Below are 115,343 nucleotides of genomic sequence, written 5' to 3'. Positions count from 1 at the left end.
AGCGCCAGCTCGTGGGGTTGATCCGGTTGCGAGCCGGCGCTGAAGGCAGCAAAGCGCTCCCCGGCCAGGTGCCGTAGCAGCGCTTCGCCCATCAGCGAGCGGGCCGAGTTGGCATTACACAGAAAGAGCACGTTGGGTCGCGTCATACAGCACCTGATGTTGATATATGGAATTCCATATATAACCGACTCAGGTGTCAATACAATGACAACCCGACGCCAAAAGACAACGGGGAGGCCTTTCGGCCTCCCCGTTCACTCAGCATGCTTGTCCGGCCGATCAGCCATCAACCATAGCGGCCGGTGATGTAATCCTCGGCCTTCTTGGTCGCCGGATTGGCGAACATGGTCTTGGTGTCGTTGTATTCGACGACTTCACCAAGGTGGAAAAACGCCGTGTAATCCGCCACACGCGCCGCCTGCTGCATGTTGTGCGTCACCGTGATGATGGTATAGCGCTGCTTCAGCTTGTCCATCAGGTCCTCGACCGTGGCCGTGGAGATCGGGTCCAGCGCCGAGGTCGGCTCATCCATCAGGATCACGTCCGGGCTCACCGCGATGGCGCGGGCGATGCACAGACGCTGCTGCTGGCCACCGGAGAGCGAAGTGCCGGGCTCATGCAGCTTGTCCTTGACCTCTTCCCAGAGACCCGCATCCCGCAGGGCACGCTCCACCAGCTCGTCGGAATCCGCCTTGCGGCTGACCAGGTCATGCATGCGCGGCGCATAGGCGACGTTCTCGTAGATCGACTTGGGGAACGGGTTGGGCTTCTGGAAGACCATGCCCACGCGCCGACGCAGCGCCACTTCGTCCATCTTCTTGTCGTTGATGTCGCGGCCGTCCATCTCGATCATGCCCTGGATGCGCACACTGGGGATCAGATCGTTCATGCGATTGAGGCACCGCAGGAAGGTCGACTTGCCGCACCCCGAGGGGCCGATCAACGCCGTGATGTTCTTCTGGTAGACATCCATGTCGATGCCGCTGAGTGCCTGATTCTCGCCATACCAGAGGTTGAGATCACGAGTGCGAATACTCAGCTCATGGTTGGCATCTTCGTTGCGTGTCACCGGCTCGCCGGCAGTTTGACCGGTCATGGATGTCGTACTCCGCTGGGCTACTTGCATGTTCATCATGACATTTCCTGTTTCAGGCCGCGGGGTTACCAGCGACGTTCGAATTTCTTGCGCAGCACCACGGCAGTCGCATTCATGAAGATCAGCACCGCCAGAAGGACCAGGATGCCGCCCGAGGTCTTCTCGACGAAGGCCTTGTCCGGTTCCCCGGCCCAGGTGAAGATCTGCGCCGGCAGCACCGTTGCCGCTTCGGTAAAGGAACCGGTGATATCCGGAATGAACGCCACCATGCCGACGATGATCAACGGCGCGGTTTCCCCCATCGCCTGAGCCAGTCCAATGATAGAGCCTGTCAGGATACCCGGGAAGGACACCGGCAGCACATGGTCACGAACCATCTGCCAGCGCGAGCAGCCCACCCCGAACGCCGCATGGCGAATGGAGTCCGGAACACTGCGCAGTGCAGAGCGCGTCGAGATGATGATCACCGGCAGGGTCATCAACGCCAGCGTCAGGCCACCCACCACGGGCGATGAACGCGGCACCCCGAAAAAGCCGATGAAGATCGCCAGGCCCAGCAGACCGAAGAGGATCGACGGAATGGCGGCCAGGTTGTTGATGTTGATCTCGATCAACTGGGTAAAGCGGTTATCGGGGGCAAACTCTTCCAGGTAGACCGCCGTCATCACGCCGATGGGAAAGGCCACCGCCAGGGTCACCAGCAGCGTCATCATGGTACCGAAGGCCGCCGAGGCAATACCGGCATACTCCGCCATCTTGGAGTCGCCCTTGGTGAAGAAGGTGGTATTGAACTTGAGCTCGGCCCGCCCTTCGGAGGCGAGGCGGTCGACCACCGCCTGCTGACTGGCGTTGAGACTGGTCTTGTGCCCCTTGAGGTACTGATCGACGGCACTATCCGCCAGCACCCACTCGGTACGGGTGGTACCCAGCAGATCGGAATCGGCTTCCATGCGCTGCGGAATAAGGCGCAGATAGCCGCGGCTGACCAGCGGGCGCATTTCCTCGTCGAGGGCCGCCAGGGGAATCTCGGCGGCCTGTTCAGTGTATTGGACCTCGGCCTGGACCTGGGCCTGCTGGAAGGCCGGCAGCCCCTTGACCAGCATGTCGGCGAAGAACAGCACCAGGAAAAGCCCGGCCAGCCCCAGAGCCCCCATGGACATCCACTTCAGGCGTGCCGACTTGCGGTGACGCTTCTTGAGCTGGGCGCTGATGTCTTCAAAGGAATGGTTCATCGGTCAGAACTCCCAGCTTAAAGGTTGTTGATGCGATACTTTTCGCGGAACCGGCGAATCATGATCACCGACACGAAGTTCAGTGCCAGGGTCACCACGAACAGCACCAGCCCCAGGGCAAAGGCCGAGAGGGTTTCGGCACTGCCGAACTCCAGATCCCCGGTCAGCGCCGAGACGATACGCACCGTGACCGTGGTCATGTCCTCGAAGGGATTGGCGGTCAGGTTGGGGCGCATGCCGGCGGCCATGACCACGATCATGGTCTCGCCCAGGGCTCGCGAGACGGCCAGCAGCGACGCCGAGATGATGCCCGGCATGGCCGCCGGCACCACGACATCACGGATCATCTCGCTCTTGGTCATGCCAAGCGCCATCGCGCCTTCACGCATGCTGCCCGGCACCGAGCTGATGACGTCATCCGACAGCGAGGAAATGAACGGAATGATCATGATGCCCATCACAAGCCCGGGCGCCACGGCATTGCTGAAGGAGGCCTCGATGCCGAAGAAACCGGCCACGGCCACCACGATAGGGGCCACCGTGATGGCGGCGAAGAAGCCGTAGACCACGGTGGGAATACCGGCCAGAACCTCGAGGACCGGCTTGGCCACGGTGCGAACCTTGTGAGGCGCGAACTCGGCCATGTAGATCGCCGAGAGCAGCCCCACCGGAATGGCGACCAGCATGGCGATCAAGGTGATCATGAAGGTACCGGCGAACAGCGGCACCGAACCGAACTTGGCGGCACTGCCCCCCTCGTCACCGCGACCCGCCGCTTCCAGGAAGCTGGCGCCGGGGTTCCAGGTGGTACCGGTAATGAAGTCCCAGAAGCTCTGCATCTGGAAGAAGCGGATCGCCTCCCCGATGATCGAGATGAGAATGCCGAAGGTGGTAAAGATCGACACCATGGCGGCGCCGGCCAGCATGAAGCGAACGACCGCTTCGATGGCCTTGCGCGCATGAAAATTGGGTTTGACCAGATAGATACCGGCCATCAGACCGACACAGGCCACGACCAGGCTGCCGGCCAGCAGATAGAAGGACGAGATGTCGCCCCCCATCCACAGCATGAAGAAGGCGCCCACGGCGCCTACCAGCACCGCCGGTCCCGCCGTGGAAAGCACGGTGAACCAGCCATACTGATCGGGCTGAGCGTGCATGGCAGAACCCGCTGCACGCACCCGGGACGCCTTGGCGCGACCCAGGAAGAAGGCTATCAGACCCAGCACCAGGAGTATGCCGCAGAAAGTGGCGAAGAGTTGATTGGTCTGCATAGGATTCTCTCGAAGGAATTCAAGCGGAGCATTCGCCCCTACGTGAACCGGCCGACAGCCTGGCTGCCGGCCGGTCAGGGCATCACCAGTAGGCTTACTTCTTCAGGTCAGCCAGTTCGAGCTGCTCCTGGTTCTTGACGGCGTTGCGCTGTTCCTCGCGCATCTCCTTCGGTGCCGGGATCAGGCCCAGGCCCTTGAGATAGCCCATATCACCGATCATCTTCTCGCTCATGAACATGTTGGCGTAATCCATCATCGCCGGCACATCTTCGCTGTGTTGATTCTTGACATAGAAGAACAGCGAGCGCGACACCGGATAGTCGCCGCTGCCGATGGCTTCCGGCGTCGGTTTGACACCATCGATGCTGGAACCGACCAGCGCCTCGGCGTTCTCTTCCAGGAAGGAGTAGCCGAAGATGCCGAAGGCATCGGTGTTCTCGGCTAGGCGCTTGACGATCAGGTTGTCGTTCTCGCCGGAGTCGATGAAGGCACCGTCGGAACGGATATCGGTGTAGGCCTCTTCGTAGGCATCCATACCCTCGGAGGCATGCTCCATGACCAGTTCCTCGAAGGCATCACGGGTGCCTGAGGTGGTCGGCGGACCATAGACGGCGATCTCGCGATCCGGCAGCGAGCTGTCGATGTCGTTCCACTTCATGTAGGGGTTGTCGACCAGCTCACCATCGACCGGCACCTTGGCCGCCAGCGCCTTGAACAGCTGCTCGCGGGTGACGTTCATGGCTTCGTTTTCGCTGGACTGAGCGAAGGCGATGCCGTCATAGCCGACCATGGCTTCAGTGATGTCAGTCACGCCATTTTCCTGGCAGCGCTCGAACTCGGAGGGCTTGATGCGACGCGAGGCGTTGGTGATATCCGGCGTGCCATCACCGAGGCCGTTGCAGAACAGGCGCAGACCACCACCGGAACCGGTGGACTCGATGACCGGGGTCGCGTATTCGGTGGTGGCACCGAACTCTTCGACCACATAGCTGGCAAAGGGGTAGACCGTGCTGGAACCCACGATGCGCAGCTGCTCGGACTCCTGGGCCTGGGCAGCGCCCGCCACGCCGACGGCGGCAGCGAGTACGGAAGTCTGGAAGATGCGGTTATTGAGGATGCGATTCATGGAGATGGCTCCTGTTCATGGGGATATTCATCCTTCGCATGACACAAGGTGCCCCACAAAAATGACAGCTTCATGACATGCCGTCATTTTTCTTCCAAAAAATCACCCCTCCCGCGAGGCGGCCGCGGCAGACGCTTCCACCCTGCCCGAGCGCCCTGCCGCTGCCGAGCCCAGGGCATGACCGGCCAGCCGGCGCAGCGCGATATTGCCGGCCAGCGACACCACCAGCATGGTCAGCACCATGGGCCAGGCACTGTCGATCTCGAAGGCACTGACGATGACCCCCGCCAGCGAACCGAAGGTGAACTGGATACTGCCCAGCAGTGCCGTGGCCGTGGCACTCATGTGGCTGAAGTGCTCGAGCATCGACGACATGGCATTGGGTGTGATCAGCCCCACCATGCCCATGAACACCATGATCAGCGGCACCACCGTATAGGGCGAATCCAACCCGGTCGCCACCAGCCCGATCAGGCCCACGGCCACCGCCAGTTGCACGGCCATGCCCAGGCGCATGTTCTGCTGTGGACTGCGCCGCCGCAACAGGCGGATATTGAGGCGGTTCGAGGCCGCCATGACCACGACATTGGCCCCGAACACGACCGGATAGATGGCCGGCGAGATGCCGTAATGGGTGATGTAGAGAAACGGCGAGGCCGTGATGAAGGCGAACATGCCGGCGAAGGTGGTCGCCACCGACAGCACATAGCCCATGGCCTCGCGATGGCGCAGCACGCTGGCATAGTTACGTAGCACCTGGCGTGCCGAGGCCATCGGCGCGTCCGCGGGCCGCGTCTCCGGCAGGCGCGTCCCCATCAGCCACAGCAGGAAGGCCGCGTACACCGCCAGGAAGACGAAGATCAGCCACCAGTCGGCCAGGTACAACAGGCCGGAGCCCACCGCCGGCGCAGCCAGTGGCGCCAGCATCATGATCATGGCCATGGTCGACATGACCTTGGCGGCCTCGCGACCGCTGAAGCAATCCCGCACAATGGCCGCCGAATTGACCACACAGGCCCCGCCGCCCAGTGCCTGGACGAAGCGCAGCCCGAGCAGCTCGGCCAGGGTGTTGACCTGGGTGATCAGCAGACTGGCAATCAGGAAGATCACCAGCCCGCTCAGCAGCACCGGACGCCGACCGAAGCGATCGGACAGCGGCCCCCCGGTCAACTGGCCGAGCGCGAAGCCCAGCAGGAAGAAACTGATCGACAGCTCGGTATGATGCACGCTGGCGCCCACCGATTGGGCGAGCGCCGGCATGGCCGGCAGATAGGCATCAATGGCAAAGGGCGCCAGCGCGGTGTTGGCCGCCACCAGCAAGGCCGTTCGTCGAGCGTCGAGTTTCAAGAGACCTCCACAGGAATCCGAGTCAGAGCCCCCATCATAACGTCATTCGTCACGGCCTGCCGGTTTCACCGACGGGTCAGTGTTGTCGGCGCCGCGAGCTTGATAGAGTGGCAACACTGCAAAACCCACCGACAAGGACTCTGTATGGCTGACGACCAACTCTCCCAACTCAAGCAAATGACCACCGTAGTGGCCGATACCGGTGACCTGGAAACCATTCGCCGCTTCCAGCCCACCGATGCCACCACCAATCCCTCGCTGATTCTGCAGGCCGCCCAGCAGCCGGAACGCCGTGCCCATCTTGCCGATATCGCACGCCGTGCCACCGACATCAATGCCGCCCTGGATGCCGTGGCCGTCGACATCGGCAGCGAGATCAGCCAACTGGTGCCCGGCTATGTCTCCACCGAGGTCAGCGCCCAACTCTCCTTCGACACCCAGGCCACCCTGGCCCGAGCCCGTTCGCTGATCGAGCGCTATGCGCGTCTGGGAGTGCCGGCGGAGCGCATCCTGATCAAGGTCGCCGCCACCTGGGAAGGCATTCAGGCGGCGCGCGTGCTGGAACGCGAGGGCGTCCACACCAACCTGACGCTGCTCTTCAGCTTTGCCCAGGCCAGGGCTTGTGCCGACGCCGGCGTCACGCTGATTTCACCCTTCGTCGGGCGCATTCTCGACTGGCACAAGGCCCGCGACCCGGAAGCCGACTTCAGTGGCGACCGGGACCCCGGCGTGCAATCGGTCCGCCACATCTACGAGCACTTCAAGGGGCACGGCTACGAGACCGTGGTCATGGGCGCCAGCTTCCGAAACAGCGGCGAAATCCGGGCATTGGCGGGCTGTGACCGCCTGACCATCTCACCGGCCCTGCTCGAGGAGCTGTCCGAGACCCGGCAACCGCTGGAACGCCGGCTCACGCCCCTGGACGCCGAGACCCAGGCCCCTGACCCGCAGGACGAGGCCGAATTCCGCTGGGACCTGAACGAGGACGCCATGGCCACCGAGAAACTGGCCGAAGGCATTCGCAAGTTCATGGCCGATCAGCGCAAGCTGGAAACCCTGCTGGCCGAACTGCGCCAGGGCTGATGAGCGCGCGGCGTATGGGAGGAAGGCCTACTCGGAGGAGCTCGAGGAGCGCTGCGCCTCAAGCATCTCCACCAGCGGCTGGAACTGCTCGCGATTGTGCTCGCTCATCTGCATGAGAATGCGATGCGCCTCCAGGACACGCTCACGGGTATCGGCCTCATCGGCCGGCACGGCATCGAGATCATGAAGCTCCGCGAGCTCGGTCACCGGCGACTCCAGCAGGGTGTAATAGCGGGCGAATCCCATGACATCGAGCATGCGGCGCACGTCCGGATGATTAACCACAATGGTCGGCGCCTGTGCGAGGCGGCCGCGCAGCGCCATGGCCACCTTGGCCAGAAAGCCGAGTGCCGTCGAGTCCACGTTGGTCGCTTCGCGCAGATCCACCATCACAGCTTCCAGCCCAGGGGTCTCGGCCATTTGCTGAGCCTGCTGATCCAGGGTCGCACACAGCGTCAGGCGCACATCGCCACTGAGCTTGAGTACGAAGACGCCGGACTCGAACGCCGCCTGAAGACGGCCCTCATGCTTTATCATCGCCAAATCCGCTCAACATCATGATCGTCAGGTCGTCCGGCAGCTCATCGCCATTAGCTTCATCCTCGGCCACGCCGTTACCTTCCACCCGTTCGCCCAGTGCCAGGCTGGCCGTTAGGTCCATCAGCGATTCGCAGCATGCGGCCCGCTGGCCGAGCACCTCGAGGCGCTCATCCAGCGTATCGCCCGGCAGGCACTCGAGGATGCCATCGGAGCAAAGCCAAAGCCTGAAATCGTCGGGCAGGTGGCATCCCAGAGACGGATACTCGACATCCGGGAAGAGGCCCACCGGCATGCCCTCGCCCTCCAGGGCCACCAGGCCGTCGCCGGACACCAGCATGGGCATGGGAAACTGCGAACCGAGCGAATAGTGGAGATATCGCTGCTCGCGGTCAATCACCCCGACAAACAGGGTGGCATGCTTGCCGATGCCGGTATCCAGGAGCTCGCGGTTGAGCGCCGACAGCCAGCTCGGCCCGATGGCCTTAGGGTCCCGACCGTCCCACTCGCTCTGCCAGCGATTGAACAGATACTTGAGCAGCACGGTCACGAAGGCCGACGAGGCGCCATGCCCTGACACATCGGCAAAGTAGAAAAGCGTGAAGCGCTCGTCGAAGTGCAGGAAGTCAAGAAAGTCCCCGGAGAGGTAGAGCGACGGGGCCAGCCAGTAATCGCAGCGAACATTGCCGGAATAGTTGGGCGTCGGCGGCAACAGCTTGCGCTGGATCTGCCCGCCCGCCTGCTGGTCGAGTCGCAGCATGGCCAGGTGCGTCTCGAGGTGCTCGTTGAGCTCCCCCAGACGTCGCCGGTCATGCTCCTGCTCCCGGGCCAGACGATTGATCTCGATGACTCGGCGAATCATGCGTCGCAGCAGGTGTCCATGGCGCAGCGGATCGACCACATAGTCCACAAGCCCCGCATCCACCGCCGAGAACAGCTCGCTGTCCTGGCGATCATCACTGACGACAAGCGTCGGCAGACGCCGACACAGCGCCGGCCAGTCCTGCGCCGCCACCGCCCGCGAATGGGCCACCACCAGCACTGTCTCCTCGGGTAGCTGATCGACCTCGGCGGCGGCAAAGACCGCCAGGCCATCCCGGGCAATAGTGCCTGCCAGGGCATCGCGCTCGTCCCCGGGAAGGTCGACCAGACCGATCAGCTCATTGTCACTCGACATCCTGTCACCGCCTCATTCGGCGAAGGCATCATCGAAATCGCTGCCTTCCAGATCGAAATCATCACTGGCAAACGGATCCTCGCCCAGCTCACCATCGCTGACCTCGAAGCGCCGACGCTGCAGCCAGCTATCCCGGATGAAGGTATAACGGTCGCCCTGAATCAGCTTTTCCTGTTCGAGCAGACCGGCCCGGGTATCGATGGTACGCAGGGCACTGAGTGACAACCGGGTCGGGTCATGCTCCACATAGGTCACCGGATAGGTGTACATGTCCACCGGCAGGCCACCGGTATCACGCACCGTGCTGGGTCCCAGCAGGGGCAGCACCAGATAGGGTCCCTCGCCCACCCCCCAGGTGGCCAGGGTCTGGCCGAAGTCTTCGTCCCGCACGCTCAGGCCCATGGGCGTGGCCACATCGAAAAGCCCCAGTAGGCCCACCGTGGAGTTCAACACGAAGCGTCCGGTGGAGGCGCTGGCATTCGAGCCCTTGCCTTGCAGCAGACTGTTGAGCGTGGTGCGAATCTCGCCGAGGTTCGAGAAAAAGTTGCCCACGCCGGCTTCCACCGGGTCCGGAGTGACAAAACGATAGCCCTGCGACAGAGGCTTCAGGGCGTACCGGTCGACGGTCTCGTTGAAGGCGAATACCCCCCGATTGAAGCCCTCCCAGGGGTCATCGGGATTGGCCGACGTCTGGCTCTGAGTGGCAGCGCAGCCCGACAGCAGAGCCAGTGCCAGGCCAGCGGCCAGGGGACACAGGCCACGAGAGAAAAACGTCGTGAAGGGTCGATTCATTGGCTCCAGGATCTCCTGCCCGTTAGTACATTCAAGTATCCGAGTAAGTTGACAAGGGTCACACGCCACGGCCGTACGAGGCGGCATCCGGCAGGCAATCGCCGTTGTGGCCCTCTGAAGCCGCATGGCGCGCCCGACTGCAACACCTCATGGGCGTGGGTAAACACTTCTCAGCAGCGACGCACCACGACATTGCCAGCACTGTAGCCCGCGCCGAAGGAACACACCACCCCCAGCGCGCCCGCGGGCAGATCGTCGCGATGCAGATGAAAAGCAATGATCGAGCCGGCGGAGCTGGTGTTGGCATAACGATCGAGAATGATCGGCGCTTCCTCGGCTGACGGATCGCGGCCCAGCACCCGTCGCGCAATCAGATCATTCATGTGGCGATTGGCCTGATGCAGCCAGAGCCGCGACAGATCATCACCACTCAGGCCGAGTTGCGCCAGGTGCTCGCCGATCAAGCCGGCCACCATCGGGCAGACCTCCTTGAACACCCGACGCCCTTCCTGAACGAACAACTTGTCAGCGGCCCGCGGATCAGCGTCCGTGACCCGATTCAGAAAACCGGCGTTATTGCGAATGGCGTTGGAAAACTGGGTCACCGGACGCGTGCCCAGCACCTCGAAGCGCACATCGGCGGTGGCCACGGCATCATCCTCCAGCACGATGGCCGTGCAGGCATCGCCGAAGATGAAATGACTGTCGCGGTCGCGAAAGTTCAAATGAGCCGAGCAGATCTCCGGGCTGACCACCAGCACGCGACGCGCCGCACCAGCGCGAATGGCATTGCTGGCCGCATCGATGGCGAAGGTCGCCGACGAACAGGCCACGTTCATGTCGTAGGCGTGTCCGCTCGCACCGAGCGCCGCCTGGAGTTCTACCGCCACCGCCGGGTAGGCACGCTCCAGGTTGGAACAGGCGACGATCACCAGATCGATGTCGGCGGCCGACACCCCCGCCGACGCCAGGGCGTCGCCGGCTGCAGCCAGGCCCATTTCGGCCTGGATCGAGAGCTCATCATCGCCCCGCAGCGGCAGGTTGGGGCGCATCCGCTCTGGGTCCAGAATGCCCTCGGCATCCAGCACATAGCGGCTGTGAATGCCGGAAGCCTTGACGATGAAGGCCTCGCTCGACATAGCCTGCGGCTCGCGCTCGCCGGCCGCAATGGTCGCTGCATGGCGTTCGTTGTCGCGCGACGCCCAGGTATTGAAGCTCGCCACCAGGGCAGCGTTGTCGATGGCATGCGGTGGCGTGAAAAGCCCCGTGCCGGTCATTACCACTTGGCTCATCACTTTCTCCGTGTTGCAGCCGTTCTTTACCGGGGCCTTAGGCGCGCCCGGTGATTTCCGCCCAGCGTTTTTCCAGGCGCTTGGTCGACACCGGCATGCGGGTGCCGAGCTGTTGAGCGAACAGCGACACGCGAAGCTCCTCGATCCACCAGCCGAATTCGACTAGCGCCGGGTCTTCCACTTCGCCGCGGCGTTCGCTCTGGCGGCGAGCGGCCAGGCGCGCCTCCAGATCCTGGATCTCCTGCATGTGCATCTGGTCGCGCATGCGCTCGCGGGGCGCCTTCTCCAGACGCAGGAGCGCCGCCTCCATATAACGAGGATACTCCTCCAGCCACTCGCCCGCCTCACTGATGAAGCCGGGATAGACCAGCCGCTGCATCTGCGCCTTGAGATCACTGTAAACCAGCGCCAGCGAAAGGTTCAGATTGCCCTTCAACGCCTTGGTCACCGCCAGATGGCCCTCCAGAGCCTTTTCCAGGGTGCTCAGCAGCGCCTCCGCCCGAGGCACCACCTCGGCACGGCACTCGCTGACACGCTGCTCAAGCTCGTCGGCCGAGCGTGGCAGCGGATCCACCGCGACCACCTGACGGAAGGCCGCATCGATGACGTCATCGGTGAGCTGACGCTTGCTCCCGACCTTGGTGAACAGCAAGGCACAGGGCTTCATGCCCGGCAGGCGCTCGATGGCCCGGGCCTGATCGGGCAGCCGCGCCCGGGCCGCCCAGACGACGCCGCGCCGATGGGCTTCACGGGCCTTGTCGGGGTGATCGAAGAGCTCCACATCAAGGGCCTCGCCACGCGGCACCACCGCCGGAAAGGCCTCGACCCGGATGCCCGCCTGGGTGGTGACACGCGATTCCGGCAGGGCCGAGGCCGGCAAAGTCTCCAGTGCTTGCCCCTCGCTGGCCTGCTCGGCCAGCGCCTGGGCGCCCTGCCCGGCGGCCTTTTCGAAACGCCGCTCCAGTTCGCGCACATCCCGGCCCTGGCCGAGTTCATTGCCCTCATGGTCGACCACTCTGAGGTTCATGATCAGATGCGGCTCGAGCTGGTCGAGGCGCCAGTCGTCCGGGTGCGGTCGTGCGCCGGTCTTGCGCCGCAGGAACTCGCCCAGTGCCTCGGTCAGTGGCGTGTCGTCGGGCGTCATGGCCTGCAGGGCGGCGTCCACCCAGTCGGGAATCGGCACCACCTGGCGACGGATCGACTTGGGCAGCGACTTGACCAGGCTGATGCACTTCTCGCGCAGCAGCCCCGGCACCAGCCATTCCAGACGCCCGGCCGGCAGCTGCGGCAGCATCGCCGCCGGCACCGTCAGCGTCACGCCATCATCCGCCGCCCCCGGAGAGAAGTGATAGGCCAGCGGATAGCGCACCCCGCCCAACACCAGCTCATCGGGATAATCCGCCTGGGTGACTTCCTCGGCCTGGCGAGCGAACAGCGCCTGACGATCGAACTTGAGGATATCCGCGTCGTCACGCTCGGCCTTCTTGCGCCAGGCCTCGAAGCTCTTGCCGTTGTAGACATCCGCCGGAATCCGCGCGTCGTAGAAGTCGAACATCGCCTCTTCGTCGACCAGGATGTCGCGCTTGCGCGCCCGATCCTCGAGGTCCTCGACTTCCTCGACCAAAGCCCGGTTATGGGCGAAGAACTCGCCCCGTGTCCGGAACTCGCCCTCGACCAGGGCACGACGAATGAACAGCTCGCGGGCCTCCTGTGGCGCGATGGGCCCGTAATGCACGCGGCGGCGCGCGACGATGGGCAGGCCGAACAGAGTCACCTGCTCGAAGGCCACCACCTGGGCGCGTTTCATCTCCCAGTGCGGCTCGCTGTAACTGCGCTTGACCAGGTGCCCCGCCGCGGGCTCGATCCACTGTGGGTCGATGCGCGCCACGGTGCGCGCGAACAGCCGCGATGTTTCGATCAGCTCGAAGGCCATCAGCCACTTGGGCGTTTTCTTGGCCAGCCCGGAACCCGGATGGATCATGAACTTGCGATTGCGTGCCCCGAGATATTCGCGATTCTCGTGGAACTGCCCCAAGTGCGAGAGCAGGCCCGGCAACAGCGCCTTATGCAGCTGCACTGCGTTGTCGCGTTGCGCCTGCCGCGCGCTCTCCCGGTCGGATTCGGTGACCACCACCGGCTGTGTCGGCCGGGCCGGGACCTCGATGTCCATGTCACGCAGCAACTGACGCAGCTGACGGAAGGTATCGTGCCACTCGCGCAGGCGCAGATAATTCAGGTAGTGGTCACGGCACCAGCGGCGCAGCCGATTACCGGAGAGCTCCTCTCGAGCCTCTTCGAAGCCATTCCACAGATTGAGCAGAGTGACGAAATCGGAGTCGGCGTCCTGCCAGCGGCGATGCGCCTGGTCGGCCGCCTCGCGCTTCTCGGCCGGCCGGTCGCGCGGGTCCTGGGTCGCCAGTGCCGAGACCACGATCAGGACCTCGCGCAGGCTGCCCTGCTCGGCCCCCGCCAGTAGCATGCGCGCCAGCCGCGGATCAATCGGCAAACGGGCCAGGCGCTTGCCGGTGCGCGTCAGGCGCTGGCCATCATCAACTGCACCGAGCTCGTAGAGCAGCCGGAAGCCATCGCTGACAAAACGCGAATCCGGCGGATCGACGAACGGAAAGGCCTCGATGTCCCCCAGCTTCAACGACAGCATGGAGAGGATCACCGAGGCCAGGTTGGTGCGCCGGATCTCCGGGTCGGTGAATTCCGGCCGCCCCAGGAAGTCGTCCTCGTCGTAGAGGCGAATGCATACGCCCTCGGCGACACGCCCGCAGCGCCCCTTGCGCTGGTTGGCACTGGCCTGGCTGATCGGCTCGATGGGCAGGCGCTGAATCTTGGCGCGATAACTGTATCGGCTGATGCGCACCAGGCCGGGGTCGATCACATAGCGAATGCCCGGCACGGTTAGCGAGGTCTCGGCGACATTGGTCGAGAGCACGATGCGCCGCCCCTTGTGGGGTGCGAAGACGCGGTTCTGCTCGGCATTGGACAGCCGCGCATAGAGCGGCAGGATCTCGGTATCGCGCAGATCGGCCCGCCTCAGTGTATCGGCGGCCTCGCGAATCTCGCGCTCACCGGGCAGAAAGATCAGGATATCCCGTGGCCCGTGGAACCAGCGCTTCTCGCGCTCGATGCTCTCGATTTCCTCCACCGCATGCAGAATGCCCTCCTGCAGGGTGCGGTCCTCTTCCTCGTCGTCGTCGCGCACTAGGGGGCGGTAGCGCACTTCCACGGGATAGGCACGCCCCGACACCTCGACCACCGGCGCCGGCAAGGACTCGCCCTCGGCGCCAGGGCTCGCGAAGTGCTGGGCAAAGCGCTCCACGTCGATGGTCGCCGAGGTGATGATGATCTTCAGATCCGGCCGCCGCGCCATCAGGCGCTTGAGATACCCCAACAGGAAGTCGATGTTGAGGCTGCGCTCGTGGGCCTCGTCGATGATGATCGCCTCGTAGCGCGTCAGATCCGGATCATGGCGGGTCTCGGCCAGCAGGATGCCGTCGGTCATCAGCTTGACACGCGTGCTGTCCGCGGTCTGGTCGGTAAAGCGCACCTGGTAGCCGACCTGCTCGCCCAGCGGCACCTGCATTTCCTCGGCCAGACGCGTCGCCACCGAGCGTGCCGCGAGCCGGCGCGGCTGGGTGTGACCTACCAGGCCGCGCTGGCCCAGCCCGAGCTCCAGGCACAGCTTGGGAAGCTGGGTGGTCTTGCCCGAGCCGGTCTCGCCGGCCACCACCACCACCTGATGATCGCGCAGTGCGGCGAGAATATCCTCACGGCGCTCCGCCACCGGCAATTCCGGCGGATACGCCAGATGCACCGAACCGGCGGCACGCGCCTCGACCCGGCCACGCGACGCGGCAACCTCGCGGCGCAGCTCATGAAGCCCGCGGTCTACCGGCTTGCCCTGCTGCTGCCGGCGCATCAGCCCGGTAAGGCGCTTGCGCAGACGCGGCTCATCGCGGGACTGCGCAGTCGCCAACTCACGCTGCAAGGCGCGCAAAGCATCATGGTCGGTGGCGGAAACGTCACTGACGGTATCGGTCTGGGAATGACTACTCACGATGGCTCGATGACTCCGGTGATCGTTAGTGCGACCGGGATTGTAACGTGAGCAGGCTTTCGGCTCCTAATCGGGGCGTCAGGCGTCAAGCGTCAAGCGTCAGGCGTCAGGCGTCAGGCGTCAGGCGTCAGGCGTCAGGCGTCAGGCGTCAGGCGTCAGGCGTCAGGCGTCAGGCGTCAGGCGTCAGGCGTCAGGCGTCAGGCGTCAGGCGTCAGGCGCTATCCTGATCGCGCAGCTCGCGACGCAATACCTTGCCGACATTGGTCTTCGGCAGTTCGTCGCGGAACTCCACCTGGCGGGGCACCTTGTAGGCGGCGAGTTCCTTCTTGCACCACTGACGCAGGGTCTCGGCATCCAGGTCGGTGTCCCGGGCCACCACATAGAGCTTGATGGCCTCGCCGCTTTCCTCGACCGGCACACCCACGGCGGCGGACTCCACGACACCGGGATGACCGGCCACCACGTCCTCGATCTCGTTGGGATAGACGTTGAAGCCCGAGACCAGAATCATGTCCTTCTTACGATCGACGATGCGGATATAGCCGTCCTCCTTGAGCTCGGCGATATCTCCGGTATGAAACCAGCCCTCGGCGTCCAGCACTTTGGCGGTTTCCTCATCGCTGTGCCAGTAGCCCTTCATGACCTGGGGCCCGCGCACGCAGAGCTCACCCGCCTCGCCCTGCGGCAGGGCCTGGCCGTCGATGTCCACGACCTTGACGGAGGTGCCGCCCACCGGCTTGCCGATGGTACCGAGCTGAATGCCGTCGATCGGGTTGAAGCTGACGATCGGCGAGGTCTCGGTCAGCCCGTAGCCCTCGGTGATGGCACAGCCGGTCACTTCCTCCCAGCGCTGGGCCGCCGCTCGGGTCAACGCCATGCCACCGGAAATCGTCAGATGCAGTGACGAGAAGTCCAGGGCGCGGAAGTCGTCGCGGTTGCACAGGGCATTGAACAGAGTGTTGAGCCCGATGAAGCCGGTGAAGTCGAGCGACTTCAGCTCCTTGACGAAGGCATCCAGATCCCGCGGATTGGTGATCAGCACGCTGTGATTGCCGGTTTCCAGCATGAACAGGCAATTCACCGTGAATGTATAGATGTGATAGACGGGCAGCGGTGCCACCACCACCTCGCAGCCCTCGCACAGCCCCGGGCCGATGGCCTGGCGGGCCTGCAGCATGTTGGCCACCAGGTTGCCGTGGGTCAGCATGGTGCCCTTGGCCGGGCCGGTGGTGCCGCCGGTGTATTGCAGAGCGGCGATATCCTCGGGCCCCGGGGTGGCATCCTGATGCGACAGGCCACTGCCGCGCTTGAGCACCTGGCGCAGCGACACGGCCTGCGGCAGATAAAAGGTCGGCACCATCTTCTTGACGTACTTGACCACCGCATTGATCAGATGACGCTTGGGAAAGCCGTGCAGATCGCCCAGCTCGGTCACTACCACGTGCTCGATATCAGTGCGGTCGAGAATACGCTCCAGTTTGTCGGCCATGTTGGCCAGAATCAGGATGGCCCGCGCACCGGAGTCCTTGAACTGGTGCGCCATTTCCCGTTCGGTGTAGAGCGGATTGGTGTTGACCACCACCATGCCGGCGCGCACGGCGCCGAACACCGCCACGGGAAACTGCAGGGTGTTGGGCAGTTGAATGGCCACCCGGTCGCCGGGCTGAAGATCGGTCTCATGTTGCAACCAGGCCGCGAAGTCACCGGACAGCCGATCCAGCTCGCGATAACTGAGCGATTGGCCCATGCAACTGAAGGCCGTCTTGTCGGCAAAGCGCTCGGTGCTGGAGTGAAAGACGTCCAGCACCGACTGATACTTGCCGGTGCCTTCCAGCTCCGGGCCATTCAGGATGGTCGAGTTGGCATGCTCATTCATGGCGATCTCCACGCTTGGCGCCGACGCCTCGCCGGCCCTGGTTGTTGTATATCGTTGTTGTATGTAGCTGTTGTATGTCGTTGTTGCCTGTTTCGCTATCCGCTATCCCTGCGCGCTGTCGGCGCTGCCATAGCGGGTGACGGTAATCCGTCGGGCGCCGTCCAGTGACGACCACCCCGTTCATGCAGAGCCAGCTTATAACAGCCAGGGCGGCGGCAAAACAGCCGATTCAAACTTCCGTTTTAAAACGACCCTGGATTTCACCATCCCGCCAGACCAGCAACTCGCCAGCCTCCATGCGCACCCAGTCTTCATTATCGGTCAAGGGTTCGGTGGCAATCACCGATACCACGTCATTGGGCGTGGTATGTTCAGCAAAGTTCACGTCCAGCTCGGCATCGGAGAGGCGTGCCTGGCCGAAGGGAGCACGGCGGGTGATGTGCGCCAGCTTGGTGGAACAGTAGGTATACAGATGCACGCCATCCGCCAGCAGCAGATTGAAGACCCCCAGTTCACGCAACCGGTCGCAGAGGCGTTGCAGGTGCCGCCATAACGCCTCGGGCTCGGCGGGCGGCTCGGGAAATGCCTCGCGCAGCTCGCCCATCAACCAGCAAAAGGCATGCTCGCTGTCGGTGGTGCCGACCGGCTGGTAGAACGACAGCGGCAGTTCCTGCCAGGCCTCGCTGAGCTGGCCATTGTGCGCGTAACACCAGGGTCGCCCCCACATCTCGCGGGTGAAGGGGTGGGTATTGGCCAGTTTGACCTGGCCGACATTGGCCTGACGAATGTGGCTGATCACCACATGCGACTTGATCGGGTAATCACGAATCAGTCGGGCAATCGGCGAATCCACCGACGGATGCGGGTCACGAAACTCCCGATAGCCATCGGCCTCGTAGAAGGCGATCCCCCAGCCATCACGATGCGGGCCGGTGCCCCCACCGCGGTGCAGAAAGCCGGAGAAGCTGAAGCAGATATCCGTGGGCACATTGGCACTCATGCCAAGCAGTTCACACATGCGGTTCCTTCCTTGTCGTACTCGACGCGCGCTTGCGGCGACGCCAGCCGATCGCTACCAGAACGATCAGCACCAGTGTCGCCACGGCGATCCAGAGCCGCGGGTCGCGGCCATGCCGGCTGGCAACGCGCTCCACGCCCGGCCAGCCCTGCTGCAGCAGGTCGGGGAGTTGATTGACCCAGTCGACGAAACGATCGGCCAGGCCCACCGACTGCGGCGGCGGTGAAGTGTCCTCCTCCCCGGCAAAGCGTTCCGTAGCAAGCGTCGGGCCCGCCACGTCCAGGCGATCAATACCCACCACGCTGTCGGCGTTGAGCGTCACGCTGGGCAGACGCCATTCATGCGTTTCGCCATCCAGCTCGGCGCTGGCGGTGAGGCGCAGGGGCTGACTCACGTCCTCCTCGACCTCGGGCAGAGTCAGCCGCCAGCGGGTCTCGCCCACCGCCTCGACGTCCAGTTGCCGGCCCTGAAAATCCGCCTGGATACGCGTGTTGGTGCGATTGAGGCGAGGATGCTCGGCGGCGAAGACCAACTGCCCTGTATCGGACTCATGCGCCACCCCGATGGATGGCAGGATGTTCACCGCCTGGCCACGCTGGCGTTCGAAACCATCCGCCCGGGCGCGGATCAGCAGGCGGGCGTTGCCGGTCTGCTCGGGGGGCGGCAGAGCCCCCTGGAAACGGCCGTCACGCTGCGTCGGGTCCAGCTGGACTTCTGCCAGCGATCGATCATCCTCGCCCATCAGCGTCACGGAAAACCGGAGGTTGGCGGGCATCTCGACACTGCCCTCCGCATGACTCAACCAGGCCTCGAGGGGCACCGGAAAGCCGCGATACAGGGTGGTCGGCAAGGCCGAGGTGCGCAGCCGCCAGGGCGAGGTCACGCTGATGCGGCTCTTGGCTCCCACCGGCCCCTCGACACGCCATTCACCGCTCTGTGGGCTGGGCACGCGGATAAGGTCGAAGCGTGGCTCAACCTGCCAGCGCACCCCCTCGGGCGCGGTCTCGGCGGTATAGCGGCTACCGTCCGGCGCCACCAGGGTCACCGGCTCGTCATCCGGCCCGTAAAAGATCAGGGCCGACAGATTGTCTACGCTGTCGTCGATCACGAAGCGATTGCCGTCGTCCAAAGGCACCTGGTCCGCCGGAAAGATACGCTCGACGATATCCAGAAAGGCGCCCAGCAACTGCTCAGGCGACTGGGCCAGCGCGGCCAGCCCGCCGGTGCGCTGGGCCAGCTGCTCTACCAGGGCCAGATCGGCCTCGTCGGAAAAGGCAATGGCGTGCACCACCACCCCCTGATTGGCAAAGCGCGTTGCCATCTCCACGGTCAGGCGCTGCCGCGAGGCCTCGTCGATCGTCGGCTTGCTGCCCCGCGCCGGCGGCAGGTCGACGACGCCATCGGTCATCAGAATCAGATGCCGCCAGCCGTTGGCCTCGGCATCGGCGGCCTGAGCCAGGGCCGCCTCGATATCGGTATATTGCTGGTAGTCACGCAGCGCCGGCGGCAGTGCCAGCGCCCGGTCGCGCCACGAGTCGGAGACCTCACCCAGCGGCAGCGGATTGTCGATGCTCTCGCCGAAGGTCCAGACCCCGGCCCGGGCCCCGCTCGGCAGCACCGAGACCAGCAGTTCCATGGCGCTGGCGGCCAGCTGGTCGGGATCATTGCGCTTCATGCTGCCGGAGACATCCACTACCACCCTCACATCGGGCTGCTCCTCGGCCACCTGGGCCAAGGCAGCAGGGCCCGTAAGCCCGGCCAGGACGACCAGGGTCACAAGCCTCAGCAGGCCATGCCAGCCCCTCTCCGCCATGGCCGTCTCCTCAGCCGACAACGGGTTCACGGCGCGCCTGCTCCCCCTGGGGGTCTTCACCACCGCGCTTGGAGGTCGCTCCCCGCGAAGAGGACGAGCGGCGAGCCGACTTGCCCGCGCGGCCATCCGATGGCGTCGAACCGCGCTTGCGCCACCACACCAGGGTGCCCAGCAGGCCACCGAGCAGCGCCGCCAGCACCACCCACAGCAAGGCCGAGCTCATGCCGGCACCGTCGCCTTCGAGAAAGGCCAGGCCTGCAACGACCACCGCCGGCGCCATGCCGGTATAGACATCGCCCTGCTCATTGATCGGCGTACTGAAGCTTGACGGCACCCACATGATGCCGGCGACCATCCAGGTAATCACCAGTCGCGGCAAGCGCGGCAGAAACGCCAGGCCCAGGTAGCCCGTACCCAGCACGATCAGCGACAGGGCCGCGTAAATCAGCCAGAGCAGCGGCATGGAATCAGAAATCAGCATCAATCACCTCTTTCGCGTATGGTGGTAGCCCAACCGTGACGCATCCCAGGAAGCGCTGAAAAAATCGCCGAGCATAGCCAAGCGCAAACCGGCCGGCGCAAAGAAAGCGAGGAATAACAAAAGGTTAGACGAGCTTTCGCGCACCGGGTCACGCACCGATTCGCCTGCACAGGCATTAATTCAGTGTTTTCCTTAATGAATTTACTCTGTTAATGGTACATCCCGCAGCATGAAAGCACAGCCGCCACTTGGCCAGACGCCAGAATCCCGACCGCCCCAACGTCCGGCCGAACGTTTCCGACGCCCCGATGACCCGGCCTGGCACTGGCTCGAAGGGCGTGACGACCCCGACGTCACGGCCTTTCTCGACGCCGCCAATGACGAGGCCAGCCGCTGGTTCGCCCCTCTCGAGCCACTGGCCGAGGCGCTCTACCAGGGGCATCTGGCGCGCCGCGAGCTGGCCGAGCGCAGCCTGCCGGTGCCACTCGACCACTTCACCCTGTGGAGCGAGACCGCCGCCGATGCCGACCACCCGGTGTGGTGGCGTCACCCCAATGGCGCTCCGGAGGCCAGCGAAGCCTTCTTTGATACCCAAGCGCGCGCCGCCGACCGGGTCTTTTTCGAGATCGGCGACATGGCCCTATCCCCGGACGAAGCCTGGCTGGCCTGGACGGAAGACACCACGGGCGACGAGGTCTTCAGCCTGTGGCTGAAAGCCCTACCGGATGGCGAGCCCGTCCGTCTGCTCGAGGATATCGGCCCCGAGCTTTGCTGGGCGGAAGATGGCACGACCCTGCTGTTCACGCGCTTTGACGCCACCCAGCGCCCGGAAAGCATCTGGCGACTGCCGCTGACGCTCGACCCCATGCCGAGCGCCGGCAGCGCCTCGCTGGTCCTGCGCGAGGACGACCCGGAATTCTGGCTGGGCATGGGCAAGACCCGCTCGCGGCAATGGCTGGTCCTCGAATCCGCCTCCAAGGACACCAGCGAAACCCACCTGGTTCCCGCCAGCGCGCCACATACCCCGGCCTGGTGCTTCCGCGCCCGTGAAGCCGGGGTCGAATACGCCATCGACCACCGTCCCGGGCACTTCTACATGCTGCACAACCGTCAGGCCCCGCACTTCTGCCTGACGCGTCTGGACGAGACGCAGCCGGACAGCGACGGCGAACGGCTCATCGATCACCGTCATGACACCACCCTGGAAGGCGTCGACGCCTTCACCTGGGGCCTGGTACTCAGCGAACGCGACCATGACGAGGCCCAGGTGCGCCTGCGCGTGATCGAGCTGGATGACCAGCATGGGGTGCAGTGCGACGAATGGCTGCCCCTCGGCGAGCTGCCCTGCAGCCAGGGCCTGGACGCCACGCCGCACTTCGATACCCGGGAGCTGCGTCTGCGCGAGGAATCCTTCACCCAGCCGCCGAGCTGGAGCACGCTGGACCTGGACAGCGGCGAACGCCGCCTGCTCAAGCGCCTGCCGGTGCATGGCGACCTGCAGCCCGAACAGCTCACCTGCCGGCGTCTCTGGGCCCGCTCCCATGATGGCGAGCAGGTGCCGGTCTCCGTGGTCATGCGCGCCGACCTGACAGGCACCACCCTGCCGACCCTGCTCGACGGCTATGGCGCCTACGGCGAAGTCCAGGACGCTTGGTTCTCGGCTGCCCGCCTGGAGCTGCTGGCACGTGGCGTGGCCTTTGCCGTGGCCCATGTGCGTGGCGGCGGCGAGCGTGGCGAGCCCTGGTACCTGGCCGGCAAGCTGGCCCAAAAGACCAACAGCTTTCATGACTTCATCGCCGCCCGCGACGCCCTGGTCGAACAGGGCATCAGCGATGGCCGGCGCATCGTCGCCCACGGCGGCAGCGCCGGCGGCCTGCTGGTCGGCGCCGGCCTCAATCTGGCCCCGGACAGCTTCTGCGCCGCCGTGCTCGACGTGCCCTTCGTCGACGTGCTGCGCACCATGCAGAACCCCGAGCTGCCGCTGACCACCGCCGAATACAGCGAATGGGGCGACCCGCGCGACCCCGAGGTCTACCAGCGCATCGCCGCCTACTCACCACTCGACAACCTGCCCGAACGCCCCTGGCCGCCGGTCTTCATCCAGGGCGGCTGGCATGACACCCGCGTCTCCTACTGGGAACCGGCCAAGCTCTACGCCCGACTCAGCGAACGCACCGACCCGGCGAGCACCCCACCCCCGCTGCTGCGCACCGACATGGACGCCGGCCACGGCGGCGCCTCCGGACGCTTCAAGGCCTGGCGCGACCACGCCCGCGAAGACGCCTTTATCCTCTGGGCGATGGGGAAGGCGTGAGGTTGTGAAAGTACGCGGCTTCGCCGCTCGAAGAAGGAAGAAGGAAGAACGGCACCAAGTGCCTTCAAGGGCAAGATGCTATAGTTTGCTTTGCCTTCCTTCTTCCCTCTTCTTTCTTCTCTCTTCAAAGCTCCCGCTGGGCAAACGCCACACTCCGAATCAGTGCGGTGACGTGCTGGCCTTCGACCAAACCGAGCTGGTCGAAGGCGTGGCGGGTCAGGCGAGCGCGCAGCATCTGCTCGCCGAGGCGCAGCCGCAGTTCCATGGTGGTGGGGTCGCCGGGAGGTGCCCAGGCCTGGTCGATGACCGCGGCGAGCTGGTTGCGGTAACTCAGCTCGGCGCTGGGCGCGAGTGCCAGGGCCACATCGCGCACCGGCACACGCAGCCGAACCCGCTGTCCCGGCGAGGCCTGCAGGGTCGGCACGCTGAGTGACTGGCCATCCTCCAGGCGCAGATGGGTGAGGCCGTAGGCCGTGTCATGGGCTTGCACGCGAACCTCCAGGCGCATCGCGGCATCGAAGCCGCCCAGCGCCTCGCTCAGGTCGCAACGCTGCAGCAGCGCATCCAGCTCCCCCTGTGCCAGCACCCTGCCCGCTTCCATCAACACCAGGGTATCGGCAATCTCCAGCAGCTCCGCCGGCTCATGGCTGACGTAGAGGATCGGCACCTCGACCTCCCCCGCCAGGCGCTGGATGTAGCGCAGCAATTCCGCCTTGCGAGCGCCATCCAGGCCAGTCAGCGGCTCGTCCATCAACAGCATGCGCGGATCACTCAGAAGCGCCCGGCCGATGGCCACGCGACGTACCTCGCCACCGGAAAGCGTGGCCGGATAGCGCGCCAGCAGCGCCTCGATGCCCAGCAGCTCGACCACGGCATCGAAGCGACGCGCCAGATGCCGCGGCATGCCGTAGGTCAGGTTGCCGCGCACGCGATAGTGAGGAAACAGCCGCGCCTCCTGGAAGACCACCCCCAGGCGCCGCCGGTGCACCGGCACCCAGGTGCGCCGTGACGTGTCCACCAGGGTTTCGCCATTCAAGCGGATATGCCCCTGCTCGGGGCGGTCCAGGCCGGCCAGCAGGCGCAACAGACTGGTCTTGCCACTGCCCGAGGGCCCGAAAAGCGCCGTGACACCGGGCTCCTCGACCGCCAGGCCGAGCTCCAGGGAGAAATCCCCCAGCCGTTGACGCACCTCCAGCTCGAGCAGGCTCATGCGTCACGCCCCTGCAGTCGCGCCCGCGCCCGGCGTGCCAGCCACTCGGACGCCACCAGCGAGATCATGGCAATGACCACCGAGATGGCACACAGGCGAGCCGCCGCCGCCTCGCCACCGGGTGTCTGAATCAGCGAGTACAGCGCCAGCGGCAGGGTTCGGGTTTCCCCGGGGATGTTCGAGGCAAAGGTAATGGTCGCCCCGAACTCCGACAGCGCCCGGGCAAAGGCCAGCACCCCGCCGGTCAGCAGGCCCGGCAGGGTCAACGGCAGCGTGATGGTCACAAACACCCGCCAGCGCCCGGCCCCCAGGGTACTGGCCGCGGCCTCCAGACGCGGATCCACCGCCTCCAGGGAAAGCCGCACGGCCCGCACCAGCAAAGGAAAGGCCATCACGCCCCCGGCCACCGCCGCCCCCTGCCAGGTAAACGGCAGCGTCACGCCCCAGGCCGCGTTCAACCACTGCCCCACCACGCCCTGACGGCCCAGCGTCAGCAATAACAGATAGCCCACCACCACCGGCGGCAACACCAGCGGCAGATGCAGCAAACCATCCAGCAACGCCTTGCCGGGAAACTCCCGCCGCGCCATCAACCAAGCCACGGCAATGCCGGGAATCAGAATCCACGCCAGCGCTACACCCGCCACCTGAAGACTGATCAGAACCGCCTCGATTTCAGGATTGGTGAGCATGGGGTCCTCGAACAGAGCTAAGAACGGCGCTTCCGCGCCTGGAAGAGGCAAGAACGCGGCTCGCGCCGCTTGAAGAGGGAAGAAAACCCTTGAAACCACAATTCCGAGACTAGCCTGGCTTCCTTCTTCCTTCTTCCTTCTTCCTTCTTCCTTCTTCAGCGGAAGCCTTGCGCCTTGAATATCCCCCTCGCTTCCTCACTCTCCAGCCAGCGTCGCAGGGCTAGTGCCGCGGGCGACGGGTCGGCGCCGATGGTGGCGATCGGGTAGGTGATGGGCGGATGGGAGGATTCCGGAAACAGGCCCAGCGTGCGCACGGCGTCGCTTGCCAGGGCGTCGGTGTGGTAGACCACGCCAAGCGGGGTTTCGCCGCGGGCGACCAGCGCCAGGGCGGCGCGTACATTGTCGGCGCGGGCCAGGCGCGGTGCCAGTGCCTGCCATTCGCCCAGCGACTCGAGGGCCTGACGGGCGTAGATGCCGGCCGGCACGTGGGCCGGATCGCCGACGGCCAGGCGCTCGCCGTCTGCCAGCCGCTCGGCCAGCGAGTCACTCTCGCCCGGCGCCACATCATCCAGCGGCGAGTCCTGCGAGGCAATCAGCGCCAGGCGGTTGTGTAGCAGATCGGCCCGCCGGGTCAGGCTCACGTCCTGCTCGCCCAGCCAGTCCATCCACATGAAGTTCGCCGAGATATACACCTCGGCCGGCGCGCCATGGGCGATCTGCCGCGCCAGGGTGGAAGAGGCGGCATACACCGTCACCACGTCCACCTCATGGGAGGCCTCGAAACGGGTCACGACCTGGTCGATGGCATCGGTCATCGAGGCCGCCGCGAACAACTCGACCCGCTCCTCGGCAGCGGCGACCGTCGACAGGCACGCCAGCAGTGCCAGCGCGCCCCGGCAGAGCCCCCGCCGCACGCCGGCCTCACTCCTCGACGGGAATAATGGCAATGATATGATCCTCGAGCTCCTCGTCCGGAATACCCTGCTGGGAGACGGCAAAGCTGCGCACGCTGATGCCCTTGCGATGCACGCGCTGCGGATCGCCCGAGATCAAGGGATGCCAACCGGCCAGCTTGCGCCCCTCCGCCAGACGACGATAGGCGCAGGAGCCCGGCAGCCACTTGAACTCCTCGACACGTTCCGGCGTCAGCTGCTGGCAGTCCGGCACCCGCGCGAAGCGGTTCTCGTAGTCACTGCACCGGCAGCTACCGATATCCAGCAACTCGCAGGCCACATTGAGCACCGCCAGATCACCATCATCATCCTGCAGCTTGACCAGGCAGCACTGCCCGCAACCATCACACAGCGCCTCCCACTCCTCACCGGTCAACTCACCCAGCGGGAAACGCTCCCAGAAACGCTCTCTCATGAAAATCCGGCCAATCAAAGAGGGCCTCGGCGACCAATCTTCGCGAGGGCGCTGTAAACCCTTCCGTGGGCGCTACATCTGCCATCCATGGCAGATGACCCTCGCTTCGTTTGGTCCCCGTCGCCCTGAGTTCAACGGGGGTGCCCTTGACTTACCGCTTACGGCTTACGGCTTACAGCTACGTCCCTCTTCCTTCTTCCCTCTTCCGTCTTCCTTCTTCCAGCTTCAAGCTTCCCGCTTACTCAATACCTCCCCTCCGTAGGGGTGCGATACAGGTCGAGCAGATATTCTTCCTTAGCCGGGGGCATCTGCAGGTAATAGCCCTTCTCCTCGATGGCCGCCATGATCGCCGCGCCCGTGGTTCTCGCCAGCGACTTCTCGGGCGTCAGCAGCAAGGTCATAGCCGAGACCGGCTCGCCGAAGCGCTCCCGTAATACCTCGGGCACCTCGTCGAGCCCCTGGCGCTTGTCGACGAACAGATACATGCCGTCCTTCAAGGGGCTCTTGTAGACGTCGCACAGCAGCTTGCCGCTGAGATAATTCATGAGCTCACCGCGATTTCGTCGAGGGCTTTCTCGAGCCGCTCGGCCAGGCGCTCGCCACGCCAGCCAGCAGGCAACGGCAGGCGCTCGCCGCGCAGCGAGGCGTCCACCAGCGCTTCCATGTCGCGGCGACGCAGCAGGAGCTCCGGCGCCACGCCCAGGCTCTCGGCCTCAGTGGTCACGACCTTCTTCAGTGCCTTGTGGCGCTTCTTGAAGGCGGCATCCATCGGCGACCAGGGCGGTGTCGGCAGTTCGGCCTCATCCAGGTGCTTCGCCTCGCGCACCAGGCTCAGCAGGCTGTCGCCCAGGCGCTTGACCATCGGCGGCTTGACGCCCTCCACCTCGGCCAGCTCATGGCGATTTTCCGGCATGCGCTCGGCGATGGCATAGAGCAGCTTGTCGCTGGCCAGCCAGCCCCGCGGCAGGTCACGACGCCGTACCTCCCCCTCGCGCCAGATGGTCAGGCGCCGATAGGCCTCGACCTGGCGTGGCGAGAGCCGCCAAAGCTGGCGTTGACGCAGATACCACTGGCCATCGCTGTCGAGGGTGCGGCTGGCCAGGTCGGCCAGTTGGTCACACTCTTCCTGCAACCACGCCATGCGGCCATGGCGCAGCAACGACTCGCGCTGAGCCCGCCATACCTCGACCAGATAGGTCACATCCAGGGCCGCATAGGTCTTCTGGGTCTCGCTGAGCGGACGCTCCAGCCAGTTGGAACGCGTCTCGTCCTTGGGCAGGGTCTCGCCGGTCCAGAACGCCACCAGCTTCTGATAGCCCATGGACGGCACTTCACCGATCAGCGCCTGGGCAACCTGCGTATCGACCAGCGGGGCCAGCGTGACATCCGCCCACTGACTGAACACTTCCAGATCCTCGCTGGAGGCATGCAGCAGCTTTAGCGGCCCCTCGCCCAGCAACCGGCGAAAGGTCTCGGTACAGGCCAGCACGGTCGGGTCAACCAGGTAGGCCGTGTCGCCGGCACAGAACTGGATCAGCGCCGGCACGGGATAGAAGGTGCGTTCGCGGAAGAATTCGGTGTCAAGGGCGATGACATCGGCCTCGGCCACCTCGGCACAGGCGGCGTCCAGAGCCTCGGGCGTGTCGATCCAGCGAATGTCGGGGGTCAGGGGCATGCGGTCGTCCGGTGAAGAAATGGGGTCACTGGCTCTCGAAGGGCAAGCGACCATTGAAGGCGCGGCTCAGGGTACCACCATCGACGTATTCCAGCTCGCCGCCCATGGGCACGCCATAGGCCAGACGCGACAGCTTCACGCCGCGCGGCCCAAGCTGGGAGGCAATATAGTGCGCAGTGGCCTCGCCCTCCACCGTCGGATTGGTGGCCAGGATCACTTCCTCGACCCCCTCTTCAGCCACCCTGGCGTCGAGCAGATCCAAGCCGATATCCTCGGGCCCCACGCCGTCGAGTGGCGAAAGGTGGCCATGCAGCACGAAGTAACGGCCCTTGTAGCCGCCGGCTTCCTCGATGGCCAACAGATCGGCCGGCGACTCCACCACGCACAACACACCGTCATCACGGCGCTGGCTCTGGCAAAGGCCACACAGGGTCTCTTCGGTGAGGGTGCGACAGCGCTGGCAGTAACCTACCTGCTCCAGCGCCTCACTCAGCACCCCGGCCAGACGCCGACCACCCTCGCGGTCGCGTTCCAGTAGATGCATAGCCATGCGTTGCGCGGTCTTGGGGCCCACCCCGGGCAACACCCGGAAGGACTCCATCAACCGCTCGACCAGTGGAGAAAAGCTCATGTATTGCCCAGTTCCCAATAGAAAAGCGCCTGACCCGCGACATCCCCCGAGGCGGGCTCACCTGACCCGGCGACAAACCTCCGAGGAGGCGCTATGAATACATCCATGTACGCTACCGACGCCCTGCAGCGCTCTCGCATCCTGCGCCGCTTGCAGGTCCTGAGTTGGCCTTCCCTGGCCAACCCGTTCGGAGCAGTGCTCCTCACCCATGGCGTCGGACCTCCTCTTCGGCTTGTCCCCGGCGCTTCTCATCGGATGACACGCCACCGCCAGGCCTGCACGTGCATGGTGTGCTGACGGCCACTTCAGGCTTTAAAGGATATGCCACATCCGCAGCGCAAAGATGACGAGTGACGGCCAGGCTAGGCGAAATCAGCCGACAAATCGTCAGGATTGACGATTTGGGCAGCTTTGCTGCTCGAAGAGCGAGTGACAAGGATGTCACGAGTCAGCAAGCGGAGTTTAGCAGCGCTAAATGAGCACTTTGACGGTGATTTCAACACCGCATGGCCGAGCGCAGTCCTTTGCCAACACATCAGAAGGGCATCTTGAAACCTGGCGGCAAATTCATCCCCGACGTCGCCTCTTCCATCATCTCCTTGGAACTGGTCTCGACCTTGCGCACTGCGTCATTCACGGCAGCCGCCAGCAGATCCTCGAGCAGCTCCTTGTCTTCCTGCATGACGCTCGGGTCGATATCCACCGAGATGACATCATGGCGACCGTTCATGGTCACCTTGATCATGCCGGCACCGGCTTCGCCCTGGACCTCGGCCTTGGCCACTTCTTCCTGGGCCTGCTGCATCTTTTCCTGCATTTCCTGGGCCTGCTTCATCAGGCCATCCATTCCACCCTTCATCATGGCGGTATCCTCGTCGTTCGAATGGGGCGTCGCCGGCCGGGAGCCAGCGCCGCCGGGTAATCTGTCACTGCCCACCGCAGGGCAGCCCTCTATGGTGCAGCGCGCCGTTCAGCGCTGATCGGGCTGTTCCAGCGGCTTGACCGATGCCTCGATTAACTGGGCACCGAATGCCTGCTCCAATTTCTTGACATGGGGGTCGGCGCGCAAGGCTTCAACCGCCTCGCCATGACGCTCGGCCGCCAGGCGATTGGCCTGCTGCCGGGGCGTCTCGATGCCCGCGGCCAGCTCACCATCAAAGATTTCGAGACGACGTTCGAAACCCGCCGCCGCCAGCGCCTCGCGAATCCGCTCGACGTGCACCTCGGCCTGCATGGCCGCCTGGCTCGGGTCCAGTCGAAGCTGCAGTGTCTCACCGTCATCCCCTTCGACCATGCAATGCGCCGCCAGGTTGCGCGTCAACCCGGAGATGCTCAGGGAGTCGAAGAGCGCCAGCCAGTTCTCATGCGTCAGCCGACTGCCGGAAGCCACCACGGAGGCGGGCGCGTCGTCTGCGGGCGCGGCGTCAGCCACCGGTGCTGCCTCGGGGGCCACAGCGCTGGCTGGCTGGGGCTCGGGCTCATCATCAAGGCCAGCCACCGGCTCAGGCGCCGCTGACCCCGCCGCATCCATCTCTGGTGCGGAACCGGCGGACGCCGCTATGCCGCTTTCCACCATGGCCTCCGCGGGCGCTGCCTCGGCTTCGGTCGACGAGGCATCCGCGTTCACCTCCTCCGGCAAGTCCTCCCAGGGCGGCGTGGTCTCGGGCTGAGCGGGTTCGGCATCAGTCTCGGCCGGGGCACTGGAGGCTTCCAACTCCGGCGTTTTCTCGGCCTCGAGTCCCGTAGTGGCTGACGATGACGAAGGCTCGGCAGCTTGCGACGGCGACGGCTGCGCCTCGGCCGGCGTCTCGCCGCCCGCCGCGCCGCTCGGTGCCGTCTCGCTCCCGTTGGACGGCGCACCATGCGAGCCGCCTCCTCCCTCGCCGCGCATGGGTAGCGGCGTCTGAGCCGGCTTGGGCACACCCTGCGGGCGGAAGGCCAGCATGCGCAGCAGCGTCATCTCCAGGGCGGTGCGCAGATCCGGCGCATGACCCATGTCGCCACGCCCCTGCACACCGATCTGGTAATACAGCTGAATATCCTCGGCGGTAAAGCGCGCCGCCAGCGCCAGCAGGTCATCGCGATCGCCATGGCCGTTGTCCACGGCATCCGGCACCATCTGGGCAATCGCCAGCCGGTGCAGAATGCCCGTCACGTCATCCAGCACGGCGGCAAAATCCGGGCCCTGTTCGGCCAGTGCCGCGACCTCGGCCAGCAGCCGGGCCGCATCCGCCTCGGCCAGCGCCTCGATCAGCGCCAGCACATGGCGATGATCCAGAGTACCCAGCATGGCCGCCACATCGGCGTGATGCACCTCGCCCTGACCGAAGGCAATCGCCTGGTCGGTCAAGCTCATGGCATCGCGCATCGAACCTTCCGCCGCCTTGCCCAGCAGCCACAGGGCACTCTCCTCGAAGGACACGCTTTCGGCCTCGAGCACCATGGAAAGGTGGCCGACGATGCGTTCGGGGGGCATATGCTTGAGGGTGAACTGCAGGCAGCGCGACAACACCGTGGGCGGCAGCTTCTGCGGGTCGGTGGTGGCCAGCAGGAACTTCACATGCGGCGGCGGCTCTTCCAGGGTCTTGAGCAGCGCATTGAAACTGCTGGTGGAGAGCATGTGCACCTCGTCGATGAGGTACACCTTGTAACGCCCCTGGGTCGGCGCGTACTGCACGTTGTCGAGCAGCTCGCGGGTATCCTCGACCTTGGTGCGCGAGGCCGCATCCACCTCGAGCAGATCAACGAAGCGACCCTCGTCGATGGCCTGACAGTTCGAGCACTCGCCACACGGCTGCGAGGTCACCGCCTCGTCGCCCGGCCCGCCCGCCGTGCAGTTCAGGCACTTGGCCAGAATCCGCGCCAGGGTGGTCTTGCCCACCCCACGGGTGCCGGTGAACAGATAAGCATGGTGCAGCCGCCCCTGATCCAGCGCATTGACCAGGGCACGTTGCACATGCTCCTGCCCGACCAGTTCATGGAAGGTGCGCGGCCGCCACTTGCGGGCCAGTACCTGATAGCTCATGCGGCTCGGAATCCTTGCAGCGGGGCTGGCTCACAGCCAAGTACGATCTGACCCGCCGACCACGGCGAATCGCGAGTAAGTTCCCGCATTCTACCGGGTGGCGCCCGGGCCGCAAAGCACCACAGCCGAACACTACCCGGGTTGAAAAATCGCCTGGCTATCCATTCAGTGGTTGCATGGCCGGTCCTGTATTAGCAAGCTAATACCCATACTGATCGCCCGACCGCCCTCCGGGCCGGGCACAACAACCATAACGCAGGGACGCTGTTGGCCACTCCGAGGCGGCGCGTTCCCGGGCAGGACGCGGGAAACATGGACAAGCCACACCACTACGCGCCGGGCATGCGCCTGGAAATCCGCGACGCCGAATGGCGCCTGACGCGCATCGACCACGCCAGCGACGGCGGCCAGCTACTGCATTGCACCGGACTTTCCGAGCTGGTGCGCGGCCGCGAGGCGCAGTTCCTCACCCGCCTGGAAGACGAGATCCGCCTGCTCGACCCGGCCTCAACCGAGCTGGTCGACGACCTTTCCCAGGGGCATCGCGCCGGCCTGCTGACGCTCGCCACCCAATTGCGCGACACGGCCCCCACGGATGACCGCATCCACCTGGGCCACCACGCCGCCATGGATGCGCTGCCCTTCCAGCTCGAACCAACCCGGCAGGCTCTCGACCAGCCGCGCGCCCGCGTGCTGATCGCCGACGCCGTGGGCCTCGGCAAGACGCTCGAAGCCGGCGTCCTGACCAGCGAGCTCATCGCCCGCGGGCGGGGCAAGCGCATTCTGGTGCTGGCCGTCAAATCCATGCTCGGCCAGTTCCAGCAGGAATTCTGGAACCGCTTCACCATCCCGCTGACGCGCCTCGACTCCCAGGGGCTGGCCAGGGTGCGCAACCGCATCCCGGCCAACCACAACCCCTTTCACTACTTCGACCGTGCCATCATCTCCATCGATACCCTCAAGCAGGATATCGAATACCGGCACTACCTGGAGCAGGCCCACTGGGACATCATCATCATCGATGAAGCCCACAACGTCGCCGAACGCGCCGGCGCCCAGGGCGCCTCCCAGCGAGCCCGCCTGGCGCGACTGCTGGCCACGCGCTCCGACACCCTGATCATGCTCTCGGCCACCCCGCACGACGGCAAGCCCGAGAGCTTCGCCAGCCTGATGAACATGCTGGACCCCACGGCGATCACCGACCCGAGCCATTACGAGCACGAAGACTTTCGCGACAAGGGGCTCGTCATTCGCCGCTTCAAGAAGGACGTCCGCGACCAGCTCGGCGACTTCCCCGACCGCCACATCGACCGCCACTACGCCACCGCCAGCCAGCCCGAGGAACACGCCTTCGAGCAGTTGATGGATGTCAGCTTCCACACCCTGGACGGCCAGCGCAGTGCCGGCAGCGGCCTGTTCCGCACCCGGCTGGAGAAAACCCTGTTCTCCAGCCCCGCCGCCTGCCTGGCCACCATCGAGAACCGCCTGGCCAAGCTGCAAAAGCAGGAGCAGAGCCCCGAGCGCGCCGCCGATATCGACAGCCTCGAGGGCCTGGCGCTGGCCGTGCGCGCCATCAGCCCGGATCACTTCGGCAAGTACCGTGCCCTGCTCGAACTGCTGGGGCGCAAGGCCGGTCAGGGCGAGCTCGGCTGGCAACGCGACAGCGACGACCGCCTGGTCATCTTCACCGAGAGCCTCACCACCCTGGCCTTCCTGGAAGAGAACCTGCCCGGCGATGCCGGCCTCAAGGCCAACCAGGTCGGCGTGCTGCGCGGCACCGACCGCGACCGCGACATCATGGCCACCGTCGAAGCCTTCAACCGCGGCGACAGCCCGCTGCGCCTGCTGCTGTGCTCCGATGTTGCCGCCGAAGGCATCAACCTGCACCACCGCGCCCATCGCCTGGTGCACTTCGACATTCCCTGGTCGCTGATGGTCTTCCAGCAGCGCAACGGCCGCATCGACCGCTACGGCCAGACGCAGACGCCACAGATCCGCTACCTGCTCACCGAGTCCGAACACCCCAAGGTGCGTGGCGACCAGCGCGTCCTCGAAGTGCTGATCGACAAGGACGACCAGGCCAGCCGCAACATCGGCGACCCCTCGGAGTTCTCGGCCGGGCGCACCCAGGAAGAACAGGAAGCCCAGGTGGCCGGCGTACTCGAAAGCGACGACGACCCGGACGACCTTTCCAGCCTGTTCGCCGGCCTGCTCGACGATCAGCTCAGCGACAGCGAATCACCGCTGGACGCCTTCATCCCGGACACCACGCCGGCCGCCAGCATCGACGAGCTGACCACCCAGCCACCACGCCTCTACCCCAGCACCCTCGCCTGGTCACGTGCCGCCATCGACTGGCTGCGCCAGGCCATGCGCGACCAGGGGCAGTCGCTGGATGCCAGCGTCGATGAAAACGCCCAGCGGCTGGAGCTGGTGGCCCCCGAGGACCTGCGCCAACGCCTGGCCTACCTGCCCCGGGAAATCCGCCCCGAGCACGACCGCTTCATACTCACCGCGGACACCCGGCGCATGCAGCAGGCCCTCGACCAGGCCCGCCAGGAAGACGACCCCTGGCCCAGCGTGCAGTACCTCTGGCCCCTGCACCCTGTGCTCGAATGGCTGCGCGACCGCATCCTCAACGCCTTCGGCCGCCACACCGCCCCGGTGATCCGCGTGCCCGGCACCCTGCCCGAAGGCCAGGCACGCATTCTCTTCCAGGGCGGCTACCCCAACCAGCGCGGCCAGTCGCTGATTCAGGCCTGGTGCGCCGTGCCCGTCGATACCACAAGCGCCACCATCGGCGAGCCCATGCCGCTGGAAGACGCCCTGGCCGAGCTCGACATAGACCCGCAGGCCCTGCCCAACCCCGGCATCGAGGGCAACAACTCGCGTCTGCAGAGCGCCCTGCCCGAGGCCGTCAAGACCGCCGAGCGCTATCTGGATCAGGTGCGCGTGCAGCGCGAAGGCGAGATCAACGAACGCCTCAACGCCCAGATGGACGAGATGGACGCCCTCAAGGCCCGGCATTACCAGCAGATCGAACTCGAACTCAGCGCCAGCCGCGAGCAGGAAGGCCGCAAACAGCGCCGCCGCGACGACCGCACCGCCCAGCTCGAACGCATCTTCGCCGACTACGGCGACTGGCTGGAAGCCACCCAGCAGATCGAAAAACAACCCTGGCTGCAGGTCGCCGCCGTCTTCACCGGCGACCCCGCGCAACAGGAGACAACGTCATGAGGCAGTGGCACGGCCTGCGTGGCCCGCGTCCCACCGCCGCTCGACGCTAAAGGAGGCCGCCATGAAGTTCCCATCGTCTTCCAACCGGGTAGCGCCCGCCAAGCCGCAAGCGCCGGAATCCGAAGCGAGCGCAACAAAGGGCTCGCGGGCACAGGCCGACATCGCCCCGGTGGATGTGCTCGCCGGCTTGGGCGGTGCCGACCGCGACATGCTGGCCACCTTTCTCGCCCTGTTCGACGACAGCCAACTGAAACGCCGCATGGCCAAGCGGGCCGAGAGCGCCTACGACTGGCTGACCAGCAAGACCAGCCGACAGAACGAGGCGGACGCACCACCGGCCTTGCCCGACCCGGACAGCGCCGAGCAAATGCGGGAAGATGCCCGCGAGCTCGGCGAGCGCCAGCACTACTGGCGCAACAGCGAGCACAGCGACGACATGCTGCGCCTGCTGCTGTGGGTGCGTCTGCGCGAGGCGCTCGACCTGCCTGCCGAGCTGACCACCACCCATCGCGGCTGCCACCACCTGGCCGACGACATGGTGGCCAAGCTGCTCAATACCTTCGACTCGCCCGACCAGAAAAAATCCAGCCAACGCTGGCTACAGAAGCTCGGACGCAACAAGGACGGCGGCCACGATGCCACCTTCTCGGATATCGTCATCCCGATTCTCGACCAGCTTCTCAAGGAGCAAAGCGACGACGAAACGCCCAGCCAGCGCGCAAAGGATCCGGAAGCGCGGCGCCAGGAACTGGCCGAAGCCCTTTCCCTGATGGGCAGCCTCAACAATGAACAGGTCAAACGGGCACTGAATGGCGAGGGCGTCGACAGAATCAATGACGCCGCCGTGCGCAATACCGCCATGCTGGGCGGTTCCATGGGCGCCCTGGGCACCGCCGTGGGCGCCAGCGGCTTTGCCCCCTATTTACTGGCCGCCAAGGCCTCCGCCTTTGTGCCCATGGTCAGCGGCCCGGGACTTGTCTCCTTCGTCGCGGTCATCAGCAACCCCATTACCATTGCGCTGGTGAGCCTGGGGGGTGGCTACCTCGTCCTCAACAAGGCCAGTGATAGAACCAACGCCCATGTTGCGTCGCATATCATGGCCCTGCTGGCCCTGAACGGCCTGCGCAGCGGCAGACAGGCCCTGACAAATACACTGCGAGCCTTCGCCCTGACGCCCCACCTGACCCATGGCGCAGACGCCACCCACAAGCGCAGCGGCCACAAGACCGCCGCACGCTATCAGACGGCCTGGCAACGCCTGGCAGGGCTCGCCGACATGCCCGACCCGCGCCCCAGCGCCGAAATAACGACGCTCATGTCACGCCCGCTGGAGCCGACCACCGGCAGCGAGGCCGGCAATATGGCCGCCGTAACCGGCCTGACGCTGGGCGACATGCTCTATAACCTGGCCGCCATCGACCCCGGTGTGGTCCAGGCCGCCGACTTCTCGCGCAGCGCCGATATCGACAGCTCGCTGGCCTTTGCCAACCTCGCCGAGCAGATCCAGGAGAGCCACCCGGCCGCCGCAACAGGCGCCATCAACCAGCTCAAGGGCTACGTTGCCGAGCACGCTGTTGCCGCTCAACTCATCGCCCAGGGCCACACCGTCAGCCTGCCGGATAGCGCGAGTCAGCCGGGCTGGGACCTGCTGGTCGACGGCCAGCCCATGCAGGTCAAGTTCCATGATGGCCTCGGCGGCCTGCAGCAACACTTCCAGTTCTACGATTACCCGGTCATCGCCAATACCGAACTGCAGGGCCAGGTCCCCGCGGAGTGGCGCGAGCATGTCTTCTTCATCGACGGCCTGAGCAACACCCATGTCGAAGCCCTGACCCGCGCGTCCCTAGAGGCCGGCGCCGAGGTCTTCAATCCGGAAGTCATCCCGGCGCCCGCCCTGGTGACCCTGACCCGCAGCATGCTTGCCTACCGCCGTGGCCAACTCAGCGCCCGCCAGACCCTCGAACAGATCATGCTGGACGGCTCCGTACGCATCGGCCTGGCCGGTGCCGGCAGCGCCGCCGGGCCGTTCATCGGCACTGCCCTTTTCGGCCCCGCCGGCGGCGTGGTGTTCGGCGTGGCGCTGCCCGTTCTCTCACAGGCCCTGACGCCGCAGGTGTCGCGAAGCATCAAACACAAAGCCTCGGGGGAACAATACCGCCAATGGTCAGCCACCGCTCACCAGCATCTGGACGCCCTGCATGGCTGCCTGCTCGACGCCCTGGCCGACAAGCGCCAGCAGATCGACAGCAAACTGGCTGAATGCCCCGACACTCCGGAAGGCGCCTATCTGCGCTGGCGGCTCAACGACGACCGCCGCCACAGCCAGGAGGTACAGATTCACCTCTGCCACCTGCGAAAGGCCGAGGAACCCGGCGCCGAAAAGCGCCTGCGCGCCACCCTGGAGCTACTGGCCCTCGCCGGGTTACACCCCGTGCACTACCAGGCTGAACTGAGCACTGTCACCCGCCACTTCGAACAGCGCCCCGGCCTCGGCGCAACCGTCAAGGACTGGACCAGCACCGCTGCCGAGGGAGCTCTGGTCGGTACCCTGGCCACCGGCATGGCGGTGTCGGACACCAGCAAGGCGGCTTGGAAAGCGTGGCGCAAGAGCCGGGGAAAAAAGTGATATGACACCGCTACAAGGGTACCGCAAGGGGCGCCGAGGCCATGCCGAGGCGCAGACGCGACGCCACTCAGGGCCCCTTCATGGCGCCTCCTGGAAAACCTGACGACGGTAAAGCCCCGAGCAGCACGGCGACCCGCAACACGAACATCAGAGACAGCGCCCATGGCACACGCAGGCATCATCAACGACAACGAGTTCTACAGCGAGCACTACCTCGCCGATATCTTCGAGGGCGACATTCGTGGCGTCATCGAGGCCTGGCAGCAGCGCGCCAACGAGTCCGGCGGCGAGACGCCCTGGGCCCTGCTGCGCCGGGGCGCCCATGAACGCCTGCGCGAGATCGAGGCCACCCAGGCACTGGCGCGCCGTGGGCGTGCCGGCGAGGCCGTGGAGGCCGCCCGCGAGCTGGCCCGCCCGCTGCTCGAGGCCTTCGGCTACAGCCCTGCGCCCGAACGCCGCCCCCTCGGCGACGACGCCGAAGTGCCGCTGCTCGCCGAACTCAAGGACAGCAACAACGCACCGCTGCTGTGGGTCATCGAAGCCCTGCCGATGGAAGAGCCCCAGGGCGACCCCCTGGCCGCCACGCCACTGGCCGCCCAGTACCTCAGCTTCGATGAAACCCCGCTGCCCGCCGCCTTCCAGCGCGAACTCAACGGCGAAGCACCGCCCAGCTGGCAGAGCCTGCTCTCGCGCCAGGTTTTCGCCCGCGAACAGCCGCCGCGCTGGGTGCTGCTGGTAGCGCCCCACCAGTGGGTGCTCATCGACCGCAGCCGCTTCGCCCGCGGCCAGTTGCTGCGCTTCGACTGGGTCGAACTGCTGGCACGCCGCGAGACCGACGCCCTCAAGGCCACCAGTGTGCTGCTGGGCCGCGAATCGCTGCTCGACGCCAATGGCCAGAGCCTGCTCGACAACCTCGACGAGAACGCCCACAAGCACGCCTACGGCGTCAGCGAGGACCTCAAGTACGCCCTGCGCGAGGGCATCGAGCTGCTCGGCAACGAAGCCGCCCGCCAGCTCATCGAACGCGCCCGCCACCGCAAGGAAGGCATCTACTCCGGCCAGCTCGACCCCGACCAGCTCTCCCGCGAGTGCCTGCGCACCATGTACCGGCTGCTGTTCCTGTTCTACATCGAGGCACGGCCCGAGCTCGGCTACGCCCCGGTGGACAGCGCGGTCTACCTCAGCGGCTACTCCCTGGAGGGCCTGCGCCAGCTCGAACTCACCCCGCTGACCAGCGAGCGCGAACGCCAGGGCAGCTTTCTGCACCACTCCATCACCCGGCTCTTCCGCCTGGTGCATGAAGGCGTCGAAGCACCCAGCAACGAACAGCTCGACTTCGACGGCATTGGCGGCACCGGCCAGGATGCCTTCACCCTGCCGGCACTCAAGAGCCACCTCTTCGACCCAGAGCGCACACAACTGCTCGACAAGGTGGTCTTTCCCAACGTCATCTGGCAGCAGATCATCCAGTTGATGTCGCTCTCGCGCCCCGCCAGGGGCCGCGGCAACCGTCGCCGCGGGCGCATCAGCTACGCCCGCCTGGGCATCAACCAGCTCGGCGCCGTCTACGAGGCCCTGCTCAGCTATCGCGGCTTCTTCGCCGAACACGATCTCTTCGAGGTCAAGCGCGCCGGCGAGGCCAACCCCGACCCGCTGGCCACCGGCTACTTCGTCACCGCCGAGCAGCTCGAACACTTCAGCGACGCCGAACGCGTCTTCGACCGCGACGAAGACGGCTACCAGCAACTTCGCCGCCACCCGCGCGGCCGCTTTCTCTACCGTCTGGCCGGGCGCGACCGCGAAAAGAGCGCCTCCTACTACACCCCGGAGGTACTCACCCGCTCGCTGGTCAAGTACGCCCTCAAGGAGGTCTACGCCGAGCAGCTCGACCCGCTGCCCGACGACGCCGCCCGCGCCGAGCGCCTGCTCAGCCTGACCCTTTGCGAGCCGGCCATGGGCAGCGCCGCCTTCCTGAACGAGGCCATCGACCAGCTCGCCGACAAGTACCTGGCCCTGGCCCAGAGCGCCAAACAGCAGCACGACCCCACCGCCGAGCGCATTCCCCAGGCCCACTACGCCGCCGAGAAGCAGCGCGTCAAGATGTACTTGGCCGACCACAGCGTCTTCGGCGTCGACCTCAACCCCGTGGCCGTGGAGCTCGCCGAGGTCTCGCTGTGGCTCGGCGCCCTCTCCGCCGACCGCTTCGTGCCCTGGTTCGGCTTTCAGTTGCGCACCGGCAACTCGCTGATCGGCGCCCGCCGCGAGGCCTACCCGGCCAGCGCCCTCGGCCTCAAGGCCAAGGACCCCGCCGCCTGGCTCAACCGCGCCGGCGACGCCGTGCCACTGGTCGTTTCGAACGACGAGCACAAGACTGCAGAGGAAAAGGCCGAAATAGCCAATTCGTCTTCGAGCAATGGCCAGCACGCGGCGCGCGATGCGCAGCAGGCGAGCGCCGCGCCACCAGGTGATGGCCTGGCGCCCACTCAAGGGTTGGAAGAAAGCCGAATCTGGCACTTTCTGCTGCCTTTCACCGGTATGGCCGACTACACCGACAAGGTCGCCAAGCAGCTCTTCGGCGATGAACTGGCCACCATCAAGCGCTGGAAGAAGGCCTTTACCGCGCCCTTCAATGCCGAGGAACGTCAGCGCCTGGAACGCCTGAGTCAGCAGGTCGAGGCGCTGTGGGTGGAACACGCCCGCGAACTGGCGCGCATTCGCACCCGCACCAGCGACCCCTACCCCATCTATGGCCGCGAGGCCAGCGGCGAGCCCACCAGCCTGGCTTTCAAGGACGCCATGGAAGCCTCGCTGACCCAGCGCTACCAGGAGAGCGCCCCGGCCTACCGCCGCCTCAAGCTGGCCATGGACTACTGGTGCGCGCTGTGGTTCTGGCCCATCGACCGCGCCGAGGAGCTGCCCAGCCGCGAGGAATGGCTGTGGGACCTGGAAACCCTGCTGCTCGGCGACACCATCGGCGCCGGCCCCAGCCACGACATCCCCGACCTCTTCCAGCAGGAGCCCGAGGGCACCGAGGAAGGCCAACGCTTCGTCGACCGCTTCGGCGTGGTCAAGCTCGCCACCCTGTTCCGCGCCTGCCCGCGCCTCAAGCTCGCCGACGAGCTGGCCGAGCAGCGCCGCTTCTTTCACTGGGAGCTGGAATACGCCGACGTATTCTCCGGCGCCGTCAGCGGCCGCCGCGGCTTCGACCTGGTGCTGGGTAACCCGCCCTGGCTCAAGGTGGAATGGCAGGAAGGCGGCATCATGGGCGACCACCAGCCCGCCTTCGCCCTGCGCAAGACTTCCGCCAGTCAGCTCGCCACCCTGCGCGAACAGGCCTTTCACGACCACCCGGGCCTGCGCGACGCCTGGCGGCGCGAATACGAGGAAAGCGAAGGCACCCAGGCCTTTCTCAACAGCGCCGCCAACTACCCGCTGCTCGCCGGTCAGAAAGCCAACCTCTACAAGTGCTTCCTGCCCACCGCCTGGCGCCTGGGCAGCGAACAGGGCGTAGCTGGCTATCTTCACCCCGAGGGCATCTACGACGATCCCAAGGGCGGCAGCTTCCGTGAGGCGGTCTATCGGCGGTTAAGGGCGCATTTTCAGTTCCACAATGAAATGCGGCTATTTGCCGAGGTCCACCACGCCACCATGTACAGCATCAATATTTATGGCCCCGAGCAGGAAGCCGGTTTTGTGCACATGGCCAACCTCTTCGCGCCGAAGACCATCGATGCCTGCTTTACCCACAATGGCGAAGGCACCGTGCCCGGCATCAAGGAAGAAGTCGAGATCAACGGCAAACCCCGTATCACCTGGAACACTGATGGCCATCGCGACCGCTTGATCGAGGTGGATACCAAAACGTTGCAACTCTTCGCCACCCTCTACGATGAAGACGGCACACCGCCGTTGCAGGCACGCCTCCCCGCTCTGCATGCCCGCCAGTTGCTCAACGTTTTGAAACGCTTCGCCGCCCAACCCACGCGACTTGGGGACCTTGGAGGTGACTACTATTCCACCCAGCACTGGAACGAGGTCAACGCCCAGCAGGACGGCACCATGCAGCGTAGCACCCAGTTCCCGGATAGCGCCGACCAATGGATTCTCAGCGGCCCGCACTTCTTCGTCGGCTCGCCGTTCTACAAGACACCGCGCGCCGTCTGCACCGGCAACAGCCACTACGACGTCCTCGACCTGGAACGCCTGCCCGACGACTACCTGCCGCGCACCAACTACGTCCCGGCCTGCGACCCCGACACCTACGCCGCCCGCACCCCCCGCGTCAGCTGGATCGAGGAAGGCGAAAGCCAGCCCCGGAAAGTGACCGAGTATTATCGCTGGGTAAATCGGCGTATGTTCGGGGCTTCCTCAGAAAGGTCTTTAATCGGCGCCATTGTTCCACCCGGGACAGCACATATTCACCCTGTGCTATCCACGACGTTTAAAGACCCAAACAAGGCAATTGCTTTCGCGGCTTCTTGCTATTCAATAGTCGCCGACTTCTTCCTTAAGACAACGGGTAAAGCCGACGTCTATGAGTCAACATTAAGATCTTTCCCATACATAGAGTCAGCAGCTCTGGCAAACCGAGTTCTAACGTTGACATGCGTGACCAACCATTACGCAGACCTCTGGCACTCCTGCTGGCAGGATGACTTCCGCCAGGCCCAATGGGCCAGAGATAGTCCGCTACTCGATCACGACTTCTTCGCCAATCTGACGCCGGAATGGCAGCGCCATTGCGCCCTGCGCAATGACCACACCCGCCGCCAGGCACTGGTGGAAATCGATGTGCTGGTCGCCCAGGCGCTGGGCATTACGTTGGAAGAACTCAAGACGATTTATCGCGTCCAGTTCTCCGTCATGCGCCAGTACGAAGCCGACACCTGGTACGACGCCCGCGGCCGCATCATCTTCACCCCCAGCAAGGGCCTCGCCGGCGTCGGCCTGCCGCGCAAGGCCAACAAGAAGGAACTCGACCAGGACATCCACTACTCCATCGAGTCACCTGAGCGGACCGGCTCTTCAAATCAGTACGGCATCGCCCTCGGCTGGGAAGACGTGAAAGACATGCAGGCAGGCGTCGTCCGCAAGACCTACCTCGACGACACCCTCCCCGGAGGCCCCTGGGAAACCACCATCGAATACCACGCCCCCTTCACCCGCCCCGACCGGGAGAAGGACTACGAACAGGCATGGTCGTTTTTTGAGGAGCCCTCTGAGGAAGGCACATAAGAAGTAACAAAAGAATGAAAAATACAGCCGTCGCATATTGGCGACAGCAAATAAATATGAAACAATTTATAAGCCAGTAAAAACTTGGCTTAAAGCGCAAAACCAATACGCAAGGGTTACAAGGATCATTATGAAACTGTTGAAGATCACCGCCGCCATCGCCACGCTGACCATGATGACGGGTTGCGCCAGCATCGTTGGTGAAAAGGAGCAAACGGTCACCATCAATAGCACACCCAGCAACGCCGAAGTTCTCATTACCGATGAGAAGAGCCAGCGCGTGCACTCCGGCTCCACGCCTACCACGGTTCAACTTCGCAAGGCTGATGGCTCCTACTTTGGTGGCAAATCGTACAATGTGGAGATCAGCAAGGACGGTTATGAAGACCGCACCATGATGATCAACTCCACACCCAACGGTTGGTATGTGGGTGGCAACCTGATCTTTGGCGGCCTGATCGGCTGGCTCATCGTGGACCCGCTGACCGGTGCCATGTACAACCTCAGCCCTGACACCATCAACGCCAGCCTGGATGAGAGCGTCGCCACTACAGAAGATGGTGCGCAGGAAATCTCGGTTGTATTGATCGAGGATGTCCCGCAGGAAATGCGTCAGGACATGCAGTACCTCGGCAAGCTGTAAGCAGCCTGGCCAACCAGTATCTCAGGTGCCACCGGCAGGTGACACCTGAGGTGTTTGAGTTATCAAGTTCACTCCATTTCTCATTCTGAAAAGTACAGTGCCATGCCTTTCTTCAAAAACGTTGGAAAATCATTAAAAACAAGTGGCAAGGCACTCAACAGCTTTGGCCAAATACTTAATGGAGCAATGGAGGAGCTTGAAGAAATAAGTCATCAAGGGGTCTTGAAAACGAATGTCCGGAAGCTTGAAAGAAACATAGCCACCCTTGAAGGGCATCCTGAAAACGACAGTGAACTCCAAGAAAAACGTCACGAGCTTATCGACTCTTACGAAAGAGTTATATCAGCAGTACCCGAACCCGAAAAAACCTCATTCAGAGAAAAAAAAGAAAAACTAATAGAAAAGTCTGAAATAAGAACTATACAAAACCTCAAGAACTTAATAAATCAAAATCAAATAATTTCTTTCGAAAAGAGCTTCGATCTTGCAATAGAAAAAATTAAGCACTTGGAAAAAATACAAAAAAACGCAAAAACAATGCGAGACCTCGCAGAAAAAAACAGCCTCTCATCAGATGCATCACATGCTTCCAAGATTCTCTCTTCAACATCTGCGGAAATAGAACGCCTGCAGAAACTCCGGTATACGCAAGACGTTACATACTATTCTTCCGGAAACCTATACAAAAAAATTCATAAATATGATGGAAAGCCGCATGGCGTCCTGGAACAGTGGCATGAAAACTCCCAGAAAATGGCTGAAACAAACTTCTGCATGAACAGAGTGGATGGCATATCACGCTATTGGGATGCTCAAGGCATCATGCTCTCTAAAATCACCATCCACCAAAAACCAACCAACAGACCAGAAAAAATAGAACAGCATAACTATTACGCAAACGGCAACACACACTCAAAAATTATTATTCAAAACAACATACAGACAATCTCTATTTTTGAGGAAAACGGAGCCCATCTAACAACCATAAAGAAAAAAGGAAAAACAAAACCCAGTAAAATCAAAATATTTTTCCTGATGTTTCGCCCCTCCATTATTAAATTTCTGCTACGTTACAGAAAAAGCCAGACCAAACAAGAAGAGGCTCAGGAAATGAACAGGATACTTCATGAGTGCATGGATTTTCTTGAGGAAACCTCAAATTACATCTTGAACCCACCAAGCTAGCACCCTAAAAGACAGGATATCACTTATAATGCTCGAAAAAATCGTCATCTTCCCATCCTTTCTTGAGAGCTTACTGGCTAGCACTAAAGCGGACCATGTCACCACATTTTTTTTAGCAACAATCACTCTTTTCTTCCTTTTATCTTTATTTTTATATAAAAAGGACAGGTATCGTAGCTTCACTCACTACACGCCCAATCTGCTAACCTCGCTTGGGATCTTGGGTACCTTCATTGGTATCGTGATTGGCTTGCTTCATTTCGATACCGACAACATCGATGACAACATCAGCCAATTGCTTGGCGGCTTGCAAACCGCTTTCATGACCAGCCTGTTTGGCATGGCCATGACCATCTTCTACAAGCTGATCACCAGCCTGCCCTGGCTTCAACCCAAAACCGATGTTGCCAGCGGTCCCGATGAGATCGGCCCGGAACATATTCACCAACTGATGCGTGAACAGAACGACAACCTCGCACAGTTGCATCAGGCGATTGCCGGCGACGACAGCGACACTCTGACTGGTCAGATTCGCATGTTGCGACAGAATCAGGATGACAATCACAAGGCCATGGCTCGCGAAGCGGCACGTCAGGCCGAAGCTGCCGAAAAGCTGGAACAGCACGCCAAGGCCCAGCAGCAGCGATTCGATGAATTCTCTACCGAGCTCTCGAAGCAGATGCAGGATTTTGCCGAGATGATGTCAAAATCCGCCACCGAGCAGGTTATCAATGCTCTCAAGGAGGTCATCCAGGACTTCAACAACCAGTTGACCGAACAGTTCGGCGAAAACTTCAAGGCGTTGGATGCTTCCGTGAAGTCGCTGGTCGATTGGCAGGAGAACTATCGCCAGCAGCTTGAAGAAATGCGCGATCAATACGCCCAGGGCGTAACGGCCATCACCCAGACCGAATCCAGTGTGTCGGCCATCAGCGAAAAGGCCGATGCCATTCCCGAGGCCATGCAGGGGCTCGAGACCCTGTTGAATACGGCCCAACACCAGATCAATGAGCTGGAATCTCATCTGGCCGCCTTCCAGGAGATGCGCAACCGCGCCGTGGAGGCCGTGCCGGAGATCCGCTCACAGGTCGAGTCCACCGTAAATGATGTCAGCCAAGCGGCGCAGAGTGCGGCCCAACAGCTTTCAGAAGGCAGCACAAGCCTCAAGGATGAAATGATTCAGGGCAGTGCACGCATCAATCAGGAAATGATCGAGGGTGCCACTGGGCTGAATGAGCGCTATAGCCGGGTGCATGAATCCTTGCAGAGCACCTCTGACCATATTGCAGAGCAGTCGGAACAGATTACCACCACCTTGAAAGACGCCGGAGAGCAGACCAACCAGCAATTGCGTCAGTCCCAGGCACAGGTTCAGGAAATGATCGACAGCCTGCAAAAGCAACACCGGCAAGCGCTCGAATCGGCCAGCGAACAGTATCAGCGCGACCTCAGCAGTACCTATCAAAAGGTTGAGGCTGCCATGCAGCAGGCGGCAGAAAAGACCGGTGAATCGGTGAACAAGCAGTTCACTCAGCTGGATTCGGAAATGCAGCAGGAGCTGACCAAGGCCCTGCAGCAGATGGGTGACCAGTTGGCGCAGATTACGGGACGATTCACTCAGGATTACAAGCAACTCACCGATCAGATGCAGCAGGTCGTCCAATCCGCTGACCGGGAGCCGTTTCGATGAGTCGCATGCAGTCACTGTTTGGACGCGGTAACGCGGCCGGCAACGAGGATGAACACCACTGGCTGAGCGTATCGGATCTGATGGCCGGCCTGATGATGGTCTTTCTGTTGATTTCCATTGCCCTGATGCGCCATGCCCTGCAGGAACGGGATCGCGTGACGCAAGTGGCCGAGGCGTATCAGGAAACCCAAGTAGCCATCTATAACGCCTTGATGGACGAGTTCGCCGATGACCTGGATGCCTGGCAGGCCAAAATCGACTCGGACTCATTGGCTCTGACCTTTACCGCGCCGGAGGTGCTGTTCGGACGTGGCTCGGCCGCACTGCAGCCCCGCTTTGAAAACATCCTGAGCGATTTTTACCCGCGTTACCTGGAGGTATTGGCACCTTTCCAGGATGCGATTGAAGAAACCCGTATCGAGGGCCATACCTCCAGCGTCTGGAATAATAGCGTCAGTGAGGATCAGGCATACTTCCTGAACATGCGGTTATCTCAGGACCGAACGCGCTCGGTACTGCGTTACCTGTACCAACTACCGGCGACCCAATCCCGCAAGCAGTGGGTCAAATCCAACACTGCCGCTGTCGGCCTTTCTTCATCCCAGCCAATGCCGGATGGCAGTGGCCAGGAAGACCACGAAGCTTCACGCCGCGTCAGCTTCCGTATTCAGACCAATGCCGAGAGTCAGATTGGTGAGATCCTTTCCGAGGTTGATGCATGAAGCTGGATCTGGACTTCAGCGCCCTGATGGCAGCTGTCAGCCGGATTGGTCGTCCGCTCAAGGGGCTGACTCTCACCACTTCTACATCCCGTGAACAAGCGACTCAAGATAGAGTACCAAAGCCACCCGCAGTGCCCCCAGGTGGAGAGGTCTTCGCGCCTGAAAAAATGCGGGAGGTGCAGTCTCGGGACGGCTTGCTTGAATTCCGAGGCCAACAGATTCTGTTGTATATGCCCGGGCACCCCCAGAACCGTTTTGAGCAAGCTATTCAGTACCCTTCTTCAGGCAACAAAGTCCATGTGGCCTGGTGCAAGCACCTGGAAGAAATGAAACGCTCCGGCTTCTTTAAGCGTTACATCGGCATCCAGGATCAAGGCGGGGAATTTCGCATCCATTCTCGTCAGCAGCCGAACCATGAGGTCAAGGTGCCGCTCAAGGTATGCAAGTTCTGTCTGACCAAGATTAACTACAAGGGCTTCTCTCGCCCTGGTAATGCCGCGGCGCATACCCACTTCTCATTCGAGGAATTTTTCCAACACTACGAGTCCTTCTTCCCGAGTCATCCGGCCCCGGAGCCCCTCTCTCACGTGGAAAAAGGCTACAGCCAGGACTGGCCGGACATTTCCCGACAGTATCGGCAAAGTCAGCGCTACACTTGCCAGGAATGTGATGTCGAGCTGGAACGCTACCCGCAGTTGTTGCACGTGCATCACATCAACCGGCAGCGCGACGATAACCGTTGGCAGAACCTGCGCGCGTTGTGCGCGGACTGTCACAGCAAACAGCCCGGGCATGATCACATGGTGGTCTCCCATGAAGACCGTCAGCTTATTGCCCACTTGCGACAACAGCAGTCATGCGCCAACACCCACAGTTGGAAGGAAGTGCTCGACCTGGCGGACCCTGGCCTCAACGGCCTGATTCCCCAGCTCCAGTCACTCCGAGCACCGATCCCCGAGGTGGGAGTGGATATTCAGGCACCGGACAACAATATCGTCGCCAACCTCGAGTTGGCCTGGTCGGGCACACGAGTCGGTGTCGCCATTAGTGAGGAAGATCTCGAACACGCCAGACAGAATGGATGGAAAGTTTTCGGCATCGAAGAATGTCTGGAAAGCCCGCAGCAGCTTCTTGGCCTGCTGTCTGGCACCGGGCAGTCAAGGCGTTCTCAAAGCAACTCGCGTTCGCCCTTTGGTGACTTTGATGACGACATCCCATTCTGAAGCCGTATGGCTGATGCCCGACGTCCGGTAGCTCGAGCACACCTCAATACCTGCAAGTACCTGATCGTGACCTGAGTAGTGCTGATATGCGAGGCGCCACACCGCCCGCTATTTCTTTTTGTTCCTATCGATCTCGGCCTGCACTGCCTGCATCAGCTCCTCGACGTTATAAATGCCCTGCGCTTCGAGCATGGCGTCTAAGGGGCTGCCTTGGCCACGGCTTTTGCTTCTCAATTCACGCTTGGCCACGTTGGCGTCGCGCTCCACTTTCGAGCGCCCGCCACGGCGGAAACCGGCCTGGATATGTTCGAGCATGAAGTCGACTTCGTCTTCATCCAGCAGGTGCGGGTCGAAGTGGCCGTCCAGGGCTTCCAGTACCATCTTGCCATGCTCGTCGTCTCCCCCGGCGGCGGCGATCTTGAGGGCTTCATAGCCGGGGATACCGCCGATGTCTTCCGGCGGGCAGGCCATGGCGCCGTCGATCAATCGCGGGCAGGGGTTGGTTTCGTCGAGGCCGGTGGCTTCCACCGTGATGCGGTGCTCCCAGCCATCACCGAAGTCGTACATGTAGTGGAAGGTGTTGTCCGGGGCTCGGGCGGCGATGCGCTTGAGTTGGGCGTTGCGCGCCATGGCGATGGGCCTGTCACCCCACTCGTCGGGCTCGCCGTAATATCGGCCATCGCACTCGAATTCGAAGAGATGATAGTCATACCAGCCCATGGCGGCCTGTATCACGGTATGCAGGCGTTGCAGGGTGATCTGCTCGGGCACGCGGACCCGCCGCCAGACCAGGGGGGCGGTGTCGAGCAGTTCGATGCGAAGTTGGATATCCGGCATGGTAAGCATCTGTCTGGTTGAACTTGAGCTCGGTATTCCACAGGCGCGGTGGCCGGGGCCAATGCCGACTGCCCCTGAGAAAGGCAAGTACGACCACCACCGGCGTGGTGTTGTGCAGCCAGTTACGTACATTGGATATCGAGGCCCGTCAGGGGCGCTGGGTGGAGAGTGTTCCGCCAGAGATCATGGATGACGTCCTGGCCAGATTGGCGACCCTGATGAGCTGACGCCTCAAGTTTCGCTGCCCCTTTGCCCTGGTCGAGCGTTTGAATGTGCATTTTGAGGCGGGTTTCAAAGCGGCCTGAGCGAGCACAGAAGCTCTGAACGCCCGCTCAAGCCGTGGTATCGGCCATCAGGCTCTCGTAGGGAATATCGAGCCCATCGTGTAACCGTCGGATCATGCGCAGACTCAGGCTTCGTTTGCGGTTCAACACCTCCGAGACGCGGCCACTGGGTCCGATCAAGGGCTCCAGGTCACGTGGCGAGAGGCCACGCTGCTCCATGCGGAATCGGATAGCTTCAACAGGATCTGAAGAGCCAATCGGATAGCGTTGATCCTCGTAGTGCTCGATCAGTATGGAGAGGACTTCCAGCTCATCGGCTTCGGGCGTGCCGTCGTCGGCCTGCCAGAGTTCTTCCAGCCGTAGAAAGGCACGCTCGAGGTCGTCATCGGTATGGATAGGTTGGATGTTCATCATATGGTCTCCGCGTCGACCTGGTCATACTGGGCATGTGTGCCGACAAAGCGTATCCAGGCAATCTGCTGAGAGTAGCGAATGGCGACAATGAGCCGGTATTTGTTGCCACCGATATTGAAGACTACGCGCCTTCCCCTGAGGATGCTGGCGGTGCCGATATCAGCCTTCAGCTCTTGGGGCGTCTGCCATGATGCATTCGACATCATGTGGTACCACTCGGTCAGAGGGCGCTGGGCATCGGCATGTCCTTGCTCCCAGAACTCGCGCAACGTCCGTTTGGCGATGACTCTCATCTCCCCTCCCGTTTTGGGAGAAGTGTAGCGCTATCGCGGTGCCGCTTCAAGACGAACGTCTTCGCCAGAGCCTCAACGCGCCGCGCCGAATCTGGTAACTTGAGCGACGATAACCAAGCGATAACAACAACTCGCCATACGCCCGGGATATGCTGAAGGAGCCTGCATGCTGCCAAGCCTCGTCGCCCATGAACTCCAGCTTAGCTTGCAGGACTATCTGCGCGCCGCCTTTCCGATCTCGACACCGCATTTTCGCGGCGATGGTCAGCAGGGCGAGACGGCGCTGATCGACCGCTTCATCGAGACGCCGGGGAAGCTGGTCAAGGGCCCTTATCTTTCCCTGGGTCTGCCCTTTCGGCGGGATGCTGCCCCACCGCCCTTTAGGCATGTGGACCCGGGCTTTCCGCCCTTTCGCCATCAGCAGCTGGCCTTTCAGCGCCTCAATGGCGAGACCAAGGCCTCCACCCTGGTGGCCACGGGTACCGGCTCGGGCAAGACGGAGTGCTTCCTGCTGCCGATCCTGGAGCACTGCGCGGCCCGGCGTGCCGATCCGACGATCACCGAGAAGCGCGGCATCAAGGCGCTGATCGTCTACCCGATGAATGCCCTGGCAACGGACCAGGCGCGGCGCATGGCCAAGCTGGTCAGCCAGTTGGATATTCAACTGACGGTGGGGCTTTTCACCGGCGACAGCTCTGACTCGCCCAGCCGGGTGATGTCCCCCGAGAGTGTGATCACCGACAAGGAGACGCTGCGCGACAACCCGCCGGATATCCTGCTGACCAACTACAAGATGCTGGACTTCCTGCTGATGCGGCCCAAGGATCAGCCGCTGTGGCGCTTCAATACGCCGGGGATGCTGCGCTATCTGGTGGTGGATGAGCTGCACACCTTTGATGGCGCCCAGGGCACTGACCTGGCGTGTCTCATCCGCCGCCTGCGTGATCGCCTGTCGATCGGCGATGAGCTGGCCTGCGTGGGCACTTCGGCGACCATCGGCGATGCGTCGGCCTCGGATCAGTTGCGCCAGTATGCCTCGGAAATCTTCGCCACCCAGTTCGCCGAGGAGAGTCTGGTCCTGGAGGATCGCTTGTCGGCCGAGGAGTATCTCGACCAGGCCAGTGGCTCACTGGGCGAGCCGGCCTTTCATCACTGGCCGAGCGATCTGGCATCGCGTCAGCGCCTGGACCCGCAACGCTTCGCACAGCCCGAGGCCTATCTGGCCGCCGCCTTCCAGCAGTGGTTCATCGAGGGCAGTGCCGAGGCGCTGACGGATCCGCGCGCCCTCGGCGATGCCCGGCATCCCGAGCATGGCCGGGCGCTGGTGGCGCTGGGCTGCGATCTCAAGCGGCATGAGGCCTTTCATCGTTTACTGCTCGACAGCCAGGGCGTCACCGATCTGGAGACCCTGTTGCAACGCTGGAAGCGCGAGCGGCACTGGAGTGGCGATGCGCATGTGGTGCTCTACAGCTTACTGGCCATGGTCTCGGCGGCGCGCGAGGCCATGCCGGGCGAGCATGACGAGCCCCGCCTGGTGCCCCTGCTGACCGTGCGCCTGCAGCTCTGGCTGCGTGAGCTCACGCGCATGGTCAGCCGGGTCGGTGACACAGCGGAGCTGCTGTATGCCGATGATGACCCCCAGGGCCGCCCGGCACCCGGCCGAACGGATCAGGAGGGCCAGTCGCTGCATCTGCCGCTGGTGCATTGCCGGGATTGCCACAGCGCGGCCTGGGGCACTCTGAAGGCCGATGATGACCGCAGGATCAATGATGACCTGGCGGCCTTCTATCGCCAGTATTTCCAGCAGGGTGCCGATGTCTGCCTGCTGTATCCGCTGGGGGAATCCCCTGCCCCGCCGCAGCGCAAGGGCCAGAGCAAGCAGCTATGCCCCGCCTGCCGGGCCCTGACCTCGGGTGACGCCCAGGGGCCCTGCCCGGACTGTGGCGCCCATGGGCTGCTGCGGGTCTGGCAGCCGAGCCTGCAGGAGCGCGAAAAGGACCGGCTGGTAACCCGGACGGACCATTGCCCTTGCTGCCTGTCGCGTGGCGGCTTGTCGATCCTGGGTTTTCGCGCCGCCTCGCTGTCCAGCACGCTGCTGGCGCGGCTTTATCAGTCGCCCTACAACGATGATCGCAAGGCCATCGCCTTTTCCGACAGTGTGCAGGATGCCGCTCACCGGGCCGGCTTCTTCGAGGCGCGCACCTGGCGTCAGGCGCTGCGCCAGGCCATGAATGGCTGGCTTTCGGGCCACGGCCAGTCACTCTCGCTGGATCGCCTGGGTAGCGCCTTTGCCGAGGCCATGCGCCAGCAGGCGGGCAGCGATGCCGATTTTGTCGGCCGCTGGCTGGCGCCCAACATGGCCTGGCTGAAGGATGCGGATTATCTGCAGCGCGAGGGCCAGCTGCCGGCCGACAGTGACCTGCCGGAGCTGGTTCGTCGCCGGCTCGACTGGGAGCTGCACACCGAGCTGGGGCTGCGTAGCCAGATTGGCCGTACCCTGGAACGCCAGGGGCGCGTCACCCTGACGGTGGATACCACCCTGCTGGAGGCCGCCGCCGAGCGCCTGGCCAATGACTGGGCCGAGGAACTGCCGGGCATCGGCGAGATCGACAGCGCCCAGACGACACGCTTTCTGCTCGGCGTACTGCATCGCCTGCGCACCCGCGGCGCCTTTGCGCATCCCGAGGTGGAAGGCTATGTGCGCGATGGCGGCAACAGCTACTTCTTCCGACGCCACCTCTGCCTGCCCAACTATGGCCCCCGCGCGGCGCCCCCGGCCTTTCTGACGCTGGAGCCGATCTCGCAGAACTTCGACAGCATTAGCGGCCAGCAGCGTGGCGGTGGCGCCTGGTATCAGGGCTGGTTCCTCAAGCAGCTGGAGGACGACCAGGTGCTGGCCAATGACGTGGCCCAGGCCTATCGCCTGGCGCTGCGGGCACTGGAGCGCAACGGCCTGATTCGTACCGTGGCCACGCCTCAGGGGCGCGAGGTATGGGGCCTGGAGCGCCCCCACTGGCATGCCGTGACGCAGCCGCTGCCCATGCGCTGCAGCCGTTGTGGCCAGCGCCATCAGGTGGCACAGGAGCAAATGGAATACTGGCAGGGCATGAAGTGCCTGCAGCCCCAGTGCGGCGGCGAGCTGGCACCGACCAGCGGCTTCAAGTGGGCCCTGCCGCCCTCAGGCGCTTCGCCGACGCGCCTGGTCAGCCACGAGCACACCGGCCTGCTGGAAAGCGATGAACGGGCGCGAGTCGAGCGCTCCTTCATCAGCGGCCAGCGGCCCTGGGATATCAACCTGCTCTCGGCCACACCAACCCTGGAGATGGGCATCGACATCGGCGACCTGTCCTCGGTGCTGCTGTGCTCGACGCCCCCTTCCCAGGCCAACTACCTGCAACGCATCGGCCGCGCCGGGCGGCGGGATGGCAATGCGCTGAACGTGACCATCGCCAACGCCGCGCCCCATGATCTCTACTTCTATGCCGAGCCTCGCGAGATGATGGCCGGCAGCGTGCAGCCACCCGGGGTGTTCCTGCAGGCCACGGCCGTGCTGGAACGCCAGCTGATGGCCTTTGCCTTCGATCACTGGGTGGCCGAGGCGGCGCAGGGCGGCACCCTCGACGAGACCATGCTGCCCGCCCGCCTTTCGGTGGTGCTCGACAACATGCGCCGCGGCGACAAGACGGGCTTTCCGCATAGCCTGCTGACCTTCATCGACCGCCATGAGCAGTGGCTGTTCGAGCAGTTCTGTGCGCTCTTCCCGGCCCTGGATGACGAGGCGCGCCGCCACCTGCATGACTACTTCACCGATAAGGAGACCACCAAGGACAGCCTGCGCTATCGCATCAACAACCGGCTTCACGACAAGGCCCGGCAGCGCCAGAGCTGGCGGGATACCATCCGGGCGCACAACAAGCAGCTCGAGCGCCTGCGCCAGCAGCCCGAGGATGAAGCCATTCGCGAAGCCATCGAGGCCGTGGAGAGCGAAAAGCGAGCCCTGCAGGAAATGGCGAAGCGTCTCGACGCCCAGCACACCCTCAACTTCTTCACCGATGAGGGGCTCTTGCCCAACTATGCCTTCCCGGAGGAAGGCGTCACCCTCAATGGGGTGGTGATTCGTTCGGTGCGCCAGGCCGAGCGCGACAATGCTGGCGGGGATAACGCCGGTCCTGCCCGCCAGGACAAACCGGCGAAGTCCTACGAGGTAATCAGTTACGACTTTCAGCGCCCGGCCCAGAACGCTCTGGTCGAACTCGCCCCGGAAAATACCTTCTATGCCGTGGGCCGCGCCCTGAAGATCGACCAGGTGAACATGCGCCTGAGCGATATCGAGACCTGGCGACTCTGCAACCATTGTCATCATAGCGAACAGGTTGACGGCGGCGACCTGCATGGTGGCTGCCCGCGCTGTGGCAGCCCGCAGTGGGCCGACAGCGCCCAGAAACGCCAGTTGCTGCGTCTGCGCGAGGTCACCGCCACGGTGCGCGACCGCGACAGTCGCATCGCCGACGACAGCGAACAGCGCGAGCCCTCCTTCTATGTGCGCCAGCTACTGACCGACATTGCCCCGAACAGCGCACGTTTCGCCTATCGCCTGGATGACCCGGAGTGCCCCTTCGGCTTCGAGTACATCCCGGGGGCCACCTTTCGAGAGATCAACTTCGGCCGCCACGATGACAAGGCGCCCGCGTTCAAGGTCGCCGGCGAGGAGCAGCCACGCGGCGGCTTTCGGGTCTGCAAGCACTGCGGCAAGATCCAGCGCCCCAGGATGAAACCCAGCGAGCGCCACCAGCGCTTCTGCAAGAAGGCCCAGCGCGGCGCCATCGAGCAGGAAGAAGACTTCGTGGACAGCCTCTTCCTGTATCGCGAGCTGACCTCCGAGGCCCTGCGCCTCTTGTTGCCGCTCTCGGATATCGCCATGTCCGATACGGCACGGCATTCGCTGATTGCGGCCCTGCATCTGGGGCTGAAAAAGCACTTCCATGGCAACGTGGATCACCTCAGGGTGACCGAGCAGCAGACGCCGAGTCAGGGCAGCCAGCCCTCGCGCCATTATCTGGTGCTGCACGACAGCGTGCCCGGCGGCACGGGGTACCTCAAGGAGCTGATGCAGTCGCCGGAGACCCTGCTGGCCATGCTCGGCACCGCCCATGAGCACCTCGCCGGGTGCGACTGCCAGTATGATGAACAACTCGATGGCTGCTACCGCTGCCTGCTGGCCTACCGCGAGAGCCGCAATATGGTGCATATCTCGCGCCGTCGCGCCATGGAGCTTCTGGAACGCATCCTCAGCCGGCGCGACTCGCTGGTCGCCATCGACGGCCTCGAAGAAGTGGACCTCAACGCCCTGGTGGAGAGTGAGCTGGAACAGCGTTTCATCGATGGCCTGGCCTCGCGCAGTGCCGACGTTCGCCTGCTGCCCGAGTTACACGAGGGGACATCGGGCTGGCGGCTGACCATCACCACAGGCCAGGCCCAGGATGGTACACCGCGACTGGCCAGCTGGCGCATCGAGCCACAGCGCAACCTGGGCCCCGCCGATGACGTCATGCTGGCGACCCGGCCTGACTTCATGCTCTGGCCCGCCAGCGAAAGCCACCGCCAGGCGCGCCCTGTGGCCCTCTACCTGGACGGTTTTCAGTACCATCGCGATCAACTGGACGACGATACCGCCAAGCGCCAGGCGGTGCTGGCCTCCGGCCGTTTTCATGTCTGGAGCCTGGGCTGGCGGGACCTGGAAGGCGCCGAGCTGGAGGTGCCGCTGTGGCAGCGCGAGACGCCACAGCATCTGGGTGACAAATACCAACAGCTTGCCGATCAATTGAATATCCTCAGCCGCCATGCTGGCCTGAAGGCCCTCAAGACAAGCGCCCTGGACTGGCTGCTGGCCTACCTGCGCACGCCGGACGAGACGTCGCAGGAGCTGGCCCAGGCGTCTCTCGGCCAGGCCTTTCACTGGCTGGACCCGCGCACCCTCAAGGAAGCCGGCCTGCGCCAGGCCATCGACCTGGAGCTTGCCGAGAATGCGCCACCGGCCATGCGCCAGCGGCTGATGCCCGAGGCCGAACCAGTGCTGCTGGGTGGCGTCATGAATGCGCTGGGCAACAGCGATGCCGCCGGCGCCTCGGCGTGCAGCGAGGTGGCGGTGAGCATTTCGCCCGAGGCTATGCAAAATGTCCCGCGTCTTAGCCGGGAGTTGCACCTGCACTTGAGCCTGGATGACCGTCACCTGCCCGACAGCAGCGAGGGCGAGGCTCGCTGGCGGGCTTTCTGGCAGGCGGCCAATCTGTTGCAGTTTATGCCGCGCTTCTCGATGATCTCGGTACGCGGCGTGGCCAATGGCCGAGTCTGCGATGCCCTGGCGACATGCGCCAGCCTGGCCGACTTCAGCGCGTCTTCCCGAGCTGATCACAGCACTCAAGACAGTACTCAAGACGGTGCACAAGACAGCACCCGCCAGATCGATGCCGGCTGGCAGGCCTTGCTGGCGGATGATCTGGTCATGCTGCCGGAAGCTTTTGTCCGGCAACTGGCCAGCCTCGGCCTGCCGGTTCCCACCCCGGGCCTGGATGTGCTCGACCGTTCGGGTGAGGCCTCGATCACCCTGGAACTGGCCTGGGAGTCGGCCCGGGTGGCCGTGGCGCTGGAAGAGGACCTGCCCGCGGACTGGCCGAGCGTGCTGGGCGAGTGGCAGATTGTCACCACACAGGACGATGCCGCCGTCGAGACGCTGGCCGGCTGGCTTGGCAATGAGACAAGGAGTGAAGCATGAGCGAGATCACCGTCGCGATATCCCAGGAGTTTCTCGAGGCCTACGCCAAAGTCCCCCGGCGCAAGCAGGGCAAGGTGATGAACATGGTCACCAAGTTTCGCGAGAATCCACGCTCTCCGGGCCTCAACTACGAAACCCTGGCCACGCCCGACCCCAATCTGCGTTCGATCCGTGTCGATGTCGAGTATCGTGCCATCGTCCTCAAGCCGGAACAGGGCAACGTCTATGTGCTGCTGTGGGTCGACAAGCATGACGAGGCCTATGACTGGGCGTTCCGGCATAAAGTCGATATCCATCCTCGGACCGGCAGTCTGCAGATTCTGTCGTCGTCGACCGAACAGGTGGCAGCCGAGCCGGCGCCTGGCCCGGAAGAGGCAAGTGAGGCCAGCACAACGACACCAGACACCACGCCACAGGCGCAGGCCAGCCCGATCTGCGAGGCCCGGGAGCGCGAACTGCTGCGCCTCGGGGTGCCGGAGGCGCTGGTTGCCGAGGTGCAGCAACTGACCTCGGTGACCGCCCTGGAGGCACTGGCACATCGCCTGCCCGCCGAGGCCCTGGAAGCCTTGATGTTCCTGGCCCAGGGCGAACCTCTGCAGGAGGTGCTGGAAACCTACGGGGTGGCCGATAGCCAGACGCCGGTGGACCGCGACGACTTTGCCGCCGCCCTGCGACGGCCCGACAGCCAGCGGCGCTTCCGGGTGGTCGAGGAGGAACACGAACTGGAACACATGCTGCAGGCTCCCCTGGCCCACTGGCGTGTTTTCCTGCATCCCAGCCAACGCCAATTGGTGGAGCGGCACTGGAACGGTGCGGTCCGAGTGCTCGGCGGCGCCGGTACCGGCAAGACGGTGGTGGCCATGCATCGGGCCCGCTGGCTGGCCCGCCGCCTGGTCGATGACATGGCAGACGACGGGCAAGGCAAGGTGTTGGTGACGACCTTCACCCGCAACCTGGCCACGGACATTGAGCATCAGCTTCGCGAGCTTTGTCAGGATGACGAGTTGGCGCGTCTGGAGGTCATCAATATCAACCGGCTGGTCGCGCGCATGATCGCGCGTGACGGCGCGCCAAGGCTGGTCTACCCCTCCGACAAGGGCTACCAACAGGCCTGGAAGCGGGCCATGCAGCTAAAACCGGAGGACCCCGATCTGCCGGATACCTTCTTCGAGGAGGAGTTCCAGCAGGTGATCCTGCCGAACCATCTGCGCACTCGGCAGGAGTATTTCCGCGCCTCCCGGGCGGGCCGCGGGGTGGCACTCAATCGCCGACAGCGTGCAGCGATCTGGCCGGTCTTCGAGGAAATGCGCGCCCAGCTCAGTCACGCTCGCCTGCGGCCATTCGAGGATGGCGTTTACGAGGCCATCGCCATGGTCGAGCGCGGCGAACTGGCCTCGCGGTGGTCGCATGTCATAGTTGATGAGGCTCAGGATTTCGGTGCCGAGACCCTGAGACTGCTGCGCCAACTGGTACCGGAAGGCCGCGATGACCTGTTCATCGTCGGCGATGGTCATCAGCGCATCTATGGCCGTCGTGCCTCGCTTTCGAAGTGCGGTATCAATATTCGCGGGCGTGGCAAGAAGCTGCGCATCAACTATCGCACTACTGAGCAGACCCGGCGTTTTGCCGTCGCCCTGCTGGAGGGCCAGGCCATCGATGACCTGGATGACGGCCAGGATGGTCAGCAGGATTATCGCTCGCTGCTTCAGGGCGACGCGCCGGAAGTACACCACTTCGATGACTTCGATGCCGAGATGGCGGCCCTGAGCGAGCGCCTGAAGGCCCATCTGGCAGCGCACGACCCGGAGGCCGTGGAAAGCGCCGGGGCCGATTGCTGTGTCACGGCCCGCTCCCAGTGGCTGCTGGACCGCATCCAGGGAGCCTTGCAGCAACATGACATCCCGACCCTGGCAGTCTCCCGGGACAACCCGGATGACCCCGAAAAAGCGGGCGTGCGCCTGGCCACCCTGCACCGCGTCAAGGGGCTGGAGTTCCGCCAGATGCACATCGCCTGCGTCAACGAGGGGGTCATCCCCGCCCGCTACACCGGTCGCACCGAGGATCCGGTGGAGAAGCGACAGCGCGAGGTCAATGAACGGGCTCTGCTGCACGTGGCCGCCACCCGAGCCATCAAGCACCTGTCCATTTCCAGCTACGGGCAGCCAAGCCCATTTCTGCGGTAAACAGCCTGCTGCCGCCCTTGCTTGGAGAGCCGCGGGGCGCCATGGTGGGTACATCGAGATGCGCCACATAGCGGGTATGCCCAGGAGGTACAGCATGCAAGAGACCGGCGAGACGACCCTGACACTGTTTTATGACGGCAGTTGTCCGCTCTGCCAGGCCGAGGTCCAGCATCTGGCAAAGTGCAATACCCAGGGCCGTCTGGCGCTGGTGGATATCAGCGCGGCGGATTTTGCCGAGCGCTATCCGGCGCTGGATGCCGAGACACTCGACCGGCGCCTGCATGCCCGGGACGCCGATGGTCAGTGGCTGACCGGGCTGGATGCCACCCACGCCATCTGGTCGCGGGTGGGCAAGCGACACTGGGTGAGGCCTCTGGAGTGGCGCTGGTTACGCTGGTGCGCCGACCCGCTGTATAACATCTTCGCGCGTCACCGGCATCGCGTCACGCGCCTGCTGTTTCGGCGCCGTGCGAGCGACTGCCCGCCCTGCCATTCATCCCGGGGGAAGGAGGAACACTCATGACCAGTATCGTCATCGGCGCTTCCAGCGCGATTGCCCGGGCCGCCATTCAGCAACTGCTGGAACGCGGTCAGACGGTGCATGCCATCAGCCAGCGCCCGCGGCCCGCTGCCCTGTCCGATGAACGGCTCAACTGGTGGCAGTGCCGCCATGAGGCGGCCGACATCGAGGCCCGGGTCAACATGCTGGCCGAGCGCATCGCCGACGCCCCGATCGAGCGTGTGCTGATCTGCAATGGCCGGCTGCACAGCGAGAGCATCGACGTCGAGAAAAAGCTCGACGACCTGGAGGCGGAAAGCTTTCATCAGCTCATGGACAGCAACGCCCTGACCCCCGCCCTGTGGCTGCGCTCGCTGCTGCCGTTGCTGAAAAGGCACGAAACCCGCATCGCAGTGTTCAGTGCGCGCATCGGCAGCATCGGCGACAACCGTCTGGGCGGCTGGTACAGCTATCGCGCCAGCAAGGCGGCACTGAACATGCTGCTGAAAACCGCGGCGGTGGAATATGCCCGCATCGCCAGGAGCGTGAAGCTGGTGGCCTTTCATCCCGGCACCACCGACACCCCGCTCAGCAAGCCCTTTCAGGCCAAGGTGCCGGAGGGCAAGCTGTTCACCCCGGACTTCGTGGCGTCGCGGCTGCTGGATATCCTCGACACCGTGGAGGCCGACAGCAACCTGAGCTTTCTGGACTGGGACGGCCAGACCATCGACTGGTAGTGGCGCCGGCTCAGGGGTGCGTCATGCCGGCGTCCTCGAAGCCCTGCAGGACATTGACGACATTGGTACCGATCGCCTCCACGGCATAGCCGCCTTCCATCAGGAAGGTGGTCGGCACCCCCATAGCGGCCAGGCGACGGCCCATCTCGCTGAAGTCGTCGCTGGTCAGCTTGAACTCGCTGATCGGGTCATCTTCAAAGGCGTCCACGCCCAGCGAGACGATCAGCAGTTCACACTCCGCCGCGCGGAGGCGCGCCAGTGCGTCATCGAGCGCCTGCACCCAGACGTCGAACGCACTGCCCGGTGCCAGCGGATAGTTGGCATTGAAGCCCTCGCCCCTGCCGCGTCCGGTTTCACTGGCATGCCCCAGAAAGTACGGGAAGCAATGACTGGGATCGCCGTGGATCGAGGCGAAGAAGACATCATCACGCTCGTAGAAGACCTGCTGGGTGCCGTTGCCGTGGTGAAAATCGACATCGAGGATGGCCACGCGGCGCTTGCCGTGGTCCAGGGCGTACTGGGCAACCACGCCGGCATTATTAAAGAAGCAGTAACCGCCGAACTGATCGCTGGCGGCATGATGCCCGGGCGGCCGACACAGGCCAAAGGCCGGCTCGCCCGTGGTCAGGCTGTGGCGCACGGCGGACAGCGCGATGTCCTTGCTGGCCTCAGCCGCCTCGAAGGTACCTGCACAGATCGAGGTATCCGCCGAGAGCGCATAGTGGCCGAGCCGGCCATCCAGATGATCCGGGATGACATCCCCCGGCATGGTGCGCGTCGGCCAGATCCAGGCGATCGCCTCGCCCTGTCGCCCCAGGGCACACCACTGCGCCCAGCACTCGGCGAGAAACTGCACATAGTCCGGGTCATGAATGGCCAGAACCGGCTCGAGACCGAAGGCCTGCGGCTCGCGCACCTCGCCCAGGCGGGCTAGCTGAATGCGCTTGAGCACCAGGTCGACCCGCTCGGGGCACTCGTAAGGGGCAACAAGAACGCCGCCATCCAGCTCGGTACGCGCCTGGCGCAGCTGGGTGGCGGCGGTGTGAAAGGTCAACATCGGGGCTGGCGTCCTTCAGGGCTGATTCATCGGCTGACAAAGCCCCACAGGATAGCGCCACCGAGGGAATTCAGGAAGCGACCGCCTGCTGCTCGAGCTCCTGCTTGAGAGCGTCATCGATGTTGAGTGCCGTCGCCAGTTGATCCAGCCAGGCCCTCTCCATGGCGTTCTGGTCGTCGATGATGGCGACGCTGACCAGATACATCTCGCGAGCGGCCTGCGGCGAGTCGGCCTGCTGCGCCAGGGCCTCGGCATCCAGCGGCGCCTGCAGTTGCTGCTCGACCCACTGGTGCAGCTCGTCATCGGCGCCCAGTTCGTCGATCTGTTCGGTGAGCATGGCGCGCTCCTGCTCATCGATGTGGCCGTCGGCACGGGCGGCCATGATCATCGCCTGCAGCAGCTCCAGGCTGCGCTCTTCCTGCTGGTTGGCCTCGAGTTGGTCGACCGGCTTGCCCTCGCGGGCTTCGTCATCGCCAGAGCCTCCCCGGGAATTCTGCCAGGCCTTCCAGGCCAGCATGCCGACCCCGGCGATGGCGCCGTACTTGAGCGCCTTGCCGCCCATCTTGCGGCCGCGCTTGGAGCCCACCAGCATGCCCAGGGCCCCACCGCCCAGCAGCTGTTTGGGGTCGAAGCCGCCGGACTGGCCGCTACTCTTGCCACTACCACTGCCGCTGCCACTCAGCTGAGACGACAGGCTATCGACCATGCCCTTGAGGTCATTGCCGCCGGACGATCGGGAACCGGAGCCGCTGCCGGCCTGCTTCATCAACTGCTTGAGAATCATCTGGGCGTTCATCAAGTCCTCCATCACGGATTGGCTCTCGCCTTGGATGGCGAACCGCGGGTTTCGTTTCATCGATGGAGCGAGCATGACGCATCAAAACGGACATCGCCATCGATAGGCGCGAAAGACTCGCCGAACAGGCCTCGATGGGGAGCGGGCACAATGGAAAACGAGAAAACGCGGGTGCAAAAGCAGGTATGCGAGGCGTCACGGATGGCCGGGGCGGGCCAGCACGGGCCATGGCGGGAGACAAACAGGGGGCTGAAATGGAGGCGGCCCCGACAGCCACATCCCGGCACACGCCTCCATCACTACCGTTGCTCCCTTCCGGGCCTGGCGGGGTTTGCGATTTCGCGTTGCGGGAGGACCGACGGGGCCACCACAAACGACAGATTTTGATGTCGAACTCGTCGCGGCAACAGGCCGTATCGAGCGGGGCGTAATATAACAAGCGTGACGCCCGCGGGCAAGGCATCGGCAGCAGAAATCGCTGCGTTGACGGTTTCCGCGGTCCTTTTCCTCCCGGGAGGCTATGCTGAAGTGTGGCAAGTACACGCCGTGAAAACGGCATCGCGTTGTTAACACCATGGAGATGTCTATGCAGAAGGATCCCAACAAGGGGTATATCGCCCTGCTGGGCTGGAGCCTGAATGCCATTGAAGCCGCCGAGAAGTTCGATCGCCGCTACGTCATCGTCGCGCCGGACTGGGCCGAGGAATACTGCCAGAAGCACGACCTGCCCTATGTGTCCTGGAACTTCGAGCGCTTGAACGACCGCTCCATGGAAATCGCCGAAACCCTGCGCGACATGGGCGTGAACGTGGCGATACCTCTCTACGAGGAAACCGTCGAATGGGCGGGTGCCATCAACTCGGTGCTGCTCGACAACCCGCGCCTGTATGGCCAGTCGCTGTTGCTGCGCGACAAGGCCCTGATGAAGCGCCGGGCACAGCTGGGCGGCATTCGCGTAGGCATTTTCGAGGAAGCACACGACAAGGATGATGTCATCCGCTTTCTCAAGCGGGTCAACCAGACCCTGCTCAAGCTCGACGGCGATCCCAATGACCCCATTCACCTCAAGGCCTTCGACAAGGCCGGCTGCCTGGGCCATCGCGTGATCCGCACGCCGGACGAGATCGATACCATCCCCGACGAGGAATTCCCGGTGCTGATGGAGTCCCATCTGGATGGCTGGGAGTTCGCCGTCGAGGCCTGGATTCACGATGGCAAGATCGCCTTCTTGAACATTTCCGAGTACGTCACCCTGGGCTATTCGGTCTATGTGCCGGCCTCTCCCGAGCTGGAGCGCTATCGCGAGCAGATCACCCGGCAGATCGAAAAGCTGATCAAGACCTTCGACATCGACTTCGGCCTGATCCACCCGGAATATTTCGTCACCAGCGACGGCGAGATGTACTTCGGCGAGGTGGCCTATCGTCCGCCGGGTTTCAAGGTCTTCGAACTGCTGGAGCGGGTCTACGGCTTCAATGCCTACCAGGCCAGCATGCTGGTCTTCGACCCCAGGTCCACATCTGAGGAAGTCGCCACCTTCTTCCCGAAAGAAGTGGTCGACGCCGATGGCTACGCCGGTTGTTTCGGGGTCTATCCGCGCCTGCGCGTCGTCAGCCGCCTGGAAATTCCCGAGCAGGTCGAGGAGCATCCCTACTTCGAGTCCCACGAGCTGACCCCGCCCTTTCAGGAAACGGTCACCAAGCGCACGGCCTTCGGCACCCACTGGGGGCTGGCCTACTTCAAGGGCGATGACCCGCACCGCCTGCGCGACCTGCTCAAGAGCCTGGAAGAGCTTGATTTTTACGTATAAAACCGGCGTGATGCGCCAAATCAATAATCGGGAGTCTGCGTGACGACGCCACCTAATCACTCACAATACGGCGAGCCCAGTGTCGATGAGGACAAGCTCGCCGGTCTGCTGACCAAGCTGGACAGCGCCATCGACCACCTGGACCAGGCCGCGGCATTCGCCAAACCCGGCAAGCTGGCGCCGGTGCTCGACACGGCCCGCCGCATCATGCTGCAGAATGGCGGCTGCGCGGCAGTAGAATCACGCACGGCGGCCATGGAGGCCGCCGGTGTATTCGAGGGCTCGGACTGGGCAACGCCACAGTTTCTGCTGCCCTCACTTACCGTCCAGGCCCTCCAGAGTGCCGACCCCAACACCGTGGTCATCGAGGCATTGAGCGAACTGCGCCTGCTGCCCGTGGCCAAGGAAGAAACCGCCCATTCACAGGTCACCAGCGAACAGGCCCATCACTATCTGTCGCAGACGATGGCACTGAACTTGTCACTGCTGTTCAGCGCCCCCAGCGAGGCCGATCGGGCCTCCCAGGGGCGATTGGCCATGTTGCCGCGCCAGCTCTTTCAGCACCTGGCACAGCGCATCGGCTATGAACACATCATCGACCAGCTGATCGAGGAAATCTGGCGAATCCTCAACCAGCGGCCCATCCAGGTCGAGCCGGTCAAGCGCATGATCACCCAGATCGCCATCTGCCAGGCCGACCCGGCCATCGACCTGGGCAGCAGCGGCCAGGGCGCGGACCGCCTGGTCAGCTCGCTGTTCGGCCCCACCCAGGCATGCCGCGAAGACCCCGGCATAGCCGTCTATGGCGAACGCCTGGCGGGCATGGACACCACGGCCCTGCAGGCGGAGGCCACCGGCTTTGCCCGGGCCATGCACGACACCGGCCTGGTCTCGCCCTACCACGCCGTGCTGCTGCAGCACCTGAATACCGATCGCAACGACCACCTGCTCAGCGAGGCTCTCGGGCTCTCGGCCACGGGGCGCGACTGCCTGCTGTGCTATCGGCAGCTGACGCATGCCCTGATTCGCGATGCCATCCTGCCGCAAACCGCCCAGGCGGCCTATGGCATGGCGCTGATGCTCGAGCGCGGCGTGCTCTATCAGCCGCCGGTGGCACCCGCCATGTGGCGCCAGCTCGGCCTGGTGCTTTCCGAATGGTCGCAGGCGCGCCTGAACCTCGCCTTCGGTGATGAGGTGTCGCCGCAGGCCCGTCTGCTGGAGGGTGTTCTGTGCATGCTGGGCCTGCCGCTGGGCGTGGGTCAGGGCAACAACCCGACCTGCCAGTCGGCGCGGGCGCTCTCCATGTGGGCCTACAACGACCCGGACTACCTGCTGCAGATGATCGCCTGGGCCGCCCGCGACGATGACATCATCATGCAATTCGAGGGTCAGTCGATCTCCTCCATGGCCTGCCTCTCGGGTGTGGCCACCGAGCTGCCCATGGATCTCGACCCCGTCTCACTGATCGTGGTGCCGCACCTGGATCGCATCTACGCCGAGATGGGCCGGCGCTGCATCGGCCGCGAGGGGGACCCCCATCGCTGGGTGAATCCGGAATTCCATGGCTGGTGGTCAGGGCGCGGCTTTCGCATCAATGTCGACGTGGCCAGCGGCCAGCTCACTGAGCTGGAGCATTTCCTACGCCACTTCTATGCCAGCTATCACCCGGATTACAACGGCAATCAGCCATTGATTCACCCCCAGCCGGCGGGCATCGCCGTGACCGACAGCGCCGCCCGCTTCATCGGCTGGCATGCCATCAGCATCCTGCGCGCCGGGCTCGCCCCGGACGGCGTCACGCGCATCTACTTCTACAACCCCAACAACGACAGCGGCCAGAACTGGGGAGACGGTGTGATGGTCAGCACTGCGGGACACGGCGAGCGTTTCGGTGAAGCCTCGCTGCCCTTCGACCAGTTCGCCTCGCGGCTGTATATCTTCCACCACGACCCGCTGGAACGCGGAGAGTTGGCCCAGATCCCCGAGGAGGAGCTGAGCCGTGTCACCGGCTACATCGAGCGCAGCTGGGGCGCCGACCGCTTGCCGCCCGGTGGGCTGCAGGCCTCGGCAGGCGCCGGCCCGCCTGCCTGACGCCACCTGGCCCGGACGGGAGCCGCCGCCCCGTCCGGGCTTATCACGCTTGTCGCTTGTGGCATAATCGCGCTTTTCCCGGACGAACCCGACGCTCATCATGCCTCGCCTCGATCAACTCTTGCTCGGCCAGGGTCTGGCCCGTTCGCGCACCCGCGCCCAACGCCTGATTCGCCATGGCCGGGTGCGCCGCGCCGAGGATGGCAAGGTGCTGACCCGCCCCGGCGAGAAACTGGCCGAGACCATCACCCTGCTGGTCGACGACGATCCGGAAGAGCGCTATGTCTCGCGGGCGGGCCTCAAGCTGGAAGCCCTGCTGGCCAGCCTGGCATTATCCCTTGAGGGCCGCGACGTGCTGGACGTGGGCCAATCCACGGGCGGCTTCACCGACTGCGCCCTGCGCCACGGCGCCCGGCACGTCATCGGCGTTGAAGTCGGTCGCGACCAGCTGGAGGCCAGCCTGCGCGACGACCCGCGCGTGACCTGCCTGGAAGGCCTGAATGCCCGCGCCATGCGCGACGATAGCGCTCTGCAGCACGCCCTCGGCCAACACTCGGTGGATATGGCCGTCATGGATGTGGCCTTCATTTCCCAGACCCTGATCCTGCCCGAGCTGGCGGCCATCCTGCCGGCAGGCAGCGGGCTGCTGTCGCTGGTCAAGCCCCAGTTCGAGGTCGGCCCCGACGGCGTCAACGCCCAGGGCCTGGTCACCCAGCCCCACCGCTACGCCGATGTCGAAGCACGCATCAGAAGCGCCTGCACGGCCAGCGGCTTCGCGGTCCAGCACTGGCAGGAAAGCCCGATTCGCGGCGGCGACGGCAACCGCGAGTTTCTGCTCTACGCCGAGCGGGGTTGAAAGCGATTCCGGGCAGATGGCTCCTGTGAGCCTCGCCACACTATCAGCTTTGGCTTACATAATATTGCGTGATGTCTTAACCAACTCGATTCCAGTGAAACGTTACGCTCCCCTATAGCAGACAAGCTTGGAACGCGCTTTGACGTTGCCATTAAGGACGGCAGTAACCTCTAGCCACCAACTAATCAACTGAATCCATCCAGGTGTCAGCCGGTTGTGCTTACCTGCTGCCCTGAGCGGGCATATCGGCCTATCGCGCCTAACCGCCAGTGGCGCGCAGCATGCTGTTCAAGAGGCTATCGATGATAGATGCAGCGTATTCTCAACTGGCGTTACATAAAAAACCGGTTGTAGCGCTCGTAACAACGCATTCCATTACGCAAGGGACTGTAAAATGCCATTATTTCACCAACTGAACCCGTGGGCTGCGCTTGCAGCGTCCACTGCCTATTGTTGTCCGGCTGCGGCAACAGCTATCCGGATACGGCTCAAATCACTCCTGCCAATAGCCGTTTAGCCTCCATGCTGGACACTAATCGACCGATGGAACTTTTTTATTTGTCCGACCAGGTCGTCCAGAGTGCGTAACGCTTGGCTGACTTGCGTGCAGATGTCAAGGCATACCTTGGCAACGACGAGATTACGGAGTATCAGGACCGGATCGATTTCTCTTCATACGCCGATAGCCAGGACATCGAAAAACTCCGAGGTTACAGAGGGGTATGCTGAAACCTTCGAGAAGCACATGAAGCTTCAGGAAGAAATTGGAGACCGCTACAATTCCGTGGAAAGTTCGCTCAAGGGCCGACTGAGTAGGGCCAGAGGAAAGCTGGATGATGCCAAAATTCGTGCCGAAAACCGCTATGGCAGTGAGCGGGACTTGAGACGTCAGTACAAGCGGGCAGCTCGCAAGGTGGAAAACCTTGAGAAAGACATCGAGAACATCCAGAGCCCCGCCGGTAAAGAGCGCTTCCTGGACGATTACATGGAGTATGCACGAGTCGTTGTTCAAACGGTGCTTGATGAACATGTATCTCGACGCGTCCAGGAGATCTTATCCTCCACCACGCGCCAGAAAGTGTCGCTTTCAAATGAGTTCAATCTTCAAGAAGAATCTAAAATTTTGGCACTGGCTAATCCAACGTCTTCATTCCTTGACGGGAATGGTCAATTAGTCATCACTATTGACATGACGCAATCTGTCGAAACAGAGCGCCTCAATATCACTCCGAACGAAAACAAAAGCACTCACTCACTAAACCGAGCAAGACCCTCACCTGCAGGTCATTTTAGCGGTGGCTTCGGCCATGCCTGCCTCAGATAACTGAGCCGTTAAAAACTCATCAACCAAAATGGAGAAACAGCATGAAGCTTAGTGACTTCACATCTTTCGAGAAATTTCTTACACCAAAACTTATTACCTTTGGGTATTGGGTCGGTATCGTTGTAATCCTCCTTGCAGGTGCCGGAGGTGTCATAACCGCCCTGTTTAGTGGTGAGATCATCTTTCTGATGATCAACCTGATTGGCATACTGCTGGGGATGATCTTCTGGAGAGTGCTCTGCGAAGGGGCCATTCTTCTCTTCGGTATCTATGACCGTTTGGGTGAGGTTAAAGACGGCCTTCAGGGTGCGACTTTGACATCCCGCGATAACTAAGCACGACCTCCGCTTGACGCCTGGTGGCCCTCACGGGCCACCGGGAGATATGGGAGCGACAGCGGTGGATTTGCATCGTAACCAGGAGCCCCTGAAGTACAACCCGACTTATCCAGGGTGGTCAGGGGTGACCCGCAAGGCGCCGGCACAATGGATGACGCCGCATTCAAGCCACAAGACCAGCAACCGTGTCTTCATAAGCTCGGGGCCAGGGGCAGCGCCCTTTCTACCCGAACGTGAGTGGCTCTCCTCGCCAACACCACTCTGCGACTCAACGCCCACCACCGTCGCCACCGCCGCTGTCGCCGCCCGTGACATCACCGGGGTCGCCGACCGCGCCCGGGGGCGGGTGACTGGGTGGCTGAGTGCTTGGCAGGCTGGCGGATGAGCGGGATTCCAGTCGCGCCCTGGCGCCGTCGCTGCGATGCAGCCAGACATCCATCTGGTTGAAGGCGATGTTCAGGCCATGCTCGGCCAGGAGCTGGCCAACCCGAGTGTTGACCTCATCGGTGGCGAACAGACGGTCGCCCAGACTGTTGACGTAGATACGCAGCTCATACTCCATGGCGCTGTCGGTGTAGCGCATGAAGAAGATTTCCGGCGGCGGGTCGCGCAGCACGCGCTCGTTCTCGTCGGCGGCCTGCTGCAGGAGTCGCTGCATCAGGCCGGGCTCGGTGCCGAGCTGCACTCCATAGGTCAGGATCACCCGGGTGATGCTGTCCGACAGCGACCAGTTGATCAGCTGGTCGGTGACGAAGGTCTTGTTGGGGATGATGATTTCCTTGCGGTCGAAGTCGGTCACCGTGGTGGCGCGAATACGGATGCGGCTGACCGTGCCGGTCAGGTTGCCGATGGTGATGGTGTCGCCGATGCGGACCGGACGCTCGAAGAGGATGATCAACCCGGAGATGAAGTTGGCAAAGATTTCCTGCAGGCCGAAACCCAGGCCGACACCCAGGGCGGCGACCAGCCACTGCAGGTTGCTCCAGGCCACGCCGAGCGCGCCGAGTGACATGATCACGCCGGTTCCCACGATGGTGTAGGACAGCAGCGAGGTGATGGCATAGGCACTGCCCTGCTTGAGCTCGAGCCGCGAGAGCACCATCACCTCCAGCAGGCCGGGCAGGTTGCGCGCCAGCATGAAGGTCAGCCCGATGGTCAAGAGCGCCACGACGATGTCCGCGACCGACATGGCGCCACCGACGATATCGGCGCCCTGCCCTTCTCCACCGAACAACATGACCTGTTCCAGGTAGCCGAACACCGTGAGCAGTTCCGCCCAGACCACATAAAGCGCCACCAGAAAGCCGATCATCAGCCCCAGCTTGGCCAGTCGCAGCGACTGCTGGTTGACCTGCTGCATGTCCAGCGGCGGTTCATCGACGATGTCGAGGCCACTTTCCCCCTCTTGCTCCTGCTGGGCACGGCGCCGCGCCAGGGCTCGGCGGTAGGCCAGTCGACGAGCGGCAACGGCCAGGCCACGCACGACGGCCGCCTCGACCAGAATCCAGCCCCCCAGCAGATACAGTGTCATCACGAAGCGGCTGACCAGGCTCAGGGCGGTGTAGGCATAGCCGGAGACCACCAGCCCCGCCAGCACCAGGGGCACGCCCGCCATGGAAAGACCCAGCACCAGACGAAACAGCTTGACGCCGAAAAAGGGGGTGTGGGCCAGAATCAGCTTGCCCAGCGCCACGCTCATGCCGACGAAGCCGGCAAGCAGAATCAGCATGGCCACCGGCCGCAGGTTGAGATTGATACCGGCCTCCCGGGCCGGTGGCGCGATCAGCAGCACCGGAATCATGGCGGCCAGCAGCCAGAACAGCCCACGCCGCAGGCGCGCCACATAGGCGGCTGGCCAGTAGAAGTGGCGTACCGCCACACCATCCGGCACCAGCAGGCGCCTCGCCATGGCGACCACGGCCCAGGCCAGGGCCACCTGAACCAGGGAGCCACCGATCACCGGCGCGGCACCCTGACCGCCCCACAACAGAACCGCCGCGACACCTGCCAGCAGCAGCGGCATGGGAGCGGCCAGCAGGGCGTTGAAAAGCACGGCGCGTGGCGTGTGGGTCTGGCTGTCGGAGCGCAGATGGCCGATCTGTTCATGCAGGCTCAGCAGGCGTCGCTTGAGGGGGCGCCGCAGGCCGAGCAGCAAGCCACCCAGCAGCAGCGGCGGAATGGCGATCAGCGCACCGGCATCCGGCAGGGTCCAGCGGTGCGGCAGGATCCGGCGCCATTCGCCCTCCCGCCACTCGGTGAGCAGATGGTCGGGCAACTTCAACAGCCAGGCGAGGTCCAGGGGGCGCGCATTGGCGATCCAGAACAACTGCTTGTCGATGGTGTCGCGCAGCGAGCGGCTGGTGGCCAGCAACTGCTGTTGATGAAGCTGCAGCTCGATGGCGGCACTGAGCATCTCGCCATAGGTGGGCTCGAGCTGTTCCAGAAGGTCACGGCGCGCCCGGAACAGTTGTGACAGCGGCTCCACGAGGGACGATGCGGCTTCCGACTCGGTTATCTCGCCCGCTTCCTGGAGTCGCTGACGGGCCTGTTCCTCGGCATCCTTGAGCGCTTCGCGCTGACGATCCAGCTCGAACTGCCGCAGCCGCCAGTCGGCGATTTCATCCTTGAGGCCGCCGCGCACTTCCACCTTGGGCAGGGCCTGACGCTGCTCGCGCAGGATGCGCGACAGCAGGGTGCTGCCCCGAATGGCGTCGACATGCTCGTCGAGGCCGCGCTGTAGCTGACGCACCTGGTCGAGTTGACGCCGGACATCCAGCCCCTGGCGAACCAGTTCGTTGGACAGGCTGGTGATGCGCAGCAGTTCAAGACTCAAGTCACGGTTGACCTGCTGGGCCTCACTGACCAGTGGGCTTTGCACAACGTCGTCGGGCTCGTCCTGAACGGCCTCGGCAATGGCCTGTTCGGAGCGTTCGCGGCGCTTATCGTCGATCAGTCGTTGCAGTGACAATAAGCGAGCTTCCTGACTGGCGACTCGGCGCTCGAGCAGGGTGCGGCGCTGCTGGGCCAGCTCGCGCAGGCGCGAATTAGTGGCCAGCTCACGCTGATGAAGGCTCAGGCGCTGTTCGGCCAGGGCGCGCTTGACGCGCGCCTGAAGGTAACGGGGAGCGCTTTCGTCGACATCCTGGGCCACCAGGTCCTCGAGTTGGCGACGGCTTTCCTCGGCCAGCTCCGTTGCCTCGACGATGCCCTGCTGGGCACGTTCCGGCAGGGTCTGGGTCCCCAGCAGGCGGGTCTCGATCTGTGACAAGCGATCCTGATCACTGCGCAGGGCCTCATTGGTCGCCTTGAGGCGCTCCTCCAGTGCTCCAATCGGCTGGGACGCCAGGGACGACGGCCCATCCGCGGGTATCTCGCCCTGCGGGTCGGCCAGCGCCTGCTGGAGCTCCTCGAGCTCCGCCGGGGCCTGCTCGACCCGCGCCTCGAGGTCCGCAAGGCGCGATTTCACGGCCTCCAGGGCCGTGAGGTCATCCAGGGTCGCCTGCAGGATGTCTAGCTTTTCCTGGGTCGCGGCGTCGGCCTGTTGGCCCTCGGCGGGGCGCAGCTCCTCGAGGCGCTGATTAACGAGCTCTCGCGTCGGCACCTCGGCGGCCCAAGCGGCCGGGACCATTGCCATCAGCAATAGACAAAGAATGTGCAATACTGGCCTGTGGGCCGGGTGCGCCATGGTGTTCACAGATACCTCATCATCGTTGATATCGCGGCAATCCTCGGATTCTCGGCGCAAACCCTCGGCAAAGCAACGCGTCGCGTCGCCATCCGGCCACAGTTGACTTGACCAGTCGGCATGGTAGAAACGGCACTCTATACCTCAACTCAAGCAGGCGGCGCATGAAGCCCTCCCGATTCCTTGTTGTTTCCCTGATGCTGGCCGGCCTTGGCCAACAGACCGTGGCGGCCGATCCCCTGAGCGATGCCGAGCGGGAGGCCATCGAGTCACGGATTCAGTCGCTGCAGGACGAACTGGGCGAGTTGCGCGGGCGCCTGCGGGCTGACGATGCCAGCGAATCGACCCCGGGCGCCGCGTCTACCTCAACCGCTAATGCGGGCGATGGCACACCGGCGCCGGATCAGGCCGCACCAACCGAGCAGATGCGCCCCGAGAGCGCGCCGCAAGTGGCCGACGCGGCGACCGCCCAGAGCGAACCGCTGGAAGCGTCGGTGGTCACACGGCGCCTGCTGGAGGAAGAATCCGAGCAGAACCCTTATGCCATCACCACGCATCGACGCAATTATTTGCTGCCGCTGAGCTATACCAACAGCCCCAACGACGAGGCGTTCGATAGCATCGATGACGAGGCCGATGCCAACAACATAGAAATGAAGTTCCAGTTCAGCGCCAAGTTCCAGTTGCCGGATGGGCTGCTGCCGGCCGGCGGCGACCTGTACTTCGCCTACACCCAGCAGAGCTGGTGGCAGGCCTATAACACCGATGCCTCCTCGCCTTTCCGCGAGACCAACTACGAACCCGAGCTGTTTGCCGATTTCGAGAACGACTGGACCTTCGCCGGCTGGACCAACATCAATAATCGGCTGGCGTTCAACCATCAGTCCAATGGCCGCTCCGGAGAGCTGTCACGCAGCTGGAACCGCGTGATCCTGACCAGCACCTTCATCAATGATGACTGGGGCATCTCCCTGCAGCCACACTGGCGAGTGCCGGAATCCTCCGACGAGGACGACAATCCAGATATCGATGACTACCGTGGCTATGGCGACATCACCGTGGCGCGTCGCTTCTTCGATGACCAGGAGGCCAGCCTGATGCTGCGCGGCAACCCCGGTGAGGGAAATATGGGCGCCCAGTTCGATTACTCCTGGCCGCTGTTCGGCAAGGTGCGAGGCCATGTGCAATATTATACCGGCTACGGCGACAGCCTGATTGACTACGACCGCAATGTGCACCGCCTGGGCATCGGCTTCAGTCTCAACCCGCTGTTCTCCTCGGGAGCATTCGGACGCTGAGACCATCGCGGCCACACCGCAGTGGCTGCGGAATATTGATTGCACTGCTAACGGCAGCTGCATATTCTTGGCGGGTAACGTCGATCAACCGGATCGCATTTCAACAGAGGAGGTAACCATGACTACTCAGAAGAAACCCGAGACCGAGTCAACAGAAAACCCGAGCACGGCCCGTCAGGACGCTTCCCGTCAACTCAAGGAAGACCTGCATCACCTGACCCAGACCGTCGAAGAACTGGTCAGTGCCACGGCCGATGACTCGCGCCAGAACGTCAAGGAACTGCGCGCCCGCGCCGAGCAGCGGCTCAACGATACCCGCAGCCGACTGGAAGCCCGCGGCGAGACCGTCTACCACGATGCGCGCGACAATGTCGTACGTCAGGCCGATTCCACGGACCGCTATGTGCATGACAACCCCTGGACCAGCATCGGTATCGGTGCCGCCGTGGGTGTCGTGGTCGGCCTGTTGATTGGGCGGCGCTGATGTCCGAAGGCCAGGGATCGCCGCAACGCCTGTTCGATGCCGGAAAACGCCTGCTCGGCAGTATTCTGGCCACCGGCGAGACGCGCCTGCGTTTCGCCGTTGTGGAGCTCGAGGAAGAGCGGGCACGACTGGTAACGCTGTTGTTGCTGGCCGGGCTGAGCATGATACTGCTACTGCTGGGGCTGGGCGTCTTGACCACACTCGTGGTGGTCGCCTTCTGGGAGAGCCATCGCTTGCTGGCCATCGCGGTCAGCGCCGGCGTGCTGCTGACCGGAGGCGTGGGCCTGGCCGCCTGGGTCATGCACCTGGCACGCCGCCCCACCCTGCTGGCCGGCACCCTCAAGCATCTGGCCCTGGACCGCGAACTGGTGGAGTCCCGACGTGACGCGCAAGACACCCACGACTGAACGGCAACGACCGCCGACCCGCCAGGAGCGCAAGGCCGCCCTAGAGGCGACCATCGAGCAACAGCGCATCGACACCCTGGTCGCCGCCGAGCAATGGCACCAGGCCATCGGCCCGCTGGAGAGCGGTTGGCACACCCTGCACCGATACCGCAAACCCTTGTGGCTGGGCGGCGGTCTGGTGCTGACACTGGTGTTGCGAAAGCCCGGCAAGGCACTGCGGCTGGCCAACCGGGTGACGGTCAGTGCGCTGGCGCTCAAGCGTCTGGGCCGCATACTCTCCTGAAAGCTTGCATGGCAGGGATCATCTCCTCGTAACAACAGATTGTGTCAGTCCTGTTATGATCCTGTGTCAATCAGAATTCGAATGACACTTCAGGGAGCCACCCACCATGCGCATGCTGGCGCTTTATAGCATCAAAGGCGGCGTGGGCAAGACCGCCTCGTCCGTCAACCTCGCCGCCCAGGCCGCGCGGGCGGGCAAGCGCGTGCTGCTCTGGGACCTCGACCCCCAGGCCGCCACCAGCTTTTATCTGCGTACCAAACCCAAGGTACGCGGAGGCGTGGACAAGCTGGTCAAGGGCAAGGCTGATCTGGACAAGGTCATCCGCGACACCCAGGTTGACAACCTCGATGTCCTGCCCGCCGCCATCGCCTCGCGCGACATGGATAACCTGCTGGCTCGGCGCGGCAACAGTCACCTGCGTCAGATCCTCAAGCCGGTGCGCAAGGACTATGACCTGGTGATCCTGGACTGTCCGCCGAGCCTGTCACATCTCTCGGAAAACATCTTTTCCAGTGTCGATGCCCTGCTTGTGCCCGTGGTGCCCACCACGCTCTCCATGCGCACGCTCGAGCAGTTGCGCGACTTTCTGGACGACAAGGACCTGGCCTGCACGATCTGGCCGTTCATCACCCTCGCCGATCGCCGACGCAAGCTGCATATCGAGATGATCGAGGAAATGCAGAACCACTGGCCGCTGATGCTCTCGACCATCATCCCCGCCGCCAGTGCAGTCGAGCGCATGGGCACGGAGCGGGCCCCGGTGCATCAGTTCGCCCCACGCACCCTGGCCGCGCGCAATTATCAGGCCCTGTGGAACGAGATATCCCAGCGACTCACCTAGGAGTCTGTCGGACTTAACGCTGACCTGCTACGAAGCCCGGGCTTTCGGCCAATTTCATTCGATCTGATTCGTTAAATAGCGGGCTATTCGCCTCATCAGATCGATAAACTTGTCTCGAAATCCGTGATTCTCGCGACTATCGGTCAAATCCGACAGGCTCCTAACCCTGTGCCGCGCGCAAAGGCGCACCGCACGGGAACGGATCAGCGCCGCATGGCCTCACCGGCTCGCCGCAAGCGTACCGACAGGGCCTCGATGCCTTCCAAGCCGGCGGCTCCCATGGCCTCGTCGAAGTGCCGCTCGACCCGGCCACGGTGATCATTCAGCAGGTCCATGAAGCCACGCAGGTGGGCCGGTGCCCTGGCCTGGCCCGCCTGCCCGCGAGCGGCGGCGGCGAGTCGCTCCGCCACATCCTGATGGCTGTGCTCCCGGGCCGCGGCCTGCATGGCGGCCTCGCGCACCAGGTCATCATGCAGAACCCCGAAAGCATCCTGGAAGGCCTTCATGGCCCGCTCGGCCTGATGGCAGTCCGCCGACACCTTGCGCCACGGACGCAACAGGTAACGCAGGCGCTTGCCGGTGATGCGCGGGCGGTGCAGCGACTCGGCGTCTTCCACCGAAACCACTGCCGCGACCTCGGTCTCCAGGCGCTCGCGCAACTCATCAAGCACCCGTGCAGTGGCCTCACCGAAACGCGGCGGGGCCTCTCCGCGCCCCCCGGATCGCGGCTTCTTGCCAGCGGCCTTCTTGCCAGCGGCCTTTTTGCCCGTTGCCTTCTTGCGGAACTTGCCGGCCTGGATCGCCTCGAGCTGGGTCCTGAGGCGCCGCTCCAGCTCGGGAAAGCGTGACTGGATGGCCGCATCGGCCTCGGCGTAAGCCTCGGCCAGCTGTGCCTCCAGATGTTGCCGCCACCACTTAGCCGCGCGGTGTTGACGCACCGGCAGACCGGGCGAGTGCTCGTCGAGCCAGACCAGCATGACCTCGCCATCGCGGGCCGCGTTGGTGGTCCTGGCCAGGTCACGCAGATCACGACGCAGGGTCTTGGGCACTTCAACCCCCGGCTGCTGCCGATAAGCCTGTAACCAGGCCCGAAGACGACGCAGCGCCACCCGGAAATCATGCAGCCCCTCGGGGTCATCCGGGTCCATGATCCGTGGCCGAGCCCGCCGCGCCTCCTTGACCAGTTCCAGCCCGACATCTCCCACCACGCGCTCGAGGCGCCTTTTCTGCAGCGATTTCCCCATGACGAAGACTCCGTGCCGTGACGTCTTCAGTATAGAAAGCCCTACCAGGCACGACAGTCCGCATCAGCCCTGCCGCCTCACACCGCCTGGCCACAGGCGACGCCCGAGGCCCAGGCCCACTGAAAGTTGTAGCCCCCCAGTTCGCCGGTAACGTCCAGCACCTCGCCGATGAAGCGCAACTGCGGCAGCCCCTGGACCTCGAAGGTCTTGGACGACAGACTCCGGGTATCGATGCCGCCCAGGGTGACCTCGGCGGTGCGCCAGCCCTCGGTGCCGGCGGGCTTGAGTTGCCAGTCATTGAGGTGAGTCGCCCAGGCCGACAGGGTGGCGTTGGAACACTCCGCCAGGGGCGCATCGCCGCCATGCCACTCCACCAGGGCCTGGGCGAGCCGCCGCGGCAGGCGCTCGGCCAGCCAGGTGCTCAAGCGCCGTTTGGGCGCGTCGCGGCGCGCGGCGCTCAGCGCCTCGAACGCCGAGGTACCCGGCAGCAGGTCGATGGAGAGCGAGTCGCCGCTCTGCCAGTAACTGGAGATCTGCAACATGGCCGGCCCGGACAGCCCTCGGTGGGTAAACAGCATGGGCTCCTGGTAGCGGCCACCGCGACAGCGGACCGCCACCTCGTGGCTGAGCCCGGACAGGGAGGCGACGCGTTCCTTCCACTGCGAGGTCAGCGTGAACGGCACCAGGGCCGCACGCGTCTCGGTGACCGTCAACCCGAACTGGCGGGCGATATCATAGCCAAAGCCGGTGGCGCCCATGGTCGGGATCGACAGGCCGCCGGTGGCCACGATCACGGCGCCGGCCTCGATCGGCCCCAGGCTGGTCGCCAGCCGCATGCCCTCGCCCTGGCGCTCCAGCGACTGCACCGATGTCTTGAGACGTATATCCACCCCGGCCCAGTCACACTCGGTCAGCAGCACGTCCAGCAGATCCTTGGCGGAGCCGGCGCAGAACAACTGGCCCGGCGCCTTCTCGACATGCTCTAGGCCATGCCGCTCGACCAGCTCGACAAAATGCTCGGGGCGATAACGCTTGAGGGCCGAGATGCAGAAAGGCGGGTTGCGCGAAAAGAAGTTCGCCGGCGTGGTCGCCATGTTGGTGAAGTTGCAGCGCCCGCCCCCAGACATCAGGATCTTCTTGCCGGGCTTGTTGGCATGATCGAGCAGCAGCACCCGGCGCCCTGCGTAACCGGCCGTGAGCGCCGCCATCAGTCCGGCAGCGCCCGCGCCGATGACCACCACGTCATATGTCATTGGCCCACTCCCCTGCTCCTGCCGGCCCCGCGCGGCGCCCGGCTCTGCCCGTTGAAAATGCCAGCGCGCATTCTACCAGAGCCAGGCATCGACAGGCGCCGCTCGGGTTGTGCATTCTTGCCACACTTCGCGCCCCCGGCGAGCCGCCAAACGGGGTACCCTGTGATCAAGCGACGCTCGGTGTGGCCCCAAATTCGACCTCACCCGCACGGGGTGCCGGGTGTCTCATCCGCTGGATCAAGCGAGCCTGACATGACCTCGAGACTTCAAGCCTCCGCCTGGCGGATTGCTCTATGCTGGTTGCTGGGTCTGACCCTGGCATCGCCATTGCTGGCTCAGGCCCCTGGTAGCCGTGAACCCACCGCCATCATCGGCGTGCATGCCGAACAGGCCAGCTGGAGCGATCCACTGGAAGCGCTGGGCACCCTCAAGGCCGACGAGAGCGTCACCCTCTCGGCCAAGGTCACCGAGACCATCGAGAGCCTGGCTTTCGAGGGCGGCGAGCATGTCGAGGCCGGTGAGGTCCTCGTCCGCCTCTCCGATGATCAGGCGCAGGCCGAACTGCGCGCCACCATTGCCCAGCGCGATCAGCGTCAGGCCCGGGTGGACCGGCTCAACCAGCTGCAACAACGCAATCTCGGCACCCGCGCCGAGGCCGAGGACAGCCGGGCCCAGTTGCGTCAGGCCCAGGCCGAGGTGGCCTCGCTGCAGGCTCAGCTCGAGGATTACACCATCCAGGCACCGTTTTCCGGCGTGGTCGGCTTTCGCCAGGTCAGCGTGGGGACCCTGGTCTCGCCGGGCACGGCACTGGCCACCCTCGACAAGCTCGACCGATTGAAACTCGATTTCCAGGTGCCGGCGACGGCTATCGGCTCCCTGGCGCCCGGCATGTCACTGACGGCGCACAGTGCCGCCTTTCCCGAAACCCGCTTCGAGGGCGAAATCGCCGCCATCGACCCACGCGTCGACTCGGTCAGCCGTAGTGCCTCGGTGCGCGCCCTGATCGACAACCCCGAACGCCGACTGCGCCCCGGCATGTTGATGGAGGTGCGGGTGGAACGCCGCCAGCGCCAGACCCTGGTGGTTCCCGAGGCGGCCCTGATTCCCGAAGGTGAGCGCCACTATGTGCTGGTCATCTCGCAGGACGCTGACCAGCCGCAGGTGGCTCGTCGACGCGTCCAGGTTGGCGAGCGCCGCCCCGGCGAGGCCGAGGTGCTCGAAGGTCTGACGGCCGGCGAGCTGATCGTTCACCATGGTGCGGAACGCGTGCGCGATGGCGATACCGTCCGGCTGCTCGGCACGGTGGATGACCAGACATCGGTGCGCGACCTGTTGCGAGCCCGCCGCGATGGCGGAGAAGCCTGATGCGCCTGTCCGATGTGTCCGTCCAGCGGCCCGTTCTCGCCACGGTACTGGCGGCCCTGATCGTGGCCTTCGGGGTCATTGCCCTGGATCGTCTGCCGCTGCAGGAATACCCGTCCATCGACCCGCCGATCGTCAGCATCGATACCGACTACCCCGGGGCCTCGGCCAATGTGGTGGAAACCCGCATCACTCAGGTGCTGGAGGATCGTATCAGTGGCGTCAGCGGCATCGAGCTGATCACGTCCTCGAGCTCCGACGGCAGCTCCAGCATCACCGTGGAGTTCGGCCTGGACAAGGACATCGATGCCGCGGCCAACGATATTCGCGATCGCATTGCCGGCGCCCGGGACAACCTTCCGGAGGCGGCCGATGCCACCGAAGTGCGCAAGGAGGATTCCGGCTCGGACGTGGTCATCTGGCTGTCGCTTTCCGGCAGCGACTATGCCATCGATGAGCTGACCGACTATGCCGAGCGCTACCTGACCGACCGCTTTTCGGTACTGGAGGGCGCCTCGCGCGTGATCGTCGGCGGCGGAGAAGAATACGCCATGCGTGTCTGGCTGGATGCCGATGCCCTGGCGGCCCGCGGCTTGACCGTCAGCGATGTGGAAAACAGCCTGCGCCAGGAAAACGTCGAGCTGCCGGGCGGTGCGGTGGAGTCCGTGGATCGACAGTTCATGGTACGCCTGCCCCGGGATTTCTCGACGCCCCAGGACTTCCGCCAGCTGGTCCTGGCCGAGGATGCCAGCGGCTACCTGGTGCGACTGCGCGATGTGGCGGAGGTCGAGATCGGCGCCGTGGAGGAACGCTCGATGTTCCGCGGCAACGGCGTGCCCATGGTCGGCCTGGGCATTCGCAAGCAGTCGACGTCCAATGTCCTGGCGCTGTCGGAGGCGGTCAAGGCCGAGATGGCGCGCGTGGCGCCCAACCTGCCGGAGGGCATGGAGCTCAAGCTGCATCATGACGCCTCGACCTTCGTGGCCAATGCCATCGCCGATGTGGTGAAGACCCTGCTGATTGCCATGGGCCTGGTGGTGGTGGCCATTTTTGTCTTTCTCGGCAACCTGCGCACCACCCTGATTCCGGCCGTCACCGTGCCGGTGGTGTTGATCGGCACCTTTGCCGGACTCGCCGTCATGGGCTTCACCATCAATCTGCTGACCCTGCTGGCGCTGGTGCTGGCCATCGGCCTGATCGTCGATGATGCCATCGTGGTGCTCGAGAACATTCACCGGCGCATGCAGGAACATGGCGAGAGCGCCCTGGTGGCCGCCTATCGCGGCAGTCGCCAGATTGCCTTTGCGGTCATCGCCACCACCCTGGTGCTGATCGCGGTCTTCGTGCCCCTGAGCTTCCTGCAGGGCGATATCGGCCGGCTGTTTTCGGAGTTTGCGCTGACGCTCGCGGTGGCCGTGGCGATCTCGACCCTGCTGGCGCTGACCCTGACGCCGATGATGGCCTCCAAGATTCTCAAGCGCGACATGCATGAAGGGCGTATTGCTCATGGCGTGCATCGAGCCCTGGACGCCTGCCGCGCCGGCTACCGAGGCCTGCTGGAGCGCGTGCTGCGCTGGCGCTGGCTGGTGATGGGCCTGTTCGTCGCCCTGCTCGGCGCCATGGTCTGGCTCAATGGCCAACTGCCGCGCGAATACACCCCTCAGGAGGATCGCGGCACCTTCTTCATCCTGGTCAACGGCCCCCCGGGGGCGACCTACGCCTACATGGAAGACTACATGGATGAGATCGAGGCCCGCCTGCTGCCCATGCGCGAGCGTGGCGAGATCGACCGCATCTTGGTCAGGGCGCCACGCGGCTGGGGCGCGATCGAAAACTTCAACAGCGGCTTTGTCATCGTCAATCTCAGTGACTGGAGCGAACGCCGGCCGGCCTGGCCGATCATCGGCGAGGTGCGACAGCGACTCGCCGACCTGCCGGGCATCAGCGCCTTCCCGGTCATGCCCCAGGGCTTCGGTGGCGGCAGCTCCGAGCAGGCCCTTCAGTTCGTGCTGGGGGGGCGGGACCTTCGAGCAACTCGGCGAGTGGCGCGACACCCTGATAGCCCACATCCGTGAGGACAACCCGCAACTGCTCAACCTGGACAGCGATTACGAGGAAAACCAGCCCCAGCTGCGCGTCGACATCGACTATGACCGTGCCGCCGATCTGGGCGTGACCGTGACCGAGATCGGCAGCACCCTGGACACCCTGTTGGGAGGTCGCACCGTGACCCGTTATGTCGACGACGGCCAGGAATATGATGTCCTGCTCGAGGCCCAGCGGGGCTCGCGACCCAGCCCACGCTCGCTGGAGAGCCTGATGGTGCGCTCGTCGCGCTCCGGGGAGCTGGTGCCGCTTTCCAGCATGGTGACCCTGACCGACTTCGCCGGCCCCAGCACGCTGAACCGCTTCAATCGAGTGCGTGCCGTGACAATCTCGGCCAACCTCGCCGATGGTTACCCCATGGGCGAAGCCCTGGACTACATGCAGGCCGCGGTCGACGAGGTTCTGCCGCCCGAGGTGCAGACCGACCTCAAGGGAGCCGCCCGTGACTACCGCGAAGCCAGTGGAGCCACCGCCTTCCTGCTCGGCATGGGCGTGCTGGTGGTGTTCCTGGTGCTGGCCGCCCAGTTCGAGAGCTTCATTCACCCGCTGGTGATCATGATCACCGTGCCCCTGGCGATGATCGGTGCACTGCTGGGTCTGTGGCTGAGTGGCCAGAGCCTCAATACCTACAGCCAGGTGGGGCTGGTGATGCTGGTTGGCCTGGCCGCCAAGAACGGCATCCTGATCGTCGAGTTCGCCAACCAGTTGCGCGATGCCGGGCATCGTTTCCACGAGGCGCTGGTCGAGGCCGCGGTGACGCGCATGCGACCGGTCATCATGACCGCCGTGACCACCATGGCCGGGGCGATTCCGCTGATCCTTTCCAGCGGCGCCGGCGCCGAGACACGCCTGGTGCTGGGCACGGTGATCCTCTGCGGGCTGGCCACCGCCACGGTCTTCACCCTCTTCGTCGTGCCGGTGGCCTATGACCTGCTGGCGCGGCGTACCGGTTCACCTGGGGCCGTGGCCCAGCGCCTGGAGCGTGAAATGGCCGACCACCCCTCGGCTCACTGACACACCCCGGCCCCTCGGGGAGCGCGACGCATCCGCCCGGATAATATCTGGTCGGATGCGCCCCTGACCCGCTAGGCTATCCGTATGGATCCCCTGGCTTGCAGAGTCGCGATCACGACGCTGGCTGTCGCATTGGCGCCTTCCCTGCCACGAGGCAATCCATGATGCTGGAATGACCCACCTTCATGACCCAACAACAAGGATATCCTTCATGATCGATTCTCTGCCCCGTGCCCTGGCACATCGCACGCTGCTGGGCTGCCTGGTCGCCACCATCGGCGCCGGTGGCATGGCCTTCAATGCCCAGGCCGCGACCACCATGGACTTCTCCAACGAATACAATGCCAGCTCGATTCATGCCGAGGGCGATGCCTGGTTCATCGACCGTGTCGAGGAACTGACCGACGGCGAAGTGGATATCACCCTGCATACCGGGGCTTCCCTGGGCTTCCGCTCCGGCGACCATTTCTACGCCGTGGCCGACAATGCGGTGCAGGTCGCCGATAGTCTCTCGGGCACCCTGGGCGGCATCGACCCGATCTTCCTGCTGTCGTCCCTGCCGTTTCTCGCCGATGACGTCGAATCCGCCAAGCGCCTCTACGAGATCGCCCGACCGGCGTACGCCGAGGTCTTCGAAGACAACAACCAGGTCCTGCTCTACGCCTCGCCCTGGCCGGCCAGCGGTATCTGGTCCGAGGAGCCGGTCACCGACATGGAAGGCCTGCAGGACCTGAAGATTCGTACCTACGACCGCAACGGCACCGAAATCCTGCGCAATGCCGGCGCGTCCCCGGTCAAGCTTTCCTGGGCCGACGTGGTGCCGCAACTGGCCACCGGCGGCATTGAGGCCGTACTGACCTCCGCGGAGTCCGGCGCCAATGGCAGTTTCTGGGAACATCTGAGCGACTTCAGCGCCATCAAGTACGCCATCCCGCTGAACATGGTGCACATGAATCGCGATGCCTTCGAGTCGCTCAGCGAGTCGCAGCAGGAGGCCATCCTGCAGGCCGCCGAAGAAACCGATGCGCATAACTGGGAGGTGGTCAAGGAGCGCGTGGCGCAGAACTACGAGACCCTGGAGACCCACGATATCGCCATCCACGACCCGATCCCCGAGGACTTCCGTGCCGGCCTGGAGGAAGCCGCCACGCCTGTGCTGGAGAACTGGCTGGATAATATCGGTGAACGCGGCCAGAAGATCATCGACGAATTCAACCAGACCCAGGCATCCGACTAATGTCCACGACTCCCGCACGGCCCGACGGCCTGCTCGAGACGTTCAGCCACCGACTCGGCCAGCTCGCTTCCGGGCTGGCCCGGGTCGGCGCCTGGCTGGGCATGCTGCTGATCGTCTACATGCTCGGGCATATCCTGCTCGAGATCGGCATGCGGCTCTTCGGTCGTTCCACTTTCGTGCTGGATGAGTTCATCGGCTACAGCGTGGCCGCCATGACCTTCCTCAGCCTGCCCTATGCCCTGGAGCAGGGCGGGCTGATCCGGGTGTCGCTGGTGCTCGAACGCTTCCCGGCGCGCCTGCGCTGGCCCTTCGAACTCTTTGCCAGCGTCTCGACGCTGCTGGTGTTCGGCTGGCTGGCACACTTCTGGACCATCGCCGTGCAACGCAGCTACGCCCGCGGCATCGTCAGCGAGACACTGGCCGAAACCCCGCTGTGGATTCCCCAGGGCGCAGTCCTGATCGGTCTCTACCTGCTGTGTCTGATACTGGTGGCGCGCATTCTGCGCATCCTGGTTCAACGCACCACCTTCAAGAGCGGAGCCTGACGGCATGGACATTCTGTTTATCGGCCTCGGGGTGCTGGCCATCCTGCTCGTCGTGCTGGCGCTCGGCAGCTGGATCTTCGCCGGCCTGGTGATCGTCGCCGTCCTCTCTCTCTGGGGGCTCGGCGATTTCGGTTTCGCCCGCATCGGCCTGATCCTCTCGAAGATTCTCTTCCGGGCGGCCAACAGCTGGGAACTCTCGGCGATTCCGCTGTTCATCCTGATGGGCGAGTTGATCTTTCGTTCGGACATCGCCGAGCGCCTGTTCAGGGGGCTTACACCTCTGACGCGTCGCCTGCCCGGCGGCATCCTGCACACCAATGTGCTGGGCTGCACCCTGTTTGCCGCGGTCAGCGGCTCCAGCGCGGCGACCACGGCCACCATCGGCAAGATCACCACCCGGGAGCTCGCCGAGCGAGGCTATGATCGTCGCCTGTCCATCGGCTCGCTGGCCGGCGCCGGCAGCCTGGGGCTGTTGATTCCGCCATCGATCGTCATGATCGTCTACGGCGTTCAGGCCGAGGTCTCGATCAGCAAGCTGTTCATGGCCGGCGTCATTCCGGGGCTTCTGGTCGCGGTGCTGTACATCGGCTATGTGATGCTGCGTTGTCTGGCCAACCCGGCCCTGGCGCCTCGTCAGGCAAGCGACGAGACCACGCCCTGGCAGGCGCTGCGCCTGCTGGCGCCGGTGCTCGGTCTGGTATTCGTGGTGCTGGGCGCTATATATTCCGGCATCGCCACGCCTTCGGAGGCGGCAGCCATCGGCTGTGGCGCTACCCTGGTATTGCTCGCCGCGGAGCGTCAGTTGAACCTGGTGTTGCTGCTCGATGCCCTGCGCGGCGCCCTGATCACTTCGGTGATGGTATGCAGCCTGTTGGTGGCGGCGGCCATGCTGTCGACCGCCATGGGCTACCTGCACCTGCCCAGCGAACTGGCCGGCTGGATCGCCCAGCAGGGCTTCTCGCCGATCGCCCTGCTGCTTGCCATGGCGCTGTTCTACATCCTGCTGGGGCTGTTTCTGGACGGCATCTCGATCACCGTGATGAGTCTGCCGATCACCCTGCCGATCATCATCCAGGCCGGGTATGACCCACTGTGGTTCGGCATCTTCCTGGTGATCATGGTGGAGCTCGGCCAGATCACGCCACCGGTGGGCTTCAATCTGTTCGTACTGCAGGGGCTGACCGGTGAAAGCATCAGCCGAGTGGCCATCGCCGCCGCGCCCTTCTTCGTCCTGATGTGCCTGGCGGCGCTGATCATCAGCGTCTGGCCGTCGCTGGCCCTGTGGTTGCCACAGGCGCTCTCGGGCGGCTAGACAGGGTCGCCGTCAGTCACGCCACCACCAATTGGCCTGGCTTTCGGCGACCGCATCATGGGCGTGCAGGCTTTCGGCATGCACCACCTTGACGTGAAAGCCGGCAATGCCCGGCGCGTTGCTCAGGGCACCGTGCAGGCGTCGCGCTGCATCCTCGCAGAACATGGTGTTCTGGCCATTAGCCAGGGCAAAGGCCTGTTCGTCGACGCGCTTGACCGCGGTCTGAACCGCCGTGCCCAATGTCTGTTCGACCCGCTCGATAAGCATCTGCCAGGGTGGTGTCTCGGCATCGGCTGCCAGGGGAGCCTGCACGATCGCCTGGCTGCGCTGACTGTGGGGTGTGGCCGCAATGCCTCTTGCACTCCCCAACCATTGCCGCAATGTGGCGTGATCCAGTTCGACATCACGGAAATCCCGGTCGAACTGTTCCTGGATCAATTGCCTTGCCAGGGCTGCCGAGCGGGGACAAGTCGATGAGTATTCGACGGTCAGCGTCAGGCGCGTCGCGATGCTGTCCCCATCGATCCAGCCGTGCAGCGCAACGGGATACGCCTTCCAGCCTGACAGTGGACTGATCAGTGCCGGACGGCGCAACGTCAGGTTGCCGCGCAGCGACAGTGCCGCCTGCTCCGAGAGCGACTCATGACTCTCGAGAAAGGCCTGCAACACCGCCGAGAGTTCCGAAACCTCGACCTCTCGCTCGGCCAATGATTCCAGCAACAGGTAGAGCCGCGACATGTGAATGCCTCGCGCTGCGGAATCATCGAGGCTGACCGAGGCGGCGACCTGAGCGTCTACCGGGCGACCCGCGAGCTGTACGGGCAGAGCGATTTCCTCCATGCCGACCCAGCGCAGCCGACCACCCAGGGTGGCGGTTCCTGCCGCGACATCCTCAAGCTGACGCGAGGTCATGAGGCCTCCTGTTCACCGGGCAGTTCCCAGGACGCAAAGGGGTCCGGCAAGGCCTGCCAGGCCTCCAGGCCGGCCTGCATTTCCTCGTCATTCAGCAGGCAGGCATCCAACGCCTGCCGTATACCTGCCTCATCCATGTGCTGGCCGATGAACACCAGCTCCTGACGCATGTCACCAAACGGCTCCTGCCATTTTTCCATGATGCGCTGCCGATACTCGGGGTCCTCGGGCCACTCGCTTTCCGGCAGGGCTTTCCAGAAGATGCCGGCATAGCCATAGTGGGCGATGCCACCGGCCTGGCTCCACTGCCAGGCATGGCGCGGCCGGCTTGCCACCCAGAAGAAGCCCTTGGAACGCAGCAGACTGTCGCCGAAGCTTTCGTCATGCAGCTGATCGAAGAAGCGTTGAGGGTGGAAGGGTCGCCGTGCGCGATAGACGAAGCTGGAGACACCATAGGCTTCGGTCTCCGGCTGGTGTTCGCCTCGCATTTCCTTGAGCCACCCCGGTGACTGACTGGCACGCTCGAAACTGAAGCTTCCGGTCTCCAGCACCTTGTCCAGGGACACATCCCCATGCCGCATGGTCATCAGTTCGGCCGCCGGGTTGAGCGCGCTCAGCACAGCCTGGAGCTCCTTGAGTTGCGCCTCGTCCAACAGGTCGGCCTTGCTGATCAGCAGTACATCGCAGAACTCCACCTGGTCCACCAGCAGATCGGCCAGGTTGCGCTCATCGTCTTCGCCCAGGCTCTGGCCAGCGGCCTGGAGGGAGTCGGCCTGACGATACTGGCTCAGAAAGTTCACGCCATCGACCACCGTGACCAGAGTATCGAGCCGTGCAACCTCCGATAGACTCCGGCCCTGTTCGTCCTCGAAGGTGAAGGTCTCGGCCACCGGCAGCGGCTCGGAAATCCCCGTCGACTCGATGACCAGTTGATCGAAGCGCCCTTCCCGGGCCAGTCTGCCAACCTCTTCCAGCAGATCCTCGCGCAAGGTGCAGCAGATGCAGCCATTGCTCATCTCGACCAGGCGCTCCTCGGCCCGATTCAGGGCGACATCGCCACGCCCATCGCCTCGCACCAGATCAGCGTCGATATTGACCTCGCTCATGTCATTGACGATCACGGCGATACGCCGCCCCTCGCGGTTGGCCAGGATGCGGTTGAGCAGCGTGGTCTTGCCGGCGCCGAGAAAGCCGGACAGAACGGTAACGGGCAGCGGAGCCTGGGCATCGGGCATTGGGATCCTCCTGTGGTCTCGCCTTTACGGGCCTGGTCGCCACGTGGCGCCGGCCAGTACCGACACAACGACGGCCTGCCGGTCAGACGTCCAGCGCCTCGCAGCGGCGAGAATATTATACGTTATAACATAACAAATCAAACCCGAGCGATGTACTCTGGTACTGCCGCCGCCCTTGCCCAGTTGGCGGCCCGGTCCTCGCGAACCGATGAGCCAACAGAAACAGCCCCCGACCGGGGCGGGTCAGAGGCTGCGGTGTGACGCCGCCGTGATAAGCGAGCCGAGAAGGAGGAGGTGCACGCCCGGTTGAAGCCGCGTCACGGCTACAGCATGGTTCACCGCTTACCGGCACGCCGTGGGCGTTTGGCCATTCGGGATGTAGGAGATCCACGACATACGGCTCGGGCCGATCTCCCGGCTGCCCTGTCACCGGTCCGATCCTGGCCCGGCCGGGATCCGACACACCGCTGGCGAGGCCCGTCCGCCGGCGCGTACAATACCTGCCTCTTCGGCCGGGCCGCAGGCCCCGTGCGTTGCCCTCATTCATCATGCTCCCGCGAGTGCTCTCCTTTGCTTTCTACTGCCAACATCACCATGCAGTTTGGCCCCAAGCCGCTGTTTGAAAACGTTTCCGTCAAATTCGGCCAAGGTCATCGCTATGGCCTGATCGGCGCCAATGGGTGCGGCAAATCGACCCTGATGAAGATTCTCGGCGGCGACCTGGAGCCAACCAGCGGCCAGGTCATGCAGGACCCCACCACGCGGCTCGGCAAGCTGCGCCAGGATCAGTTTGCCTTCGAGGATGAGCGTGTTATCGATACGGTGATCATGGGCAACGAAGAGCTCTGGCAGGTTTCGGCGGAGCGTGAGCGCATCTATGCCCAGGCCGCGATGAGCGAGGAAGACGGCATGGCGGTCGCCGACCTCGAGGTGCGTTTTGCCGAACTCGAGGGCTATACCGCCGAGGCACGCGCTGGCGAACTGCTGCTGGGTCTGGGCATTCCGCTGGAACAGCACGACCAGCCGATGAGCGTGATCGCCCCCGGCTGGAAGCTGCGCGTGCTGCTGGCCCAGGCGCTGTTCAGCGACCCGGACGTGCTGCTGCTGGATGAGCCGACCAACCACCTGGACATTCACACCATTGGCTGGCTGGAGGACATCCTCAAGGCACGCTCGTCGACGATGATCATCATCTCTCACGACCGCCACTTTCTGAACAGTGTTTGCACGCACATGGCGGACCTGGACTACGGCGAGCTGCAGCTGTTTCCCGGCAACTATGACGAGTACATGACGGCCGCCACCCAGGCACGCGAACGCCTCCACGCCGAGAACGCCAAGAAGAAGGCAGAGATCGCCGAGCTCCAACAGTTCGTCAGCCGCTTCTCGGCCAATGCCTCCAAGGCCAAGCAGGCGACCTCGCGCCAGCGCAAGATCGACAAGATTCAGCTCGAGGAGATCAAGCCTTCATCCCGCGTCAGCCCCTTCATCCGTTTCGAGCCGCAGCGCAAGATTCATCGCCATGCCCTCAACGTCGAGAGCCTCACCAAGGCCTGGGGTGACAACCTGCTGTTCGAGCGCCTGAGCCTGCGCGTCGAGGCCGGCGAGCGGGTGGCTATCATCGGGCCCAATGGCATCGGCAAGACCACCCTGCTCAACTGCCTGGTCGGCACCATGACGCCGGATGCGGGTGAAGCCAGATGGACCGATGCCGCCGAGGTGGGCTATTTCGCCCAGGATCACGCGGCGGACTTCGCGGGCGGCGAGACGCTGTTCGAATGGATGCAGCAATGGACCACCGGCGGCGAGCAGACGGTGCGCGGTGCCCTGGGACGCATGCTGTTTTCCAACGATGAAATTGGCAAGTCAGTGAAGGTCATCTCGGGGGGTGAGCAAGCACGCATGCTGTTCGGCAAGCTCATTCTGCAAAGGCCCAATGTGCTGGTCATGGACGAGCCCACCAACCACCTGGACATGGAGTCCATCGAGTCGCTCAACCTGGCACTCGAGCACTATACCGGCACCCTGATCTTCGTCAGCCATGACCGGGAGTTCGTCGGCTCGCTGGCGACCCGTATCATCGAGATGACCGAGGATGGCATCGTCGACTTCAGTGGCAGTTACGATGACTATCTGCGCAGTCAGGGCCTGCATGCCTGAGATATGAGGTCCGCTCACCCGCGTGGATTGCTTCGTACTGCAACATTCAACGTTTCGCTCGGGCCTGGCGACGGCAGCGCTGCGAACAGTAGATAACGTTTTCCCAGTCACGCGCCCACTTCCGGCGCCAGGCAAAGGGCTTCTCGCAGATCGGGCAGATCTTGGTGGGGAGATGAGGTTTGCGGTGTGCCATGGTCGTGGTCGTTGCGTCAGTAGACGAGGTAGCAGCGAACCGTCTCTACCGGCCCGCCCGATGTCTGGAAGCGTGCTCGCGCGGTGGCCTTGGCCCCCGCCAGCAAACCGGCCTCCACGCGTATCCAGTTGCCCAGCAGCTTGCCACTGGCCAGACGAAAGCACTCATAGGCACGCGAGGTGTCGATGGTCTCGTAGAGGCCGACCGGCACGACCATCAGCAGTATTCTCAACGGCAGGATGCCTTTTGTCATCGCCTCTCCCTCATTCTGCTTCCCATCAGCGTGCCGTTCTGCGACTAGCCTGCTCACAACCGCAACCTTTGCATTGTAGCAGTGGCCGGATCCCCCTTCGTGGCACGTTCCAGCGTTGGCGGCTTGTGTGTATCAGCATTTGCCTGATGGCTCCTTCTTGCCGAATACTGTATATATAAACAGTCGCCCGCAAGAGGAAGGATCATGTGCGCAGACCCCATCCAGCATCCGCACCCGGCGCCGCCCTACCGCCCGCTGCCCCATCCGCTGGCAACCATTCGGGCCGGCATTTCCGGCTTCCCCTCGCCGGCAGAGGATTATGTCGGCCGCACCCTGGACCTCAACGAGCGGCTGGTGAAGCGCCCCGCTGCCACCTTTTTCATGACCGTCAGTGGCGACAGCATGGAAAGCTTCGGTATCCATGATGGCGATACCCTGGTGGTGGACCGCTCGATCGATGCGCATCCCGGCCACATCGTCGTCGCCCTGGTCGACGGCGAGGTCATCGTCAAGCGCTACGAGATGATCGGCCGCCGCCCCTACCTGTGCTCCGGCAACAGCCGCTATGCGCCCATCCCGGTGGCAGACCTCGATTGTCAGGTGTGGGGCGTGGTGCGCGCCGTCATCCACGAATTTCCGGTGTGAGCCCTGCCATGATCGGACTGGTCGACTGCAACAACTTCTACGTGAGCTGCGAGCGGGTCTTCCAGCCCAGGCTGGAGGGGCGGCCCGTGGGCGTCATGTCCAACAACGACGGCTGCGTGATCGCGCGTTCCAGCGAACTCAAGGCGCTGGGCGTGGCCATGGGCACTCCAGCCTTCGAGCTGCAGGCATGGCGCGATCAGGGGTATATCCAGCTGCTCTCTTCCAACTACGAGCTGTATGGCGACATGTCCGCACGGGTCCGCAACGTGCTCGAGGAGTTCTCCGCCGGGGTCGAACCCTACTCCATCGATGAGATGTTCGTGCACTTCGACGGTTTCGATCATGCCGGTATCGAGGCCCTGGCTCGCACCCTCCATCGCCGGGTACGACAGTTTACCGGCATCCCCGTCTGCGTGGGCGTCGCTCCCACCCACACCCTGGGCAAGCTGGCCAACCGTGCCGCCAAGAAGCGCCCCGAGTACGCCGGCGTCTGTGTCATGCAGGCCGACAGCACCGCGACGCGACACATCCTTGCCGGCACCGCGGTCAGTGATGTCTGGGGGATCGGTCAGCGGCTGGCAGAGAAGCTCGCCCTGCAGAACATCCACACCGCCTGGGACCTGCGCCACAGCGACCCGCACGCCATGCGCCGACGTTTCTCCGTTACCCTCGAGCGGACCGTGCGCGAGCTGCAGGGCACGCCCTGCCTCGAGCTCAACGACGAGCACCGCCCGCGGGATCGCATCATGACCTCGCGCTCCTTCGGTCGCCTCACCGGCGAGCTCGGCGATCTACAGGATGCCATTCGCCAGCACGCCCAGCGCAGTGCCGAGAAGCTTCGCCAGCAGGAAAGTCAGGCCCGCGCCGTGCTGGTCTTTCTCAAGACCAACCGCCACCGCACCGACCTGCCCCAGTACGCGCCCAGCGTGGTGGTCGAACTGCCCGAGCCCAGCGACGACACTCGCCCCATCCTGGCCGCCGCCCGGCAGGGGCTCGAGGCGATCTATCGTCGTGGTTATCGCTTCATGAAGGCCGGCGTGATGCTGCTCGACCTGGTGGATACCAACCGGCAGCAACTCTCGCTGCTCGACACCCCCGAGCGCGCCGAACAGCGCGAGCGCGACCATCATCTGATGGCCACCCTGGATGCCCTCAACGACCGGATGGGCAAGGGCACGGTGCGCCTGGGCGTGCCGCGACAGAACGCCGCCTGGCAGCTACGCTGCGCGCATCGTTCACCACGCTGGACCACACAGTGGCAGGAGCTGCGGCGGGTCAAGGCCTGAGCGGCGAGACGCCAGACAAGGTCACATCACCAGCGCCGCCAGCCTCTGCAGCCCCAGCACCACAGCCAATACCAGGGCTCCGCCGGCCAGGCTGGTGATGAGCGCGTGATGCCGCCACATCTGCTCGACCCGACGGCCGAAACGGCTGACCAGCCAGGCCAGGCCGAAGTAACGCAGCCCCCGGGCAATCAGCGCCGCCAGCGCGAACAGAAGCACCGGGTAACCCGAGAGACCGGCCGTGATCATGGCAATCTGAAACGGAATGGGCAGAATGCCGAGGGCCAGAATCGCAGCAAAACCGTACTGATCAAAGAAGGCTTGAAAGGTCTCGAATCCCTGCTGAATGCCCATGAACTCGATGAACCAGACGCCCACTGACTGGAACAGCAGCATGCCCACGCCATAACCCAGCAAGGACGCCAGCAGACACCCCGCCGTGGTCACCATGGCCAGCACCCAGATGCGCGCCCTGTTGGCCCCCATCAAGGGAATCAGGATCAGCTCCAGCGGAATCGGCAGAATGATGGTTTCCAGAAACGATAGCGTCCCAAGCAGCCAGAGCATGTGATTCGAGGCGTTGAGCTTCTCGAACCAGACCCTGGCTCGTCTTGATGCAATGGTCATGAAAGGAACACCTAGAGGACGGGATTGATACGGCGATAAATGGATGCCAATACACTATAAATGCCGAAGGCAAACAGTCCTGCCGCCACAAGTCCCAACAGCCATTGGCCGAACACCTGCGCGCGCAGCGTATTGAAGACCTCTTCAGTCCCCCCTGCCTCACCGGGGCTGATCTGGTAAGCCGCCATCAGAAAGAAACATCCCACCATTACGAACACCACCCCGCGTACCACCAGCCCGAAGCGACACACTGGATAGGCCCACACTTGCACGGCCGACGGCATGCGAAAGTGCTTGTCGAACTTGGCTTTGACACCCTTGATAACGTGCGCCAAGCCCGCTCCGATGATCGCCAGGCCAACCAAACCGATCCCCCAGCGTCCCAGGGGCTGCTGAAACAGCCAGCTGACAAGGCCACTGGATCCCTCGCCCTGGCCTGCAGAACCGCTCAGACGAAACATCAGACTAACGGCATAAAAAGCCAGCAAGGTATGCGTGACCGCACTGACCAGCAAGCCTCCACGAATCGCCAACCCCTTCGCGCTCTTGCCATGATGATCCGCATCCTTAAGCGCCTGGATGGCACGCCACATGGAGTAGCTCAGCAACCCCAGCGCAATGATGCCCAGCAATACCTTGCCAAAGGGGGCGCCGAGCAGACTCTGCAAGGCACCACGACTGCCTTCCGCCTGACCGCCCTGACCACAGGCCGCCAGTGCCGCAAGCCCACCGATCAGCAGGTAGACAAGGCCTCGCGAGGCGTACCCCATGCGCGCCAGCATCGAGATGGCATCACCTGATTCAAGTTGATACCAGGGCGTGTCGGAACCCATCGGTCGAGCACCATTTTAGTGTGTTCAGGAAATGCGTCCTGGCATCAAGCCGCTTGATCTGGATCTAGCGTGGTCCCTTGTTCTCAATACGACGCTCTACCCGGGTCATCCTGCTCATCCACCTGCGGTTTCGGCGCATCATCACCCACCAGCAAGGGCTTGCCGTCTTGCCAGATCACGGCGTACTGACCCAAACGCCGTTTGCGCTCCAGGGTCTCGGAAACGACATCACGGAGGCTGTCGAGCATGGTTTGCGTATCCGGTGTCGGCTGGGTCATGGCCGTGCCTCCTCGACGAGAGCGTTTAAGTAGCCATCATCGAGAATATAGCGCTTTGAACCTGTCTGCTAGAACAACGGCTCAAAAGCCCCCGGCATTCATGAAGCAACGCGCTCGTGTGATGCTGAGAGCATAGAATGTCAGCAGGATGCGCGGGGATCGATGCTGGATGTCTTTCAGCGGGATGTTGTAGCCACCCGGGGAAGCAGGTTCTACTACATGTTGCTGAAATATCACCATCCGGGGCAACGCCAGGTCGTAAAGAGCCTGCTTTCTGATAACCACCATCACGCAAAAAAGCCGCCTCGATGGGCGGCTTTTTCTGATGTTCTGGCGGAGGGGGAGGGATTCGAACCCTCGAAGCCTTTCGACTTACACACTTTCCAGGCGTGCTCCTTCGACCACTCGGACACCCCTCCGCATTGTGATTCCCGAAACGAGCGACGCCTGTTTGCTGCAGGGCGGCCTCTTTGTCTCGAGAACGGCGCACACAATAGCGACTTAAGTCCGCGGATGCAAGCCGATTTTTGGCTTGAGTCGGATTTTCGGGGTCAGGCGGGCCGTTCGGGCAGCACCGCGTAGTCGCCGCGGGCCTCGAGGCAGAGGGTATCGCCGCACCAGAGCTGTTGCACGAGGGCGATGCGGCCCTTGCCGCCTTTCTGCAGGCTGGCGGCGAGCGTCGCCCTGCCCTGCTCGTCCTCGGGCGTACAGATCAGTCGATAGTCTCCGGTCACCGGGGCGAGGAATCGTTGCCGGGACTCGGCGACCACCACGTCACGCTCGATGCCCTGACGACGCAGCCAGAGCGTGACCCAGCACCAGCCGAGCAGCGTCGTCTGGGCGGTCAGCGAGCCGCCGAAGCCGGTGCCCTTGTCGTTCAGGTTGGGCGTCAGGGCGAGCTGCCAGCTCAGGCTGTCGCCCTGGCGATGCATGTCGCAAATCCCCAGCTGCCCGGCCAGCGGAATGGCGTCATGAAGCCAGGCGAGGAAGGCGGCCGGATCGTCTTCCTGGCCACTAGCGGGCAGTGGTAGGCGCGGGTGCGCTTCGCCGATCCGGCGCTCGTTCACGTCCAGCGCTCCACGAAGTTGGCCGTGTCATGCGCGGGCAGCCGGCGCGGGCGGCCACCGGGCTGGCCCAGGTAGATGAAGCCGACCAGGGCATCCTCATCGGCAAGCCCCAGCCCCTCATGCACGGTGGCGTCGAAGGCATACTGACCGGTTCGCCACATGGCCCCCAGGCCCTGGGCATGGGCGGCCAGCAGCAGGGCATGAGCCGCACAGCCAGCCGAGATGATCTGCTCCACGGGCGGCACCTTGGGCTCGTCGGGCGTCACCCGGGCAATCACGGCGATGACCATGGGCGCGCGTTGAGGCTTCTTGCGCGCGCCGTTGAGCCGGGCGTCCTCGGCATGCGGGTCCTCGCGGAGCTCGGCTTGGGCGAAGAGCTCGCCCAGGCGTTCCAACCCGACGCCGGAAAACTCGATGAAGCGCCAGGGACGCAGTTCCTTGTGGTCGGGCGCGCGCAGGGCGGCCTGATACATGGCCTCGAGCTGTTCGGCGCTGGGCGCCGGTCCCATGAGCTTGCCCATGGAGCTGCGTTCGTGCAGTAGCGTGAGTGCGTCCATCGCGCTGACCTCATCGGTGTAACCGGTGTTTGACGAGAAGAGTTCTCACTACTCTACCAGCTTGGTGGCGCCTTGTGGGCGTCGCGCTTACTGGCGCGTCAAGCGCAGCGGGGTGGGCGGTGTCTCGCCGGGCGTGCCCCGCCAGGGGCTGATATCGAGCCCGCCACGACGCACGTAACGCGCCAGCACCAGCAGGCGTTCGGGCCGGGCCCGGGCCATCAGATCGCAGAAGATATGCTCGACGCAATGCTCGTGAAAGTCCTGATGCTGGCGATAGCCGACCAGATAACGCAACAGCCCCTCGCGGTCGATACGCGGTCCACGATAGCGGATCAGTACACTGCCCCAGTCGGGCTGGCCGGTCACCGGGCAGTTGGACTTGAGCAGATGGGAGTGCAGCGTCTCCTCGACGATCTCGTCACCCACCACCAGAGGCTCAGCGCTGGGGGTGTAGTCATCGATGGCGATGTCCTGCGCGTCGATACACTCGCCGGGCAGGCGCTGCGGCATCAGCTCGCTGGCATCGACGTCGAACAGCTCGACGCTGACCGGGGCGCCGGCGGCCTCGGCCAGGTCCTTCTGCAGCTGTTCGCGCACCGCTGCCGGACTCGCGAAACGGCTCTGGTTGTAGCTGTTGAGATAAAGCTTCCAGGACTTGGACTCGATGAGCCGCGGCGACTCGGCCGGCAGCCGGAAACGTGCCACCGCCACATGCGGCTTGCCGCGGGCATTGAGCCAGGAGAGTTCGAAGGCATGCCACTCATCCTCGCCGATAAACGGCAAGGCACCCGCCTCGATGCCCAGCGGCGCGCGATTGGCCGCCCGTTCGATGGGATACAGCAGACCGGCATCATACTGCTCGGGATAGGCGGACTCGCGCCCCAGTGGTGCCTCGGCCAGGGTCTCGGGTCGTTTGTTCATCAGCTGCGGATCCCCTTGCCATTCTCCAGCATCCACAGCGCGATGCCGAACAGCACCACGATGAAGCCGAGAATGGCCGCCAGCGCCCAGCCCACGGGGATATCCGAGACCCCCAGAAAGCCATAGCGGAAGACATTGACCATGTAGAGGATGGGGTTGAGCATCGAGACACCCTGCCAGAAATCCGGCAGCAGCGAGATCGAGTAGAAGACGCCGCCGAGATAGGTGAGCGGCGTCAGCACGAAGGTCGGCACGATCGAGATGTCATCGAACTTCTTGCCCAGCAGGGCATTGATGAAGCCGCCGGTGGCGAAGAGCGCGGCGGTCAGCACCACCACACACAGCGTCAGCATCGGGTGCGCCACCTCCACCTGGGAGAAGAACAGCGACACCACGGTGACGATCAGGCCAACTCCCAGGCCGCGCGCCATGCCGCCCATGATGAAGCCGGCCAGGATCACCCAGTTGGGCATCGGCGAAACCATCATCTCTTCCACGCTGCGTTGGAACTTGTTGGAGAAGAAGCTCGAGGCCACGTTGGAATAGCTATTGGTGATCACCGACATCATGATCAGCCCGGGGACGATGAAGTCCATGTAGGTGTAACCATCCATCTCGCCGATACGCGAGCCGATCAGGTTGCCGAAGATGATGAAGTACATCGCCATGGTGATCGACGGCGGTAACAGCGTCTGCGGCCAGATTCGCGTGAAGCGCTTGATTTCCTTGACGACGAGCGTCCACAGCGCGATGGCGGTCTGTGTGGCGTTCATGCGCTTGCCTCCGTGTTGTGATTCGCGTCAGCCTGCTCTTCCACCATGGAAACGAACATTTCCTCCAGCCGGTTAGCGCTGTTGCGCATCGACATGACCTGGATGCCCTGCTCGCTCAAGCCGCTGAAGACATCATTGAGTCGCTGACCACGCTGCACCAGCACCGAAAGCTGAGCCTCGTCGACCTGACGTATGTCGAAGCCCGGCACCTCGGGCATCTGCTCGACGGGATGCGCGAGGTCCAGCAGAAAGGTCTCGGTGTTGAGCTCGGCGAGCAAGTCACGCACGCTGGTGTCGCGCACGATATGCCCATTGTTGATGATGCCGACATGGCGGCACAGGCTCTCGGCCTCTTCCAGGTAATGCGTGGTCAGAATGATGGTGGTGCCTTCCACCTCATTGATGTGACGCATGTATTCCCACATGCTGCGGCGCAGCTCGATATCCACGCCGGCGGTGGGTTCGTCGAGAATCAACAGCCGGGGGCGGTGCATCAGCGCCCGGGCAATCATCAGGCGGCGCTTCATGCCGCCCGAGAGCATGCGCGCGCTGCCATTGCGCTTGTCCCAGAGCCCGAGGTCGCTGAGCAGCTGCCGAGCACGCGGCACGGCCTCGCGGCGCGACATGCCGTAGTAACCGGCCTGCGCCAGGACGATGTCTATGACCTTCTCGAACTGGTTGAAGTTGAATTCCTGGGGCACCACACCGAGATGGTACTTGGCACGGGCGAAGTCGGTGTCAATATCGATGCCGAAGATCGAGACCTGGCCGGCCGTCTTCTGCACCAGCGAGCACACCACGCCCAGGGTGGTCGACTTGCCGGCCCCATTGGGGCCCAACAGGGCATAGAAATCACCCTGGGCGACGTCGAGGTCGATGCCCTTGAGGGCCTCAAAACCATTGCCGTAGACCTTGGTCAGGCCACGGATGGACAGCGCCGGTTCGGCCATGAGCAATCCTTGGATGTTCAATATTGGGAAGCTGGAGCGAACGCCAGCCAAGACACTCGCACATTGGGGCAGAGCGCCGGGGATTCAAGTAGCTCGCAAACCATAACACGGGCGGGAGCTGGAAGCTGGAAGCTGGAAGCTGGAAGCTCGAAGCTCGAAGCTCGAAGCTCGAAGCTCGAAGCTCGAAGCCAGTCTGACAACACGCAGGAGCACGACCCGACACAAGAGTGTCAGCGCATCGAAGGAGAGCTATCGAGGAGAAAATCTGGAGCGGGAAACGAGATTCGAACTCGCGACCCTCGCCTTGGCAAGGCGATGCTCTACCACTGAGCTATTCCCGCTTTTCGAGGTATAACGAAGTGGCGTCCCATAGGGGGTTCGAACCCCTGTTACCGCCGTGAAAGGGCGGTGTCCTGGACCACTAGACGAATGGGACGCAGTGGAGCGGGAAACGAGATTCGACCGGGCTGGCGCACCAGCTCGCGACCCTCACTACCCATCCTGTCGGACCATCTTTTTTTCAAAAGATGGAGCGGGAAACGAGATTCGAACTCGCGACCCTCGCCTTGGCAAGGCGATGCTCTACCACTGAGCTATTCCCGCACTCCGTTATCTCAATGAGCCGAGTGGCGTCCCATAGGGGGTTCGAACCCCTGTTACCGCCGTGAAAGGGCGGTGTCCTGGACCACTAGACGAATGGGACGCAGTTGCTCGCCTCGTCGAGATGGCGCGTATATTACTCACACCTTCGGGATCCGTCAACCCTTTGCGCATCTCGTTGATAATCCAGCCAAGGTTGGCGATGCTGGGAAGCGATACAACGACGAAGCGCCAGGCTGACGCCGGCCTTCAAGCGGCTAGACTGTCAGACTAGGGTGCAGGCCAGACAAGGAGAACGCCCATGCGCAAGAAGATCGACAAGCCTGACGCCGAGTGGCGCGAACAGCTTACCGACGAGCAGTATCGCGTGACCCGTGAAAAAGGCACCGAACGGCCCTTCACGGGTGACTATCGGGTAACGGACGAGCACGGCATCTATCATTGCGTATGCTGCCATGCGCCATTGTTCGAGAACGAGCACAAGTTCGATGCCGGTTGTGGCTGGCCGAGCTTCGATCGGCCCCTTTCCTCGGAGTGTGTGGCAGAACAGTCCGACAACAGCCATGGCATGCAACGCATCGAGGTCACCTGTGCACGCTGCGATGCCCACCTGGGGCATGTATTTCCCGATGGCCCGCCGGAAACCACCGGGCAACGCTTCTGCATCAACTCGGTCGCCCTGGACTTCCACGCCGGCGAGTAAGTCCCCGCCCCTGCAACGGCCGGCCATCTGCTATGATGGGCGGCCGTTTTACATGGTCGCTGCAAGCGCGTGTCCGAGGCCCCTGGCCGGACGGAGCATCGCAGGACTTTCATCGTTCACAGCAGGCAGGAGGGGTCGATGCTCGGCTGGTACCCGGGACACATGAACAAGGCACGTCGCCAGATTCTCGAGGCGCTGCCGGAAATCGACGTGGTGATCGAAGTCCTCGACGCCCGCCTGCCCTACTCCAGCGCCAACCCCATGCTGGCCGAGCTGACGCGCCACAAGCCGGTGCTCAAGGTGCTGTCGCGGGCGGACCTGGCCGATCCGCAACGGACACAGGAATGGACGCAGCATTTCGATGCCCTGCCCGCCACTCGCGCCCTGGCGGTGACCACCACCCAGGCCCGCGAGCTCAAGCGGGTGCCCAAACTGTGCCGTGAGCTGGCCGGTCAGGTCCGCGCCGATCGCGACGTGCGCGTCATGGTCATGGGCATTCCCAATGTCGGCAAGTCGACCCTGATCAATGGCCTGGCAGGACGCACCATCGCCAGGACCGGCAACGAGCCGGCGGTGACCAAGCGCCAGCAGAAGGTACGCATCAATGGCCAGGTCGCGCTGATCGACACCCCCGGGGTGTTGTGGCCGAAGATCGAGGATCAGGCCAGCGCCTATCGTCTGGCCGCCAGTGGCGCCATTCGCGACACCGCCATCGACTATGTGGATGTGGCCATCGTCACCGCGGCCGAACTGGCCAGGCGCTACCCGGAAGCGTTCTCGGTGCGCTACAAGCTCAAGGAACTGCCGCCCTTCCAAGCCAACCCGGAGGCCGAGCGCACCGAGGCGGATGGCGATCCGGGCCCGGACCTGCTGGCGCGCGCGGGCTTCGATGGCCATGCCATCCTCTCGACCATCGCCGGCAAGCGCGGGGGTCTGCGCCCCGGGGGCGAAGTCGATCTGCATCGCGGTGCCGAGGTGCTGCTTCACGAGCTGCGCGGTGGCAAGCTGGGGCGCATGACGCTGGAAACGCCGGCTGATATACCCGAGGAGGAGGCCACATCCGCCGACGAAGCCACGTCGGACGCCGCCGCGGGTGACCACTCGCGCGACGCCCACGATGGCTGACGCCGACCGCCCGCCTTCGTTACACCGCCCTTGAGCAGCCCTGGAAGCGAAAATGGACACAGCCCCACTCGAAAAATCGCACAAGCTGGAAAGCGTCTGCTACGACATCCGCGGTCCGGTACTCGAACACGCCAAGCGCCTGGAGGAAGAGGGTCAGCGTATTCTCAAGCTGAACATCGGCAATCCGGCGCCGTTCGGCTTCGAGGCCCCGGAGGAAATCCTCCAGGATGTCATGCGCAACCTGTCCACGGCCCAGGGATACTGTGATTCCAAGGGGCTCTACTCGGCGCGCAAGGCCATCATGCAGGAGTGCCAGCGCAAGCGGATCCCTGGTGTCGGCATCGAAGACATCTACATCGGCAATGGCGTCTCCGAGCTGATTGTAATGGCTCTCCAGGCCCTGCTTAACGACGGAGATGAACTGCTCATCCCGGCACCGGATTACCCGCTGTGGACAGCGGCCGCCAACCTCTCCGGCGGCCGTGCGGTGCATTACATGTGCGATGAGCAGGCCGACTGGGCCCCGGACATGGCCGATCTGCGTGCCAAGATCACCAGCCACACCCGGGCCATGGTCATCATCAACCCCAACAATCCGACCGGCGCCGTCTACCCGCCGGAAGTGCTCCAGGAAATGTTGGCCATTGCCCGCGAGCACAACCTGGTGGTGTTCTCCGACGAGATCTACGACAAGATCCTCTATGACGGTACCGAACATGTCGCCACCGGGGCACTGGCCTCGGAAGAACAGCTGGTGGTGACGCTCAACGGCCTCTCCAAGAGCTACCGCTGCGCCGGCTTTCGCAGTGGCTGGATGACGCTCTCCGGCACCGTGGCCAAGAAGCGTGCCAGCGATTTCATCCAGGGCCTGACCATGCTCGCCTCGATGCGGCTGTGCGCCAATGTGCCGGCCCAGCATGCCATCCAGACCGCGCTGGGCGGTTATCAGTCGATCAATGATCTGGTCCTGCCCGGCGGCCGCCTGCTGGCCCAGCGCGACATCACTCACGAAAAGCTCAACGCCATTCCCGGCGTCAGTTGCACCCGGGCCAAGGGGGCGCTCTACGCCTTTCCGCGCCTGGATCCCAAGGTCTACAACATCCGCGACGACCAGCAACTGGTGCTCGACCTGCTGCTCGAGGAGAAAATCCTGCTGGTCCAGGGCACTGCCTTCAACTGGCCGGAGCCGGACCATGTGCGCATCGTCACCCTGCCCTGGGCCGACCAGCTGGATGACGCCCTGGATCGCTTCGCACGCTTCCTGTCACGTTATCGACAATAAGCCGACTCCGCCGCCGATTAGCTTGAAACTTGTCACCACAGGCCGTATCTAACAATTCAGCCTCTGAAGGGCGCCGAGCCCCGCCCAGCCGGTGCGGGCGCCCCAGCCTAACCGCACTCGACACCCTGCCGGGTGCGCACTTGATGGAGATATTCGGCAATGATGAGAGTCCTGCTCTTCCTGGGCACCAACCTGGCGGTCATCCTGGTGGCCAGTCTCACCCTGCGACTGCTGGGGGTGGAGTCCTACCTGTCGGCCAACGGCATGAACATGACCGGCCTGCTGATCTTCTGCTTCATCTTCGGCATGGCCGGTTCACTGGTCTCGCTGTTCATCTCCAAGTGGATGGCCAAGCGTTCCACCGGCACGGTGGTCATCGAGTCGCCCTCCAATGCCACCGAGCAGTGGCTGGTCGACACCGTGGACGAACTGGCCCGCGAGGCCGGCATCAAGACGCCGCAGGTGGGCATCTTCCCGGCCCAGCAGTCCAACGCCTTCGCCACCGGCTGGAAGAAGGACGATGCCCTGGTGGCGGTCTCGGCCGGCCTGCTCAACCGCATGAAGCCCGAGGAAATCCGCGCCGTCCTGGCCCACGAGATCGGCCACGTGGCCAACGGCGACATGGTCACCCTGGCGCTGATCCAGGGCGTGCTCAACACCTTCGTGATGTTCTTCGCCCGCGTCGTCGCCCAACTGGTCGACAGTTTCCTGCGCAAGGATGACGGCGACGGCCTGGGCTTCCTGGGCTACTTTGCGGTGGTGATCGTCGCCGAGATCGTCTTCGGCCTGATCGCCTCGGCCATCGTCGCCTGGTTCTCACGCTTCCGCGAATACCGCGCCGACACCGCAGGCGCCCGACTCGCCGGCAGCAGCGCCATGGTCAGCGCACTGGCACGGCTCAAGGCCGAGACCGAAATACCCGACCAGATGCCCGACACCATGACCGCCTTCGCCATCACCACCGGCCAGTCACGGCGCCTGATGGAAAAGCTCTTCGCCAGCCACCCCCCGCTGGACGAACGCATCCGCGCCCTCAAGGAAGCGGAGTATCGAAACTGAGCAGCGGCGGAGGCCGCTGCAGAATGAAGAAGGAAGTACGCGGCTAACGCCGCTCGAAGAGGGAAGCAACTTCTGACCCCAGGTCATCATGCTCCCCTCTTCCCTCTTCCCTCTTCCCTCTTCACTCTTCACACTCCCGGCTAACCCCAAACCCCGCTGCCGCGAGGGGTTCGGCGAGGTGTGCCGCTGCGTCGGCCAGTTCGACCGTCAGGCTCGCGAACTCGCGGCGCAGGGGGTAGTCGGCGCGGCAGGCGTCGAAGCCGGTGGCCATGCCCTGCTGGCGGGCACGCCGGTGCAGGGCGTCGTGGTCGCGTCGCGGGTCGTGCACCGCGCGCATGCACAGGCGCAGGGCTTCCTCGACCTCGAGTCCAACATCCAGCGCAAGCCGCGGGACGGGCGGTGGCGGCAGCAGATCGGCTTCGTCGAGGCGCGCCGGCAGGCCGACATGCTGCGCCAGGGCACGGTAGATGCGATGGGTGCCGCGCAGCTTGCCGTCCAGGCTGTAGCCTGCCACATGCGGGGTGGAAATAGCCGTGAGGTCTCTCAGGGCGGCATCGATTGCCGGCTCGTTCTCCCAGACATCCAGCACCGCACTGATATCCCCGCGCCCGGCCAGGCGCGAGCGCAGCGCCTTGCCATCGATACAGTCGCCGCGCCCGGCATTGAGCACCAGGGTGCCCGGCGCCAGTTCTGCGATGCGTTGCGCGTCGAGCAGATGCCGGGTGGCATGCGGACCCTGCGTGACCAGCGGGGTGTGCAGGCAGAGCACGTCGCACTGCGCGATCAGGGTGTCCAGCGACTCGAAGCCTGCGGCCCCCTCGGCCTCGGCACGCGGCGGATCACAAGCCAGGCAGGCAATGTTCAGGGCCTGTAGACGCCCCAGCAGACGGCGGCCGACATTCCCCACTCCGACAATACCCACCCGACGTTCGGTGAGGCGACTGCCCTCGCGTTCGGCCTGTGTCGCCAGGCTGGCCAGCACATGGTCGACCACCGCTTCGGCATTGCAGCCCGGCGCGCTGGCAAAGCCGATACCACGGGCCGCCAGGGCGCGGGTATCGACGTGGTCGGTGCCTATGGTGCAGGTACCCACGAAACGCAGCCGCGACCCGGCCACCAGGGCCTCGTCGACACGGGTGATGGAGCGCACCACCAGCGCGTCAGCGTCGCGGACCGACCGGGCATCGATCTCGCGGCCGGGCACGCGCGTGACCTCGCCCAGCTCACCGAAACAGCGCTGGGCCTCGGGCACATTGGCGTCGACAACAATCTTCATGTGGGGCTTCTCCTCTAGATCCGCGGCCCGGCAGCGAGCGCTTTGAGCAACGCGCACGAGGCCTTACAATATCAGGCTTGTGCGAGGCGTGGGACGATGCACGCCGACAGCCCCCTGCCAAAACCGGAGCCACCTTGATCGTTCGCTGGGAAACCGACCATGATTATGTGCTGATCCATGTCCATCAGGACATGTTCGGAGACTGGATATTCAGCCGTGCCTGGGGACAGATCGGTACCCAGTACGGGGGCCTCAAGCACCAGTTGGCGGATGACCACGCCCAGGCGATGATGTGGCTGGAAGATGAAGCCACCATTCAGCACTCGCGTGGCTTCGAGAAGATCCTGGAAGCCGACGACCACAGCCCCGAAGGCCAGGATGCCGTCAAGCAGCTGTCGCTGCTCGACTCCGCCTAGTCCCCGGTGGCGATGGGCCGCGCCGGATCGCGAATCCACTCGCTCCAGGAGCCGACATAGAGCCGCGGTACCGGCAGCCCCGCCACGGCGTGCGCCAGAATGTTGTGGCAGGCGGTAACGCCGGAGCCGCAGTAGCTGATAGCGTCCGTCGCCCCGGGCAGCAGCGACCGCAACTCGGCTGCCGGCTTGAAACGCCCCTGCGCATCCAGATTGCTGGCACTCGGGAGACAGCGTGCGCCGGGTATGTGCCCGGCCAGCGCGTCCACTGGTTCGGCTTCGCCGCGAAAGCGCTCGGCAGAGCGTGCATCCAGCTTCAGTGCCCGACTGGAAAACACCTCGTCGGCCTCGACCCGGGCGGCATCATCAAAGCGCGGCGACCAGTCGCTGGCGACAGGCTCACCACTGCCGTCGTCCGCCTCCAGGGCACCGCCCGCCGCTTGCCAGGCCGGCAGGCCGCCATCCAGCACTCTCACCGCGGGATGCCCCGCCCACTGGGCGAGCATCCACCAAGCCCGCGCCGCCGCGAGTTGGCCACCCATGTCATCGTAGACCACCACCGAGCGTTGCGGGCTAACCCCCAGGCGCCGCAGCGTGGCGGCAAAGGCGGACGGCTCCGGCAATGGATGCCGACCGCGCACCCCGGGCGGTGACGCCAGGTCGCGGTCCAGATCCAGGTGACGACTGGTGGGCAGATGCCCCTCACGCCAGAGCGCGAGCCCTTCATCCTGATTCGCCAGTCGTGCGCGACAGTCGAGCACGAGCGGCGGGGGCGTATCGGGACCGGCCAACCATTGGCGCAATTCAGCAGCGTTGATCAGGACATGGCTCATGCCTGTTCTCCTTCCAGCAGTTCGATGGGCGCTCGGCCGGCAATCAGGCGTCGCCGACCGGCCTGGTCGAAGCGGACCTCGATGACCGGGTTGTTGGGGTCTCCGCCCACCTCGCTGATTTCACCACGGCCGAATACCGCATGATGGAGTCTCTGTCCCACCTGATAGTCGAGTGGAGCCTCGGCCACCCCGGGCGCCTCGCCGGGCTCGATGGACAGGCTCGAGGCATGGGGAGCGACGGCGCCCAGATACCGGCGCACCAGATCCGGGCGCGTCACCGCCAGGGGGCTTTGCAGGTCCTCGGCCGCCAGGCGCTCGGCGACCCGCTGGCCGTCCTGCCAGGCGGTCTCGCCCAGAAACCGGCTGGGGCGGTGATCACCGCCGTCGTGCAACATCACCAGCCGCTCTCGCGCCCGCGTGATAGCCACATAGAAGAGGCGACGTTCTTCCTCGAGGCGCGACGGGCTCAGCGGGTTGTCGCGGGTGTAGTGCGGAAAATCTTCCTCGTTGGCCCCGGCCAGCACCACCAGCGACCACTCCAGCCCCTTGGCGCCATGCACGGTATTGATCAGCACGCCATCCTCGCGATTCTCCACCGGCCGACGCAGCAGCTCGGTGAAGGCGGCCAGGTCACGCACCTCGCTGGCCTGTTCGATCAACACATCCAGCAGGCGCACATCCTCCTCGCCCTTGTCGCGCCGAGCCGCGGCACGCTTGAGCACCTTTTCGGCCTCGACGGCCTCGACCACATGCTGCAAGAGCCGCGCCGGCGGCCACGCGGAGAGCCGCGGCAGTTCGCAGAGCAGTTCCCAGCGGCGCTTGAGCGTGCGCCGCTGATGGGGCTTGATGCTTTCGAGCAGCGGGTCCTGACGCGGCGGCCAGTGTTGCGTCTCGGCCAGCCGCGTGGCCAGGGCGGCCAGCCGTTCGCGGGGCACGAAGGGCGTGGGCTGGGAGAGCAGTGTCTGCAGATGGGCAGGGTCGCGCAGCAGGGTGGCATCCTGCGCCAGCATCAGGTAGCCCGCCAGCGCCTCGACCAGCGGTAAACGGAACACGAAGCGATCCTCGCGAGCCAGTCGAAACGGGATACCGGCCCGCAGCAGCGCCAGCTGCAGCGGCACCGACAACGCCCAGCTGCGCACCAGCAGGCAGGCATCGGCCAGCTCGCGGCCCTGACGGCGCCACTCGGCCAGCTCGTCCAGCAAGGCCTGGCTGCCCTGATTGACCGAGAGTCGCGTGTCGGGATTGGCCGGCGCCGCCAGGCAGAGCTGATCGGGCCGCCGCCGGTTGGCATCGATGGCGTGATTGGCGACCAGCGCCAGGGCGTGGCCATGCCGAAAGGTGGTCGACAGCGGGTAGTCGCGGGCCGTGCCGAAGGTCGCGGTAAAGTTCTCGAGCATGGTGTCCGGATGGGCCCCGCGCCACTCATAGATGCACTGATTGGCATCGCCCACGGCCATGACCTCCGCCTCGCTGCCCGCCAGCACCGCCAGCAGGCGTTGCTGAGCCACATTGATGTCCTGATACTCATCGATGATGACATGATCCAGAAAGCCCTGGACGCGCCGCCGGAGGTCGGCATCGGCTTCCAAGGCCTTGAGCGGACGATAGATCAGGTCGGCATAGGTCATGACGCCATGCTCGGCCAGCAGCGTCTCGGCCTGCTCGAAGGCTTCGACGAAGTGCTCGGTGTTCTCGCCGAAATCGAGACGCTGATAGAGCTCGGCGGGCGAACTCATCTCGGCCTTGACCAGGCCGCAGAAGTGCGCGAGCGCCTCGAGCTTGTCGGCTTCCAGAGCGGCCTCCCGGCTGACATGGGCGCTCTCCAGGGCGTTCAGCGAGGCCTGACGCAGCAGGCGCTCGACCTGCCAGTCGGCGGTCAGCAACTGACGCGAGGCCAGCACGCCCCAGCGGGTCAGGCTCTGGCTGAGGCGGTGTCCCAGGGAGTGAAAGGTCCGTACATCCGGCAGCCGCTGGCCCGGTACGGCCATCTCGCCGAGCCGGGCTTGAAAATCCTCGCGGGCCGAGCGGTTGAACATCAACACCAGCAGGCGCGCGGGGTCACAACCGCGATCCAGCAGCTCCAGTACCCGCGCCACCATGGTGGTGGTCTTGCCGGCCCCGGCTACCGCCGCCACCCGGGCATGGCCCCGGGCGTGCGTCACCACGGCGCGCTGCTCCGGCGTCAGCTGCATGGTGCTTCGCCATCCACGCGTCCCAGGGGCTGGGTCACGCCACCACTGGCCAGGGCGAGCCACTCCACGCCCTGCTCGTCGGTAAAGGGCTCGGCCTGCTCGACCAGGCGGTAGAAAAGGTTGCGCCCCAGACGCGCGGCCAGGCCGAAGCGAATCGGCACCTCGGGCACCCATTCGCCAAGCGGTGTTGGCGTCACGCTCAAGCGATGGGTGGCATCGAGCCGGACCCAATCACCGAGCTGAGTGACGAGATGCCAGTCGCCCTTGTCATCCCGCTCGGCATCCACGGCAATAAAGGCTTGGTCCTCGACGCGGATGCGCAGCTTCTCCACCGGGGTGACCAGGAAGTATTCGCCATCCGCCTCGCGGCGCAGAATCGTCGACAACAGGCGCACCAGCCGAGCGCGCTGAATGACCCCGCCTTCATGGATCCAGCGACCGTCGGCGGCGATCAGCAGATCCATTTCACCGGCATGCTCGGGGTGCCATTGATCCACCGGCGGGATACCGCGGGAGGTATCGATATCGGCCAGCAATGAATCCAGATGCATGATCGGGCTCCTTCAGGCGAGGCTAGATCAGGCCTGCCTGCGTCAAGGATTGCTTCATGTCACTCGAGACGTCGGCCTTGGCGGCCTTGAAGAGGCGATAGAAATTCGCCGTGGTCTGCATGGCGACTTCATCGACACTTATGCCGCGCTCGCCGGCAATGCACTCGGCGACCTCTACCACCCAGGCCGGCTCATTGGGCTTGCCACGATGCGGTACCGGGGCCAGATAGGGGCTGTCGGTCTCGATCAGCATGCGGTCCAGGGGCAGTTGACTGGCCAGCCCACGTACGGCAGTGGCGTTGCGGAAGGTCACGATGCCCGACAGCGAGATATGAAAGCCCAGTCCCACGGCCTCGCGTGCCATGTCCAGGTCCTCGGTGAAACAGTGCAGCACGCCACCGACCTCGGGATCGACATGCTCGCGGATCAGCGCCAGGGTATCCTCGCGCGCCTCACGGGTATGAATGATCACCGGCAGCCCGAGCTGGCGGGCAGCGATCAGGTGGCGGCGGAAGCGCTCATGCTGCACCTCCCGCGGCACTACCGTGTAATGATAGTCGAGGCCGGTCTCGCCGATGCCCACGGCGCCATGTTCATCGGCGCTTTGCATGATCGCCTCGACGCTTGGCTCCTCGGGGACCTCGTGCAGGGGGTGCACCCCGGCGGAAATCACCACGTCCTCATGCTCTCGGGCCATGGCCGCCAGACCGGGCACGCCCTCGAGCGTGGTGGCGATGGCCAGGAACTGACTGACATGGCGCTCGCGCGCCGCCGCCAGCGTGGCCCGGAGGTCACCCTCGTGGGTTCGGGGGTCGAGACGGTCGAGATGACAGTGGGAATCGACAAACATGCGCAATCATCACCGGTTGAATTCTGAATGAAGGAAGGCTGGGCTCAGCCAGGAACGCTTGGATCGATCCCGGTCAGGATCGCAGCAGTGCCGCCCAGCGCACCAGCCAGGCCTCCAGCACGAGCTGCGGATTGGGGTTGTTGCCCTCCGTGAGCAGCCGACGCTGCTCACGCGCATAGTCCAGCAGCCGGAACCAGTCGCGTACCCGGCCGTTCTTGACCGCCTGGCGGTAAAGCGGCAGCAGGTCGGGGTTGCGCAGCTCGTCGGAGGCGCCGGACAGGCCCAGACGAATCAGATCCTCGAGCCAGTTGATACCGTACCACAGGATGGTGTCGATGGACTGACGGTCGAGGCGGGCCGCCTCGGCCACCGGCTCGGCGCCGCGCACCAGCGCATCGAAGGTTTCGTGGAGTTGCTGCCGCAGGGCCCGCGCGTCAGGGTCCGCCAGCGCCAGGGCGCGCAACGGCAACCCCCCGGAGGCCCGCCACCAGAAGCGGGCGTCGTCCTCGCCGCCCAGCTGTTCGCTGAGCCAGCCGAGACTCAGGGCCTCGTCGGCCCGGGAAAGGCTCCATTGCTGACAGCGGGAGCGGATGGTCGGCAGCAGGTGCGAAGGAATATCGGAAAGCAGCACGAACAGGGTCCGGCCACCGGGTTCCTCCAGGCTCTTGAGCAGGGCATTGGAGGCCGCCACGTTCATGGCCTCGGCCGGCGCGATGACGATTACCCGATAGCCGCCCTGCTGGGCGGTCTGCGACACGAAGGTATTGATATCGCGGATCGGCCCGATGCGGATCTGACGCTTGCCCTCTTCCGGCGCGACCCGCATGAGATCCGGATGATAACCTGCCGACAGCATCCGGCAGCTGTGGCACTCGCCACAGGCGAACTCGCCCGGCGCTGCACACAGGGTGCGCGCGATCAGGGCCTCGGCCAGTGACTGCTTGCCGAGGCCGGCGGGCCCGGCGAACAAGAGGGCATGCGGCAGGCGACCGGCATCGGCCAGGCGCGTGAGGTCCTGCCAGCGAGATGCCAGCCAGGGATAAGGCCGCACCAGTTCGCTCATGCCCATTCCTCCAGGCGACGCTCGAGCACCGCGCGCAGGTCGTTCTGAACGGCCTCCAGCGGCTGGTCCGCGTTGATGATATGCAGACGATGTGGGGCCGCCTCGGCGCGCTCCAGGTAGGCGTCGCGGACCGCCTCGAAAAAGTCGCCGCGTTCCTGCTCGAATCGATCGCGCTGGCTCTGGTCGCGGTCCAGCCGCCCTTCCAGCCGCTGCTGGGAGGCCGCCATGGGCATGTCGAGCAGCAGCGTCAGATCCGGTGACAGCCCCCGCTGCACGAAGGCCTCCAGCTCGCTGATGCGTGTCTTGTCGAGACCACGCCCCCCGCCCTGATAGGCAAAGGTGGCATCAGTGAAGCGATCACAGACCACCCAGGCGCCACGCTCGAGAGCCGGTCGCACCACGCGGGCCAGGTGCTGGGCGCGAGCGGCAAAGACCAGCAACAGCTCGGCGTCATCATCCAGTGGTTCCTCGCTCGCCGGATCGAGCAGCAGGCCGCGAATGGCCTCGGCGCGCGGGGTGCCACCGGGTTCGCGGGTGCGTACCACCTCAAGGCCACGGGCCTCCAGGTAATCGGCCACCATGACGAGATTGGTCGACTTGCCTACCCCTTCGCCACCTTCCAGGGTGATGAAGCGTCCTCGGTGTTGCATGGTAGCGCCTCCTGGCACTCGGTGGATGTTGACCAATGTCAGGGCTCGCCTTGCTGGCGGTCCGTGATGACGCGGCCCGACACCCGCTCAGCGATTGCGGATATAACGATTGACGGCATTATTGTGCTCGCGCAGCGTGCGCGAGAAGTGATGCGTGCCATCCCCCCGGGCGACGAAGTAAAGGGCGTCGCCCTCGGCGGGATCAACCGCCGCCTCCAGCGAGGCCCTGCCGGGCAGAGCGATCGGCGTGGGCGGCATGCCGTCGATCACATAGGTGTTGTACGGCGTGGGCTCACGCAGGTCGGAACGGGTGATGTTGCCCTCGTACTTGTCGCCCATGCCATAGATCACAGTCGGGTCGGTCTGCAGGCGCATGCCCTGCTCCAAGCGACGCACGAAGACACCAGCAATGCGCTCGCGTTCCTCGGGCGCCCCGGTCTCGCGCTCGATCATCGAGGCCATGATCAGTGCCTCGTAGGGCGTCGCATAGGGCAGATTATCCACGCGCTCGGCCCAGACCTCATTGAGCACTTCATCCATGCGGTTCATCGCCTGACGAAGAATCTCGAGATCGCTGACGCCCTTGCGATAACGATAGGTATCCGGAAAGAAGCGACCCTCGGGATGCTCGCCGGCCCGCCCCAGCCGCTCCATGACCTCGGCATCGCTGAGGCCCTGAGTGACAGGCTCGAGTTTTTCAGCATCCGACAGTGCCGCGCGCATCTGGGCGAAGGTCCAGCCCTCGGGGACGGTGACAGAGTAGGACACCATCTCGTGGCGACGCAGCCGCTCGAGCATGTCCTCGCCCGTCATATCGGGCGTCAGACGATACTCCCCGGGTCTCAGCGATGGCACGGCGTCGGGGTCGAGCCGGGTCAGCAGGCGAAAGGCCCAGGCATCGGCGATGATGCCACGTTCCCCCAGCTCGGCGACCACCCGATGAAAGCCGGCACCTTCCGGCACCTCGTAGATAACCCCTTCATCGATGGCAAGCGGCGCCTCGAGTCGGGTTTCCCAATAGCGAAAGCCGCCGCCGGCCACCAGCGCCACCACGATGACCAGCAGCGGCAAGGCCTTCATCAGGCGTTTCATGTCGGGGAGTCTCCATGCGGCGGGTGGTCAGACGCGGCTGAATCGCCGGGCACTGGATAGCCCAGCAAGGCATGCCCTTCGGCCTGCAGGGCGCGATGTCGGCCATCCAGTCGCCAGTGCATCAGGGCCCTGCCCTGAGTGTCGTCGAGCTGACAAACCGGCCAGATGCCCTGAACGCTGTTGCCGATCCAGACCGCTTCGGCCTGTTCGAGCACCTCAGGGCAGGCATCCACTTCACGAATCCCGAGGCGTTGGCACAAGGCATCGCGCAGGGTTCCTGCCACCCCGCAACGCGATAGTTCCGGCGTTTCAAGGCAGCCGTCGCGCTGCCAGACGAGGTTCATGCAGGTGGCCTCGACGAGACGGCCCTGGCTGTCGCACAGCAGGCCTTCCGCGACCTCCGGGTTCTGCCACTCGGCCCGGGCCATGACGTTCTCGAGGCGATTGAGGTGCTTGAGGCCGGCCAACCGGGGCTGAATGCCCAGTGCCAGCTCACAGTGGCGCACCCGCACACCCTCGGCCCAGCGTGTCCGGGCGGGCGCGAAGGGGCTGGCATGCCAGCGCAATCGGGGTTTGGGGCTCTCCGGCAGTTGATAACCACGCCCGCCGCTGCCCCGGGTCAGCATCAGCTTGAGGACCCGCAACCCCTCCCCCGCCTGGCGAGGCAGGGCATCCAGCATCGAGCGCGGCGGCACGGCAATGCCCAGGCGCTCGGCGCCACGGCTCAGCCGCGCCAGATGCGCGTCCCAGAGCACGGGGCGTGCGTCGCGCACCAGAATGGTCTCGAACAGACCATCCCCGTAGGACAAGCCTCGGTCATCGAAGGGCACGCCTTCATCGGCAACGATATGCTCGGCCTGCCAGCTCACCCGGTGACACTCACTCTACTGATCACACCTTCGAGAACAGCAGCGTACCGTTGGTACCGCCAAACCCGAAGGAATTCGACAGACTGACGTCGATCTTCATGTGACGTGCCTTGAGGGGCACATAGTCCAGCTCGCAGCCTTCCTGGAGGTCCTCCAGGTTGATAGTGGGTGGCGCGACCTGGTCACGAATCGACAGCACACTGAAGACGGCTTCGACGGCACCGGCGGCACCCAGCAGGTGGCCGATCATCGACTTGGTGGAGCTGACCGCGACATCCCGGGAGGCCGTGCCAAGCACCTTCTCGACGGCACGACTCTCGGCCAGATCGCCGGCCTGGGTCGAGGTGCCATGCGCATTGATGTAGTCCACCTCCGAGGGCGCGATACCGGCGTCCTTGATGGCATTGCTCATGGACAGGGCCGCTCCGCTTCCGTCCTCGGGTGGTGCCGTCATGTGGTGAGCATCGTCGCTCATGCCGAAGCCGCTGAGCTCGGCATAGATGGTCGCCCCCCGGGCAACGGCATGCTCGTACTCCTCCAGGACCATGACGCCGGCACCATCGGAAAGGACGAAACCATCACGTTCGCGATCCCAGGGACGGCTGGCGCCTTCGGGATCCTCGTTGCGGGTCGACAGTGCCCGGGCCGCCGAAAAGCCGCCGAGCCCTAGTGGCGTGGTGGCCATTTCTGCACCGCCACAGACCATGACATCGGCATCGCCATAGGCAATGGTGCGGGCGCTGTAGCCGATGTTGTGGGTGCCCGTGGTGCAAGCCGTGGTGATGGCAATGTTGGGACCACGGAAGCCATGCTGAATGGCCAGATTGCCGGAGATCATATTGATGATCGAGCCGGGCACAAAGAAGGGGGAAATGCGGCGCGCACCGCCCTTCTGCAGGGCATTGTGGTTGTGCTCGATCATCGGCAGACCGCCGATCCCCGAGCCGATGGCCACACCAATGCGATGCGCATTGTCGTCATTGCACTCGATTCCCGCATCGCTGATGGCCTGGCCGCCCGCGGCCACGCCATACTGGATGAACAGGTCCATTTTTCTGGCTTCCTTGGGGTTAAGGTACGGGCTGATATCAAAGTTCTTGACCGCCCCCCCGAAGCGCGTATTGAAACTGCTGGCATCGAAGTGCTCGATCGGGGCAATGCCGCTCTTGCCGGCCACAATGTTCTGCCAGCTCTCATCGACGCTGTTCCCCACCGGCGTGACCAGACCAAGGCCGGTCACCACAACCCTTCTGCGAGCCATCAGCTTTCCTCCAGACATCTCAAGACAGTGCTGCCCATCCAGGGGCATACGATGAAGCCATTATACCCGAGTCTTCCGCCGCTGTGCGCCCTCCAGAATCCCGGAACAGGCCAGGCGCTTCATCACGGGCATTGGAACAGGCCAGGCGCTTCATCACGGGCATTCAAGAACGGCCCGCGCGGGGCCGACGCCCGGCTCAGGGGCCGGCATTATCAGGCCCGACAGGCAATGTTTGACAGGATTTCATAACACAAGAGCCGCCCTGCATAGCAGGACGGCTCTTTCCGGGCCAGTGCCCGGACCTTTCAGCAAGCGGAATCGACCGCGCCCTTACTGGTGGGCGTTGACGTAGTCGATGGCTTCCTGAACGGTGGTGATCTTCTCGGCTTCCTCGTCGGGAATCTCGGTATCGAATTCCTCTTCGAGCGCCATCACCAGCTCGACGGTATCCAGGGAGTCAGCGCCAAGGTCTTCGGTGAAAGAAGAAGAGTTCTGGATGTCTTCTTCCTTGACGTTCAGGCGCTCGGCCACAACCTTCTTCACGCGCTCTTCGATGGTGCTCATTATGACGTACTCCAGTCGTTCACATTAGGCGTTTTGATGACCAGCAGGTTCAAAACCGCAACCATAAGCTGCGGTTAGTTTATAGACCGCTCCGGGTCGACGCAACCGCCGCATGCCGCGGTATTACCGCATGTTCATGCCGCCGTTGACATGCAGGGTTTCCCCTGTAATGTAGCTTGCCGTCTCGCCGGTCAGAAAGCCCACGGCCGCCGCGATTTCCTCGGGACGTCCCAGGCGAGCCAGGGGAATCTGACCCAGCAGCGCCTCTTGTTGCGCTTCCGGAAGCGACTCGGTCATGTCGGTGGCGATGAAACCCGGCGCCACGGCATTGACGGTAATGTTGCGCGATGCTGCCTCGCGGGCCATGGCACGGGTAAAGCCCTCCATGCCGGCCTTAGCGGCCGCATAGTTGGCCTGGCCAGCATTGCCCATGGTGGCCACCACCGAGCTGATCGACACGACACGTCCGAAGCGTGCCCGGCTCATGCCGCGCAGGCAAGCCTTGCTGACACGATAGACTGACTTGAGATTGGCATCCATGACCGCGTCCCAGTCATCTTCCTTCATGCGCATCAGCAGGTTGTCCCGGGTAATCCCGGCATTGTTGACCAGGATGGTCGGGGTGTCGAACTCCTCGGCGATGGCCTTGATCAGGCCATCGATACTCTGCTGGTCGGTGACGTCAAGACGCCGCCCCGCGCCCTCGATGCCGTGCTCCCTGAGGTCCGCATCGATACGCTCGGCACCAGCGTCACTGGTAGCGGTACCGATGACGATACGACCCTGACGCCCCAGCTCGTGGGCGATGGCGCGGCCGATGCCGCGGCTGGCCCCGGTGATCAGGGCCACTCTACGATCGGTTGTCATGCGCTCTTCCATTCTCTAGCGGCAAAGAAGTCAGCCGTTGGCCGACGTTGACTGGTCCACCGCTTCGCGGGCCAGATCCAGAGCGGCAGCAAGGCTGTCAGGGTCGTTGACCGCCAGTCCCTTGCTGCCTCGTGCAATGCGTTTGTTCAAGCCGGTGAGGACCTTGCCGGGCCCGCACTCGATGAAGACATTGGCTCCCATCCCGGACAGGGTCTCGATGCAGGAGGTCCAGCGCACCGGCTGATAGAGCTGCTCGATCAGGCGCGTGCGCAGCGTTTCCACATCGGCGTGCGCTTTGGCGTCGACATTCTGGACGACGGTATAGCGCGGTGAACGCAGCTCGATATCATTCATG

At 64.0% G+C, this 115,343-nt stretch carries 94 protein-coding genes, 5 tRNA genes, 1 other RNA gene and 1 pseudogene (2 of these 101 running past the window's edge); 38 read left to right on the top strand and 63 right to left on the bottom strand.

What is annotated here, in order from left to right; translation table 11 throughout:
* The 6 genes from QWY74_RS05475 to QWY74_RS05450 all read right to left on the bottom strand — a co-directional run.
* Positions 1–146 carry the 5' end (the start) of an arsenate reductase ArsC gene (locus QWY74_RS05475; RefSeq protein WP_264825084.1) on the bottom strand. It extends 280 nt beyond the left edge of the window, so only the first 146 of its 426 coding nucleotides appear in the window; it begins with the start codon at positions 144–146; the stop codon falls past the left edge of the window.
* 140 nt (positions 147–286) lie between these two features.
* Positions 287–1,069: a phosphate ABC transporter ATP-binding protein PstB gene (pstB, locus tag QWY74_RS05470; protein WP_264825255.1), complete on the bottom strand. Its 783-nt coding sequence runs from the start codon at positions 1,067–1,069 to the stop codon at positions 287–289.
* Between the two features lie 92 nt (positions 1,070–1,161).
* The gene (pstA, locus tag QWY74_RS05465) at positions 1,162–2,328 is read right to left on the bottom strand and encodes a phosphate ABC transporter permease PstA (RefSeq protein ID WP_264825083.1); all 1,167 of its coding nucleotides are present in this window, start codon (positions 2,326–2,328) and stop codon (positions 1,162–1,164) included.
* 17 nt (positions 2,329–2,345) lie between these two features.
* Complete coding sequence (pstC, locus tag QWY74_RS05460; RefSeq protein ID WP_264825082.1) at positions 2,346–3,602, bottom strand: phosphate ABC transporter permease subunit PstC; 1,257 nt, start codon at positions 3,600–3,602, stop codon at positions 2,346–2,348.
* Between the two features lie 94 nt (positions 3,603–3,696).
* A complete protein-coding gene (locus QWY74_RS05455; RefSeq protein ID WP_264825081.1) occupies positions 3,697–4,728 on the bottom strand; it encodes a PstS family phosphate ABC transporter substrate-binding protein in 1,032 nt (343 codons plus the stop codon).
* Positions 4,729–4,830: 102 nt separating this feature from the next.
* Positions 4,831–6,075, bottom strand: coding sequence for a Bcr/CflA family multidrug efflux MFS transporter (locus QWY74_RS05450; RefSeq protein WP_264825080.1), 1,245 nt, complete (start codon positions 6,073–6,075; stop codon positions 4,831–4,833).
* Positions 6,076–6,219: 144 nt separating this feature from the next.
* Here QWY74_RS05450 and tal point away from each other — a divergent pair, with 144 nt between their 5' ends.
* Positions 6,220–7,158, top strand: coding sequence for a transaldolase (tal, locus tag QWY74_RS05445; RefSeq protein WP_290313960.1), 939 nt, complete (start codon positions 6,220–6,222; stop codon positions 7,156–7,158).
* A gap of 27 nt (positions 7,159–7,185) precedes the next feature.
* On the opposite strand, the gene QWY74_RS05440 is transcribed toward tal, so the two are convergent.
* The 9 genes from QWY74_RS05440 to QWY74_RS05400 all read right to left on the bottom strand — a co-directional run bounded on the left by QWY74_RS05440 (position 7,186) and on the right by QWY74_RS05400 (position 20,213).
* Entirely contained in the window at positions 7,186–7,695 is a 510-nt protein-coding gene (locus tag QWY74_RS05440) for an STAS domain-containing protein (RefSeq protein WP_290313959.1), read from the bottom strand.
* On the bottom strand, positions 7,682–8,872 hold the full coding sequence (locus QWY74_RS05435) for a PP2C family protein-serine/threonine phosphatase (protein ID WP_264825077.1): 1,191 nt from the start codon (positions 8,870–8,872) through the stop codon (positions 7,682–7,684). The genes QWY74_RS05440 and QWY74_RS05435 overlap by 14 nt, the downstream gene beginning before the upstream one ends.
* 12 nt (positions 8,873–8,884) lie before the next feature.
* Positions 8,885–9,664, bottom strand: a complete 780-nt coding sequence (locus tag QWY74_RS05430; protein ID WP_264825076.1) for an MlaA family lipoprotein — start codon at positions 9,662–9,664, stop codon at positions 8,885–8,887.
* A gap of 170 nt (positions 9,665–9,834) precedes the next feature.
* The gene (locus QWY74_RS05425; RefSeq protein ID WP_264825075.1) at positions 9,835–10,956 is read right to left on the bottom strand and encodes a beta-ketoacyl-ACP synthase III; all 1,122 of its coding nucleotides are present in this window, start codon (positions 10,954–10,956) and stop codon (positions 9,835–9,837) included.
* A gap of 37 nt (positions 10,957–10,993) precedes the next feature.
* Complete coding sequence (gene hrpA, locus QWY74_RS05420) at positions 10,994–15,025, bottom strand: ATP-dependent RNA helicase HrpA (RefSeq protein WP_290313958.1); 4,032 nt, start codon at positions 15,023–15,025, stop codon at positions 10,994–10,996.
* 211 nt (positions 15,026–15,236) lie between these two features.
* A complete protein-coding gene (locus QWY74_RS05415; RefSeq protein ID WP_264825073.1) occupies positions 15,237–16,901 on the bottom strand; it encodes an AMP-binding protein in 1,665 nt (554 codons plus the stop codon).
* A gap of 229 nt (positions 16,902–17,130) precedes the next feature.
* The gene (locus tag QWY74_RS05410; RefSeq protein ID WP_264825072.1) at positions 17,131–17,919 is read right to left on the bottom strand and encodes a class II glutamine amidotransferase; all 789 of its coding nucleotides are present in this window, start codon (positions 17,917–17,919) and stop codon (positions 17,131–17,133) included.
* Positions 17,912–19,732: a VWA domain-containing protein gene (locus QWY74_RS05405; RefSeq protein ID WP_264825071.1), complete on the bottom strand. Its 1,821-nt coding sequence runs from the start codon at positions 19,730–19,732 to the stop codon at positions 17,912–17,914. Before QWY74_RS05405 ends, QWY74_RS05410 begins: the two co-directional genes overlap by 8 nt.
* A 10-nt stretch (positions 19,733–19,742) precedes the next feature.
* Positions 19,743–20,213, bottom strand: coding sequence for a hypothetical protein (locus QWY74_RS05400; protein WP_264825070.1), 471 nt, complete (start codon positions 20,211–20,213; stop codon positions 19,743–19,745).
* A gap of 229 nt (positions 20,214–20,442) precedes the next feature.
* Here QWY74_RS05400 and QWY74_RS05395 point away from each other — a divergent pair, with 229 nt between their 5' ends.
* Positions 20,443–22,527: a S9 family peptidase gene (locus QWY74_RS05395; protein ID WP_290313956.1), complete on the top strand. Its 2,085-nt coding sequence runs from the start codon at positions 20,443–20,445 to the stop codon at positions 22,525–22,527.
* Between the two features lie 124 nt (positions 22,528–22,651).
* Here the strand turns inward: QWY74_RS05395 and modC are convergent, their stop codons facing one another.
* From modC to dnaX, 9 genes are all read right to left on the bottom strand, one after another.
* On the bottom strand, positions 22,652–23,737 hold the full coding sequence (gene modC / locus QWY74_RS05390) for a molybdenum ABC transporter ATP-binding protein (RefSeq protein WP_264825068.1): 1,086 nt from the start codon (positions 23,735–23,737) through the stop codon (positions 22,652–22,654).
* A complete protein-coding gene (gene modB / locus QWY74_RS05385) occupies positions 23,734–24,429 on the bottom strand; it encodes a molybdate ABC transporter permease subunit (protein ID WP_264825067.1) in 696 nt (231 codons plus the stop codon). Before modB ends, modC begins: the two co-directional genes overlap by 4 nt.
* A gap of 155 nt (positions 24,430–24,584) precedes the next feature.
* The gene (gene modA / locus QWY74_RS05380) at positions 24,585–25,376 is read right to left on the bottom strand and encodes a molybdate ABC transporter substrate-binding protein (RefSeq protein WP_290313955.1); all 792 of its coding nucleotides are present in this window, start codon (positions 25,374–25,376) and stop codon (positions 24,585–24,587) included.
* Complete coding sequence (locus QWY74_RS05375; protein ID WP_264825065.1) at positions 25,351–25,797, bottom strand: YcgN family cysteine cluster protein; 447 nt, start codon at positions 25,795–25,797, stop codon at positions 25,351–25,353. The genes modA and QWY74_RS05375 overlap by 26 nt, the downstream gene beginning before the upstream one ends.
* Before the next feature lie 242 nt (positions 25,798–26,039).
* Positions 26,040–26,342, bottom strand: coding sequence for a YcgL domain-containing protein (locus QWY74_RS05370; RefSeq protein ID WP_290313954.1), 303 nt, complete (start codon positions 26,340–26,342; stop codon positions 26,040–26,042).
* Positions 26,339–27,472 (bottom strand): ribonuclease D, encoded by a 1,134-nt coding sequence (gene rnd / locus QWY74_RS05365; protein WP_264825063.1) that lies wholly within the window; start codon positions 27,470–27,472, stop codon positions 26,339–26,341. The genes QWY74_RS05370 and rnd overlap by 4 nt, the downstream gene beginning before the upstream one ends.
* Positions 27,473–27,497: 25 nt before the next feature.
* A complete protein-coding gene (recR, locus tag QWY74_RS05360; protein WP_264825062.1) occupies positions 27,498–28,103 on the bottom strand; it encodes a recombination mediator RecR in 606 nt (201 codons plus the stop codon).
* Between the two features lie 535 nt (positions 28,104–28,638).
* Positions 28,639–28,965 (bottom strand): YbaB/EbfC family nucleoid-associated protein, encoded by a 327-nt coding sequence (locus tag QWY74_RS05355; RefSeq protein WP_141317893.1) that lies wholly within the window; start codon positions 28,963–28,965, stop codon positions 28,639–28,641.
* A 108-nt stretch (positions 28,966–29,073) separates the two neighbouring features.
* Positions 29,074–31,128 (bottom strand): DNA polymerase III subunit gamma/tau, encoded by a 2,055-nt coding sequence (gene dnaX, locus QWY74_RS05350; RefSeq protein WP_290313953.1) that lies wholly within the window; start codon positions 31,126–31,128, stop codon positions 29,074–29,076.
* 312 nt (positions 31,129–31,440) lie between these two features.
* Between dnaX and QWY74_RS05345 the strand changes: the two genes are divergently transcribed.
* The 8 genes from QWY74_RS05345 to QWY74_RS05310 all read left to right on the top strand — a co-directional run bounded on the left by QWY74_RS05345 (position 31,441) and on the right by QWY74_RS05310 (position 47,689).
* A complete protein-coding gene (locus QWY74_RS05345; RefSeq protein ID WP_290313951.1) occupies positions 31,441–34,365 on the top strand; it encodes a DEAD/DEAH box helicase in 2,925 nt (974 codons plus the stop codon).
* Positions 34,366–34,426: 61 nt separating this feature from the next.
* Positions 34,427–36,991, top strand: coding sequence for a hypothetical protein (locus QWY74_RS05340; RefSeq protein ID WP_290313949.1), 2,565 nt, complete (start codon positions 34,427–34,429; stop codon positions 36,989–36,991).
* A gap of 162 nt (positions 36,992–37,153) precedes the next feature.
* Complete coding sequence (locus QWY74_RS05335) at positions 37,154–42,226, top strand: DNA methyltransferase family protein (RefSeq protein ID WP_290313948.1); 5,073 nt, start codon at positions 37,154–37,156, stop codon at positions 42,224–42,226.
* Between the two features lie 130 nt (positions 42,227–42,356).
* A complete protein-coding gene (locus tag QWY74_RS05330; RefSeq protein ID WP_290313947.1) occupies positions 42,357–42,869 on the top strand; it encodes a PEGA domain-containing protein in 513 nt (170 codons plus the stop codon).
* A 102-nt stretch (positions 42,870–42,971) separates the two neighbouring features.
* A complete protein-coding gene (locus QWY74_RS05325) occupies positions 42,972–44,054 on the top strand; it encodes a toxin-antitoxin system YwqK family antitoxin (protein ID WP_290313946.1) in 1,083 nt (360 codons plus the stop codon).
* Between the two features lie 28 nt (positions 44,055–44,082).
* On the top strand, positions 44,083–45,744 hold the full coding sequence (locus QWY74_RS05320) for a hypothetical protein (RefSeq protein ID WP_290313945.1): 1,662 nt from the start codon (positions 44,083–44,085) through the stop codon (positions 45,742–45,744).
* On the top strand, positions 45,741–46,466 hold the full coding sequence (locus QWY74_RS05315; RefSeq protein ID WP_290313944.1) for an OmpA/MotB family protein: 726 nt from the start codon (positions 45,741–45,743) through the stop codon (positions 46,464–46,466). The genes QWY74_RS05320 and QWY74_RS05315 overlap by 4 nt, the downstream gene beginning before the upstream one ends.
* Positions 46,463–47,689, top strand: a complete 1,227-nt coding sequence (locus tag QWY74_RS05310) for an HNH endonuclease (RefSeq protein WP_290313943.1) — start codon at positions 46,463–46,465, stop codon at positions 47,687–47,689. The genes QWY74_RS05315 and QWY74_RS05310 overlap by 4 nt, the downstream gene beginning before the upstream one ends.
* Positions 47,690–47,797: 108 nt before the next feature.
* On the opposite strand, the gene QWY74_RS05305 is transcribed toward QWY74_RS05310, so the two are convergent.
* The gene (locus QWY74_RS05305; protein ID WP_290313942.1) at positions 47,798–48,526 is read right to left on the bottom strand and encodes a plasmid pRiA4b ORF-3 family protein; all 729 of its coding nucleotides are present in this window, start codon (positions 48,524–48,526) and stop codon (positions 47,798–47,800) included.
* Between the two features lie 17 nt (positions 48,527–48,543).
* On the opposite strand from QWY74_RS05305, the gene QWY74_RS05300 reads away from it, so the two are divergent.
* Complete coding sequence (locus QWY74_RS05300; RefSeq protein ID WP_353960313.1) at positions 48,544–48,753, top strand: type II toxin-antitoxin system PemK/MazF family toxin; 210 nt, start codon at positions 48,544–48,546, stop codon at positions 48,751–48,753.
* A 105-nt stretch (positions 48,754–48,858) separates the two neighbouring features.
* On the opposite strand, the gene QWY74_RS05295 is transcribed toward QWY74_RS05300, so the two are convergent.
* Both QWY74_RS05295 and QWY74_RS05290 read right to left on the bottom strand, forming a co-directional pair.
* Positions 48,859–49,221 carry a helix-turn-helix domain-containing protein gene (locus QWY74_RS05295; protein WP_290313940.1) on the bottom strand — a complete coding sequence of 121 codons (363 nt, stop codon included), beginning with the start codon at positions 49,219–49,221 and terminating at the stop codon, positions 48,859–48,861.
* Positions 49,221–49,517 carry a type II toxin-antitoxin system HigB family toxin gene (locus QWY74_RS05290; RefSeq protein ID WP_290313939.1) on the bottom strand — a complete coding sequence of 99 codons (297 nt, stop codon included), beginning with the start codon at positions 49,515–49,517 and terminating at the stop codon, positions 49,221–49,223. Before QWY74_RS05290 ends, QWY74_RS05295 begins: the two co-directional genes overlap by 1 nt.
* A 166-nt stretch (positions 49,518–49,683) precedes the next feature.
* On the opposite strand from QWY74_RS05290, the gene QWY74_RS05285 reads away from it, so the two are divergent.
* The 4 genes from QWY74_RS05285 to QWY74_RS05270 all read left to right on the top strand — a co-directional run bounded on the left by QWY74_RS05285 (position 49,684) and on the right by QWY74_RS05270 (position 59,708).
* A complete protein-coding gene (locus QWY74_RS05285; RefSeq protein WP_290313938.1) occupies positions 49,684–56,289 on the top strand; it encodes a DEAD/DEAH box helicase in 6,606 nt (2,201 codons plus the stop codon).
* Complete coding sequence (locus QWY74_RS05280; protein ID WP_290313937.1) at positions 56,286–58,472, top strand: UvrD-helicase domain-containing protein; 2,187 nt, start codon at positions 56,286–56,288, stop codon at positions 58,470–58,472. Before QWY74_RS05285 ends, QWY74_RS05280 begins: the two co-directional genes overlap by 4 nt.
* A 94-nt stretch (positions 58,473–58,566) precedes the next feature.
* Positions 58,567–58,995: a thiol-disulfide oxidoreductase DCC family protein gene (locus QWY74_RS05275; RefSeq protein ID WP_290313936.1), complete on the top strand. Its 429-nt coding sequence runs from the start codon at positions 58,567–58,569 to the stop codon at positions 58,993–58,995.
* A complete protein-coding gene (locus QWY74_RS05270) occupies positions 58,992–59,708 on the top strand; it encodes an SDR family NAD(P)-dependent oxidoreductase (protein ID WP_290313935.1) in 717 nt (238 codons plus the stop codon). The genes QWY74_RS05275 and QWY74_RS05270 overlap by 4 nt, the downstream gene beginning before the upstream one ends.
* A 10-nt stretch (positions 59,709–59,718) precedes the next feature.
* Here QWY74_RS05270 and QWY74_RS05265 read toward each other — a convergent pair whose 3' ends face one another.
* The 3 genes from QWY74_RS05265 to ffs form a co-directional block, all read right to left on the bottom strand.
* The gene (locus QWY74_RS05265; protein WP_290313934.1) at positions 59,719–60,765 is read right to left on the bottom strand and encodes a histone deacetylase family protein; all 1,047 of its coding nucleotides are present in this window, start codon (positions 60,763–60,765) and stop codon (positions 59,719–59,721) included.
* A gap of 70 nt (positions 60,766–60,835) precedes the next feature.
* Positions 60,836–61,561, bottom strand: coding sequence for a tellurite resistance TerB family protein (locus QWY74_RS05260; RefSeq protein WP_264825046.1), 726 nt, complete (start codon positions 61,559–61,561; stop codon positions 60,836–60,838).
* A 264-nt stretch (positions 61,562–61,825) separates the two neighbouring features.
* An RNA gene (ffs, locus tag QWY74_RS05255) (signal recognition particle sRNA small type) lies at positions 61,826–61,922 on the bottom strand.
* Between the two features lie 225 nt (positions 61,923–62,147).
* Between ffs and QWY74_RS05250 the strand changes: the two genes are divergently transcribed.
* From QWY74_RS05250 to QWY74_RS05230, 5 genes are all read left to right on the top strand, one after another.
* Positions 62,148–63,371 carry an ATP-grasp domain-containing protein gene (locus tag QWY74_RS05250; RefSeq protein ID WP_264825045.1) on the top strand — a complete coding sequence of 408 codons (1,224 nt, stop codon included), beginning with the start codon at positions 62,148–62,150 and terminating at the stop codon, positions 63,369–63,371.
* Between the two features lie 39 nt (positions 63,372–63,410).
* Positions 63,411–65,462: a hypothetical protein gene (locus QWY74_RS05245; RefSeq protein ID WP_290313933.1), complete on the top strand. Its 2,052-nt coding sequence runs from the start codon at positions 63,411–63,413 to the stop codon at positions 65,460–65,462.
* A gap of 100 nt (positions 65,463–65,562) precedes the next feature.
* A complete protein-coding gene (locus QWY74_RS05240; RefSeq protein ID WP_290313932.1) occupies positions 65,563–66,318 on the top strand; it encodes a TlyA family RNA methyltransferase in 756 nt (251 codons plus the stop codon).
* Positions 66,319–67,063: 745 nt separating this feature from the next.
* Positions 67,064–67,642, top strand: coding sequence for a hypothetical protein (locus QWY74_RS05235; protein ID WP_290313931.1), 579 nt, complete (start codon positions 67,064–67,066; stop codon positions 67,640–67,642).
* A gap of 41 nt (positions 67,643–67,683) precedes the next feature.
* On the top strand, positions 67,684–67,977 hold the full coding sequence (locus tag QWY74_RS05230; protein ID WP_290313930.1) for a DUF4282 domain-containing protein: 294 nt from the start codon (positions 67,684–67,686) through the stop codon (positions 67,975–67,977).
* 271 nt (positions 67,978–68,248) lie between these two features.
* On the opposite strand, the gene mscK is transcribed toward QWY74_RS05230, so the two are convergent.
* Positions 68,249–71,614, bottom strand: a complete 3,366-nt coding sequence (gene mscK, locus QWY74_RS05225; RefSeq protein ID WP_290313929.1) for a mechanosensitive channel MscK — start codon at positions 71,612–71,614, stop codon at positions 68,249–68,251.
* A gap of 215 nt (positions 71,615–71,829) precedes the next feature.
* Between mscK and QWY74_RS05220 the strand changes: the two genes are divergently transcribed.
* The 5 genes from QWY74_RS05220 to QWY74_RS05200 all read left to right on the top strand — a co-directional run bounded on the left by QWY74_RS05220 (position 71,830) and on the right by QWY74_RS05200 (position 74,978).
* Positions 71,830–72,963, top strand: coding sequence for a phospholipase A (locus QWY74_RS05220; RefSeq protein WP_264825042.1), 1,134 nt, complete (start codon positions 71,830–71,832; stop codon positions 72,961–72,963).
* 118 nt (positions 72,964–73,081) lie between these two features.
* Positions 73,082–73,447 (top strand): ElaB/YgaM/YqjD family protein, encoded by a 366-nt coding sequence (locus tag QWY74_RS05215; protein WP_264825041.1) that lies wholly within the window; start codon positions 73,082–73,084, stop codon positions 73,445–73,447.
* On the top strand, positions 73,447–73,854 hold the full coding sequence (locus QWY74_RS05210) for a phage holin family protein (RefSeq protein ID WP_264825040.1): 408 nt from the start codon (positions 73,447–73,449) through the stop codon (positions 73,852–73,854). The genes QWY74_RS05215 and QWY74_RS05210 overlap by 1 nt, the downstream gene beginning before the upstream one ends.
* A complete protein-coding gene (locus QWY74_RS05205; protein WP_264825039.1) occupies positions 73,829–74,137 on the top strand; it encodes a YqjK-like family protein in 309 nt (102 codons plus the stop codon). The genes QWY74_RS05210 and QWY74_RS05205 overlap by 26 nt, the downstream gene beginning before the upstream one ends.
* A gap of 106 nt (positions 74,138–74,243) precedes the next feature.
* Positions 74,244–74,978, top strand: coding sequence for a ParA family protein (locus QWY74_RS05200; RefSeq protein ID WP_264825038.1), 735 nt, complete (start codon positions 74,244–74,246; stop codon positions 74,976–74,978).
* Between the two features lie 203 nt (positions 74,979–75,181).
* Here the strand turns inward: QWY74_RS05200 and QWY74_RS05195 are convergent, their stop codons facing one another.
* On the bottom strand, positions 75,182–76,222 hold the full coding sequence (locus QWY74_RS05195) for a CHAD domain-containing protein (protein WP_264825037.1): 1,041 nt from the start codon (positions 76,220–76,222) through the stop codon (positions 75,182–75,184).
* Between the two features lie 77 nt (positions 76,223–76,299).
* The gene (locus tag QWY74_RS05190; RefSeq protein ID WP_264825036.1) at positions 76,300–77,475 is read right to left on the bottom strand and encodes a BaiN/RdsA family NAD(P)/FAD-dependent oxidoreductase; all 1,176 of its coding nucleotides are present in this window, start codon (positions 77,473–77,475) and stop codon (positions 76,300–76,302) included.
* Positions 77,476–77,727: 252 nt separating this feature from the next.
* Here QWY74_RS05190 and QWY74_RS05185 point away from each other — a divergent pair, with 252 nt between their 5' ends.
* The 5 genes and pseudogenes from QWY74_RS05185 to QWY74_RS05165 all read left to right on the top strand — a co-directional run bounded on the left by QWY74_RS05185 (position 77,728) and on the right by QWY74_RS05165 (position 85,051).
* The gene (locus tag QWY74_RS05185) at positions 77,728–78,840 is read left to right on the top strand and encodes an efflux RND transporter periplasmic adaptor subunit (protein ID WP_290313926.1); all 1,113 of its coding nucleotides are present in this window, start codon (positions 77,728–77,730) and stop codon (positions 78,838–78,840) included.
* Positions 78,840–81,957 (top strand): annotated as a pseudogene (locus QWY74_RS05180) (efflux RND transporter permease subunit). The gene QWY74_RS05185 and the pseudogene QWY74_RS05180 overlap by 1 nt, the downstream one beginning before the upstream one ends.
* A gap of 211 nt (positions 81,958–82,168) precedes the next feature.
* Positions 82,169–83,194: a TRAP transporter substrate-binding protein gene (locus tag QWY74_RS05175; protein WP_290313925.1), complete on the top strand. Its 1,026-nt coding sequence runs from the start codon at positions 82,169–82,171 to the stop codon at positions 83,192–83,194.
* A complete protein-coding gene (locus QWY74_RS05170; RefSeq protein ID WP_264825032.1) occupies positions 83,194–83,739 on the top strand; it encodes a TRAP transporter small permease in 546 nt (181 codons plus the stop codon). The genes QWY74_RS05175 and QWY74_RS05170 overlap by 1 nt, the downstream gene beginning before the upstream one ends.
* Before the next feature lie 4 nt (positions 83,740–83,743).
* The gene (locus QWY74_RS05165; RefSeq protein WP_264825031.1) at positions 83,744–85,051 is read left to right on the top strand and encodes a TRAP transporter large permease; all 1,308 of its coding nucleotides are present in this window, start codon (positions 83,744–83,746) and stop codon (positions 85,049–85,051) included.
* 12 nt (positions 85,052–85,063) lie between these two features.
* Here the strand turns inward: QWY74_RS05165 and folE2 are convergent, their stop codons facing one another.
* Both folE2 and zigA read right to left on the bottom strand, forming a co-directional pair.
* Entirely contained in the window at positions 85,064–85,963 is a 900-nt protein-coding gene (gene folE2 / locus QWY74_RS05160) for a GTP cyclohydrolase FolE2 (protein ID WP_290313924.1), read from the bottom strand.
* The gene (gene zigA, locus QWY74_RS05155; RefSeq protein WP_264825029.1) at positions 85,960–87,198 is read right to left on the bottom strand and encodes a zinc metallochaperone GTPase ZigA; all 1,239 of its coding nucleotides are present in this window, start codon (positions 87,196–87,198) and stop codon (positions 85,960–85,962) included. Before zigA ends, folE2 begins: the two co-directional genes overlap by 4 nt.
* Before the next feature lie 570 nt (positions 87,199–87,768).
* Here zigA and QWY74_RS05150 point away from each other — a divergent pair.
* The gene (locus QWY74_RS05150) at positions 87,769–89,358 is read left to right on the top strand and encodes an ABC-F family ATPase (protein WP_290313922.1); all 1,590 of its coding nucleotides are present in this window, start codon (positions 87,769–87,771) and stop codon (positions 89,356–89,358) included.
* A 46-nt stretch (positions 89,359–89,404) separates the two neighbouring features.
* On the opposite strand, the gene QWY74_RS05145 is transcribed toward QWY74_RS05150, so the two are convergent.
* Positions 89,405–89,551 (bottom strand): DUF2256 domain-containing protein, encoded by a 147-nt coding sequence (locus tag QWY74_RS05145; protein WP_264825027.1) that lies wholly within the window; start codon positions 89,549–89,551, stop codon positions 89,405–89,407.
* Between the two features lie 16 nt (positions 89,552–89,567).
* Positions 89,568–89,804: a hypothetical protein gene (locus QWY74_RS05140; protein WP_264825026.1), complete on the bottom strand. Its 237-nt coding sequence runs from the start codon at positions 89,802–89,804 to the stop codon at positions 89,568–89,570.
* Between the two features lie 204 nt (positions 89,805–90,008).
* Between QWY74_RS05140 and QWY74_RS05135 the strand changes: the two genes are divergently transcribed.
* Together QWY74_RS05135 and QWY74_RS05130 are read left to right on the top strand one after the other, a co-directional pair.
* Complete coding sequence (locus QWY74_RS05135; RefSeq protein WP_264825025.1) at positions 90,009–90,449, top strand: LexA family protein; 441 nt, start codon at positions 90,009–90,011, stop codon at positions 90,447–90,449.
* Positions 90,450–90,457: 8 nt separating this feature from the next.
* On the top strand, positions 90,458–91,735 hold the full coding sequence (locus QWY74_RS05130; protein ID WP_264825024.1) for a Y-family DNA polymerase: 1,278 nt from the start codon (positions 90,458–90,460) through the stop codon (positions 91,733–91,735).
* Between the two features lie 21 nt (positions 91,736–91,756).
* Here QWY74_RS05130 and QWY74_RS05125 read toward each other — a convergent pair whose 3' ends face one another.
* The 13 genes from QWY74_RS05125 to QWY74_RS05065 form a co-directional block, all read right to left on the bottom strand.
* Entirely contained in the window at positions 91,757–92,359 is a 603-nt protein-coding gene (locus tag QWY74_RS05125) for a YqaA family protein (protein WP_264825023.1), read from the bottom strand.
* Positions 92,360–92,370: 11 nt separating this feature from the next.
* On the bottom strand, positions 92,371–93,192 hold the full coding sequence (locus QWY74_RS05120; protein WP_264825022.1) for a DUF1206 domain-containing protein: 822 nt from the start codon (positions 93,190–93,192) through the stop codon (positions 92,371–92,373).
* 83 nt (positions 93,193–93,275) lie between these two features.
* Complete coding sequence (locus QWY74_RS05115; protein ID WP_264825021.1) at positions 93,276–93,470, bottom strand: hypothetical protein; 195 nt, start codon at positions 93,468–93,470, stop codon at positions 93,276–93,278.
* 331 nt (positions 93,471–93,801) lie between these two features.
* Positions 93,802–93,889: transfer RNA gene (locus QWY74_RS05110), tRNA-Ser, on the bottom strand.
* Positions 93,890–94,021: 132 nt separating this feature from the next.
* Complete coding sequence (locus QWY74_RS05105) at positions 94,022–94,537, bottom strand: thioesterase domain-containing protein (protein WP_264825636.1); 516 nt, start codon at positions 94,535–94,537, stop codon at positions 94,022–94,024.
* Complete coding sequence (locus tag QWY74_RS05100) at positions 94,534–95,094, bottom strand: nitroreductase family protein (protein ID WP_264825635.1); 561 nt, start codon at positions 95,092–95,094, stop codon at positions 94,534–94,536. The genes QWY74_RS05105 and QWY74_RS05100 overlap by 4 nt, the downstream gene beginning before the upstream one ends.
* 87 nt (positions 95,095–95,181) lie before the next feature.
* Positions 95,182–96,015 (bottom strand): NADPH-dependent 7-cyano-7-deazaguanine reductase QueF, encoded by an 834-nt coding sequence (queF, locus tag QWY74_RS05095; RefSeq protein ID WP_264825634.1) that lies wholly within the window; start codon positions 96,013–96,015, stop codon positions 95,182–95,184.
* Positions 96,015–96,788: an ABC transporter permease gene (locus QWY74_RS05090; RefSeq protein WP_264825633.1), complete on the bottom strand. Its 774-nt coding sequence runs from the start codon at positions 96,786–96,788 to the stop codon at positions 96,015–96,017. The genes queF and QWY74_RS05090 overlap by 1 nt, the downstream gene beginning before the upstream one ends.
* Positions 96,785–97,738, bottom strand: coding sequence for an ABC transporter ATP-binding protein (locus QWY74_RS05085; protein WP_264825632.1), 954 nt, complete (start codon positions 97,736–97,738; stop codon positions 96,785–96,787). The genes QWY74_RS05090 and QWY74_RS05085 overlap by 4 nt, the downstream gene beginning before the upstream one ends.
* 266 nt (positions 97,739–98,004) lie before the next feature.
* Positions 98,005–98,079, bottom strand: a tRNA-Gly gene (locus QWY74_RS05080).
* 19 nt (positions 98,080–98,098) lie between these two features.
* A tRNA-Glu gene (locus QWY74_RS05075) sits at positions 98,099–98,174 on the bottom strand.
* A gap of 92 nt (positions 98,175–98,266) precedes the next feature.
* A tRNA-Gly gene (locus tag QWY74_RS05070) sits at positions 98,267–98,341 on the bottom strand.
* Between the two features lie 24 nt (positions 98,342–98,365).
* Positions 98,366–98,441, bottom strand: a tRNA-Glu gene (locus QWY74_RS05065).
* A gap of 198 nt (positions 98,442–98,639) precedes the next feature.
* On the opposite strand from QWY74_RS05065, the gene msrB reads away from it, so the two are divergent.
* From msrB to htpX, 4 genes are all read left to right on the top strand, one after another.
* The gene (gene msrB / locus QWY74_RS05060; RefSeq protein WP_264825630.1) at positions 98,640–99,041 is read left to right on the top strand and encodes a peptide-methionine (R)-S-oxide reductase MsrB; all 402 of its coding nucleotides are present in this window, start codon (positions 98,640–98,642) and stop codon (positions 99,039–99,041) included.
* 138 nt (positions 99,042–99,179) lie between these two features.
* Entirely contained in the window at positions 99,180–100,166 is a 987-nt protein-coding gene (gene ylqF, locus QWY74_RS05055; protein ID WP_264825629.1) for a ribosome biogenesis GTPase YlqF, read from the top strand.
* Between the two features lie 52 nt (positions 100,167–100,218).
* A complete protein-coding gene (locus tag QWY74_RS05050) occupies positions 100,219–101,448 on the top strand; it encodes a pyridoxal phosphate-dependent aminotransferase (protein ID WP_264825628.1) in 1,230 nt (409 codons plus the stop codon).
* 159 nt (positions 101,449–101,607) lie between these two features.
* Positions 101,608–102,507, top strand: coding sequence for a protease HtpX (gene htpX / locus QWY74_RS05045; protein WP_264825627.1), 900 nt, complete (start codon positions 101,608–101,610; stop codon positions 102,505–102,507).
* A gap of 121 nt (positions 102,508–102,628) precedes the next feature.
* Here the strand turns inward: htpX and pdxB are convergent, their stop codons facing one another.
* Positions 102,629–103,783, bottom strand: a complete 1,155-nt coding sequence (gene pdxB, locus QWY74_RS05040) for a 4-phosphoerythronate dehydrogenase PdxB (RefSeq protein WP_290313920.1) — start codon at positions 103,781–103,783, stop codon at positions 102,629–102,631.
* 134 nt (positions 103,784–103,917) lie between these two features.
* On the opposite strand from pdxB, the gene QWY74_RS05035 reads away from it, so the two are divergent.
* Positions 103,918–104,199, top strand: a complete 282-nt coding sequence (locus tag QWY74_RS05035; RefSeq protein ID WP_141318785.1) for a hypothetical protein — start codon at positions 103,918–103,920, stop codon at positions 104,197–104,199.
* On the opposite strand, the gene QWY74_RS05030 is transcribed toward QWY74_RS05035, so the two are convergent.
* The 12 genes from QWY74_RS05030 to fabD form a co-directional block, all read right to left on the bottom strand.
* Entirely contained in the window at positions 104,196–105,029 is an 834-nt protein-coding gene (locus tag QWY74_RS05030) for a sulfurtransferase (RefSeq protein WP_290313918.1), read from the bottom strand. The two genes, QWY74_RS05035 and QWY74_RS05030, sit on opposite strands and share 4 nt — an antisense overlap.
* Entirely contained in the window at positions 105,026–107,221 is a 2,196-nt protein-coding gene (locus QWY74_RS05025; protein ID WP_290313917.1) for an ATP-dependent helicase, read from the bottom strand. Before QWY74_RS05025 ends, QWY74_RS05030 begins: the two co-directional genes overlap by 4 nt.
* Entirely contained in the window at positions 107,212–107,772 is a 561-nt protein-coding gene (locus tag QWY74_RS05020) for a DUF1285 domain-containing protein (RefSeq protein ID WP_264825621.1), read from the bottom strand. The genes QWY74_RS05025 and QWY74_RS05020 overlap by 10 nt, the downstream gene beginning before the upstream one ends.
* A 22-nt stretch (positions 107,773–107,794) precedes the next feature.
* Entirely contained in the window at positions 107,795–108,622 is an 828-nt protein-coding gene (locus QWY74_RS05015) for a TatD family hydrolase (RefSeq protein ID WP_290313916.1), read from the bottom strand.
* Between the two features lie 73 nt (positions 108,623–108,695).
* Entirely contained in the window at positions 108,696–109,685 is a 990-nt protein-coding gene (locus tag QWY74_RS05010; RefSeq protein WP_264825619.1) for a DNA polymerase III subunit delta', read from the bottom strand.
* Positions 109,682–110,335, bottom strand: a complete 654-nt coding sequence (gene tmk, locus QWY74_RS05005) for a dTMP kinase (protein WP_264825617.1) — start codon at positions 110,333–110,335, stop codon at positions 109,682–109,684. The genes QWY74_RS05010 and tmk overlap by 4 nt, the downstream gene beginning before the upstream one ends.
* Positions 110,336–110,422: 87 nt before the next feature.
* The gene (gene mltG, locus QWY74_RS05000; RefSeq protein ID WP_264825616.1) at positions 110,423–111,427 is read right to left on the bottom strand and encodes an endolytic transglycosylase MltG; all 1,005 of its coding nucleotides are present in this window, start codon (positions 111,425–111,427) and stop codon (positions 110,423–110,425) included.
* Positions 111,424–112,296, bottom strand: a complete 873-nt coding sequence (gene pabC, locus QWY74_RS04995) for an aminodeoxychorismate lyase (RefSeq protein WP_290313915.1) — start codon at positions 112,294–112,296, stop codon at positions 111,424–111,426. Before pabC ends, mltG begins: the two co-directional genes overlap by 4 nt.
* 22 nt (positions 112,297–112,318) lie before the next feature.
* A complete protein-coding gene (gene fabF, locus QWY74_RS04990; protein WP_290313913.1) occupies positions 112,319–113,557 on the bottom strand; it encodes a beta-ketoacyl-ACP synthase II in 1,239 nt (412 codons plus the stop codon).
* Between the two features lie 330 nt (positions 113,558–113,887).
* Entirely contained in the window at positions 113,888–114,121 is a 234-nt protein-coding gene (gene acpP / locus QWY74_RS04985; protein WP_008956801.1) for an acyl carrier protein, read from the bottom strand.
* 123 nt (positions 114,122–114,244) lie between these two features.
* Positions 114,245–114,988 carry a 3-oxoacyl-ACP reductase FabG gene (gene fabG / locus QWY74_RS04980; RefSeq protein WP_264825612.1) on the bottom strand — a complete coding sequence of 248 codons (744 nt, stop codon included), beginning with the start codon at positions 114,986–114,988 and terminating at the stop codon, positions 114,245–114,247.
* A gap of 30 nt (positions 114,989–115,018) precedes the next feature.
* Positions 115,019–115,343, bottom strand: partial view of an ACP S-malonyltransferase gene (fabD, locus tag QWY74_RS04975; RefSeq protein WP_264825611.1) — the 3' portion only. The gene runs 647 nt beyond the window's last position; the window shows 325 of its 972 coding nt (coding positions 648–972); its start codon lies off the right edge, out of view; its stop codon occupies positions 115,019–115,021.

The sequence above is a fragment of the Halomonas almeriensis genome (genome assembly GCF_030409235.1).
GTDB lineage: Bacteria > Pseudomonadota > Gammaproteobacteria > Pseudomonadales > Halomonadaceae > Halomonas > Halomonas almeriensis.
The sequence above is the reverse complement of the archived record's forward strand: the minus strand, read 5'-3'. Positions and strand labels throughout refer to the sequence as shown.

Excerpts from the sequence above, each read along its gene's own strand:
- pstA (WP_264825083.1), bottom strand. The coding sequence starts at position 2,328 with ATGAACCATTCCTTTGAAGACATCAGCGCCCAGCTCAAGAAGCGTCAC.
- pstC (WP_264825082.1), bottom strand. The coding sequence starts at position 3,602 with ATGCAGACCAATCAACTCTTCGCCACTTTCTGCGGCATACTCCTGGTG.
- QWY74_RS05455 (WP_264825081.1), bottom strand. The coding sequence starts at position 4,728 with ATGAATCGCATCCTCAATAACCGCATCTTCCAGACTTCCGTACTCGCT.
- tal (WP_290313960.1), top strand. The coding sequence starts at position 6,220 with ATGGCTGACGACCAACTCTCCCAACTCAAGCAAATGACCACCGTAGTG.
- QWY74_RS05440 (WP_290313959.1), bottom strand. The coding sequence starts at position 7,695 with ATGATAAAGCATGAGGGCCGTCTTCAGGCGGCGTTCGAGTCCGGCGTC.
- QWY74_RS05435 (WP_264825077.1), bottom strand. The coding sequence starts at position 8,872 with ATGTCGAGTGACAATGAGCTGATCGGTCTGGTCGACCTTCCCGGGGAC.
- QWY74_RS05430 (WP_264825076.1), bottom strand. The coding sequence starts at position 9,664 with ATGAATCGACCCTTCACGACGTTTTTCTCTCGTGGCCTGTGTCCCCTG.
- QWY74_RS05425 (WP_264825075.1), bottom strand. The coding sequence starts at position 10,956 with ATGAGCCAAGTGGTAATGACCGGCACGGGGCTTTTCACGCCACCGCAT.
- QWY74_RS05415 (WP_264825073.1), bottom strand. The coding sequence starts at position 16,901 with ATGAATGAGCATGCCAACTCGACCATCCTGAATGGCCCGGAGCTGGAA.
- QWY74_RS05410 (WP_264825072.1), bottom strand. The coding sequence starts at position 17,919 with ATGTGTGAACTGCTTGGCATGAGTGCCAATGTGCCCACGGATATCTGC.
- QWY74_RS05405 (WP_264825071.1), bottom strand. The coding sequence starts at position 19,732 with ATGGCGGAGAGGGGCTGGCATGGCCTGCTGAGGCTTGTGACCCTGGTC.
- QWY74_RS05400 (WP_264825070.1), bottom strand. The coding sequence starts at position 20,213 with ATGCTGATTTCTGATTCCATGCCGCTGCTCTGGCTGATTTACGCGGCC.
- QWY74_RS05395 (WP_290313956.1), top strand. The coding sequence starts at position 20,443 with ATGAAAGCACAGCCGCCACTTGGCCAGACGCCAGAATCCCGACCGCCC.
- modC (WP_264825068.1), bottom strand. The coding sequence starts at position 23,737 with ATGAGCCTGCTCGAGCTGGAGGTGCGTCAACGGCTGGGGGATTTCTCC.
- modB (WP_264825067.1), bottom strand. The coding sequence starts at position 24,429 with ATGCTCACCAATCCTGAAATCGAGGCGGTTCTGATCAGTCTTCAGGTG.
- QWY74_RS05375 (WP_264825065.1), bottom strand. The coding sequence starts at position 25,797 with ATGAGAGAGCGTTTCTGGGAGCGTTTCCCGCTGGGTGAGTTGACCGGT.
- QWY74_RS05370 (WP_290313954.1), bottom strand. The coding sequence starts at position 26,342 with ATGAATTATCTCAGCGGCAAGCTGCTGTGCGACGTCTACAAGAGCCCC.
- rnd (WP_264825063.1), bottom strand. The coding sequence starts at position 27,472 with ATGCCCCTGACCCCCGACATTCGCTGGATCGACACGCCCGAGGCTCTG.
- recR (WP_264825062.1), bottom strand. The coding sequence starts at position 28,103 with ATGAGCTTTTCTCCACTGGTCGAGCGGTTGATGGAGTCCTTCCGGGTG.
- QWY74_RS05355 (WP_141317893.1), bottom strand. The coding sequence starts at position 28,965 with ATGATGAAGGGTGGAATGGATGGCCTGATGAAGCAGGCCCAGGAAATG.
- dnaX (WP_290313953.1), bottom strand. The coding sequence starts at position 31,128 with ATGAGCTATCAGGTACTGGCCCGCAAGTGGCGGCCGCGCACCTTCCAT.
- QWY74_RS05345 (WP_290313951.1), top strand. The coding sequence starts at position 31,441 with ATGGACAAGCCACACCACTACGCGCCGGGCATGCGCCTGGAAATCCGC.
- QWY74_RS05340 (WP_290313949.1), top strand. The coding sequence starts at position 34,427 with ATGAAGTTCCCATCGTCTTCCAACCGGGTAGCGCCCGCCAAGCCGCAA.
- QWY74_RS05335 (WP_290313948.1), top strand. The coding sequence starts at position 37,154 with ATGGCACACGCAGGCATCATCAACGACAACGAGTTCTACAGCGAGCAC.
- QWY74_RS05330 (WP_290313947.1), top strand. The coding sequence starts at position 42,357 with ATGAAACTGTTGAAGATCACCGCCGCCATCGCCACGCTGACCATGATG.
- QWY74_RS05325 (WP_290313946.1), top strand. The coding sequence starts at position 42,972 with ATGCCTTTCTTCAAAAACGTTGGAAAATCATTAAAAACAAGTGGCAAG.
- QWY74_RS05320 (WP_290313945.1), top strand. The coding sequence starts at position 44,083 with ATGCTCGAAAAAATCGTCATCTTCCCATCCTTTCTTGAGAGCTTACTG.
- QWY74_RS05315 (WP_290313944.1), top strand. The coding sequence starts at position 45,741 with ATGAGTCGCATGCAGTCACTGTTTGGACGCGGTAACGCGGCCGGCAAC.
- QWY74_RS05310 (WP_290313943.1), top strand. The coding sequence starts at position 46,463 with ATGAAGCTGGATCTGGACTTCAGCGCCCTGATGGCAGCTGTCAGCCGG.
- QWY74_RS05305 (WP_290313942.1), bottom strand. The coding sequence starts at position 48,526 with ATGCCGGATATCCAACTTCGCATCGAACTGCTCGACACCGCCCCCCTG.
- QWY74_RS05295 (WP_290313940.1), bottom strand. The coding sequence starts at position 49,221 with ATGAACATCCAACCTATCCATACCGATGACGACCTCGAGCGTGCCTTT.
- QWY74_RS05290 (WP_290313939.1), bottom strand. The coding sequence starts at position 49,517 with ATGAGAGTCATCGCCAAACGGACGTTGCGCGAGTTCTGGGAGCAAGGA.
- QWY74_RS05285 (WP_290313938.1), top strand. The coding sequence starts at position 49,684 with ATGCTGCCAAGCCTCGTCGCCCATGAACTCCAGCTTAGCTTGCAGGAC.
- QWY74_RS05280 (WP_290313937.1), top strand. The coding sequence starts at position 56,286 with ATGAGCGAGATCACCGTCGCGATATCCCAGGAGTTTCTCGAGGCCTAC.
- QWY74_RS05275 (WP_290313936.1), top strand. The coding sequence starts at position 58,567 with ATGCAAGAGACCGGCGAGACGACCCTGACACTGTTTTATGACGGCAGT.
- QWY74_RS05270 (WP_290313935.1), top strand. The coding sequence starts at position 58,992 with ATGACCAGTATCGTCATCGGCGCTTCCAGCGCGATTGCCCGGGCCGCC.
- QWY74_RS05265 (WP_290313934.1), bottom strand. The coding sequence starts at position 60,765 with ATGTTGACCTTTCACACCGCCGCCACCCAGCTGCGCCAGGCGCGTACC.
- QWY74_RS05260 (WP_264825046.1), bottom strand. The coding sequence starts at position 61,561 with ATGAACGCCCAGATGATTCTCAAGCAGTTGATGAAGCAGGCCGGCAGC.
- QWY74_RS05250 (WP_264825045.1), top strand. The coding sequence starts at position 62,148 with ATGCAGAAGGATCCCAACAAGGGGTATATCGCCCTGCTGGGCTGGAGC.
- QWY74_RS05240 (WP_290313932.1), top strand. The coding sequence starts at position 65,563 with ATGCCTCGCCTCGATCAACTCTTGCTCGGCCAGGGTCTGGCCCGTTCG.
- QWY74_RS05235 (WP_290313931.1), top strand. The coding sequence starts at position 67,064 with ATGAAGCTTCAGGAAGAAATTGGAGACCGCTACAATTCCGTGGAAAGT.
- QWY74_RS05230 (WP_290313930.1), top strand. The coding sequence starts at position 67,684 with ATGAAGCTTAGTGACTTCACATCTTTCGAGAAATTTCTTACACCAAAA.
- mscK (WP_290313929.1), bottom strand. The coding sequence starts at position 71,614 with ATGGCAATGGTCCCGGCCGCTTGGGCCGCCGAGGTGCCGACGCGAGAG.
- QWY74_RS05220 (WP_264825042.1), top strand. The coding sequence starts at position 71,830 with ATGAAGCCCTCCCGATTCCTTGTTGTTTCCCTGATGCTGGCCGGCCTT.
- QWY74_RS05215 (WP_264825041.1), top strand. The coding sequence starts at position 73,082 with ATGACTACTCAGAAGAAACCCGAGACCGAGTCAACAGAAAACCCGAGC.
- QWY74_RS05210 (WP_264825040.1), top strand. The coding sequence starts at position 73,447 with ATGTCCGAAGGCCAGGGATCGCCGCAACGCCTGTTCGATGCCGGAAAA.
- QWY74_RS05200 (WP_264825038.1), top strand. The coding sequence starts at position 74,244 with ATGCGCATGCTGGCGCTTTATAGCATCAAAGGCGGCGTGGGCAAGACC.
- QWY74_RS05195 (WP_264825037.1), bottom strand. The coding sequence starts at position 76,222 with ATGGGGAAATCGCTGCAGAAAAGGCGCCTCGAGCGCGTGGTGGGAGAT.
- QWY74_RS05190 (WP_264825036.1), bottom strand. The coding sequence starts at position 77,475 with ATGACATATGACGTGGTGGTCATCGGCGCGGGCGCTGCCGGACTGATG.
- QWY74_RS05185 (WP_290313926.1), top strand. The coding sequence starts at position 77,728 with ATGACCTCGAGACTTCAAGCCTCCGCCTGGCGGATTGCTCTATGCTGG.
- QWY74_RS05175 (WP_290313925.1), top strand. The coding sequence starts at position 82,169 with ATGATCGATTCTCTGCCCCGTGCCCTGGCACATCGCACGCTGCTGGGC.
- QWY74_RS05170 (WP_264825032.1), top strand. The coding sequence starts at position 83,194 with ATGTCCACGACTCCCGCACGGCCCGACGGCCTGCTCGAGACGTTCAGC.
- QWY74_RS05165 (WP_264825031.1), top strand. The coding sequence starts at position 83,744 with ATGGACATTCTGTTTATCGGCCTCGGGGTGCTGGCCATCCTGCTCGTC.
- folE2 (WP_290313924.1), bottom strand. The coding sequence starts at position 85,963 with ATGACCTCGCGTCAGCTTGAGGATGTCGCGGCAGGAACCGCCACCCTG.
- zigA (WP_264825029.1), bottom strand. The coding sequence starts at position 87,198 with ATGCCCGATGCCCAGGCTCCGCTGCCCGTTACCGTTCTGTCCGGCTTT.
- QWY74_RS05145 (WP_264825027.1), bottom strand. The coding sequence starts at position 89,551 with ATGGCACACCGCAAACCTCATCTCCCCACCAAGATCTGCCCGATCTGC.
- QWY74_RS05140 (WP_264825026.1), bottom strand. The coding sequence starts at position 89,804 with ATGACAAAAGGCATCCTGCCGTTGAGAATACTGCTGATGGTCGTGCCG.
- QWY74_RS05135 (WP_264825025.1), top strand. The coding sequence starts at position 90,009 with ATGTGCGCAGACCCCATCCAGCATCCGCACCCGGCGCCGCCCTACCGC.
- QWY74_RS05130 (WP_264825024.1), top strand. The coding sequence starts at position 90,458 with ATGATCGGACTGGTCGACTGCAACAACTTCTACGTGAGCTGCGAGCGG.
- QWY74_RS05125 (WP_264825023.1), bottom strand. The coding sequence starts at position 92,359 with ATGACCATTGCATCAAGACGAGCCAGGGTCTGGTTCGAGAAGCTCAAC.
- QWY74_RS05120 (WP_264825022.1), bottom strand. The coding sequence starts at position 93,192 with ATGGGTTCCGACACGCCCTGGTATCAACTTGAATCAGGTGATGCCATC.
- QWY74_RS05115 (WP_264825021.1), bottom strand. The coding sequence starts at position 93,470 with ATGACCCAGCCGACACCGGATACGCAAACCATGCTCGACAGCCTCCGT.
- QWY74_RS05100 (WP_264825635.1), bottom strand. The coding sequence starts at position 95,094 with ATGGACGCACTCACGCTACTGCACGAACGCAGCTCCATGGGCAAGCTC.
- queF (WP_264825634.1), bottom strand. The coding sequence starts at position 96,015 with ATGAACAAACGACCCGAGACCCTGGCCGAGGCACCACTGGGGCGCGAG.
- QWY74_RS05090 (WP_264825633.1), bottom strand. The coding sequence starts at position 96,788 with ATGAACGCCACACAGACCGCCATCGCGCTGTGGACGCTCGTCGTCAAG.
- QWY74_RS05085 (WP_264825632.1), bottom strand. The coding sequence starts at position 97,738 with ATGGCCGAACCGGCGCTGTCCATCCGTGGCCTGACCAAGGTCTACGGC.
- msrB (WP_264825630.1), top strand. The coding sequence starts at position 98,640 with ATGCGCAAGAAGATCGACAAGCCTGACGCCGAGTGGCGCGAACAGCTT.
- ylqF (WP_264825629.1), top strand. The coding sequence starts at position 99,180 with ATGCTCGGCTGGTACCCGGGACACATGAACAAGGCACGTCGCCAGATT.
- QWY74_RS05050 (WP_264825628.1), top strand. The coding sequence starts at position 100,219 with ATGGACACAGCCCCACTCGAAAAATCGCACAAGCTGGAAAGCGTCTGC.
- htpX (WP_264825627.1), top strand. The coding sequence starts at position 101,608 with ATGATGAGAGTCCTGCTCTTCCTGGGCACCAACCTGGCGGTCATCCTG.
- pdxB (WP_290313920.1), bottom strand. The coding sequence starts at position 103,783 with ATGAAGATTGTTGTCGACGCCAATGTGCCCGAGGCCCAGCGCTGTTTC.
- QWY74_RS05030 (WP_290313918.1), bottom strand. The coding sequence starts at position 105,029 with ATGAGCCATGTCCTGATCAACGCTGCTGAATTGCGCCAATGGTTGGCC.
- QWY74_RS05025 (WP_290313917.1), bottom strand. The coding sequence starts at position 107,221 with ATGCAGCTGACGCCGGAGCAGCGCGCCGTGGTGACGCACGCCCGGGGC.
- QWY74_RS05020 (WP_264825621.1), bottom strand. The coding sequence starts at position 107,772 with ATGCATCTGGATTCATTGCTGGCCGATATCGATACCTCCCGCGGTATC.
- QWY74_RS05015 (WP_290313916.1), bottom strand. The coding sequence starts at position 108,622 with ATGTTTGTCGATTCCCACTGTCATCTCGACCGTCTCGACCCCCGAACC.
- QWY74_RS05010 (WP_264825619.1), bottom strand. The coding sequence starts at position 109,685 with ATGAGCGAACTGGTGCGGCCTTATCCCTGGCTGGCATCTCGCTGGCAG.
- tmk (WP_264825617.1), bottom strand. The coding sequence starts at position 110,335 with ATGCAACACCGAGGACGCTTCATCACCCTGGAAGGTGGCGAAGGGGTA.
- mltG (WP_264825616.1), bottom strand. The coding sequence starts at position 111,427 with ATGAAACGCCTGATGAAGGCCTTGCCGCTGCTGGTCATCGTGGTGGCG.
- fabF (WP_290313913.1), bottom strand. The coding sequence starts at position 113,557 with ATGGCTCGCAGAAGGGTTGTGGTGACCGGCCTTGGTCTGGTCACGCCG.
- acpP (WP_008956801.1), bottom strand. The coding sequence starts at position 114,121 with ATGAGCACCATCGAAGAGCGCGTGAAGAAGGTTGTGGCCGAGCGCCTG.
- fabG (WP_264825612.1), bottom strand. The coding sequence starts at position 114,988 with ATGACAACCGATCGTAGAGTGGCCCTGATCACCGGGGCCAGCCGCGGC.